This window comes from Chryseobacterium fluminis, from assembly GCF_026314945.1.
Lineage (GTDB): Bacteria > Bacteroidota > Bacteroidia > Flavobacteriales > Weeksellaceae > Chryseobacterium > Chryseobacterium fluminis.
Genome location: NZ_CP111121.1, coordinates 2,076,179 through 2,191,521, shown reverse-complemented (window position 1 = coordinate 2,191,521; position 115,343 = coordinate 2,076,179). Strand labels below are relative to the sequence as shown.

Sequence of the window (115,343 nt, the reverse complement as noted above, 5' to 3'; positions counted from 1 at the left end):
GGAAGATTATATTTCAAAAATTCCTGAAGAGAGACAGGAGGCTTTCAGAAAAATAATGGATCTGATCAGTAAGAACCTGCCGCCGGGTTTTAAGCAGGGCGTCAGCTATGGAATGCCTGGGTGGAGCGTTCCCCTGGAAACATATCCGGCGGGTTACCACTGTGCGCCAGGATCACCGCTACCGTTTATAACAATCGCATCCCAGAAGAATTTTATTGCCCTGTATCATATGGGACTCTATGCAAAACCTGAACTGCTGGACTGGTTTGTCAAGGAATTTCCCAGACATTCAAAAAGAAAACTGGATATGGGGAAATCCTGTATCCGTTTCAAAAAAATGGATGATATTCCCTTTCAGTTACTGGCCGAACTGGCCGGAAAAATGACGGTCGCAGAATGGATTGATGTATACGAAACTCAGTATAAAACTAACCTGAAAAAATAATTCTGGAAATATCCGTTAATTTTTAACTTAATCTTCGGGAACCTGAGTCAAAAAGTATACATTCTGTTTTGTACTTTTGGGCCATGAAGATGTATTGTAAAAAGAAATTTGTTTCCGGAATAAATAAAACCGTACTATTGTTATGTGCCTGTATTCTCATGCTGAATTCCTGTGCTTTAAAGCAAAACATGAAATTACAAAACGGTGATCTGCTTTTTGTGACTGCAAAGGAAACCGGTCTTTCAGGAGCCATCAACAATGTTACTCAAAAACAGAAAAATGTCTCGTACGACCATATCGGAATTATTGAAAAGAGCGGAAACAGCTTTTTTGTGCTTCATGCTGCGCCAAAAGGAGGCTCTCAAAGACAATTAATGAAAGATTTTCTGAAGGACCAGGCTGAGGACGGACAGAAAGTGGTGGTCTACCGTTTAAGATCTGAATATCGGAAAACCATTCCCGCTGCTATTGAAAAGGCGAATTCGATGTTGGGGAAACCGTATAATTTCAATTATATTCTGGATGAAAATTCCTACTACTGTTCAGATTTCATTGAAAGAGCTTTCAGAAAAGATCATATTTTCAAATTGGAGCCTATGACTTTTACAGATCCTGAAACCGGAACAGTAAATGCATTTTGGGAAGCGTTTTACCAAAAGAAAAATCTTAAGGTTCCGGAAGGGGAGCCAGGTTGCAATCCGAATGGTCTGGCAGCTTCCGACAAGTTGGAAAAAATGGAAGAACTAAAATAAATAAAATCTTTTATCGCGGACGGAAGTTCGCTTTTTTTAATCCCTATAGTAATATTTCAATCAGAACTTTGATAAATGAAAAATAAATATGTTAAAATTAGAAATTATTAGTCTACTAATTTGGTGGACTAATAATTTTTTATATTTTTGTGAAAGAATTAACGCAACGGGGCAACAATTCTATCATTAAATCCAAAAAATGTTTTGTTATGATAACACCAAATTCGAACCTGCAGGTTTTACAAAACAAACCGAGCCTGCCTAAAAAAGAACTGATCCTTGAAGTGGAATTAAATGGGAAAATGAAATTCGAGCATCTGATGAATACCATTTATAATCAGTTCGGAATATGTCACCGGGTGTTATCGGCCAACGTGGAATATGTGAATGGTCTCAGTTTCGGATCTGTTCAGTTATACATTAATGTAAATTCAGATGATTTCGAGAAACTTGAATTTTATCTGTATAAAAATAAACTCTTGAGTACGGCAGTAGAATATACGTGCAGAAAATACTCTTGATCTAAGGTTCATATAGTTTTAATTACGTGAACGGTTGCCTATTCCTCTGGCAGCCGTTTTTTATTTAGCAAAATTGTACTCTAGTAAGAAGCTCTGAAAGGAGAATGTTAATGAGAAGAATAATCCTGTTAAAAAGTAACCACTTTGCAGTATAAAAAAAGACCACCGTGAAGATGGTCTCGTATTTAAAATAAAATTAATTAAATTCTTTCAATATCAGCTCCTATGGCTTTCAGCCTGCCGTCAATATTTTCATATCCTCTGTCGATCTGTTCGATATTGTGGATAATTGATTTTCCTTCAGCAGAAAGTGCTGCAATAAGGAGGGCATTTCCGGCTCTGATATCCGGAGAAACCATGGTCGTTCCCCTTAGCGGAGTTTCCTGATTCAATCCGATAACAGTTGCTCTATGAGGATCGCAAAGGATAATCTGGGCGCCCATATCAATTAGTTTATCCACAAAGAAAAGTCTTGATTCAAACATTTTCTGGTGTACCAGAAGGCTGCCTTTTGCCTGTGTGGCTACTACTAAAATTATGGATAACAGATCTGGAGTGAACCCTGGCCATGGTGCATCAGATATCGTTAAGATCGAACCATCGATGAACTTCTGGATTTTATAATTTTCCTGGGCCGGAATAATAATATCATCATTGCTCTGCTCAAGTTCGATTCCCAGTTTTCTGAAAGTATTGGGAATAACACCCAGCTGATTCCAGTTTACATTTTTAATCGTGATTTCAGATTTTGTCATCGCTGCAAGACCGATCCAGGATCCGATTTCCACCATGTCGGGAAGCATCGTATGCTCAGTCCCGCCAAGATGATCTACGCCTTCTATGGTTAATAAATTGGACCCGATTCCTGAAATATTGGCTCCCATCCGGTTCAGCATTTTACAGAGTTGCTGCAGGTAAGGCTCACATGCTGCATTGTAAATTCTTGTTTTTCCTTTGGCTAAAGCTGCTGCCATAACAATATTGGCGGTTCCAGTTACAGAAGCTTCCTCCAGCAGAATGAATGTTCCTCTAAGCTCTTTGGCCTTTAAGGAATAGAAATATTCCTCTTCGTCGTAGTTGAATTCTGCACCCAGTTCTACAAGTCCCTGGAAGTGAGTGTCCAGCCTTCTTCTCCCGATTTTGTCGCCACCCGGAGTCGGCATATAGGCCTCACCATATCTTGCCAGCATGGGTCCCATCAGCATGATCGAGCCTCTCAGTTTTGCACCGTCCTTTTTAAATTCGCTGGATTTTATATAATCAAAATTTACCTTATCAGCTTTGAAAGTATAGTCTCCGTGACCGTTTTTTACCACTTTTACACCGAAATCGCCCAGGATTTCAATTAATCGATTAACGTCGTGGATATCAGGAATATTTTTAATCCTCACTTCCTCATCAGTTAATAAAACGGCACATAGAATCTGTAGAGCTTCATTTTTTGCTCCTTGTGGAGTGATTTCACCCTGCAATCTTTTTCCTCCCCGTATCTGAAATGTTCCACTCATGTCTACTTTCTGTTTTTATTATGATTATTATTGTTGTTATTATTGTTGTGTCTTCTTTTGTTATTTTGGTTGTTTCGGTTGTTATTCCGGTTATTGTTGTTTTGGTTGTTATTTCGATTGTTGCTGTTGGTCGTGTAATAGATTTTACTTTTCTCCAGCGAATCTATTCCCGTCAGATCCAGTCTGTTTTCCGAAAGTTCTTTCAGGTGGCGGAAGATCACATCATCCGTTACATGCTCTTTATTATATACGTTGTAAGATTTCTTCATATTATTGGCAATAACCTCAATCAGGGCTTCTTTTTCGTCACCCTGGTCCAGTTCGATTGCTTTTTCGATTAACTGAAGAATACTTTTCCCGTAAAATTTAAAGTCACCCTGAAGTTTCGGGTATTCCATTCTTTTTGGTTTTTCAGCCAGTTCTTCTCTCGTAGGAAAAGGATAGGGAGAATCTACATCCAGATCATAATCGGCTAAAATAAAAAGATGGTCCCAAAGTTTATGCTTATAATTTTCTTCATCGCGAAGCTGAGGGTTTCTCTGACCCATAAAATCAATGATGGCCATGGCCATTTCGCTTCTTTCTTCTTTTGTAGAAAGCTCTTTGCAACGTTCAACCAACTGTTGTATAATTCTGCCGTATTCGGGCAAATGAAGCTGAGTTTTTTGGGTATTGTATTCCATAGTCTGCAAATATATGGATTAATGGAAAAACTGTACCGAAAATCTTTAAAGTTTATACATTTTTAATCAAGATTTAAATAATAATTTTAAGAATATGAGTGTTGATTTGGAAAAATATTTCACATGGAATAGAATTTTATTTAATAAAATTGTAATTTAGGTAATGCTTTAATAATTAAAACTTTTAATATGAAAAAGAGACATTTATTACTTTCATTACTGGCAGTCGGATGTATGAGTTCCTGCCGCAATAGTGATGAACTCATTCCGGAAACGCCGGGAAACGCCGAAATTCATGATAAAATAGTGAATGTGACGAAGCATGACGGGCGCCCGTTCAGTACAGGAGTTTCAACCCATGGAAAATTTGTTGCGGGACCGGGAGGAAGTGTTCTGATGCAGGGGTTTTACTGGGATGTTCCCGATGGGGGAAATTGGTGGAATACCGTTAAAGGAAAAGTAACCGACTGGTCCAATGCAGGAATCGGAGCCATCTGGCTTCCTCCAGCTTCTAAAGCGCAGAACGGAGCCTACTCTATGGGCTATGATCCGACCGATTACTATGATTTTGGAAATTTTAACCAAAACGGAAGCGTAGAAACCCGTTTCGGCTCAAGAACAGAGTTGGAGGCTTTAATTACAAAAGCACATGCGGAAAATATGCAGGTCTATGCTGATATTGTTATTAATCATAACAGCGGGGGACAATCGGAAGCCAATCCTTTTACCGGAACCAATACGTGGACCAATTTTTCGGGAGTGGCTTCAGGAAAATTTCCGAGAAGCTATAATGACTTTTATAAAAATGCCTATGGCAATAATGATGAAGGAGCTTTCGGCGGATTTCCGGATCTATGCCATGCGAATCCTTACGTCCAGGACTGGCTTTGGGGAAGAGATGATTCTGTCGGAAAATATTATAAAAATGTCATGAAATTCGATGGATGGAGGTTTGATTACGTGAAGGGATTCGGGCCCTGGGTCGTGAATACCTGGAATTCAAATGTCGGTGGATTTTCTGTGGGAGAACTGTGGGATTCCAATGTGAATACTTTAGAATGGTGGGCTAATAATGCCAACAGCTCCGTATTCGATTTTGCAGCGTATTATAAGATGGACGAGGCGTTTGATAACGGAAATCTGAATGCCCTGAATGATGATATGATGTGGAAAAGAAATCCGTACAGGGCGGTCACTTTTGTGGCGAATCACGATACAGACATCATCAGTAACAAAATGCCGGCGTATGCCTATATTCTGACCCACGAGGGATATCCGACGGTCTTTTACAGGGATTATGAAGAATGGCTGAATAAAGAAAGGCTGAACAATCTGATCTGGATTCACAACAATAAAGCTACCGGTACAACCTCCATTCTGTATACCGACAATGACGAGTATATTGCCAGGAGAAACGGCTATAACGGAAATCCCGGATTGGTGGTGTACATCAATACTTCCTCCAGCTGGCAGGAAAGATGGATCCAGACCAACTGGGCGGGCCAGCAGATTAAGGACTTTACGGGAAGTTCAGGATGGTATCCGACCACCCAGAGCGACAAATGGGTGAAAATTCAGTGCGCGCCCAATTCTTATTCCGTATGGTCTTTAAATCAGTAATAAAATAATTGTTAGAATCTGTGTATCCGTAAGCTTATCAGGATAAAAAGACTGTTTCTTCGTGAAGCAGTCTTGTTTTTATGGATATTAGAGATATAACGATATTAGAATGGCTGTATTTTAAACCTCAATGAATTTTTTTCTCTGGTGAGGGGTCGGCAGATAACATTTCTGATTGGCAAGCTTCATCCTGTTTCTCGAAACCATATCATACACCTGATCACTCAGGAATCTGGGAATGATTTTTCCAATGCCTGAAAGCTTATAAATACCGCCCAGCAAACCGGCAATTTTCAGAACTGCCTGAGACTTTTCTACATAATACTGTTCGGGTTTCCACAAGTATAAGGTGTTAAAAACCTTCGTGTCCAAACTTCGTTCAGATAAAAATTTCTGACCGAAATCCGATTGCAGTGATGCAAACAGGAACTCATCTTTTTTATCCCTTTCCAAAATCCACTGTACCCAGAAATTGCAGACCCCGCAATCTCCGTCAAAAAATACAATATGTTTTTCCTGCCAGTTTTCTATCATGATGTATTATTTTAAAATGACATTTTTCTCTCGGTTTCAGCTTTTTCTCTCTTGAAATAATCAATTAACAGTTTCCTTTGTTCATCAGTAAGTTTCGCATCCTGATGTCCTACGAAATAAGATTCCAGAGGCATTTCTTTTTTCCCCACCATTTCTATACACTCCTCCAGTTTGTGAAGCTGTCTTTTAGGTTCGTAGGTAGCGAAGGTGGAAAAATTAAGATGCTTTCTTCCTTCATTAATATGGTTTTTCAGAAACCACGATGCCGGAGCGAAATTAGAATACCAGGGATATGCAGTTTCATTGGAATGACAGTCATAACAAGAGGTACGGATCATTTCTGCAGTCTCAGGAGGTGTCTTTTTTATGGTTAAAAAGTCCATGCCCGGAGTAGGGGCAGGATTGGTTTTATCAATAGGAAAAAACTGAAGTATAATAAACGCAACGAGAATCACTACAAGTACTTTTTTCATATCCAAATTCATATTTAGACATAAAGTTAATTAAATTTTCTGTAATCAGAAAGTGTGAAATGTATACATTATATTCATATTATATTAAATGATTGTAAATTTATTTAGTTTTAAGTAGGAAATATATAATTAAATGTAAAATTTTATTATCTTAATTGCATTATTTCACCCGCTGTGCGCACAAGTTCATGTAATCAACAAAAAGGCAATATTATCGTTTTTAACTATCATGAAAATATCTATGATAGATTGTATTTATTTTATAACAATGGTAGATTTGTCCACTGGTTAATTAAAAAATATCAACTTAATAGAAATAATACAAAAATTAAACAATATGGAAAATAACTCTGATGACATCAGCAAATGTCCGTTTCACAACGGAACGATGAAAAAAGAAAACGTAGCCGGCGGGGGAACCCAGAATAAAGACTGGTGGCCGGAACAATTGAGAGTAGATATTCTGCGTCAGCATTCCAGACTTTCCAATCCTATGGATGAAGATTTCGATTATGCCGAAGCTTTTAAAAGCCTGGACCTCGAAGCTGTAAAACAGGATCTGCATGCATTGATGACCGATTCTCAGGATTGGTGGCCGGCCGATTTCGGGCATTACGGTCCGCTGTTTGTCCGTATGGCCTGGCATAGTGCCGGGACTTATCGTTTAGGTGACGGCAGGGGCGGGGCAGAAGCCGGGCAGCAGCGTTTTGCTCCTTTGAACAGCTGGCCGGACAACGTAAGTTTAGATAAAGCCCGACGACTGCTGTGGCCAATCAAACAAAAATACGGTAGGCGTATTTCCTGGGCGGATCTGCTCGATCCTTACCGGAAATGTTGCACTAGAGTCTATGGGACTCAGAACTTTCGGATTTGCAGCAGGTCGTGAAGATGCCTGGGAACCGGATCAGGATGTGTATTGGGGAGCCGAGAAGACCTGGCTGGGAGGAGATCTTCGCTATGCCCACGGTTCGGAAGGCGTGGTAGAGAACAGGGGCGTTCTTCCTACCGACGATGATGCAGACGGAGATATTCACTCTAGAAATTTAGAGAAGCCCCTGGCAGCAGTACAGATGGGATTAATTTATGTAAATCCTGAAGGCCCGGACGGAAATCCCGATCCTATCGCCGCCGCAAGAGATATCCGGGATACTTTCGGAAGAATGGGAATGAATGATGAAGAAACCGTGGCTTTAATTGCCGGCGGACATACTTTTGGGAAAGCTCACGGCGCAGGGCCGGCAGATCATGTAGGAAAGGAGCCTGAAGCGGCAGGAATTGAAGCCCAGGGATTCGGATGGAACAGCTCCTATAAATCCGGAAAAGGCCCCGATACCATTTCCAGCGGCCTGGAGGTGACCTGGACAGAAACACCGACAGAATGGAGCAATCATTTCTTTAAAAATCTTTTCGAACATGAGTGGGAACTGACGAAAAGTCCTGCCGGAGCTCATCAGTGGGTGGCAAAGAATGGGGAAGAGATTATCCCGGATGCATTTAATCCCGCCAAAAAGTACAGACCGACCATGCTGACCACAGATCTGTCCCTCATGTTAGATCCTGCCTATGAAAAAATTTCAAGAAGATTCTACGAAAATCCTGAAGAATTTGCCGATGCATTTTCGAGAGCGTGGTTTAAGCTGACGCACAGGGATATGGGCCCGAAAGCCCGTTACCTGGGCCCGGAAGTTCCGCAGGAGGAGCTGATCTGGCAGGATCCGATTCCTGAAGTGAATCATGAACTGATTGACAGTGATGATGTCGAATCTTTAAAAGATAAAATCTCAAATTCAGGATTAGGCATTTCTGAATTGGTATCAACGGCCTGGGCATCGGCTTCCACATTCAGGGGAAGTGATAAGCGCGGCGGGGCAAACGGGGCGAGAATTCGTCTGGCACCTCAAAGATACTGGGCCGTGAATAATCCTGATCAGCTTCAGAAGGTGGTATCCGTTCTGGAAAATATCCAGAATGATTTCAATGATTCTCAGTCCGGGAATAAAAAAGTTTCATTAGCGGATTTAATTGTGCTTGCGGGAAGTGTCGGTATTGAAAAAGCGGCCGGAAACGCCGGTCACGACGTGAGAGTGGGCTTTGCACCGGGAAGAATGGATGCTTCACAGGAGCAGACCGATGTAGAATCAATGGGATACCTGGAACCTCAGGCAGACGGATTCAGAAATTATACGAAGAAAAAATTCTCCGTTTCTACAGAATCTTTATTGATCGATAAAGCCCAGTTACTCAATCTTACGGCTCCGGAACTTACGGTACTGGTCGGAGGAATGAGAGCTTTAAATACAAATTTTGACGGTTCCTCTCACGGTATTTTAACAGAGCGTCCCGGGACCCTTACCCCTGACTTCTTTGTCAATCTCCTGGATATGAGTACCCAATGGAAAGCTGCTTCAGAAGACCGTGAATTGTTTGAAGGGACAGACCGCACGACCGGTGAGAAAAAGTGGACCGCAACGCGGGCAGATCTTGTCTTCGGATCAAATGCTGAACTGAGGGCTGTTGCAGAAGTGTATGCCAGTTCAGACGCACAGGAAAAATTTGTCAATGACTTTATTGCCGCCTGGGTGAAAGTGATGAACGCCGACCGGTTTGATTTAAAGTAATTAAAACAAGAATATTCAAATAAAGCAGTTTCGAAAGGAGCTGCTTTTTTGCGTAAAAAAGACAATGCTTCCTGCTTATGGTTTCCCGTATTTTTTGACGGTATTCCTGACCTAGTTTTGCTGAAGAAAACATTAACTATCTAAACTTAGCTATGAAAAAATCATTTTTACTTATTGTATTATCAATCACCTTGTGTTCATGTGAAAACAGCGGAGGAAATGATAATGCCTCAGGATCTTGCAGCTACAACGTCCATCCATTGTATGTAGGCGAAAAAGGAGGCTGCTATTATCTGTCTTCAGGAGGAAACAAAGAATATGTAGATAAAAGCTACTGCAGGAATTGTAATTAATAAGCACGCCGTTTCGTCAGTTGCAAAACGGCCTGCTTTTGTATGATTACGGATCTCAACATCAAATTATAAACTGTCCTTACTGATTTTCCTTTGAGGACGTAAAGAAAGCTTGAGAGGTCTGTCATTCAATAAAGATCATTTTTATCAACAATGACCGTGTGGTGTTCTCAAGTCAGTTCAGATGATTGTATTGAGTTAAAGGCTGAGATAAAATAATATATGAACGGTAAAAATATACATTCTAAATAAAAGAACTTAGTGTGGTATTCAACAGTACTCAGAAAATTATCTTTTGTTTCCAACCTTTATATAAAGCGATGCATCATTTATTGTATTGCGACATGTTTTGTCGTTATATCGAAATATATTTACAGAAATAAAAGATGCACTTCATGAAGCGAACAGATTGATAATAAAAACGTTAACATATTAAAATAAATTTCATCTATCAGTTCTTTAACCCATTGAAAAGTAGTAGCTTTGCACGCTTAAAAAAATAACTGTTAAACTCAATAAACAAGGGAATGAAAAAACTCTACAGGAGTGCATTTTTCTTATGCACTATTTTAAATTTTTCTGCCCAGGAAGTAATCTGGCAGAAAGATATCAAATCCAACACCCAGGATTTCCTGAGCCAGGTCACCACGACCATCGACGGGCAATACCTAATTTCGGGAAGCAGCATTCAAAGTACGAAGATACCGTCTGGAGGCGGTAAACAGAATAAGGGCTATGAATTTCACCTGGTTAAACTCAACCAGCAGGGCGAAGAAGTCTGGGAAAAATATTTCTCCGGACAGAATCACGATTTTTTATCAGCAACAGTTGCTACGCAGGAAGGTGGTTTTCTTTTGGCAGGAACTTCATTTTCAGGAAAAGGATTGGATAAAAAAGAAGACTCGAAAGGAGGATCCGATATATGGTTGGTCAGAATTAGTCCTTTTGCTGAAGAAATGTGGCAAAAAACGATCGGTACCGCTTCTGATGAAGAGGCGAGAGCGGTGATCCAGACGACTGACTTGGGATTTTTCGTCGCAGGAAACGTTCAAAACTCAGCTAAAGGATATGGATCGAAAGATGTTCTGGTGGTAAGACTCGATAAAAACGGGAAAGAACTGTCCCAGCTGATTCTGGGCGGAAAAGGCCTGGATGAAGTGGAGAAAATGATTCCGACAAAAGACGGCGGAGCTCTGTTAGGCGTTTACTCCAGAAGCACAACCGGTGGCTCCAAGAAAACCGAAAATTTCGGGGAAGGCGACTATTGGATCATAAAGCTTTCCAAAGACGGAAAAGTGGAATGGGAAAAGAACTTCGGCGGAAAAGAAGATGACCATTTAAGAACCCTGGCACTGACTTCGAGCGGCTATATCGTTGGAGGAGAATCGAGATCGGAGAGATCGGGAAATAAATCAGTCGGGATCACCGAAGGAACGGATTTATGGCTGATTTCTTTAAATAACAGGGGAGAAGAAGTCTGGCAGAAGTCCTACAACTTTAAAAACAGGGATGTACTGATGGGAATGAGCGTTATCGAGAAAAAAGAGAAAGGAGAAAAGAATAAAGACCTGACGACGGGAATCTTGTTAGGTGGTTATACCCAGGCGGAAGGCAGGATAGAAGCTGATGATGAAAAATTCTGGATGCTGTATCTGGATGAAAACGGAAATGAGCAGTGGAGAAAGCATGTGAAGGGGCAGTCTTCTAAAAAAGAGGAACGGTTATCTGATATTAAGCTCAACAGGGATGGCTCTATTATCCTGGCAGGCACCAGTGCTGAGGAACTGGGAAAAGAGAACTGGAAAATTGTAAAGCTGGGAGATCAACAGATTGATCAGCTGATCGAAAAGCAGGATATAAAAATCTACCCGAACCCGGTGTCGGATTATGCGTATGTGGAAATCGGCTTTGACTTTAAGGATGCGGAGATTGTGGTGTATGATATGGGCGGAAGACAACTGCAAAGCTTAAAAACTAAAAATAAGGTAACTAAGATCAATACACAGCCGTTGATTCAGGGCGCTTACCTGGTGGTCATAAAAACGGATACGGATAAAACGGCGAATGCTAAATTAATTAAGAAATAACTGAGAAAAATGAAGAATATATTTTTACTGATGGTTACCTGGCTAAGCTGTCAGATCTGTTACAGCCAGACCCAGAGTCAGCACGGCGTCACCCTGCCTACGCCCACGGCGTCATCGCTGGCGACTTACACCAATATCCCGGTTTCAATACAAACGGGGGTTCCGAATATCTCGTATCCGCTGATTTCGGTTCCTACCAACAATAAGTTTGTGGAAGTCAGCCTGGGACTGAATTATCATTCTGGCAATGTCGATGATGAGAGCTGGGTAAGCAACGTCGGGAAAGGATGGTCGCTATTGGGAACGGGAGCGATTTCCAAAGAAGTAATCAGTGATTTTGATGAGTCCTTTGATGACATCAATTCTGTAAACTACCGGAAAAATGAGTATGATGACCAGTACAATTTCAGCACCCCGGAAGAGTCAGGAAAATTCAGGATTATCAGGGACACCATTAATAATACCTACACCGTTACCAAACTTACCCCGTATACGTCTGTGATCAAATATACGGCAGCAGCAAATCCTGCCACACTAATCATTGATTCGTTTACCATTACCAGCAGTAAAGGGATTGTTTATAAATTTCAGACGTATGATATCAACAGGATGCAGGTGTGGACGCGGGACGATCGCCATCATGGAAGCTTTTATGCAGATAAGCAGTACAGAAGTACGTATTACTTAACGTCCATTTCAGATGAAAACAATCAGGAGCTGGTTAAATATACTTACTTCAGAGACCTTATCTACCCTCCTGGAACCAACCAGTACACCGATACGGAAGCCAATAAGCTTACCCGTATCGAAATAAAAGACCGGGGTATTATTGATATTAATACGACTAAAGATAATACCGGTAACAAAATCAATGATCCTTTTAAAATTAATGATATTACCTTAAAAACATACGATAACCGTTTTATCAACAGATATACGTTGCAATATACTTATCTCAATCCTGGGCTTCGAATTTTAAATTCATTTACCCGGACTGACGCAGATGGAAATTCGCTGGAGAAATATCAATTTGTTTATAATCTTATATCTTCAGGGACGGATGGAGGTGAATCCATATCTTCACAGGTGTTAAAAAGGATCATCCTTCCCACGGGCGGAGTCATAGAATATAATTTTGATTATACCCCTTACAGTTTTAAAACTGAGATTGTTAAAAATCCTCCCACAAGCGAACCGATCGGGAATGACATTACGTTTGACCAGATCAACGGAACGGCCAAAAAATATTTTTTTACGGTCCTTCCCAACAGTCAGAACACCAATAGTGACCTTATTATAACAGCTGAAAATTTAGCCAATTTACCGGATCATACCTGGGCATTACAGTTTCATAAGAAAACAGGCAATAATTACAGCATCCATAATGCGGTAGGCCCTGCTCTGGATCCGGATCCTGGTTACGAAGTATCACAGACCAGATCATTTGAACCCGGAGAGTATTATGTCACTTTATTTTCCAATGACTTTAATTTCTCGCTGACCGAACCGGTTAGTTTTTCTGCAGAACTCATCACCGGTCCGGCTACCGATACCATCACTTTAAAATCCTTCAAAGGTTTGGCCAGGGTAAAAGAAATTAAATATTTTGATACAGGCCTGTCTGATATGTTGTCCGCTGTCCCTTCAAAGGTAGAGCATTATGATTATAATAGATTTGATGATCCTGCAAAAAGCAGTGGTATTCTTGTAGAAAGCGGTTCTATCAATGGAGAAATGGCTAATCCTAGCCTTATTTATAAAAATGTGAAAGTTTCCAGAGGAGGAAATACAGGGTACACGAAATATTATTTTAAAGCGCCGGATGACTATCCGAGACAGGAGACCTGGCCTAACTTTAACCTTGCCCGTGAAGGAATTCTGGATAAAAAAGAAGCGTACAATGCTTCTAACCAAAAAGTATCAGAGGAGATATACGATTATACATTTGAAGAATATGATGGTCCGAAATACCTGAGCGCCCCAAGTACAGAATCTTATTATATCAAAACCACGTGGATCAGAAACCAAAGCAGCGTCTCCCGAAATTTCTTCGGTTCCGGAGTGGCAGAAGCGAAGCAGGAGGTTTTCAGAAGTCCGGCACATTATTTTGTCACGCTTGAAAGAGCTACTGCCTTCGACGGAAGCATCCAGGAAACCAGCTACCTGTATCCGTTGGAAAAAAATAACCAGAAGCTGCTTACCGCGAATATGACCAGCATCCCCCTGGAAACGAAAACCATGATTAAAAAGAATAATGCCGATGCAGGAATCGTCATGGCGAGATCGGAAACGAAATATGATAATCCGGCCAACAAACTGCCTTCTTCAGCTGTTTCCTATGATTCGCAGAATATTCTGGCTTCAGAAGTCATTTTCAATCAATATGATTCCAAAGGAAATCTGGAAGAGTATACCACCAGAGACGGGATCCCGGTTTCTGTAGTCTGGGGTTATAACAAAACCCAGCCGATTGCCAAAATAGAGGGCGCAACCTACAGCCAGGTTTCACCTTATATCTCCGATATGGTGACCAGATCCGACGCCGATACCGACGGTACTTCCGAGCAGGCATTGCAGAATGCGCTGGATCTTTTCAGGAATAAGGCGGAACTGGCAGGTTTTCAGATCACCACCTATGTCTACGATCCGCTGGTCGGGATGAAGAGCATGACCCCGCCTTCCGGAATCCGCGAGATCTACCAATACGATAAAGCCGGAAGGTTAGACAAGATCACCGATGAAAACGGAAATGTTTTAAAGAAATATAAATATAACTACAAACAGTAATTCACAAGTCGTGAGTGACAAGCCATGGAGAAATCTGATCCTTTACGGATTGCGTACCCCTGACTTCCACCCTCTAACTTCTAATTTCTATTTTCTATTATGAAAGCAAAAATAATACAATACCTGACCCTGTTTGTAGCAGCCTTATTCCATGCGCAGACCAATTCAGAAAACTATATTCAGAGCACCACCTGCTTAGATTCAACCTGTATCAGGAAGGTGGAAACCATCCAGTATTTCGATTTTTTGGGAAGACCGAAACAGGTGATCGGGATCAAAGCCACTCCTTCAGGAAAAGACCTGGTCACTCCCATTGTTTATGACGAGCTCGGAAGGCAGACCCGCGATTATCTCCCGGTTCCGCAAAGCGCTACCACCAACGGCCAGATCTATCCGCAGTCTTCGGGACTGAATCCTTATCCCGTGGCCGATGCAGGGAATTTTTACGCCAATGAAAAGATCTTCACCGAGAAAGTGCTGGAAAATTCTCCTCTGGAAAGACTGCTTCAGCAGAAATCGGTGGGAGCAGCGTGGTCGGATAAGCCGGTGGTCTTCGGATACGACATCAATGCGGCTGCAGACCATGTTAAGAAATATGAGGTCTCCACTACCTGGGATACGGCGCAGAAGCTGTACATTAACCAGTTCCAGACTTCTTCTGAATACAGGGCCGGCATACTGATCAAAAATACCGTGACGGATGAAGACGGTAATACCAGCATCGAATTCAAAGACGGTACGGGCCAGACGGTGCTGGTACGTAAAGTGGTAAGTGGTTCCCAGAATGCGGATACGTATTATGTGTACAATGATTATAAGCAGTTGGCCTATGTCATTCCTCCTCTGGCTTCAGGATTGGCGGCTATATCAGCTTCCACTTTGGCAGATCTTTGCTACCAGTACCGGTATGACAGCAAAAACAGGCTTGCCGAGAAAAAACTTCCCGGAAAAGGCTGGGAATATATGGTGTATGATAAACAGGACCGGCTGGTCCTTACCCAGGATGCCAATTTAAGATCTCCTGCCAATAATTTTCTGAAGAGAGGATGGGTCTTTACCAAGTATGACGCTTTCGGAAGGGTAGTATATACCGGTTTTTTTGCCAATACGGCCGACCGGGCGACGATGCAGAATTCGCTGAACAATATGGCTGCCAACGCCGGAAATAATGAAAGCAGGGATAATACCAACCCGATCATCCAGAACGGGGAAAATATTTTCTACACTCAAAATGCTTTTCCTACGGGAAGCATGACGATTCTGACGGTCAATTATTATGATACTTATCCGGCGCTCCCGTCCGGAGTGGTGATCCCGACCGAGATTATGGGACAGAAAGTGCTGAAACAGTTCGGACACAGCACCAGCGGTAAGAATACCAAAGACCTGCCGCTGGCCTCTTATGTAAAAAATATAGAAGACGACAGCTGGACCAAAAGTTTCGTGTACTTTGATGTCAAAGGCAGATCAATCGGCGGGCTAGCCCTGAATCATCTCGGAGGGTATACCAAAACGGAAAGTGAGCTTGATTTTGCAGGCATCACCAGGAAAAGCAAAACATACCATAAAAGACTGGCCGCCGATACCGAAAAAATCATTACCCAGACTTTTGAGTACGACAGTCAGAACCGGCTGATGAAGCACTGGCACCAGGTCAACAGCCAGCCCCAGGAGCTTCTGACGGAGAATAGATATAATGAACTCTCCCAGCTTACCAATAAGAAAGTAGGCAACAATCTGCAGAGCATCGACTATGCCTACAACATCCGCGGCTGGATGACGAAGATCAATGATCCGGCAGCCCTGAACGGAAAGCTGTTCGGTTATGAAATGAAATACCAGAATGCAGCGGCCGGAAAATATAATGGTAATATTTCCCAGGTCGACTGGAGAACGGCGCAGGATGAGGTCCTGAAAAGATATTCGTACCAGTATGATCCGCTGAACCGCCTGAAAAAGGCTACCTATTCTGAACCGAATGCTTCGATTCCGGGCAATGATTTCTTCAATGAAAGCATCGACTATGATATGAACGGAAATATTACCTCCCTGCAGAGAAACAGCAAAGGGGTAAACGGAATTAAAGAACAGATCGATGATCTTACCTACCAGTACAACGGAAACCGACTGAATACGGTAACCGATGCTTCCACCAACTACAGGGGCTATCCCGATGTATCCGGAACCCCTGTTGTGTATGACGACAATGGCAATATGAAGGAGCATAAGGATAAGGGAATTTTAGAGATCCGTTACAATTTCCTTGATCTTCCAACCGCCATGAAATTTGACCAGCTGTACTTTACAAGAGGCGTATGGCAGAACGTGAATACGGCCTTTACCTACCGGGCCGATGGCACCAAACTGAAAAAGGTATATAAATACAGTGAAGACTCGGTATACAAACAGAAAGTCACGGAGTACCTGGATGGTTTCCAGTACGAGATCGTGTCGACCAACGCAGATCCCCTGATCAAATTTGTACCTACCGCAGAAGGGTATTATAATTTTGAGAATAATAAGTATATTTACAGCTATGTAGACCATCTGGGAAATGTGCGCGTAAGCTACTTTAACAATGGAAACAGCGCAGAAGTTCTTGAAGAAAACAACTATTATCCTTTTGGATTAAAGCATGAAGGGTACAATGCCCTAGCCGGAAATCCTGCCTATAAATATCAGTATAACGGTAAGGAGCTTCAACAGGAAACCGGCTGGAACGATTACGGAGCGAGATTTTATATGCCGGATGTTGGAAGGTGGGGAGTTGTTGATCCGTTGGCGGAAATGTATAGAAGATATTCGCCATATAATTATACTGTAAATAACCCAATCAATTTTACAGATCCTGATGGCAGATGGGTTAGAGGAGCGGGATTTTGGAATAACCTAACTAAGTCAGATGCTAGAATCCATGCGGAACAATGGGCCGATCAATTAGGTTCTGGTAATTACAATGTATCTGTTAACAAAGGTAATAATGGAACTTGGAATGTAACATCACATACCCTCAATTTAAGTATTAAAGACACTTTTAATTCAAAAGGATTAGTTAATACACTTTATACAGGTAGTGCTGAAGGAGGAGGTTTAGGTACTGCATCATCACCTGGTAATCCTTGGGGGGCTTCATTTAGCTCTATTCCTGACTCGAGAGGAAAAACTGACATTCAGACAATGGTTGCAGAACATCCTATGGTACAGGAAGCAGCATTGATGGCAGCAACTAGCGGAATTGGAAATGCAATAAGGGGTGCTTTAAGAAGTACTGCATTAACAGCAACCGAAGCAGTAGAAACGGTAGAAACAGCCTCTTTGTCATCACTTAATCCTACTCATGCAATAACAAAGTCAAAAACTCAAATGCAAACTCTTCTTAATGATGTAGCAGCGAATGGAGTTAAGGATCCTATAAAATATGTTGAATTTAATGGGCAAAAATATATAGTTGACGGTCACCATAGGTTTTTTTCAGCACAAAGAGCAGGTATTCAGAATGTGCCAGTTCAGCAGGTTAAGCTCCCATACGCAGGGTATCAAACAACTCAGCATTTAATGATGGAAGGTAGCAGTCCGGGATATTGGAGATATATGAAAGTAAAATAGATTATTATGGCATTATGGCAATATAATTTTCAATTAATTGAAAAAAGAAGTTTATATGATTTATCTAATACTCAAGAATTATTTATAGAGGATGGTTTTTTAGATGAAGAACCATATTGGATATACAGTCACAAACACAAGAATTTATTTTCTGAAATGGATCATGTATTAAAGAAAAATAAATCTTGGAGTAATAGTATTGATTTATATGGTGAGCAGGATTCTAATTGTTTAGAGGTTTATTTTGATAACTCGGATTATATTACCTCTGCATCGTTTAGAATTGATTTTAGAATTCCTTATGAAAATATTTTAGAAAATATTATAATATTTTGCGCTTCAAAAGAATTAGTAATTATTGATGAAAATTTAAATAATGTACAACTCAATTACGAATACATTGATAACATCATCAAGTCATCTAAGCAACGGAAAATATATTTTAGTTTAATGTAACTTCGTAGCAGATAATAAGAGGCCGTCTCACAACTCGTGAAAACGGCCTTTTTTATGAAATTTTCCTGTATCCCTATACGGGAAGGGTCTTCGTTTAAACGATTCTCAACCCACATTGTTTAGTTATGATACACCTTCTTTTCTTTAAAATAAGGGTTACCAGATTAAATGAGATCGCTGCTATAGATTTCGTGATACTACAGTTATTAATTTTTTTTTCGACATAAACAACTCTTCTTAATTTTTAAGGATAATAAGTATATTTACAGCTATGTTGACCATCTGGGAAATGTGCGCGTAAGCTACTTTAACAATGGAAACGGCGCAGAAGTTCTTGAAGAAAACAACTATTATCCTTTTGGATTAAAGCATGAAGGGTACAATACCCTGGCCGGAAATCCTGCGTACAAATATCAGTATAACGGTAAAGAGCTCCAACAGGAAACCGGCTGGAATGACTACGGAGCGAGAATGTATATGCCGGAGCTGGGAAGATGGAGCGTGATGGATGCGTTATCAGAAAAATATAACAGCTATAGTCCGTTTAATTATGCCATCAACAATCCTGTCATGATCATTGACCCCGATGGAAATGATGCCACAACTTACACGGGTCAGAACGCCATTAATGCTTTCATGAACTACAAAGAAAATATGGATGCAGGACGGTCTGCAAATTTCAATCGGTGTCGGCTACTTTTTCTCTTTTGAATGGAGACGGAAAAAATCCGTTTTCGCATATTGATTTTATCCAGTTTGCTCCTACTGATTGGGTATTTAATTTTCTTACTAATTCAGTTTATTGGAATAATAACGCCACGTCTCAGGCAACATCTGATCCTTTTGAAAAGTATCTGGGTAAAACAGGAAATTATATTTCAGCATATGGTATTGTAAGCTTGTTTGCCAATGGAAGGTATAGTGTAAATTTTGAACTTCAGGACATGTTGTCAAGCTTACCAGATCTAAATCAAGCTATAAATGCATCTCTATTTAAAGGAGATTTATATGCAGGAGCGACTATAAGCTCCCCAAGTGACGCTAGAGGTAAAACGCAGATGCAAATGATGGTATCTGAGAATCCTCTCATTCAGGAAGCGGCCTTGGGTATGCTTACGTCAGGTACAGGAAATGTCATATCCCGAAGTGTAAGGACATACAGTGTTTATCAAGGTCTAGAGGAGGGAATAGTAAGATATGTGGGAATAACCTCTAGGAGCCCGGCAACTCGTTTTGCAGAGCATATAGCGAATGGTGGCGAACGGTCTTTGCTTAGATTTGAAACGATAGAAGGAGCGTCCGGATTAACAAGAAGGCAAGCTAGAATTATGGAGCAAAATCTTATTAATCAATATGAACTACAAAAAAATGGAGGACAACTTTTAAATAAGATTAACTCAATTGCACCAAAAAATTGGTGGAAATTTGGAATAGAGAAATAAATGAAAAAATGGCAAAAAGAGTAATTACAAAAATAGGAGATATTTTCGCTGTTCCTATTTCTACAACTGAAAAAAGATATATGCAACTTATTGCATTTGATCTGACTCAGCTTAATAGTGATGTGGTTAGAGCATTCAAGAAAAAATATTCAATTAATGAAAATCCTACTTTAGAAGAGGTGATTGATGATGAAATATTGTTTTACGCTCACTGTGTTACAAAGTTCGGTGCAAAGTTAGAACTATGGGAAAAAATAGGAAATATTGAAGAAGTTGGAAATATAAAAGAAATAATATTCAGAGGAACTTCTCAATTCGGAAGAAAGGAAGGTGAAGAACGTATACTTGTTTCAAATAAATGGTATGTTTGGCGAATCAACGATGATGAAGTTACCAGAGTTAATAAGTTAGAAGGAGAAAATAGAAAATCAGAAATCGGGTTAATTGTAAACCCTTATGATATTGTTGAGAGAATGAAAACCGGAAACTATAGTTTCTTTTATCCTGGTTTTGAATAACGGCAAAAAAATATAAAAGACAAATTAAATGAAATTAAAATCAACAGGAAGTCAGGAAGTTGATTATTTTATACTTGATCTTAGAAATGGTCTGTATGAGTATATGGAGGAATTGGAAACAGCTTATTATCATGACGACATAGATCAGTGATAATTCTATAAAGGTTTTTGCAACAAGATCTAGAGAAGAAGCTATGGATATTGTAGAATCTACAGTTCTTAGTCTGAATGAGCTAAATGAAAGTTGCGATGAAACCTTAATTGAGACCATCGAAAGAGACAAAATAGCTGAAATTATTATTTTAACAGGTCATCTAATGAACTATAATTCGTTAGATGGAGATATTGTTGGAGAATGGAGAGAGTGGTAATGGCTTAATATAATCTTATTTCTCAATAAATAGAAAAGAAGGTGTATCATAATTAAACAATGTGGGTTGAGAATCGTTTAAACGAAGACCCTTCTTGTATAGGATACAGGAAAATTTCTTAAAAAAGGCCGTTTTCACGAGTTGTGAGACGGCCTCTTTGGTTTAAATCGGATGTATCCGGAACACCTGTTGTGTATGACGACAACGGCAATATGAAGGAGCATAAGGATAAGGGAATTTTAGAGATCCGTTACAATTTTCTTGATCTTCCAACCGCCATGAAGTTTGACCAGCTGTACTTTACCAGAGGCGTATGGCAGAATGTGAATACAGCCTTTACCTACCGGGCCGATGGTACCAAGCTGAAGAAAGTATATAAATACAGTGAAGACTCAGTATACAAACAGAAAATCACGGAGTACCTGGATGGTTTCCAGTACGAGATCGTGTCGACCAACGCAGATCCCCTGATCAAATTTGTCCCTACCGCAGAAGGATATTATAATTTTGAGAATAATAAGTATATTTACAGCTATGTAGACCATCTGGGAAATGTACGCGTAAGCTACTTTAACAATGGGAACGGCGCAGAAGTTCTTGAATAAAACAACTATTATCCTTTTGGATTAAAGCATGAAGGGTACAATACCCTAGCCGGAAATCCTGCGTATAAATATCAGTATAACGGTAAAGAACTCCAACAGGAAACCGGCTGGAACGATTACGGAGCGAGAATGTATATGCCGGAACTGGGAAGATGGGGTGTGATGGATCCTTTGGCGGAAGCTCTAAGAAGACATACGCCGTATAATTATGGGGTTAATAATCCCGTGTCTTTTATAGATCCTGATGGAAGATTATCCCAATCTTTTATGGATGGATTATCCGGATTAGGAAGTGGTACTAACACTAATACCGGAAGCGGTTTCAGTGATGGAATGGGAAGCGGGATGGACTATAACGGAAAACGGTTCATAGGAGGAGCTTCAACTCCTAATACAGCATTGGGACCTAGACCAAGTTGGTGGGAACGTGCCGCCAGCTGGCTGACCGATAGATTTAGAGGAAGAGGAGCAGGCATTACAACCACTTTACCGGGGGCCACAGTTTCAAGAGTAGGGACAGTAGAAGTAGGAGCAGTTGCATTGGAAGGATATGACCTCGGTATTATAACGAGGTCGGTTGCCGGAGCTTTAAGAGGAGTTGGCACCGTGGCCGGAACTGTATTAGGAAGTCTAACCCAAGCCGGTATTTGGTCTTTACCATTAATGCTGAATGGAGACAGTTCAAGTGCCCGTGGTTATGATATTCCTCTTACAGGAACAACGGATATACCAGCAGATAAACCAGGAAATTTATATTTATATAGAAATATGAGAAGTGTAAATGGTATACCTATGGTTGGAGAAGGTGCAAATAAACTAGGTTTAAGACCTGCGGATGTTAATTTTCTTTCTAATTCTACGATGATAACTCCTCTTTTTGGAAATGGTTTGTCTGTTACTGTTGGTTATGGAGATATTACACCATCAAACGTGCCTTTTGGGGATAATAAAACGACTCTTTTTAGGGTGCCGGCAAGTTCTTTAGTATCATATGGTTTACTAGGGCAGCCGGTCTATAACTCTAATAATCCTAATTATGGACAAATTCGTCCTGCAATTTCTATGAATATAGGAACATTTAAAACATTAGTTCAAAGTACTGCGCCACTTTGGCAAGCTGTAAAATAATTATGTATGGAAGAAAGAAATATTATTATTAAAAAAATTAAAGATAAGTTAAAAACGGATCTAGTTCCAACAAATATTTGTTCACTAACCCTTGATGAATATAGAAATTTTGTGATATCATTATTTGAGTATATAAATTCATACAAAGATAAATACGTTTTAACATATCATGATTTTAGAGAGTATGCAGATACTATTTATAGAGAAAATGAATTCGAAGATGATTGTTCAGAAAGGTTGGCATTTATAATTGATGAATTAGGAGTTTTTTACACTCAGTCTCCTCACTTTTGGGATTCTAGCTTTGAGAATTTCAAAGATAAAATGATAAGGCATATATCGAAGGGTAGTGGTTTATAAAATGCTTAATATGAAAGAGATAGAGACGTAATTAAAGACAAATTATAAAAAAGTTAGAAATTGAATCCTGAGAACATTTCCAAGATGACATTAGATGAATATAGAAATTTATTATTTCAATGTTTGAATATATAAATACATAGTTGAAAAGAGCTTTAATTTGTTATATAAGTGAAAAATTTAATTTTAACACGCTTCATCATTGTTAGTTTATTGTTGTATTGTTTAGCTATTAAAGCTCAATACAAAAGCTTTAATGATTATTTTTTTAATAATTATATTACTTACTATTCTTTAGGTAATTTTATGGAAAATAATAACATTATTGTTGTGGATGAGTCTGAAAAAATTAGTAAATATGATTTAAATTATCATCATGAAGAAAATGGATTAGTTAAAAATATCCAAATTGTCCATAGAATTCCTAAAGAAAAAAAATATTTGTTTTTATCAGACTACATTGTAAATGAAAATCTTGCAATAGTTTCGTTTTCTCTGTCTGATCATAAAAAGTATATTATTTTTACTTTAAAACGAAAAGATAGCAAAACTAACTGGTGGGAAACAATTAGTATTTACAATGGTAGTATGAATTAATAATTTATGATAAAAATTATACCCTTATCTTGCAGATTTATAAACCTCGAGTCACTAAAAATAACCCTAGTAAAATTGCTGGGGTTTAATTTTAAAATCCAGATGGAAACGATGCCAAAACTTACACGGTCAGGATGCCATTAATTCTTTCATGAACTACAAAGAAAATATGGATGCAGGACGGTTCGCAAATTTCAAATCGGTTTCGGCTACTTTTTCTCTTTTAGATGGAGACGGAAAAAATCCGTTTTCGCATGTTGATTTTACAAAGTTTGGAGCAGATGAGATCGAAGGTTATGGTGGAGGAAGTTCAACAAGCAGTACAGAGCAAAACTGCTGCCCTGACGGGGAAGACCCTTCTTTATGGAGAAAATCTTGGAATTTTATTGCAGATAATGTAATTTCAAAACCAGTTGAGGGAGTGCAGGTTGTAGGATATCTTTTTTACGGAACTGGGCTTGCGCTGGTTGACATTGTTAAAACTGGAGAAGCGGGAGACAAACACATAAAAATGGATATGACCTTATGGGGATTCCAAAATGGCTCTTTGGGAAAGACATTAAATTACAAAGATGGCACTACTATAATGAGCGAGAAGGAGAAATTCAAAAAAATAGCTATTCCTGGGATAGAAACGATGACAATGGGTATTGGGTTTAGATTCAAACCTTTCCAAAGTGCAATAGCAAACTGGGGAGTCAATACAGCTGTCAAAACAGGAGTCAAAAAAGGTATTTATCAATTAGGACCAAAATAACAATTATATGATAGATTTTATATTCGGAGGATTCGGAGCTCTTATCAGATGGGTTTTTATTTATAGATGCAACTCTAAAAAAATGGGGGAAGCATATAATGCCAATCCGGCAATCGAAGGCGGCAAAAACAGCATGGCAGGGTTTTTTATAGTTCCAATAGCGATTATAATCGGGCTATTGATTAGATACCTTGACAGCAAATAAACCCCGGTGGCAAAGTCTCTCGACTTTGAGCGGATAATAAAGAAGGAAGATGTATCACAACTAAACGATGTGGGTTGAGAATCGTTTAAACGAAGACCATTCTCGTATATGGATACAGGAAAATTTCATAAAAAAGGCCGTTTTCACGAGTTGTGAGACGGCCTCTTATTTTAAAATCCAGATGGAAATAACGCCAAAACTTATGGGTCAGGATGCTATAAACGCTTTCAAGAATTACAAAGAAAATATGGATGCAGGACGGTTCGCAAATTTCAAATCGGTTTCGGCTACTTTTTCTCTTTTGAATGGAGATGGGAAAAATCCGTTTTCGCATGTTGATTTTACGAAATTTGGATCTCCTCCGGATGATTTTATATTTAACCAGTATGGAAATTTTGTTAGAATTGATAAAACAATGGATCTGATAGATTAGTTATTGAGAATTCTATGAATGGTCTAGGCAAAACTTCCTATTTTCAGATCCTGTTAAAGACCCAAGAGATATCAGAAATTGTATCATTGATCGAGTTATATTGGTTAGTAAAAATGAAATTATAAATATGTTAAAACAGCAAGGGGCGTTTGATTCTAAGAATAAAAGTAATTGGTCAAATTTTTATACAGAAAGCAAAGGTGGAGGTAAATTTGATTACTCATATTCTGTTTTACCCTTAGAATTTTTTTCCAAGGGAGTTAGTTCTAATCCTTTGAGTAAGCCCTCTTCAGTATTATTTATTCCTGGAAGTGATAACACAGCTCAAAATCATATGAATTTTGGAAATTTTTTATGGGCAACTTCTGGTTATACATTAGGATTTAGTTATTCAACACTACAAATAGCTGCTCATGCAAATAGTTTAATAAATTCAAAAAGTAATGGTTATAAGCCTCAATGGGATTCTGCTGATGATCAGAAATCAATTATTAAAGGTGCCAACTATTCTGAAAGAAATAATTTGAGGGCACTAATAAGAAAATAATTTTAACACTAAAATTAAATAATTATGGCAATTAATTTTTTTAAAATCCTATTTTTTCTAAGTTTCATAAGTTTATATTCTTGTCAGAATTCTAGAAATACAGATATTGACTCTGTAATATCAAAATATGATAATCATAATTTTTCTTTATTTAAGGGATCATTTATTGCAATTAGACAAGAATATCCTACTGAAATTATATATATAATAGGTGATTTAGAGGGCAATAAACCTTTATATTTTGTGCATTATAATGCGGTCCAGAATAGTATAACAAAAATTAATAACTCCTTATTACAAAAATATAATATGGATGATTATTTTGACAAGGAAAAAATTAATAAGCTAATTATTAATTTTAGAAAATATAATTTTAAACTACTGTCTGTAGACGAGAATGATAATGTATTTATTAATCCTTTTGAGATAAATTCCCCAGCAATATTACTGAAAGTTCCAAAAGCATCTGGAGTAGAAAGAATTAGAATGGGATATTTTTATAAAAAATATAAAGCAAATTGGTATATAATTGAATGATATTAATTCGTTAATTTTTTAATCCATGAATGATAAAAATTAGCCCTAGTAAATTGCTAGGGTTAAATTTTAAGTTTTAATGGATTATCCCAATCTTTTATGGATGGATTATCCGGATTAGGAAACGGTACCTACACCAATACCGGAAGCGGTTTTAGTGATGGAATGGGCAGCGGGATGGACTATAACGGAAAACGGTTCATTGGAGGAACTTCTACTCCTAATACAGCATTGGGACCTAGACCCAGTTGGTGGGAACGTACTGCCAGCTGGCTGACTGATAGATTTAGAGGAAGAGGTGCAGGCATTACAACCACTTTACCGGGGGCCACAGTTTCAAGAGTAAGGACCGTAGAAGTGGGACCTGTGGAACCTTATGATCCAATGGTGGGAGTAAGAAATGATAAAGGCGGATTGCAAGACGTTAATATACTTGCTGTTCCGTATATGATTTTGGAAGCCGGTCTAACATAGGCCTTAATGCAGTTAGGGGTTGAAGGACATAAAGCACATAATTCAGCTCAGGTAGCAACACTCCTGTATGCGATGAAAGTTCCGCAAAACATAAACGGAGAACTGGGGGTTCTTAATAAGAGCTCTACAGTGATGAGAGAATTATTGACTGCTGCTAAGTCGGCAGATAAAGGTGGACTTACAGCTGTTGGAAGAGCATTACAAAAGCATGGTAGTAGAGTAGGAAGTGCTTTTCCAAAAGTAACAGGTAATGCAGAAGCTATGAATATGCAAGGAGAGACAGTACTCACTGAAATATTAACACACCCTAAAACTATTTTTACAGCAAGACATCATGCTGGGTTTGGAAATATAGTAGAATACAAAATACCACAAGGGCAAGGAGCTCGATTTAGTGTAGATAATAATAATTTATAGGATTTATAGAACCATAAAAAATGAAAAATTTTGAAATATTAGTAACAGATGTACCAGATAGAGAAAACTTAGTAGCAGAGATTTGGTATAATGAAATTTTGATTGCAGAAATTAATCAAGAGACAGAAAAGTTACAAATAGAATTCTTTCTTAATGAAAAATTAAACTTAGAGCTTGATGCTTTTTGCTACGCATTAGAAACTGCTAAAAATAAAATAATAATTGCTAATGAAAAATATGAATATTAGATCTGATATCTTCATGGGATAAAAAAAATTATGATCCTATGATTTAATTTTAAATAATTTGTGTATTGACTTTTTCAATATCCTTATTTTATTTGAAATAATTTCAAGAAAAACGGTGCAGAAGTTCTTGAAGAAAATAACTATTATCCTTTTGGATTAAAGCATGAAGGGTACAATGCCCTGGCCGGAAATCCTGCGTACAAATATCAGTATAACGGTAAGGAACTCCGACGGGAAACCGGCTGGAACGACTACGGAGCGAGAATGTATATGCCGGAACTGGGAAGATGGGGTGTGATGGATCCTTTGGCGGAAAAGATGACTAGATTTAGTCCTTATAACTATACATTTGATAATCCTATTATGTTCATTGATACAGATGGACGTTGGCCTTATCCAATAAATATACGGGCATTTGCACCCTTCAAAACGTTTGGAGGTGGTTTTGATGGAGATGGAGCTAATAGAGGATATACAACCTCTCTCAGCGCTACTTCAAGATTAAGCCAAAGTTATATTATGGATCCTTCTACTCATAAATATACTAATTTAGTAACTAGATCAGATCCATCACATCATCCGAAATTAGGAACGAAAACAGCTTCTGATGACAAAGGAAATATTTCTGATTTTAAATATAAAGTTAATAAAGACGGTAGTAATACAGTATTTTGGACTTCATCAATGGCAGGACATAATCCATTGGTATTTGCCTCTCCAGATATAGATGTTAAAACTAAATTTTCATTGACTGAAAATACTAAAACGGGTACCTTGGATATTATGGCAGTTCAATCGGGAGACAGATTTCCAGCCGTAGAAACATTTATTCAAGATACTAAGGGAAATGCTTTGTTTATCGGAGTAAGTCCATATGATGGTAACCCTTTTACAAGTTTGCCTGGTAATATTGATAAACCGATGATGACTTCTAATTTTACTGCTACTATTGATGAAAATGGAGTATTTACAGGCGTTAAAATGGGTGATACTCTATTTAGTGTACAAGAATGGAATAAAATGATGCAAAGTACACCGTTAAATGCAGATGATCAGAATAAATCAGGCGGACGATTTGGAGGAAGAGGAGCAAGTGGACGTTGGTAATAACAATTAAAGTTTTTTATGAAAAATATGCGAACAGTATTTTTAACACCTTTATTGATATTAGGATTAATTTCTTGTTTAGGGCGCAGACCAGAGCCTGAAATATATCTAATACAAAATAACTATAGAGGAAAGGTTAATGTAATTTTTAGTCAGTTGAAAGGACAAGAAATTATTTACGAAGGAGATAAAAGGGTATATAAAATCCCTGAAAATGGAATACTCTTAACGAAAGCAAAACCTGAATATGGCTTTGTAAAACATGAATATTATTTTGTAGATTCCTTAGGAAATAGGACTCCAATTAATATATTATTTGATAACCACCAGAACCAGAAAGAAATAGGAATATATAGAGATGGTACTGTTGGTGCATATGGAAATAGCAATGATAAGCAAAGCTTAAAATTTCAGGAATTTTATGTAGCTGATCAGGAATCTTTAGATAAATATTTTTCAATTCAATATAATAATGATTTTTTTAAAGCAGTTAAACAGGTTACAGGGATAGATTTTTAAATCTTTCATTGCTAGTGTGTGCATTTCGCTTTATTTTTTTTAAATAAAAACTCTTAATTTGCAATGCGTTATTGTATTATAATGTTGCAAGATTTTTGTTGAGTTGATACCTTTTTGAGAACTGAATGTATCATTTTTATATACTTTCTAAAGTAGAAATATTTAATAAATTAGGGTGTTCAATACCCTAATTTTTATTTTGAGTTTGGAAAAAAAATACAACAGTTATTTTGAGAAAACAACTATTATCCTTTTGGATTAAAGCATGAAGGGTACAATGCCCTAGCCGGAAATCCTGCGTATAAATATCAGTATAACGGTAAAGAACTCCAACAGGAAACCGGCTGGAACGATTACGGAGCGAGAATGTATATGCCGGAACTGGGAAGATGGGGTGTGATGGATCCTTTGGCGGAATTGTATTATCCAACAAATACATATAATTATGTGCTTAATAATCCATTGAAATTTGTAGATCCAACCGGTATGTGGATTACTATCCAAGATGGAAGTAATACCTATAGATATGTAAACGGGGGATTATATGAACAGAATAAGCAGACAAAAAAATGGGATGTTCAAGTAACCGTGGAGGAAGTAAGTTATGCTGGAAAAATTCTTTCGGCATTAAATTCAATGACTGGAGGTGATAAAAATTCATTTGGTAGTCAATTTTTAGAAAAATTTTCTAATGATCAGATTAATGCATCCTTACAGGATAGTAAAACATTTTCAAGTAAAGAAAGAGTAGGAACAAATTTTACAAGAGGTACTGAAATATATACTTCTTTCAAGCAAAATAATTTCTCCTATACTTCATTATTAGGAGAGAAGCCGAAACAAACTAGGGAAGGATTTTATGTTGATTTGTTTCATGAATTAGGACATACTTGGCTAAATCAGACATACTCTCATACCGAACTTAAAACAATTTGGCTTGATGGTGAAACAAATGGTTTAAGTGGTAATATATATAGCTCTGAAATAGCTGCGTCGTACATTGAAAATATGTTAAGAAATGAACAAGGCTTACCTTTGAGAACAAGTTATAGTGCTGATGTTCAAGAACAAACTACATTGGTAGATGTTGGGACAATTCGGCCTTCGCCTGTACAACTACTTAATGTTGGAAATTCTTTTAATTTTAAAAATAGAGTATTTACAATGCCAAATAGTATTCAGACAATCTATAATAAAATAATAAATAGTAAGAAATGAAACCAGTTAAAAAAATATTTTTTTTGTTGCTAATTAGTGTAACCTTATTTAGTTGTAACTCTATTACCAAACAATATAAGGATTTAACTCTGTATAATAATTTTCAAAGACAAAAGAAGCTTATTAAACCTTTACTTAGTACCGAAAAGAAACCTCTAATCTTAGTAATTTCATGGCGCAAACACTTATTGGAAAATGAAAATCTCCATTATATAGCATTACTATATAATCCTTTAACAGATGAGAAAAAATATTTGTGTACCTCTTCTGAAAAACCTTTTAAAATACAACACCTTAGAAAGTCAGATGACATAGACTACAATTCATTAACATATATATTGGATAATTATCAGAAAGGTAATGAAAAATATCTACTGTCACTACATGACTTATTAGATAGTTCGGAGGCAAATTATTTATATTTTGTTTATGACTTTCAAAAAAATAAAAGAATAAAAATTGCATCAATATTATTAGATGATGAAGGAAAGGTAATTCAATAAAAAAGATCTATGAGAAAAGTACTAGTTATAATCAAATTTTTCCTATAATAAGATCAATCAGAATAATATTTGTTGGGAGTAGCTAAAAAGCTACTCTTGTTCTTTAAAATAAGAGTTGCAAAATTAAATGAGATTGCTGCTATAGATTTCGTGATACTACAGTTATTAAATTTTTTTCTACATAAAAAGCTCCTCTTAATTTTGAGAATAATAAGTATATTTACAGCTATGTAGACCATTTGGGAAATGTCCGCGTAAGCTACTTTAACAATGGAAACGGCGCAGAAGTTCTTGAAGAAAACAACTATTATCCTTTTGGATTAAAGCATGAAGGGTACAATGCCCCAGCCGGAAATCCTGCGTATAAGTATCAGTATAACGGTAAGGAACTCCAACAGGAAACCGGCTGGAACGATTACGGAGCGAGAATGTATATGCCTGAGCTGGGAAGATGGGGCGTGATGGATCCTTTGGCGGAAGCTCTAAGAAGACATACGCCGTATAATTATGGGGTTAATAATCCCGTATCTTTTATAGATCCTGATGGAAGATTATCCCAATCCTTCATGGATGGATTATCCGGATTAGGAAGCGGTACCTACACCAATACCGGAAGCGGTTTCAGTGATGGAATGGGCAGCGGGATAGACTATAACGGAAAACGGTTCATTGGAGGAGCTTCAACTCCTAATACAGCATTGGGACCTAGACCAAGTTGGTGGGAACGTACTGCCAGTTGGCTGACCGATAGATTTAGAGGAAGAGGTGCAGGAATTACTACCACTTTACCGGGGGCCACAGTTTCAAGAGTAGGGACCGTAGAAGTGGGACCTGTGGAACCTGCAACACCTTATGATCCAATGCAGGATCCAAAGTATGATGCAGCGTATGTACGAAGATTCGATGGTCCTATTCAATATGTAGGGGGAGCAAATGATGTAACTGGTTTTTTTGAGGTAGCTGGAATAGCTCTCGCTGCTTCAGATAGCAAGGCAATGAATTATGCAGCTTTGCCATTTTTGTTAATGACAAAACATGGAGATGATGCATTAAAAATTCTAGCTGCTGAAAAAGGATTTATAATAAGTACTGGGAAAACTAAAAAGGACAATTAAAAGCAGATTACTTATTTGAAAATTCAAATGATGCAAAAAATTTCGGAGCTTCAGTTCTAGGAACTGATAAGAAAAGAATATATAATAAAACAGGTAAATGGATTGGTTGGGAAAATAAAAGTGGAGATCAAGTTTATTGGGGACACGGAGATTGGGGAAATGGAAAAGGTTCCTCAACATTTCCACATCTCAATTATAGTATAAGAGGACAGCAAGGACATTTCTTTTTAAATAATAAAATTCAAAGTAAGGGATTTGAGAATGAATTTAAGCAATATTTTAATTTAGGAAAATAATGAAAGATTTTACAGAAGAGCTACAAAAGATTTTTTCGAATACCGGAGATTCTGAGTTAAAAAGATATTCGTATCGCAATAATAAAATTAGTCTTGAAGCTGAGCTTTTTGATGGGGATATTTTGAATATTGAATTTGAAACAGAGATTTTATACTGTAGAAATATCGAGCAAAGAACCCCTTTTACTATAGGATATTTTGAATGTGTAAAACTTTCTGACATTGTAAAGGTGGAGAATAATCACTATACTTTTTCCGGAGGATTTGTAGAAATAATGAAAGCTCAAAGAAATAAACTGAATTTAGTATTTGGATTAAGCATTAAAGAGAATACTCATCTTATAACTTTTTCAAATAGTACCGTTAACCTGGCCTTTGTAGTGAACGAGAAAAATGATTTTAAATGTGAAATTACGTAATTTCTAATTTTCTGGTCATAATTGTTTGTAATTTAACAGCTTGTAAAACAAAAAAAATATATTCATCAAACTCCAGATATTACAGATTTTATTCCATAATTCACTTTAAATTAAACCCTAGTAAAATTGCTAGGGTTTAATTTAAAGTTTGCATTGAGGATTATCCCAATCTTTTATGGATGGATTATCCGGATTAGGAAGTGGTACCAACACTAATACCGGAAGCGGTTTCAGTGATGGAATGGGAAGTGGGATGGACTATAACGAAAAACGTTTTGTTGGAGGAGCTTCAACTCCTAATACAGCATTGGGACCTAGACCAAGTTGGTGGGAACGTGCCGCCAGCTGGCTGACCGATAGATTTAGAGGAAGAGGTGCAGGGATTACAACTTTCTTACCGGGAGCTAAGGTATCTCGAACTGGAACATTAACTGTAGGACAGGTTGAAGCTATTGATTATGATCCCGACGGTGTAAGACTGTTTGGATTAATAAGAAATGCTCATTATAATCGAATGGCTGAATACAGAGAGAGAAGAGATAATCCTTTTTCTAATGCAGGGGAATCCAGTCTTGACAGATCTTTTAGATTAATGAATAGTTCTCACATAGAAATCATGCAGGATTTCGGTGGTGGTGGGTATAATATGTTTGGTGGATATGGAAGGGCAGCGAAAATTGCGACAGCAACAGATGAAGTAGCTAGTATTTTTCCATCAATCACAGATGATATGTATGCAGCCGGACAATATTATATGTATTCTACTAATTCGCTTTCTGGAGGTACTTATACAAAATCAATATCAACACTTATATCATCAGATTCGTCAAGTAGTTTATCACTATTACTTAGAACAATGAATAATGAAGCGAAAAGTGTTGGTGCTCATACATTAATAATAGAAGGGACTTCAATTATTAATCTTAAATTATTTAATCCTGGATTAGCTCAGAGGTTGGGGTTTTTATATACACAAACAGGTGAGTCATCAATCCGTTTAATTCAAACTGTAAAATAATATAAAAAATGGAAAATATAAGTTCGTCTGTTATCAAGTCAAAATTTAAAAGAAGTAAACTTAATTTAAATAAAACAAAATTGTGGGAAGAGCTAAGCCTCTCAGTACAACAAATTATATCGGCTGAAATCAATTTAATAGACAATGAACAAGAAATTATCTGTTATTATAATAATGAATATTGGTGGATATTAACTAATAGAGGTATTACTATTTATGATAATAAAAATATTTCACATATTAAGTTGTCTGAAATTTTAAATATAGAATTGCCGGGTGATATTAAGAAGAATTCTACAAACGATTTTTTGAAGATTTTTACTCAAAATATAGTAGAGACGTTAAAGTTAGAAAAATCCTCATGGTTTGTAATTGTGGAAATTCTAAAGTTCATAACTAAAAAGAATATTAATGTAAAGTAATTTCTATATTGAAGAATTTACCCCCCTGTAATCTTCCCCATAAAGTGTGTAAGTTAACTTATAGTTTTAGACAAAGACTTCACTAAATAAATTAGGGTATTGACGACAATATCCTAATTTATTTCATATAATTTAAAATATTGCAAAAGTTCTTGAAGAAACCACTAGTATCCTTTTGGATTAAAGCATGAAGGGTACAATACCCCAGCCGGAAACCCTGCGTATAAATATCAGTATAACGGTAAAGAACTCCAGCAGGAAACTGGCTGGAATGACTACGGAGCGAGAATGTATATGCCGGATGTTGGACGGTGGGGAGTTGTAGACCCGTTGGCAGAACAGTATCGCAGACACTCAACTTACAATTATGCCGTAAATAATCCTATAAGATTTATCGACCCAGACGGGAGAGGTATTGAAGAAACAACATCAGGGACCACTTACACGGGAGCTGATGCTCAAGTTGCATTTTTACAACTAAGAAATTCAGTGTCAAATTCCTCTAACAACTTACCTGATTGGCGTGAGGATGGGAAAGGTAATTTAATAAAAGAAAAAGGAGATAATGCTAGTACATTATTAAGTTATGTTAATAATAATTGAACTCATCTCGACTTTTTCATCATCTTTTTACAGGCAATAACAATAAAAGCTAAATAATTAAATCCTATCCAGCTGGTAATGGTGGTATCAAACCTGTTGAGCACCGATCTGAAACTATCCAGCCAGGCATTTGTTCTTTCTATGGCGTATCGCTCTTTGTATAGTTGATGATCAAAATAATGGTCATTATCTGTATTAGAGTTTCTTTTATTATGAGCAATATTGGCTATTATCCCCAATTCTGACGCTCTTAAACGTAGATTCTCCGCATCAAATCCGGCATCAAAATTCACAAAAAGACCATCCAATGAGATACCCGACTCCTGTAAAAAATTGGTCATTTCTGTAAAATGTTTTTCAATATTAAACAAATCGTTATGATTTCCACACACAGGGATCGACATGGCCAGTGGCAAGCCATTTCGATCCGACAAATAAAGGGCATTAGTTGTTTTACGCTTTTTCCTACCCTGATATCCAACGGCTTCACCTCCCCTTAACGCCGGAGTGTGGCTGCCGTCTACATCTGCGCTGGACAAATCGATCATTGATTTATTGTTTTGTAAAATACCACTCCAGCAGGCTCTCCATATTCCGGCTTTACACCATTGACGGTAGTAGCCGAAAACTGTCTTATAATGTAGAACTTCTTTACTGAACAATTGTAAAACAGGTAAAAGATACCATTGAATGCCTGTTTTAAGTTTATATAAAATACAGTTAATAATCTCACAAATAGGTGCTTTTGATTTGAAACCTCTTTTTCCAATTGGAATATAAGGTGCAATTTCTAATTCTATTGTATCTTTGCTTAGTACTTGGTACAAGGGATAGGATTTTTTTTTGTTTAGCGGCACTAATTTCCTAATCCCTTTTTTTATAGCAAACAACTAATCTATTTTTTTTTAATAAGTCAAGATCACTTCATTATAAGGATGCAAAGCTTAGCGAATCCGCTGCGAAAACTTTATATTCTACACTTGAGGATGGAAAAGTTAATTTAGATCAATTAAATCCAGAAACCTTAAATAAAAATTTATTTGGATATAATTATCCGGGGGGAAAAACCCAAGAAAATATAATGGTGAATCCGATTATTCAGTACCACCAACTGAAATAGAAGTTCCAGCTTTTATTCACGATAAGGATTATGATAAATTACACGCTGTAGGAGCGGGTGCATTATTTAACAATACAGCTACAATTACAGCAGATGATCGTTTTGTTAATAGTATGGGTAAATTAGAAGACAAGTATCGAAAAGAAGGAAATACTAAACTTATGATTCAGGCAAAAATATTAGGAAGGGGATTAAATAGTGCTTCTCAGCCTAAAAGACAAACTATAAAGAGTATTTTGAAACAAGCTATAACATTTCCATCACTAAGATAATATATGAAAAGAAATAAAATTTTATTCGGTACAATGCTATTTAGCTTAATATATGTATTGTTAGGGACTTTGGTTGTTTTGGTTAGTTTTCCAGAATACTCTTTGTTCGACTTCGATTATAATAGCCCCCTATGGACACCACTCGTAATAATTACTTATCCTGTTAATATTTTATTATTTGGATTAGTTATGGTTGATGTCTCATTTTTATCAATATTCATATTGCAAACAATAGTTTTTCTAATTTTATGGTTTATCTTATATAAGCTGGTTTTATATTACTTAAAGATAAAAGATAGAAAAAAGAATTAATAACAACAAAGAAGGTGTATCACAACTAACCGATGTTGGGTTGAGAATGGTTTAAACGAAACCCTGCTCGTATAGAGATATAGAAAAATTTCATAAAAAAGGCCGTTTTCACGAGTTGTGAGACGGCCTATTAATTCTAAAGTTTCATGGAAGATTATCCTGTAATCTTCCCCAAAAACAGTATCATTTAAAAATATAGTTTTTAAATTTGGAATACTATGAAAAACAGTAAATTTTCAGAAGTTCAGATTATTAAGATTTTAGCTGAACAAAATCAAGGAAAAACAGTGAATGAGATTTGCCGTGAACACGGGATCAGCCAGCCGACATTTTACAAATGGAAGAGTAAATATGGTGGTTTGGATGTGCAGCAACTCTCTAAAATGAAGGAATTGGAAAAGGAACTCTCACAATATAAAAAGATCGTGGCTGAACTTACGCTGGAAAACGTGGTAATGAAAGATGTGATTGCAAAAAAGCTTTAACACCTTCCGAGAAGCGGGAACTGGTCGTTTATTCCGGATCGGAACACGGAATAAGCATTCGGAATGCGTGTAGACTTTTTATCATAAACAGTTCGGTATTTTATTATAAAAGAAAGAAAAATAATGAGGATGATAAGATTCGGGAGGAGTTGATTTTGCTCGCAGAACAGCATCAGACCTGGGGATTTTGGACAATGCACCACCGTTTGAGAAATTTGGGTTTCGGGTGGAATCACAAACGGGTTTACAGGATTTACAAATCGATTAAACTGAATCTAAGAAGTAAACGAAAGAAACGGCTTCCGGCAAGGGTGAAAGAGCCTTTGCTTCGTCCTGTTTATCCTAACGTAACGTGGAGTATGGATTTTATGCACGATACTCTGGAGAATGGTAAAAGCGTTAGAAGCCTTAATATCATTGATGATTTTAACAGAGAAATTTTGAATATTACCATCGACACGAGTTTACCATCAGCAAGAGTTGTTTCTGAGCTGGAACAACTAATCGACTGGCGTGGGAAACCTGAAAAGATAAGAGTTGACAATGGTCCAGAGTTTATTGCTGAAAAACTAAAAGACTGGTGCAATAAAAATGAAGTCGCGCTTCATTATATTCAGCCTGGAAAACCAACGCAAAACTCTTTGGTAGAAAGATTCAACAGAACTTTTCGGACAGAATTCTTAGATGTTTATTTATTTGAGAACATCAGTCAGATGAGACATTATTCGGAAATTTGGATGTGGATGTATAATAATGAGCGGCCTCACAAATCATTGCAATACCTCACGCCAAGGGGTTTTTTATTGAAATATGGAAAACTAACCCAAACTAAGGCCAACGAGTTTCCCACATTCCAACAAAATTTTAACAACGACAACAATAAATTATTAACTAAAAACTCTACTTTTAAGTGTACTTAAGATGGGTGAGATTACACTTTGAGCGAATTACAGTTTGATTACAGCCCGTATTTATATGTTTATGGGAATCCGATACGATTTAACGATCCAACAGGAATGATCGGAGAAGAAGATCCGCCGAAGAAAGGTTCTAGTCCTGATAACCCCATTGAAATTGGAGAAATTCAATTAACTAAGCATGTATCAGATTCTCGACTTGCGTTTATGGGTATTCACAGCTTATATGCTTATCATACCTCACAAAATAGTTTAGCTGCTGCAATTAGAAATAGTAATGCTGCTCTTGCTACGGAAAAGTTTGAAAAAAATCTTGCTTTTGCAATGGGAACTTTCCTAATGGGTGGAAGTAATCTTGCTGCTTCTGCAGGATGGGCTACTTTTGATACTGTGGTTGATTATCAAGATGAAGAGACTCAAGATGCAGTTGGAACTATTCAGTTAATGGCTATGCTGATTCAAGTGAGTCATGGAAATACTAATGGAATACAAAAATTTGTTAATGTAGATGCTTCTAGAATTAATATTGCAAAAGGAATTACTCGTTTTACGCCTCTACGTTTAAGTGGGGAACCAGTGAGTGCTGGATGGAAACATGTATTAGAAGGACATTTTAACAGACCATTAGGCAACAATAGATCAGTTTTTAGTACAACAGAAGAGCAATTAAAAAATATATTACAGAGTAAAACTGTAATTAATTCTCCATTAACACCATTGACTTGGGGGCAATTTCAAAGAACTGTAGATACAGGTCAAATAATAGGTAATGCATCTTTAAAGCAAGGAGGAGCAGCTACCTCTTAGATTAATGTAATTACAGACTATAAGGGAAATTTAATAACAACATATCCAATAGCACCATAATGAGTCATATTATATTAAGAAAATGGGAACAATTAAAACAGAGTATAATCCAGGATAGAGATAATTTGGATGCTTACTCTTTATTGAAATTATTACTAGATTGGACACAAGAAATAAAAGAGTTAAAGGATGTTCAAATACAAAATTTATATAAAGATTACTTCAGTTATTATGAAAAGCTAAATATAGAAGAGATCTTTTATGCAGATAATGTTGTTTGGTATTCATTAGATGAAATTATTCAATATGATATTATACAATCCAAAGTTGATTCTCCTCAATGGGCAATTATACATACGAGAGACATTATATTTAATCTTTTGGTGTTTAAATCTGATAAAGATTGTCCTTGTTGCCATGATGATAATCTTCGTGCATTTGTAGAAATTGACTCTGAAAAATTAGTCTTTGAATGTGATATATGTTTATGCGTAGTTGATGAAAATAATAATAAACAGAATATAGGAGAAAAGTTGATTGTTCCGGCACCTGCTTCTTTTATAAGGTTAAAAAACATTAAACCCAGTCCAATTTAATCAATCATACAACTTTGTATATGAAAACAGAACAATAGAAATAAATCTTTGGGATAATGTTTAGGTATAGAATAAAAGGGTTGATTTTTTTATATTTGTGGTAATGAATAAAAAACTATGAAAATATTGTCCGCTTAAATAAAAATCAATTTCCATTTTTGTGTACAATTATTGTTGACAATTTGGATGACAAGAATTTAAAACTAGATTATAATATTTTGAAAAATCAATTATTAGATTGGGAAATTAATTATAATATTTTTTCAGCAAATGATTTATGGTTCAACACAAACAGTATTTGATTACCTCAGATGATACGAGTGTCTCGCTCGTTCCTTTGTAAACAAAAAACCTCGCAATTTACGAGGTTTTTTGTTTACAAAATGCTTTGCAATTTAGTGTGTTTGAGAAAAGAATTAAGGAGAGCGCAGATATGTTGAGAGCTACATTATTTCCTAAAAGTGGAGGAGCGCCAGACTTTATAGATTTAACACAAGGACAAATTAAGGCTATTCAATTGGTGAAGAAAGTTCCTGCAATAAAATTAAATCATGCATTACAAGGAGCCGGAATTTTCTCAACAGATGCAAATTTTGCAAGAGAATTTATAAAGAAATATTAAAAATATGTATAGTTATATCTGTTATCTAAAAAAAAGCGAAGGAAATGCCCATATAACCCAAATGTTAAGTAATATTTTTAAATGTGACGAAGAATATATAGGTGATCTATTAAACCCTGAAAATTTTGAAATAAGATTTGAAAATAGAATATTGGATAATGTTTCAGAGTTTTATGTTGAATTAAATGTTTATCTTAATGATGATAATAATATTACAACTGTTTTTGGATGTAATTTTTTGTTTGGAATTGAGGTATCTAAATACTTAAACGAAGAAGTTTTAGTAAGTAGCCGAAACGATGATCCTTATGAGTGGATCTTAATTGGCGATAGCTCGTTTTTTATTGCTGAAGAAAAGGATAATGATGTCCCAGGTATTACTTTATTACGATCCAATAATTCTGAAATATCTTATAACAAGGCTATGCTTATCAGTAGTTGATTACTAAAATTAATACCTGCTTTGGGGAAGATAATTATCCTATCTTACTAGTATGTAACTTGATCCTACGAATTTATAAATTAACCCTAGTAAAATTGCTAGGGTTTAATTTTAAAATCCAGATAGAAATGACGCCAAAACTTATACGGGTTAGGATGCCATTAATGCTTTCATGAACTACAAAGAAAATATGGATGCAGGACGGTCTGCAAATTTCAATCGGTTTCGGCTACTTTTTCTCTTTTGAATGGAGACGGAAAAAATCCGTTTTCGCATATTGATTTTACAAAGTTTGGGGCAGAGAACATTAATGAAGAAGCTAATTTATTTCAAAATTGGCTTGCTAATTTAGATGAAGAGCCTACAAATTTCTTTGGTAAAGGTGATCTTCCAAACTTTCATAACAAATTTGATGAAATGTATTCGCGATTTAAAAATACCAAAGGAGACGGTATTTTTAGAGCTTTTGGGCATGGCGATTTTGGTGGAATATGGATGGCGACAATACATTTATCAGAAAGGCAGAAAATTTTGATAAGTCGATGAAGGTTAAAATAAAAACTGGAAAAATGTTGATACCATAAAAAATGCTGTTTTGATATTGTATGTTTGTAGATCAGGTACTGCCACTAAGGATGACGAGTCTTTAGAAATGAAAATATCTGCTGCACACCCAAATTTAACAGTGGTAGCCTTTCATGGTTATGTATCATATGACGAATCGGTTAAAGGAATACAAAATGTAAATAAAAGACTAAATTCAGGAGATGGTATGGGAGTTATTGTTTTTTATAGAAATGGAAAATTTCTGACAGGTGAAGCTTATAAGACATTTAGACAAAGATTTAAAAATTTTCAATAAATTATAAAATGAAGAAAAGTATATTAATTGCAACGATAGTATTATTAGGTTGTGGTAAGGTAAGTAAAAAGGATGCTATCACAGAAGATAGTCATAATATCGCAAAGCAACCTTTTGCTACAACCTCTGAGATGTCTAATCTTCCGTTCATCAATAAAGATATAGAAGAAAGCTTAAAAAATGCAATAATAAAAGGAGATACTATTTCTTATCAAAAATGTTATAAGCAATTTGTAATAAATGGCTATGATAAGGAATTTTTATACTATGCAATTCTTATGGCTGAAAAAAACAACTACAAAAAAGCATATACAGATATTTCTAAAATTTTATCTATCGGAGTAGATGATCCAAAATATAATTTTTCAAGTAAGTTTGGTACATTTACAATGTTAAAAGCATATGAGATGGGTGACGAGATAGGAAAGGATAATGTGACAAATAGATATATAAAATTTAATAAGCAAATTCCAAAATCTTCTTCAATTTATTGTAATGATTAACTAATAATTAGTAGTCCTTAAGACAAAGCATGAAATAGAAGAAAATCATCTTACAGATTTTATTCAATAATTCACTATAAATTAACCCTAGTAAAATTGCTAGGGTATAGCAGTAGAATAGTTCAGCATCCTGATGGAAGATGGGGATTAGTTATAAATCATGATTATACTAAAATTATACAAATAACAACAAGTTCAGCAGTAAAATGGAAATAGAATTTTTATTAAGCGAAAAAACCTTATTAATAACTAGTTATATCAAGCTTATTGGCAAAAAGGATTTCGACAAAGTAATTATTAAAAAGAATGATATTAAATCTATCAATATGCAATTTGGAGAAATATCCAATCAGAATTTAGTAATAAGAGTATCTTTCAAAACTTTCAAAAATGATTATATTTTTAATACTTCTGATATTCTAGTCAAGAATAGAGAAATTATTTTGATGGGAATTCTCAATAATCCTTTAGGATTATACAATCAAGGATATATAGATAATTTTAAGTTGCTTTCAGATAAAAGAGAAAAAATAAGATGGTATGAATTGACAAATAAAGAAAAATACTACTATTTAAGAGGATGTTGTTTATTAAGTGGAGTTAGAGAAAATATAGATAATACCTCTTCTATTATAGTCATTGATTTATCGAAAGTTGCAACTGATTTGGATGTATATTATGAAATTGGAAAAGCATTTTTTAATTCATACGGTTATTTTGGTACTGAATTTCATTCTTTTAGAGATTGTTTAGTTAGTATTGGTGAATCCATGAAAAAAAGAGAAAAAATACCATCTTTAAAAATAAAAGGATATAGGAATTTCAAAAAATATTTTTCAAAAAATATTTTATTTAGTGATTTTTACGAGCAATTTACTAGTGTTGGTTTTGAAATAATAAATTAATAATACATTTTAATCTAGCAATTATAATATGAAAAATTTGTAGTTTGGCACATTATACATAGCCGATCTCGCAAAATTAATTCATGATTCACTAAAAATTAACCCTAGTAAAAATTGCTAGGGTTAATTTTAAGTTTTAATGGATTGTCCGGATTAGGAAGCGGTACCTACACCAATACCGGAAGCGGTTTCAGTGATGGAATGGGAAGCGGGATGGACTATAACGGAAAACGGTTCATAGGAGGAACTTCAACTCCTAATACAACATTGGGACCTAGACTGTACGTCTTCAAACCAACTTAGACATTTTAGTTTAAATCCTTAAGGAGGATTTTCGATTTATAAACTTACTAATTTTTGTTGGTTATATATTTGTCTTCTTTTTCGGATGGATTCCGCTTTTGTTTGCTTTCTTTTTTCCAAAATCTGTTCTGATCTTCCGAAGTACACATCTGCTGGAGTGAGGTTATTTATCGACTCGTGATAGCGCTTGTTATTGTAGTTTTCTACAAACTTCTCCAGTGCCTGGATGAGTTCCTCGGGATGATAAAAATGATTTAGTTTCACTACATTTTTCATCGTTCTGTGATAACGTTCAATCTTGCCCTGGGTCTGCGGATGCATTGGTTTTCCGTGAACCTGTTTCATCCTTAAATCGTCTTTCAGATAGCTTTTCAACTCATTGGAGACGTAGCAGGAACCGTTGTCCGAGAGCAGTTTCGGTTTGGCTTTGGTCTTTAATTTTGCTTTTTTAATGGCTGTGTCCACCGTTCGTTTCACATCTTCGGCTTTCATTGAGTCGCATAGCTCCCAGTGAATGATGTAGCGGCTGTAATCGTCCAAGATCGTGCTCAGATAGTACCATCCCCAGCCTATGATCTTGAAATAAGTAAAATCTGTCTGCCACATTTGATGCACAAATTCCGTTTTGTCTTTGAACTCATTTGCTGCCGAAAGAAGAAAATGATTCGGTGCCGGGATTAAGTCTCTTTGCTTCAAAATCCGGTAAACACTAGATTCTGAAATAAAAACACTTTGCTCATCGGTAATTTTGTAGGCCAGTTCCCTTGCAGATAATTCGGTGTGTTCCAAAGCGATCTCTACTACCAGATCTTTCTGTCTTTCAGGAATGCTGTTCCATTGCCTATGGTTTGTTCTTTTCGTAGTTTCCAAGCCATCATAGCCGTTTTCCAAGTAGCTTTGATACCATTTGTAAAAGCTGCTTCTAGCAATTCCAAAACTTTCCAAGGTTCGTTTCACGCCGAGTTCACTTGTGGTTACCGTTTGAATGATCTCGTATTTCTCAGCTGCCGATAATCTCATATATTTCCTGTATTTATCGATTAATCCAGCCTGTCTAAACTTTTTTTTACAATGTCATAGCGAACGACCAGATCAGCTACGATCTCTTTCAAACGTGCATTTTCCTTCTTCAGATCTGATACTTCATCACTCGTAGCCTCGCGAGCGACATCTCCATTTAAGCGCTTCTTTCCTGCTTCCATAAACTCCTTGTTCCAGGCATAAAACTGCGACTGTGCAATATTATGGTTCCTGCAAAGTTCGGCTACGGAAGTCTCCGCTCGAAGACCTTCCATCACGATTAAAATCTTTTGCTCTGCAGTGAATATTCTGCGGGTGTTCTGCCGAATATCTTTTACGAATTTCTCGGTCGGTTTCTTTTTCGGTGTTGCCATAATTAAAATTACTCTTTTTATGAAAACACTCCTTAAATTTTTAATGTCTAATGTCCACTTTTTGCTGACGATTTACAAGCCTTGAGTTTTAATTTTAAACTCGTCTCCAGTCTTATTTTCTACAACATCATTAATTTTGCTAGAATTATATTCTTCTTCTCTATTGATTTCTATAATTTCGTTCTCATTTTGAATGATAAAATTTAAACTAATATCTTCATATGGTTTGTTTGCCTCATCAAAATGTTTTTGATGCATTTCTTGATAAAATACATTTCCAACTTTATGCTTTCCCAAACGTCCAGCTCTTCCAATAAGATTTTTAAATTTAATTAGGTTTTTATCTCCTAAAATTTTTGTTGCTGTCGTAATGTATATGTTTTTTGTTGTTGTATTAACTCCTTCGATTACAGAAGATGTAGCAAGCAATGTTTTTAGTTCTGAAGAATTAAAGAGATCAATTACTTTTTTTTGTATGAATTTTGGCATAGGTCCATAATGTATTCCTATACCGTTTTTAATTGCCTTTATAGGAGCCCATTCTGGATGAAAATCAGATTCCACACGATCAATCCAACCTTCAGAGATTTTGCTATCTTCATTTAAAGAAAAATCTATTTTGTCCAAAAAAAAAGTTTCTACATCTGATGGAGAATTAAAATATATCAGATTACTTTCAGTGCTATTTTTGATATCTTCTAGTAAAATCTTGCTAAAAGATTTAAGTGGAATGAAATTCTTAGCTACAGGAGCATAATCAGAAGTTAAAGTTTTAAAATTCAAATTATCTAATCCATTAATTTCATTAACTAGCGGTAATAATAAAACAACTTTATCAGCCACATTCAGCGTATCGATAAAAGTTCTGTTTAATAATACTTCTCTACTACTGTTAATTTTATCACTTAACTTATAAGCTTCATCTATCACAAATAAGTTTATCCTTAAATTAAAATATTGAAAAATTTGATAGTATTTCTCTTGAGTTCCAATAAAAATACTTTTATCACCAATAATACTCTGTTCTTTTATTGTATCATAAATGGTATATCCTAAAGGTTTAAATAAAGAATTAAAATCTTCTATCAACTCATCTGCCAAAGAATTTGTAGGTACTAAAAAGACTATCACACTAGGCTGTTCATTAAAAATAAATTCTTTCACCAACATCGTTTTACCAAAGCTTGTTGGTGCAGAAATTAACACTCTTTCATTTTCAATAATTTGATTGTAAATTTTTACCTGCTCTGGAGTAAAAGAAATATTACTATCATTATGATTCAATAAATTACTAATTTGTATGAATTCCAATTGCTTAGAAAAAAAAGAATCATTTTTTTTCTCATTATAGTATGGAGACAATTCATAAAGGAAAAGATCTTCAACATTTACGTCGCTTTCAGAATCATCTAAAAGTTTGATTATAGATTCTCTATTTTTTTGATTTATCATAATTAGTTTTTAAGATCAATAATTAAATCCAAAGCTGCCCTTTGAGCTTTATATATCAATTCGCTTTTAGATTCAACAGGTAAATGATATAAATGAATATTATAATGTGGTGGGAAATTGGATATTTTGATATTATCAACTAGATCATAGGTAACTTGATAAGTGTCAGATTGATTTCTAGTATGCAAGACAAATCCAGATAAAATGAGTGGCAATTGTTTGATTTCGTCCGAAGTTTTTTCGCAGATGTCTCCAGTAATATCTTTAAGTATAATTTCTGTATCTGAACTTGTTACGTTTTTTATAAAATCTGATAATTTGCTATTAAAGCTGCTATCTTCAATTATAGAATGAATACCTTTATTTAAAGTTTTATAAAATTTTGCTTCGCCTAGTACTAAGGTTGTATCAGAAAACATACATACGTCTGCGCCCGTTGATACTTTAGTTAAATTTTCGTTCACAGCAATAACACCAGTAATTAAATCATTATCAACATAATCAATATTCAATCTTGCCAAAAGTGCTTCTGCAAAAAAAGAGTAATATGTCTCATTTTGATTTGATGAAATAGAAGTATAAATTTCCGCATCATTGACACTTGCCTCTCTGTTTATAAAGGAGTTTTCTATAAATCTTTGTAATTGAATTATTCTTTGTTTTGGAGAAATTGCATTGTTTTTTTGAAAAAGATAATTCAGTTTACTTTCATCATACAATATTTGTAAAATATATTGATCTACTTCACTGAAGGTTAAAGAGTGGCTATATACCGAAAAATTGTACTTTTTACAAGTACTGCATTTTTTGTTTAAAATGGTTAGTGACATTGGTTTTAGTTTTTAAAGATAAGTCTATAGGCTTGTCATTTTAGCTAGTAGGCGATATAATGACAGTTCATAGCAACATAAGTCAAACAACTTGAAGTTGTTCTGAGTTATTCCAATTAAGAAACATTTTATTAAGAATTAATTTAATCGATAGGAATTCTTTTTTCTTTCATTTAGGTTTTATCAATGGTTTATAATAGTTTTTAAGGATTTATAAATTTAAAATTCTTTTTAATATATACAATGAATTTAGTTCACTAAAGGGTGCATTTAGCAAAAATAACAAAGAAAATAACGCTAAAATTACGTAATTCCATAATTTGGATATAATTAACATCATTTCAAAATTAGGATCACGAATTAATATTAGCCACAAAAAAGGCTCAACCTAAGTCGAGCCTTTCCTATGAAAAAGTAATTATCCCGAATTACTTAATTTTTTATTTGCTGATTAGCTTCTCCAGCCTCTCCATCATTTCATCTTTCTCTTTCAGCATTCTTTCGTACAAAGCAATTTTCTCATCATATAATTCAACAACTTTATCTATTGGATTAAATGTACAATGATAATTCATTGCAGAAGCAACTGAGTTATCTTTAAAGTCGTGGAATGTATTTGATATTATGTTGATAGCTTGCTCCTCATTAAAATTCTGAAAAGCCTCTAAAGGAATTTTAAGCGCTTTTGAAATTGCTTTCAAAAGATCATCTTCAATTACATCTTTTTGTTCCAACAGAGAAATTTTTTTTTGATTCCATTCCTCGCCTAAGTCAAAAGCTAAAGCCTCCTGCTTGATTCCAAGCATTTCTCTAAAGCGTTTCACATTTCTTCCCTGATGTATTTTCTGTTCCATAGCGGTTATCAAAATTTAAAAGGCTTAAAGATAAAGCCATTTCTGTTAATTCGTCTGAATTGTAAAGTTAAAAAATTATCCTGTAAAATATCCCTTCCAACGGATATTTTATTCACTGAAAGAATAGATTACTCAGTGGTAACAACAGAATTTAGTTCTCACATTTCAAAACCTATTCTTATGAAAAAGACAAAAATATCTTTGGAGACGAGTTTCTGGGCAATCGATGAAATTGAAAATCCATTTCAACTCATCAATGCTTTTTTAAACTATTGTACTATAGATAGTTATAAAAATACGCTTAGCGAAATTATGCTATATGTCTACAAAGCGGAGGTCTGCAAAAAAGACCGTCCCGGAGATGTCTTTGATTTTCATACTGCCGTAAAATCATTTATAAGAGCAGGATATCTGCTGACATTCAAAGCTAAAAAATGGAGAGTAAAAAAGACTCCCGAAGAATGGCAGATCATAAGTCAGGCATCTTTGAACAAGGAAGAATATGAAGATCCGTTTTTGGTTTTTCAAAAAGCATTTGAATGCAAAACACTGGAAGAGTACGAGTTTTTCCTTAATGAAATTGTTCACGTATCACTTTCACCTTACAAAGAGGAATTTGATTATGACCTTATCACTCCCCACATTTACCTTGTTAAAATGTTGGACGCAGCACAGATAATGAGTGAAAGAGGTCTCAAAAAGATCAAAAATAAACCAACAAACGATCCTGAATAATATATCCCTTTCCAGAATAGAATATCCCTCACTCCTTCGTCAACTTTACTAAAGCAAAATTATTGAAATGAAAAAGAACACACCCTTTAGTAAAGAGAAACAGCTTGTACAAACAAGAGAGCAAGCTGAGATCGCATTAAGTATTCTGGTTCAGAATTCTCAAGGAGAAGATCTTGAATTAGGCATATTCTGCCTGCGTGACCAACTGAATAATCCCAGACTTACAGAACTGCTCGATAGCTATCCTGATTTGATTCAAGAATACGAATTGGAGAAATTGTTATCAGGAAAGATTGAGATCAAAGATGCAAGCAGGCGGGATATCAAAACGGCAGGACTGCTGTCCTGCTTGTTATTACTCATTCACTTTTACTTTGACAAGGATAAGGGTAATTTGAGCAAATGCAAGGTTGATGATGTGAATCAATTTGATAGCATAAATTATATAATGAATGCAATCACTTCCGAGGAATGTATTAATGAGCTATTCCTACTAATATTATCAATAGTCGGAATTGATTACTTTAAGAAATATCAAGAAAATATGAAAGACCCTGATTTTGTTTTGAAACAGACTTTGGGATTTGACAGCGATCCCGAAATGGGTGTACGTATCGATATGATGGTATGGTTTGCCTTGGTTCGCTTATTTATTGAGGCTATCTTTATATACTACGATAGTGATTATGAAACTAAAAACGATCAGCTATGAAAACGCCAAATAAATCTCCATTTTCAGTTCTCGCCAACGAGTTCTTGGAAAGTACATTGAATCAGCTTGTACACGACTATTCAATTGTTCAGATATTCCACAAGCAGGAAAAAAACTCAACGAAATCACACCTACTGATCTCCGTTTCTAAAAATGCAGATGCTTTAAAATTGCAGTCAAAAAGATGGGTTGCCGAAGTCAGAGAACAATATCAGGTCTATATTTATTTCATTGATTATTCCAGAATTGAATACCAATTCTCGAAAGGTCATCCATTCATCGAATACTATTGTCAGCAATCATCAATGATTTATCAGAAAGAAGACTCTCGTTCTTCAGTTTTGATCAATAGAAACTGGAAAAAATATCACAAAAAGTTTAATCATTACGAAGATAATTTTCACCACGACCACGAGATACATCAGTTACAGGTCGAAAGGCTGATCGCTGAGAATTCCTACAATAGTGTCTTTACTTCTTATGAAAAACTGATCGAATATGATCTTGAATATTTGGAAGAATTATTTACCGGAAACAGAACATTCGACATTGATCTGAACAAAAGGATAAATAAACTGCTGATCTACATTCCGGAACTCAAACAATATTTTGTCAAAAAGAATCAGCACCAATATTTTATTAGTGAAATTTTTGAAGAAACAAAGAAATCGATTGAAGAGGATGAGTTAATCTACAATTCAGAAATGTTTGATTCATTGCGCATTATTTCGGATTCATTGTATAAATTCATCTCAGTTCGATTCTACAATTTGAAGCATCTTATAAAAAAGCAATACGAGAAGATATGTAATGCTGATGAAGACTTATCCCCAATCGAGGAATCGCCAAAAGATGAAATTCTCGACCGAGCTATTGACAGAATATTGACTTTCGCAGAATTAGAACAGATCTATTTTTTTCATCAAACTACCTATGGGGAAGTAAAAACTTACTATTTACTGCTAATTGGTCTGAACGTAAACAATGAAAAAATTAAAGCCATCACCCATTCTTTGATGAGCCTTTTTGGAACTCAGTATAAGTTTTTATTGGTAGGTCACGATCGTTACTGGATTCAAAAGAATCTCCGTGAGTTCCAGAGTTTCTTTGTTTTCATTATGCAAGGTAAAAATCTCGTCTATTCCTCAGATAAGTATCATCCGGAACCACATTGGGAAACGCCCCATCATCCACAGCACAATGACCTGTATTTTTATTACAAAAGCACATTGGGAAGTTCATTGCAGTTTTATAAACTGATTGATGGAGAAAAAGAAAATTATCAAGGGGTAGATAATATCTTTGCTTTATTTCTCTTGTCCTTTTGTAGAACATACATCTATGCAAAAACCTACTATCTGCCAAATTATATGACCACCGAAGCACTTTGGCAACTATGTATCTACGCAGATATGGACATACATAAGTACCACTATCTATTTGATCAATTCTCTAATAACATATTTTCTTTTACTGATTATAATATGAGCGTACATCACAGTATAGCAAAAGTTAACACTGAGAAAGCAGATCAGATGAAAATGATTGTAGACAAGTTGATGGATGAGCTCAAGGAAACTGTGCTCGGCGGTAAATTAATACTGAGTTTTGAGATAGACTCTTTATATGAAAAAACTATTAATTGAAATGCACGTTCTTTACAATTCAGGACTCTATTCCTCACTTTTCCTCAGTTTCAGATGATCTATGAATAAAATCAAATTTACACTTATGAAAATAGATATCATTACAAAAGAAGATTTACAAATATTCAAGACAGAATTACTGGAAGAAATTAAGAACCTGCTTCAAGTCAAAAATTCAGAAAAGAAATTGTGGCTAAGATCAACGGAGGTCAAAGAACTTCTAAAAATTTCCACTGGAACATTACAGAACCTTCGTGTTAATGGAACTTTGTCTTACACCCGCATTGGAGGAACTTTATATTACAATTACAAAGATATCGAGCAGTTATTAAATAATAAGCCTTCATAATTACTTCATCTTTCTCAAGCTTTTCACTGCGAGATATTTCAATTGGATATCAGCAAATTACTATCAAGCAAATGAATTACATCAAACATTTAACAGCCTTCTTTGGGAAAGTAACACTAGAAAACTCATTAAATTCCACGCATATCAGCCTGTATATGGCTTTATTTCAATTCTGGAACTTCAATCGCTTTAAGAATCCGATTCATATCTCTAGGGATGAGGTTATGCGAATTAGTAAAATACACTCAAGAGCTACTTATCATAAATGTATAAAAGAACTACATTCTTTAGGTTATTTCGACTACCAGCCTTCTTACAATCCATTCGAAGGAAGTCAAGTTAATATGTTTGATTTTTCAGGTGAATTGAAGCCTGCTCCGAAGAGAAAAAGGAAATAAAGGGAGACTAATAAAGACTATTGATGCCAATACATATCAATTATCTAATGTAGGAATTTCTCTAAATTATATTTAGGGAAATTCTGCATTTATGTCTCAGGCAAAAGAAATAAAAAAAATACCAATAGAGGAAGTAATTGCATATTTCCGGTCAGAAGGTATGGAATTAACAAAAGAGGAAGCTGAACAGGTAATGGAATTTCTATATAATCTTACCTTAATGATCATCAAAAAGTACTTCGTTTCTGATCAGAAATGATACTGGTTAATCCAATATATTCTGCTGAAATCTGACATTCTACTATTCTATCAAACTTGAATATTACTCAACAGAATCAAATTTTAAAATTATGAAAACAGCAGATCTATATATACGCGTATCGACAGATGAGCAAGCGGATTGTAAATCGTCAGCAAAAAGTGGACATTAGACATTAAAAATTTAAGGAGTGTTTTCATAAAAAGAGTAATTTTAATTATGGCAACACCGAAAAAGAAACCGACCGAGAAATTCGTAAAAGATATTCGGCAGAACACCCGCAGAATATTCACTGCAGAGCAAAAGATTTTAATCGTGATGGAAGGTCTTCGAGCGGAGACTTCCGTAGCCGAACTTTGCAGGAACCATAATATTGCACAGTCGCAGTTTTATGCCTGGAACAAGGAGTTTATGGAAGCAGGAAAGAAGCGCTTAAATGGAGATGTCGCTCGCGAGGCTACGAGTGATGAAGTATCAGATCTGAAGAAGGAAAATGCACGTTTGAAAGAGATCGTAGCTGATCTGGTCGTTCGCTATGACATTGTAAAAAAAAGTTTAGACAGGCTGGATTAATCGATAAATACAGGAAATATATGAGATTATCGGCAGCTGAGAAATACGAGATCATTCAAACGGTAACCACAAGTGAACTCGGCGTGAAACGAACCTTGGAAAGTTTTGGAATTGCTAGAAGCAGCTTTTACAAATGGTATCAAAGCTACTTGGAAAACGGCTATGATGGCTTGGAAACTACGAAAAGAACAAACCATAGGCAATGGAACAGCATTCCTGAAAGACAGAAAGATCTGGTAGTAGAGATCGCTTTGGAACACACCGAATTATCTGCAAGGGAACTGGCCTACAAAATTACCGATGAGCAAAGTGTTTTTATTTCAGAATCTAGTGTTTACCGGATTTTGAAGCAAAGAGACTTAATCCCGGCACCGAATCATTTTCTTCTTTCGGCAGCAAATGAGTTCAAAGACAAAACGGAATTTGTGCATCAAATGTGGCAGACAGATTTTACTTATTTCAAGATCATAGGCTGGGGATGGTACTATCTGAGCACGATCTTGGACGATTACAGCCGCTACATCATTCACTGGGAGCTATGCGACTCAATGAAAGCCGAAGATGTGAAACGAACGGTGGACACAGCCATTAAAAAAGCAAAATTAAAGACCAAAGCCAAACCGAAACTGCTCTCGGACAACGGTTCCTGCTACGTCTCCAATGAGTTGAAAAGCTATCTGAAAGACGATTTAAGGATGAAACAGGTTCACGGAAAACCAATGCATCCGCAGACCCAGGGCAAGATTGAACGTTATCACAGAACGATGAAAAATGTAGTGAAACTAAATCATTTTTATCATCCCGAGGAACTCATCCAGGCACTGGAGAAGTTTGTAGAAAACTACAATAACAAGCGCTATCACGAGTCGATAAATAACCTCACTCCAGCAGATGTGTACTTCGGAAGATCAGAACAGATTTTGGAAAAAAGAAAGCAAACAAAAGCGGAATCCATCCGAAAAAGAAGACAAATATATAACCAACAAAAATTAGTAAGTTTATAAATCGAAAATCCTCCTTAAGGATTTAAACTAAAATGTCTAAGTTGGTTTGAAGACGTACACGCGTATCGACAGATGAGCAAGCGGATAAAGGATATTCCCAAAGAGACCAGGAAGAACGTTTAAGACGTTTCTGTTCACAGAATAATTTTACTGTTGGTAAAGTTATTTATGAAGACCATTCTGCAAAATCTTTTAACCGTCCTGAATGGAAGAAGCTTTTGAATGAACTTAAGAAGAGAAGTTCTAAAACCAATGTGATTTTGTTTACGAAATGGGATCGTTTTAGTAGAAACGCAGGCGATGCCTATCAGATGATAAGCACGCTCTCAAAATTGGGTGTAGAATTACAAGCCGTTGAACAACCGCTTGATCTTTCCATCCCGGAAAACAAAATGATGTTGGCGATATATCTGGCTGCGCCTGAGGTTGAAAATGACAGAAGAGCACTCAATGTTTTTTATGGGATGAGAAGAGCTGTTAAAGAAGGTCGTGTTATGGGCAAAGCTCCATTTGGATATGCAAATAAGGTTACAGAGAATGGAAAAAAGTACATTGCGATCAAAGAACCGGAAGCAACAAAAATGAAGTGGGCATTTACTGAGTTGTCAAAAGGAATTTATGCAAGCAATTCTATAAGAACTAAAATAAATGAGTCTTTGAGAAAAAGTGTGAGCAGGACATCTTTTCATATAGCAATTCGTAATCCAATTTACTGCGGTAAAGTGTTTGTTCCAAAGCATAAAGATGAGGAAGCCTGTTTTGTAAAAGGTCAACATGAAGCTTTGATCAGTGAGGAACTGTTTGACAAGGTACAAGAAATATTAGATGGTAAGAAGCGACCTCAAAGACCAAACACAAAAATCACTGTTCAGGAAAACTTTCCTCTTCGAGGGTTTCTAACGTGCCCTAACTGTGGTAAGACAATTACTGCTAGTGCTTCGAGAGGTCGAAATAATAGATACTATTATTATCATTGTAATTCTATTTGCGGATTCAGAGAAAGAGCAGAAATCGTCAATAAAGTTTTTGAAGATGGATTAATGACATTAGAAATGAATGCACCAGTTAAAAAATATCTTAAAAAGCTTTTAACTGAAAATTATCAGAACTTCATCAGCGATCCATTAAAAGAGAAAAAGAAAATATCTGACGAAATTGATACTTTAAATAACAAACTTTCTTTTGCTCGAAACAAGTTTCTTAGTGAGATAATTGATGATGATGAATATCTCGAGATTAAAAGAGAATGCAAAGACCGGATTTTAAAGTTGGAAGAAGAACTAAATAAAAGTTCAGTTCCTCAAATTAGCAATATAGATAAACTGCTCGAACAAGCCTTAGAGACACTTCAAAATATCGGAAAACACTATCAAGAAGGGGAAATTGAGATAAAGCGTGCAATAATTGGTTCGATATTTCCTGAAAAATTGGAATTTGACGGAAAACATTATCGAACCGCCCGGATGAACTCAATAGTACACCATATCTTTCAGATTAATAATGAGTTAGATGGTGTAAAAAAAAGAGAAACGATCAAAATGATCATTTCTCCTTGAATGTAGACCCACAGGGATTCGAACCCCGACTGACGGTACCAAAAACCGGAGTGCTACCGTTACACTATAGGTCTTTATTTTTTGGTGCGGCAAATTTATATAATTTATTTTAAAAACAGAAAAATATTTCACAAAAAATCATTGATGGCGGCTTTATTTGTTGATATTCAAAGAATTATTTTTAGAACAAATTCACTTTAAACCCTGTAGCGGGAGCAAAATAAAATAAAAACCTTATCTTTGCAAAAAATTGGGCTCCAAAAGTTGGAGAAACCCATTAATAACCTGTCCTGAGCCTAGGCAAAGGATTATTAAACATTTTTATGTCGAATATTGTCGCCATCGTTGGACGTCCCAACGTAGGAAAATCCACACTTTTTAATCGTTTACTGGAAAGAAGAGAAGCTATCGTAGATTCTACTGCCGGTGTTACCAGAGACCGTCACTACGGAAAATCTGACTGGAATGGGGTAGACTTCACGGTGATCGATACCGGAGGGTACGAAGTTAATAATGATGACGTTTTCCAGGAAGAAATTTCAAAACAGGTTCAGCTGGCCATCGATGAGGCTACTTCTATTATTTTTATGTTAAATGTAGAAGAAGGGCTTACCGATACCGATTATGAGATCCACGAGATGTTAAGGAGATCAAAAAAACCGGTCTATATTGTCATTAATAAAGTGGATTCTGCTAAAGAAGAACTGGCTGCTACAGAATTTTACCAGTTGGGAATTGAAAAATATTACACACTGTCCTCAGCTACCGGTTCCGGAACAGGTGAGATTTTGGATGATATTGTAAAAGATTTCCCGACGACAGAGTATAAAGATCCGTTTGAAGGACTTCCTAAAATTACCATTGCCGGTCGCCCGAATGTAGGAAAATCTACCTTAACCAATGCTTTGCTGGATGCGGACAGAAATATCGTTACAGATGTTGCCGGAACAACCAGAGACAGCATTCAGACGCTTTATAATAAATTCGGTCATGAGTTTGTGCTGGTAGACACGGCGGGAATGAGAAGAAAATCTAAAGTCAATGAAGATTTGGAATTCTATTCTGTAATGCGGTCTATCCGTTCGATCGAGTATTCTGATGTCGTGATTATTATGGTAGATGCTACTCTTGGCTGGGAATCCCAGGACATGAACATTTTCGGTCTGGCACAGAAAAACAGAAAAGGCATCGTGATCGTGGTAAACAAATGGGACCTTATTGAAGATAAACAAACCAATACCATCAGGGATTTTGAAAAATCCATCCGGGATAAGATCGGTCAGTTCAGTGATATTCCTATTCTTTTTGTTTCAGCATTGACCAAGCAGAGAATTCTGAAAGCCGTGGATATGGCCATGACGGTATACGAAGACCGTAAGAAGAAAATTAAAACTTCAAAATTAAATGAAGTGATGCTTCCGATTTTTGAGCAGACCCCACCACCGGCCAATAAAGGTAAATTCATCAAAATCAAATACTGTGTACAGCTTCCGACGCCGTCTCCGCAGTTTGTATTTTTCTGTAACTTACCGCAATATGTAAAAGAACCGTACAAAAGATTTACTGAAAACCAACTGAGAAAAGAATTCGGATTTACCGGAGTTCCGATCGAAGTGTACTTCAGACAGAAATAACTGACCATCCCTTTTAGATTTTTCTAAGAGGGATTTTATTCTTTATTAATGGAAAAAAAAGCGTAGCAAAAGAATGAATACGATCGTTTTATCAGAACAGTTTTCACTGATTAATACCTGGATCAACGAACTGAGAAATGTTGAAATCCAGCATGACCGGATGAGGTTTCGTAGAAATATGGAAAGAATCGGGGAAATTGCGGCTTTTGAAATCAGTAAAGGACTGGAGCAGAAAGAAATTGAAATCCAGACGCCTTTAGATAAGATTACAGCAAAGGAAATTGCCGTTCAGCCGGTAATTACAACCATTCTCAGAGCCGGAGTGCCTTTGTTTCAGGGAATTTTAAATTATTTGGACAGGGCAGACTGTGGTTTTGTGGCCGCCTACCGAAAACATGATGCCAATGATTACTTTTCGATCAAGCAGGATTATCTGACATGTCCGAATATCGACGGAAGACCGTTGATCGTCGCAGATCCGATGTTGGCAACAGGGGCTTCCCTCATTGAAGCCATCAAAGATTTATTAACCAACGGAAAGCCTACGCAACTTCACATCGTTGCTGCCATAGCCTCAAAACAAGGGGTTGAAACCATAGAAAAGGCCTATCCGGATGCAAAAATCTGGGTAGGAGTCATTGATGAGCAGTTGACCTCAAAAGGGTATATCACCCCGGGATTAGGCGATGCAGGAGATTTAAGCTACGGAGAAAAGCTTCAGAGATAATTAATTCATACAAAGATCAAAATCTTTCCGGGATTCAACCATATTAACGGCCTTGCTTTAACCCGTCCGATGTCGGCGTCATAAGTAGGGCTATTTTTGCATTCAAGGGTCAGTCCACTCAATATAATGCTTAACAAGGTTATTCATCAACCGCCATCACCAGAACACTTACCGTATTGCTGCCCGATTTCAAAATTTCCCACGCGATGGAAGCCAGCGTGTTTCCTGTGGTAAAAACATCATCAATCAGCAAAATATGATGTCCGGAAATAGGCCTTGTCATAGAAAACAGGTTGCCTGTTTCAAGACGGTGTTGCTTATCTTTTAAAGCCTGCGCCTGCGCGTAATGATTTCTTTTAAGTAACTCATGGTCAAAAGGAATGTCATAAAACCGGGATAAGGTCTCAGTAAACAGATGCAATTGATTATATCCCCGCTTATTTAATTTTTTCGGGTGTAGCGGAACACTTACCAGCAGATCCGGTTTTTTATCCTCAAAGTCCAGTCGTTCCGTAGTCCAGTCGGCCAGAATTCTTCCAATTTTTTCCCTCCTTTTATATTTCAGTTCATGGATGATTTTCTGACTCAGATTTTCTTTCGAAAACTGCATCAGTGCGAAAGCATTTTCAACGGGAAACCGTAATTTACATTTCTCTTTTATAAAATTTTCACCCGGGTAATGGTCGTGTGTAAAATGGATATGCTGAAGACAGAGATTGCAGACCATGAATTGGCTGTCGATAATTCGGTTACACCCGAGGCAGCGGTTCGGAAATAAAATATCTAGGATCATTTGTGTGCTGTATGATACGAAGATAGAAAATTTGGAGTTAAGATAAAACATGTCATCAGAAGATAATATACGTCTCAACAGTTTAAAAAGTTCTCTGTTTTGAATGGGTTTTGATTTTTAAGTTTTAATTTTGAGTATATATATTTGAAGAAAATGAGTCTTGTTTTTGAAAAAGAAATACAGGTTACAGAACAGCATATAGACGCAAATAATCATGTGAACAATGTTCAGTATGTTCACTGGGTAGAAGAAATTGCAGGTGAGCACTGGGATTTTGTGAAGCACAAAACCGATTTTCCTGATGATATCTGGATGCTTCTGGATCATCATATCCAGTATAAAAAACAGGTGTATCTGGGTGATGTAATCAAAATAAAAACCTATCCGCAATCTCCGGAAGGAATCCGGCAGCCAAGAAAAGTGGAGTTTTACTGCAATGGGCAGTTGGTTGTGGATTCTCTGACGCTGTGGGTGTTTATAGATAAAGAAACGAAAAGAGTGAAGAGATTGGGAAGTGACTGGCTCGATAAGCTGGATCTGTAATATGTGGATAACGCAATTTCCGGTCTTCCGGAGCTTTCCTGCACATCAGTATGAATTGCCTTAGCGCAACGTTAAATTATATTAAATTATTCTGAAAGAATGGGTAATCTGATTTTACCGTTACCTGACAAAACTGAAACTCAAACCAATTCCTTATCTTTGCCATATGATACGTATTACAAAAATTTTTACATTCGAAACGGCACATGTGCTGTATAATTATGATGGAAAATGTAAAAATATGCATGGACATTCTTATAAGCTGTTCGTAACAGTGAAAGGAAAACCTGTCAATGATTTGGAAAATCCCAAGAATGGGATGGTGGTCGATTTTGGAGATATCAAAAGTATCGTAAAATCTGAGATTGTGGATGTATGGGATCATGCAGTTTTAATTAACGGACTGTCTCCCCATAAACAGCTGGGCGAAAGCCTGGAAGATCAGGGGCATAAAGTGATTTACTGTACTTTTCAGCCTACCTGTGAGAATATGCTGTACGCCATTGCAGCTAAGATAAAGTCAAAACTTCCCGAAGGAATTTCTTTGGCTTATCTTAAACTTCACGAAACGGAAAACTCTTACGGAGAGTGGTTGGCAGAAGATAATCAGTAATATACATAATAAAAACTCACAACGGTGTTAAAGACGACCCTCAATTTAGAACCTGGCAAAAAAGTATACTTTGCTTCCGATCAGCATTTTGGCGCCCCCGACCCCAAACAGAGTAAAGTGCGTGAGGAAAAGTTTATCCGTTGGATGGATGATATCAAGCATGATGCTCAGGTTTTGTTTTTAATGGGTGATCTGTTTGATTTCTGGCATGAATGGAAGCATGTGATTCCCAAAGGATATGTCCGGGTTTTAGGGAAAATTGCCGAACTCAAAGACCGCGGAATCCATATTTATTTTTTCGTTGGAAATCATGATCTGTGGATGAAAGATTATCTTGAAGAGGAGATCGGATGTACGGTTTTTTATAAAAAACAATATTTTGAAATGGGCGGGAAACAGTTTTTACTGGCTCACGGTGATGGTCTGGGACCCGGAGACAAAGGATATAAGAGAATGAAAAAAGTCTTTACCAATCCTGTTGCTCAATGGTTTTTCAAATGGCTTCATCCTGATATTGCCATGAAAATCGCCCTCTATATGTCACAGAAAAACAAAATGATTTCCGGTGATGAGGATAAAGAATTTTTAGGAGAAGATAAAGAATTTCTGATCATTTATTCCAGGGAAAAGCTGAAGACACAGAAGATCGATTATTTCATCTATGGACACAGGCATCTTCCGATGGTTTTAGATCTGGATAACAAGGCTAAATATATTAATCTGGGAGACTGGATTTCGTATTTTACCTATGGTGTTTTTGAAAAAGATTTTGAATTAAAAACGTTTGACGAAACCACAAAAAAAAGTTACCCCTTAAAAGAGGTAACTTTCGAATGAGTTTGACCTCATTCTGTTTTTAATCCATATTCCGCAATTATAACAGCAAGAATTCGACCAAAATTTTTAATCCCATATTAAAAAAGTATTAAAAGACTGTTGTTGAATAATATCATGCTCATTTTGAGACAATAAAAACAGCATGAAAATAATTTTAGAGACCATTGAAAAGTATATTTAACATACGTACGGAACAGGAATTTATAGAAGCCTGCCTGGAAACATTTCGTTTTCAATACGAAAATATTGAGGTGTACAGGAAATTTGTAGATTTTTTAAAAATTAATCCTGCTGATATCCACGAAGTAAGCAAAATTCCTTTTTTGCCCATTGAGATGTTTAAAAATCATCAGGTTTTGGATAAAAATGTGACGACAGACCTGTTTTTTCAAAGTTCCGGAACCACACAGATGAATTTGTCGAAACATTTTATAGCCGACGAAAAAATCTATCAGGAGAGTATTTATAAAAGTTTTGACTGTTTTATCGGTAAGCCCGAAGATTTTATTTTTCTGGGCCTGCTCCCGAGCTATCTGGAAAAACAGAATTCTTCCTTAATCTATATGGTAGATTATTTAATGAAAAAATCTTCCAGGCCCGAGAACGGATATTTTCTTTACAATCACTCGGATTTATTAGAGTTATTAAACACTTTGGGCGATAAAAAGATTATCCTCTTCGGGGTTTCTTTTGCCCTGCTCGATTTTTTAGACTTTTGTGATGCTGAAAGAAAGGATGATGTTCTGAAATTTTCGGATCATTTGATAGTCATTGAAACCGGCGGAATGAAGGGGCGAAAAGAAGAAATGACCAAAGATGAACTGTTGAAAACTTTGCAGGAAGGTTTTAAGACCGATAAAATTTATTCGGAATATTCGATGACAGAACTTCTCTCTCAGGCATATTCTTTAGGAAACAACGAATATCAATGCCCGGGGTGGATGAAAATTCTGATCAGAAATGCAGAAGATCCGTTTAATTATGAAACAGAAGGCAGGACGGGTGCTATCAATATCATAGACCTTGCAAACATTCATTCGTGTTCATTTATTGCCACTCAGGATTTGGGAAAGATAGTTGGGGATAAATTTCAGGTTTTAGGAAGAATAGACCACTCGGATATCAGAGGCTGCAGTCTGCTGGTTTCTTAACATCGTTACATTCAAAATTTAAGGTTATGAAGTTGAAAATTGAAGAATTAGTTCATGCATTCATCCACTATCATTGTGATTTCGAAAAAGAAATCATTCTGTCCAATCACTTTCAGGCTGATTGGGAGGCCGATATTCTGATCATTGATTCGGAAGGTTTCAGTCATGAAATTGAAATCAAGCTTTCAAAAAGCGATTTTAAAAATGATTTCAAAAAATCTTATATCAATACGAAAACGGGTGAAAAGTTTCTGAAACATGACAAGATCTCCTGTGGAGATTATATCTGCAATGCTTTCAGTTTCTTGCTGCCCATGGGAATGGTAGATCACTCTTTAATTCCCGAACATTGCGGAATTATCGAATTTTATCATAATGTCGATTCCTGGGAAACCGAATTTTATTCTGTCCGAAAACCCGGAAGAGTGCATGAAGACTCTTACTGGAAGCTGAATGATAAAGATCTTTTTCTCAGAAAAATGGCATTGAATTTATTACAGAGAAAAATGGAAATAAAAGGAAGGCATGAAGAACTGATCTTTAAAAATCCTTTTGAAATAAAGAAGAAAAAATAAAATACCCCTAAAAAGACCTGTGCTTTTCAGGGGTATTGCATGATGTAGTTTATGTTTTTTTATTCTCCGGCTGGTACTGCAGTATGGGTTTGCAATAACAGTCTGTAAGTTAATCCTCCGAATACGGCGCCTAAAATCGGTGCTGCCCAAAACAGCCAAAGTTGTGACATGGCATGTTCACCTGCAAAAACTGCCTGAGAAAGGGATCTGGCAGGATTTACGGAAGTATTGGTAATCGGGATTGAAATTAAATGAATTAATGTTAAGGCCAGTCCGATGGCAATTCCTGCAAATTTTCCCTCTGCGAATCTATCTGTGGCTCCCATAATAATGATCAGGAAAAAAGCAGTCAGTAAAAATTCAGCCAAAAATGCAGCTTGCATCGAATAACTTTTTCCAAAATACACGGCATCACCGTAAAAATTGGAGGCAAAAGCACCCGGGGCTGAAAAATCCGGTGTACCGGAACCGCTCAGAATCATATATAGTGCTCCTGCAGATGCGACAGCACCTAAACATTGAGCAGCAATGTAAGGAATAAGGTCTTTAGCGGTAAATCTTCCTCCGGCAAGTAATCCGAATGAAACAGCAGGGTTGAAATGCCCTCCTGAAATGTGCCCTACGGCATAAGCCATCGTTAAAACGGTAAGACCGAATGCCAAAGCAACACCTACAAGAAGGATCCCCAGCTGTCCTCCGGATGAAGGGGCAATTTGTGAGGCGAAGATGGCGCTGCCGCAACCTCCGAAGACAAGCCAGAATGTACCGAAGAACTCGGCAAAAAGTTTTTTCATCATAATTGTTTTGTTTAAAAATTAGCTCAAATTTAATATTTAATTTCAAATAAAAACAATATATTTAATGTATATTTCAATTTTATAGGCTTATATTTATTAATTTCGTAATATTATTTTTAACTCATTTATTTAAATAGTAGAATTATATTCTTCATGGCAGCTGAATTGCATAAAATAAATCTTTATTTTTATTTAAATAATTTAAAGTGTTTTAATGAAAAAGTTTTTGTTTCTAATTGCAGCATCTTTTATTCATGGCTCTTATTATTCTCAGGCAACAAAAAAAACAATACCCTGTTATGATCTTTCAGCAGTTTTAAAGGTAGAGCCTACTTCTTTATATAAGCCGCATCTGGATGCTTCCAGAAGCTTCGGAATAAAAATTTTACACAATTCAAAAACAGTTTCGAAATATGTCAGCAACGGAAAGTTCCATAAAATAAAAAAATCCGGGAAAGGATACCGTGTACAGAAGCTTGACTACAGCAGGCCCTGGATGGTATCAAAAGCCAAAGCGACCCTCGAAAAAATAGGAGCCCGGTTTAGCAAGGAAACGAAAGGCCATACCTTTACGGTTTCGTCGGTTACCCGTACACTGGAAGATCAGTGCAGATTAAGAAAAGTTAATACCAATGCATCCCTGGGGATAAGCTCCCATAATTACGGAAATTCTTTCGACATTTCCTATATCCGGTTTAATGATGTTGTGAAGTACAATCCCAAGATGGAAGCGGCTTTAGAAAAGGTTTTAAAATATTATGCGAATTCCGGAATGATTTATTACATTAAGGAAAAGCAGCAAAGCTGTTATCACATTACGGTAAGGAATTATTAAAAAGATTTCAATTATCAGTGAATACTTGTGTAATCAGTTTACTTTATCTAATTTTATACCACAAAACAGACCGTGAAAATATGACAAATTTAAATCAAAAACAGTATGACCAGGCAATCGAAGAATGGACAAATTGCCGCGGAAATTATTCTGTTATTCAAAAATTAATTTCAACCACGCAGATTTTTCAGATTTCAGCATCCCAGATCGATCAGATCAAAAAAGTAAACAATTACAAAGAATTCTGTGCTAAAATTGGCGTTTACAGTGATGAGATCGTTTTAATTTTAGTAGCACTTGACGAAAATGGGAAAGAAATTCTTTCAGGAGATTATCCCTATAGCCCGTTAGCTCATTTAAAAGGGGAGCTTGCGCTTGTTGAAAAAAGACAATATACGGTTATTAACAATGCTGTTCTTTCCTCGGATCTGAGAAAAGTAGACAGCGATTCGGATATGTATTTTCCGGTTTCCAATAAGCCGGTAATGGAACAGGATAAAGCGCTTGATGCTATTGAACGCTGGAGAGATGAAGGCCAGACCTGGTTCTACAGAGAATGTTCCGAATTCGGGGGTAGCGGTATTTTTCAGCAGTTTTATGTACCTTCCCGTAATTTAGATCCTTATGAGGCCGGAAAAGTACTGAATCATTTTGTTTGTTCATTCGGCTTGAAATTTTCTGACGTGTATCAGAAAATGCTTGTTACCGTTATTTTTATTGCTTTTTATGATGACCAATTGGAGAATGGTAACGGAAGCATACCGATTTCTTCCAATACCTATGACTGGTCACAGCCTTGTCCCCCGATTTGCAGAGTATAAATTTTTAACTGAACTTAATTGTGGATACCTATAAAGTAATACTTTATCTTAATAACAGTTTACTTGTCATTTGTGCTTTAATAGGAATTTTGAAGTACAAATTTTTTAAAAATACAGAAAAATGGTATGTTTATTATATCATTTTTCTTTTTTTGATAGAAACTGTTGTTAAAGTCTCTCTTTATGTTTTTAAGCATGACGATGTCAATTTTTTGTTTCCCTATTATGTTTCAGGGGAGTTGTTGCTCCTGGCAGGACTGTTTATAAAAAAATCAAATCTGTCGTCTTATTTGTATATTCCGGTAGTACTCTTAGTGGGATATTTTTTTATAGACAGTAAAATTGAAACCAATGATCTCAAGAAAGTGATCTCCAATATTGTAGTGATCTGCTTTGCCGGATATGCGCTTCTGACAGAGATTAAAAATAATACGATCAGCAACAGATTTATCCTTGCAGACAGCCTTATATTTTTATATTATGCAGTTTCTGTATTCGTATTTTTCCTTCTGCGTCAGATGGAGAATTTTTCGAAGGGAGAGATGTTTCTCATCTGGAATATCAATAATATTCTTTGCTGCTTCCTTTATATATCAATCATTTATACCTTTTTAAAATTAAAGAAATAACCCTCAATATCAGCTTTTTCATTACTTTAATTGTCGTTCTGGTGATTATTGTATCTTTTATTTTGCTGGCATACAGAAGTTTTATCCAGCGGATTATCAAGGAAAAAAATACCCAGCACGAAGCCGAAGTGCAGCACCAGAAAAGTCTTGTTTTAGAAAATATTAAAGCCCAGGAAGAAGAAAGGAAAAGAATTGCAGTAATGATTCATGATGATATCGGGAACCGTTTGAATATCCTTTCCCTATGGCTCAACAATCTGGATACCAAAGGGGATGAGCTGATTAAAAAAAATATTTCGGGGCAGATGTCCTCGCTTATTGACTCTGCAAGAAGTATTTCCCATTCACTATATCCTGTAAATCTTGAATCAGTGGGTTTGGTCTTGTATATTGAAGAACTCATCGCCAATCTGGCGACCAGAGTCAATATTACCCTTACGGTAAGTCCGAAATTTCAGAAAAAAGACATTTTTATTGAAGTTCAGCTATACCGGATCATACAGGAATTTACCACCAATGTTCTGAAGCATTCAAAAGCAACAAGAATCCGGATCTACATCAGAGATGACCGGACCAGCCTGGGGGTGGTGATTTCCGATAACGGCGAAAGTTTTGATTATGAAGCTGTAAAAAAGGGAATGGGTATAAAAAATATTGAATCCAGAATCAAATCTATGAATGCTGTTCACAAATGGAAAAATATCCCGGAAAAAGGAAGCCGTTTAATCATTAAAATCCCGTACAACAATGAAATCCCAAATTAAAGTAGCCTTAATTGATGATGAAGAGCTGATCCTCGAAGGCGTAAAAATGTTATTGTCCTCCGAACAGAATATTTCGGTGGGGCTTACGGCTAACAACGGCCCGGATTTTCTGAAAAACCTGGAGCATATTTCCAAAGATAATTTTCCGGATATTGCTCTGGTGGATGTTCAGATGCAGCCAATGAACGGTTTTGAACTCGTGGAAATTTTAAAGGATAAATACCCTGAGCTCAAAATAATCATTCTTTCTTCCCATTATAAAACCACCATTTTAGGATATATGGTGAAATTGGGAGTGTCCGCATTTCTTCCTAAAAATTCCAACCGGAAAACGTTTATCGACGCCATTACCATGGTGTATAAAAACGGGGTGTTTTTCACTGCCGAAGATCATCAGATGCTGTTTTCCTACATGAACAGTTCATCTAAAAAGAAAACCCTGTTTGAAATGGATGATGAGCTCTCAGACCGTGAAAAAGACGTTGTAAAGCTTATCTGCCAGGAGTGTACCAATAATGAGATTGCTGAAAAACTCTTCATCAGCCCAAGAACGGTGGAAAGCCACCGGCAGAGGATTGTTGAAAAAATAGGCGCAAAAAATACAGTGGGCATTGTGATCTATGCCATCATCAATAATATTCATCCCGTAGAAAGAATCTGATTCCGTAGAAATACGGAATATTTTATTTAGTAGTTTTTACTCTAGTATCCTGAGCGTTTTCCTTGTTTCTTTGAAAAGTCTTTAAATGACACGGTTTTTAACATCTAAACAATGAATATTGTAAACTGTTAAAAATAAATACATAGGATCGGCATGGAAAAAGAAATGATATCAATCGGAATATTTTTCGATGGGACAGGAAATAACGGAATAAATGCAACTTCTTCCCGGATGCCTGAAAAAAATAATCAAAGCTACCAGAGTGATATAACGAATATCTACAAACTTTTCAGATTGTTCAGTGGCAGCGGAAAAATATATATAGAAGGAATAGGTACGGTTTCCGGGCAGGAAGACAGTGATTTTGCCATGGTAACCTGTAAAAATCCTTATGGATATACCGGCTACTCTTCCGACGATAAACTTACTGAAGCGCTCCTTTTCATAAATGAGAAAACACGCGATCAGACGAAAGAATATCATTTTTATATCTATGGATTCAGCAGGGGAAGTATGCTGGCGAGAAATCTGTGCAACGAACTCATTCTGACGGAAAATATAAAAATTAAATTTCTGGGTATTTTTGACACGGTAGAATCTGATCCTTTTAACGAGTATAATGTCAGTGTCCTGCCTGATATTGAGCATGTTTTTCATATCTGTGCCACAAACGAATGCCGGTATTTTTTTCCCCTGACCGGTATTTTTGATGAATCAAAACAAAGAGAAGATACGATTTTGAAGACAGGAGCTTCCGTATGGAAAGAAATTTTTGTTCCCGGAGCGCATGCTGATATCGGAGGAGGATATCTGGAAAGTTCACAGTCGGTATATATTTCAGCAAATTATACCAACAATAAAGAGCTTGTCGATTATGTAGAAACCATACGGACTTCAGATGAAGATTCGGAAGGAAACAGAATCTGGGAATTCCTTCTTGAAGGATACTCGATAGATGAAGGAACATTCTTTTCCCAGGCTTATATAAAAAGAGATAAAGTTTATAATGACCTTGCAAAGGTGTACGGAAAACTGATGCTCACTGAAACCAATGCAGTGCAGACCGTATTCAGTACAGAATTCGACGAATCCAACTTTGAAATCAATGGCTCCCGGCATGCGTTTTTGTTTGATTTTTCAAATAAACTGGAAAGATATATCAAAGATCTTTCACCCGACCTGAAACCTGTTTATAACTACCGTGACTTTGCAGAGTACACGCATATTTCTGCGAATTTCGGTTTATATCCCCACGTTTTATATAAACAGGCAGAAGTTCACCTTCATACTGAAGCCATCAACAACGGTCTGAATGTACCGGGTAATGCAAATCTGGACAGGACAGGAGCGCCATACCCAGAATTACAACAGCTGGAGGATGGCACTATTGTGGATTATGCTTACGGAAGCAATATTCCGAATAACGATACCTGGAGTCGTTCTATATTGATTAAAGAGAATATATATAATAAATATTAGTACTTTTTCAGTTTTAAATTTAGGTGCAGAGCTGTCCATGTATTTTGGGCAGCTCTCTTTTTTATGAATTCCTTAGCTGTTACAGAAGATCACTATTGGTAGGTGCAGGAGCATTTGCAACGGTAAAAAACTATTGACTTAAAATACATATTGATCTGCTGAAAAAGGAATGGTATAAAAATCCTCTTCTGCAGTTAAGATTATCTGAGCACTGCTAAATGAACAATTTATCATGCTTTTATATCACATTCGGCAATTCATTTCTTTTTCCGTATTTTTGCACCCGAAAAATATTCAGTATTAATTCTTAATTATTCACACATGCTTTCTGTTCAAGGTTTAGGACTACATCATTCGGGGAACTATTTGTTCCAAAACGTAAATTTCACGATTAAAAAGGATGATAAAATTGGTTTGGTTGGTAAAAATGGAGCGGGAAAATCCACTTTACTGAAAATGCTTTCCGGAGAAATTACTTTCTATGAAGGAAATGTAGTTCCTGAGGGAAACATCACCATAGGTTTTCTGAAGCAGGATCTTGATTTCGTAAAAGGAAGAACCGTTTGGGATGAAACCATGCAGGCTTTTGAGCAGATCAATGCCTGGAAAGAAGAACTGGAAGAAATAAATCATCAGATGACGGTAAGAACCGATTATGAAAGTGATTCTTACACGGATCTGATCAACAGAATGACAGATCTGAACGACCTTTTGATGCACCATGATGCGTATAACCTGGAAGGGGATATCGAAAAAGTGTTGTTCGGTTTAGGTTTTAAAGCAGATGATTTCCAAAAAATAACGGACGAATTTTCCGGAGGTTGGAGAATGAGAATCGAACTCGCAAAACTGCTTCTCCAGAAAAATGACCTGATGCTTCTCGATGAGCCTACCAATCACCTGGATATGGAATCCATCATATGGCTCGAAAACTTCCTGAAAGATTACCCGGGAGCCATCCTGTTGGTAAGTCACGACAAACAGTTTATGACGGCAGTCTGTAACCGTACTTTTGATGTGAATAACAGAAAAGTGGACGATTATAAAGCCAATTATTCAAAATATCTGGTGATGAGGGAAGATCGCCGTGAAAAACTGATTCAGGCTAAGAAAAATCAGGATGCGGAGATCAAACAGATGGAAGATAACATCAATAAATTCCGTGCGAGTGCTACCAAAGCTTCTTTTGCCCAGTCACTGATTAAAAAATTAGATAAAATTGAGCGTATTGAAGTGGATAATGAAGACGTTTCAAAATTCAATATCCGTTTTGTACAGTCTCAGGTTCCCGGAAAAGTTATTTTCGAAGCTGAAAACCTCGGTAAAGCATACGGCGAAAAGCAGATCTTCGATGATGTGGATTTTATTGTCCAGAGAGGAGACAGGATTGCCCTCTTAGGACAGAACGGGCAGGGAAAAACCACGCTGGCCAAAATTCTTGCCGGAGATATCAAGGACTATTCCGGAAACTGGAACTTAGGACACAACGTGAATATCGGTTATTTTGCACAGAATCAGGAAGAAGTTCTTACTCCGAATAAAACCGTACAGGAGGAAGCTGAAGATGCAGCAACGGAAGAAACCAGACCCAGAGTACGGGACCTGTTAGGATCTTTCCTTTTTCAGGGAGAAGCCGTCAATAAAAAGACGAAAGTGCTTTCAGGAGGCGAAAGAAACCGTCTGGCTCTGTGTAAACTTCTTTTGCGTCCTTTCAACACACTGATTATGGATGAGCCTACCAATCACCTGGATATTCAGTCTAAGGAGATTATCAAGCTGGCATTGCAGAAATTTGAAGGCACACTGATCGTCATTTCGCACGACAGGGAATTCTTACAGGGACTGTGTGATAAAATTTATGAATTCCGGGATGGTAAAATGAAAGAATTCTTAGGGGATATCAATGAATATCTGGAGTTCAGACAGAAAGAAAGCATCAGGGAAATCTCAGCAGAAAAAGCAAAACTTCACAGTGATGAACCTAAGGCCGAACCCAAAAAAGCTGAGGTAAAGCCAACAGTTAGTAACCAGCCATCAGCCATTGTAAGCAAGGAACAGAAAAATCTTCAGAACAAATTAAAAAAAGTGGAAGAAAAAATCTCTGAGCTTGAACTGAAAGTTGAAGAAATGGAAGCCTCTTTTGCGAAGGAAAACCCTTCCGATGAGACCCTTGAAAAATATAATAAAATCAAAGAAGACCTGGATCTTGCCTTACAGGAGTGGGAGCATCTGGGATCTCAGCTGAATTAATGCATAATCGCTTCATCTCAGGCTCACATTCTGATAATGGACCTTTTATTCTGGTCCTGATCTGTCACCATATGATCCTGAGTTGGCGGGCATCGTTTAAAATAAATATCGGGACAAGCAGAAACCAGATCAGGCTTCTGCTTACCCTGAAAAGTTTAATTCAGTATTTTAAGAAAAGTTTAATTTAAAACTTAAATTATTTTTATAATTTTGACGGATGATTTTTAAAGAAAGCAGAAATCTCAAAAGTTTTATCTCCAGGCTGTTGTTTGGAATATACTTTATTGCGATGTTTTCTCAGAATTTCCATCAGCACAGTTCTGAAGAAGTCTTTAAGAATTTCAGTTTTAAAAAAACAGAACATAAGATTTCAGATAATGTGACGAAAGAAAAAGCCGGCGACTGTCTTGCCTGTCATTTTCTTGCGACCGGACATACTTTGGTGCCTGAAGAATTTAGTTTCCATCTCGAAGCATATACGCATGAGGTAAAACAGATTATTGCGGTACAGGAGAAAATCTGGTCCCATACCAAATTCACCTTTCAACTGCGCGGTCCTCCCGCTCTTTCATAGTTTTTTAGATTCTTTTTGGCTTAATTTGATGTAAGGCTGTACGTTTGAATTTTTAAGGTTAAAATTCGGTGTATAATCTGTATATGAGAGTATTAGTAAGATAATGCTATTGTGATTATATCCATAATACTACAGCTGATCGAGCCATAAATTTCATAAATTTTTTACGAAATGTACCTTTTCTGAGGTACGCAATCTATCTATTTAACAATGAAATTGATATATAGTTTATTGCTGATCTTTTGCGGATTGGCAATTACCAATGCACAGCAGACTTTCGCCGTACACGGAACTGTCCAGGATTTTCATGACAAAACGATGCTGGAAAATGCCGTGGTGAAAATAGGGGAATACACTACCAAAACAGGGAAAAACGGTAAGTTTTCATTTAACAATATTCCCGCAGGGAAATATATTCTTATTGCCAGACATCCTGACTGCAACGATTATACTGAAAATATAGGAGTTACACAGGATATACACCTGGCCATTACCCTTGAGCATCATGCGGAGAATATTGAAGTGGTAACCTTACACGGAAATCACAAAAAAAGCAGCTCTGTTATTATAAAAACCCTTGATAATGCTGAAATTGAAAGAAATTCTACCGAAAATCTGGGGAATTTATTGTCGACAATATCAGGAGTTACGGTGCTCAAAACCGGGAATAATATCACAAAACCGGTCATTCACGGGTTGTACGGAAGCCGTATCGCTATTGTGAACAACGGTGTGAAGATGGCAGAACAGGAGTGGGGAGTAGAGCATGCGCCCAATGTAGATGTTAACGAATTTGAACATATAGATGTGATTAAAGGAGCATCTGCATTGAAATATGGCAGTGATGCGGTGGGCGGCGCAGTCGTGCTTGAGCCGGCTGTTTTGCCTAAAAAGGATACGGTGATGGGAAATATAAAACTGTCAGGTATTTCCAATGGCAGAGGAGGCGAAATTTCGGCAAATATTGCTAAAACGTGGCAAAATCAGTGGTTTGTAAAAACAGGGGGAAGTTATAAAAAGCTGGGGATCTGTACATTCCCCATCACACGCTGCAGAATACCGGAGCGGAGATCAATTCTTTTAATTTTTCTTTTGGAAATCACAGTTTTATGAAGGGTTTTGATGTATCATACAGCGGAATCAATCAGGAATTCGGGATCTACAAAGGCGCACACCTGGGAAGTCCGCTGGATTTTTATAAAGCCATTAAATTTGGGCAGCCTTATTATCTGGATGATTTCAGTTATGATATTACCAATCCTAAGCAGGAGGTCGAGCATCATATAGCAAAAGTATCCGCTTATAAACGTTTTGAAAATTTCGGGAAAATCAGTTTTCAGTACAGCTTCCAGCTGAACCGTCGTAAAGAATATGATATCAGGAGAGGAGAGCTGAACGAGCTTCCTTCTATGGATCTGAGGCTGATCACCCATTCAGCCAGTCTTACGCACCTTTTGGAAAGAGGAAACTGGAGTCTGGAAAGTGGCCTTTCAGGAGGTTTTCAGGATAATTATCCCAACCCGGACACGAAAGCAAGACGCCTGATTCCTGACTATTACAGATATGATGCAGGTGCTTTCTCTGTATTCAAGTATAACTTTAATGCAAAATGGAATGCAGAAGTGGGAGCCAGATACGATTTCAGCAGATATGATGCCTATAAATATTATGATGCGAAAGACTGGAACGAAAAATATGCAGATCTGTATCCTCAGTTTTTTGTAAAAGAAGCGGACAGCAGAATCTTAACACGTCCCATTCTGGACTATCATAATTTTTCTGCCAATATGGGAGTACAGTACAGACCCACCAGTACCTTTGAATTTAAATTAAACCTTTCAAGGGCGGACAGAACACCGAACCCGGCGGAACTTTTTTCCGATGGTCTTCACCATTCTGCTGCCATTATTGAAGAGGGAGACCTGTCTATTCAGAAAGAAACGGTATATAATGCCAATCTCCTACTGATGGGCAAATTCAATGTACTGAAAGGTTTACACGTTGAGGTGAATCCTTATTACATGATTTCGGATAGTTTTATCAACCAGGTACCTACCGGGATAGAGACCTCCAACAGAGGCGTTTTCCCTGTATGGAGCTATCAGCAGATCAAAGCACGTATTTTTGGAATCGATGCAGATGCAGAACTGAATATTCTTAATCATTTAAAATGGAATACTAGCTTCAGCGCATTGAAAGGCGATGATCTTACCCATAATGAACCCCTGATTTTAATGATGCCTGCCAATCTCCGTAATGCCGTAGAGTTTAAACTGAATACTCCCCGAAACTTTTATATCAGGGTCGAAAATCAGCATGTCTTTAAACAAAACCGGTTCCCTATCAGAAATCAGAATATTGATTTTATTGAAGATGGAACTACATTTAATGAAGAACTGGATCTGAGCACACCTCCTGCAGCATATACCCTGTTTAATGCCTCCGTGGGTGCCGATCTGCTCAAAAATCTGAATGTCAATTTCAGAATCAACAACATTTTTAATACAGAGTACCGTGAATATCTTAACAGGCTGAGATATTTTATGCCGGAATCCGGAAGAAACTTTATCGTTACTCTTAAATACAACTTCTAATTATTAATACTTAAAATTAAATTTAAAATGAAAAAATTATTCAATATAACCCTATTACTTTTAGCTGCAGTTTTTATCTTGTCATGTAGAAACGGAGATGATGACATTCCTGAAGATATTCATGAGCATGATGAAATTGGCAGAGTGGTATTAACTTTGACCAATAAAGCCAATGCCACTGATGTACAGACGGTAAATGTTATAGGCGGCGTGGCAGACAGTCACCTGCATCTTCATCAGGGAGATACTTATATTGCCGCACTTGATTTCCAGATCAAACATAATGACCATTATGATTCTTCGGACGAAATTATAGAAGAAAAAGATCATCATTTTATTACTTTTTCACCGGCTGATGCCGATATTAAAGTCATAAGAGCGGCAGACGATATTGTAAGAACAGACGGGCAGAGACTGGGTATGAAAACAGAATGGACGATCACTTCTGTTACCTCAACAGGCAAAATGAATATAAAACTGATTCATGAGCCAACATCGGTGAACCAAAACTATCCTTCTGCATCTAACCAGTTGGGACAGACAGTAGGAGGAGAAAGCGACGTGGACATTACAGTGGAGACCCACTAATTAAAATAAATTTCATGTTTAATAAGCAGGCTGTCCTCAAGTGGGGCAGCCTGTTTTGTTTGAAATCAGGATTTAGTTTCATCCAGCGCCGGATACACCGTTGATAAAAAAAGCACCTCTAACCCCTTAAATGATCTTTGAAATTCTTCAGAACAGAGAATAAATTTTAATTTTCAGCAGATACAAATACGTCTTGATGCGGATAATATTTGTAAAGCGTCTCTTTTAACACTATTTGGCTTTATAAGTTGATTTAAATGATAGATTATCATAAAATTTTCATATTTTTGCAACCTAAAATTTTAATCAATAATGAAGGTTACCGCACAAAACCATGATGATGTAAGTGCATTGCTTACAGTGACATTGGAAAAATCTGACTACAAAGAAAGAGTAGAAAAGCAATTGATTAATTATGCTAAAAATGCGCAAGTTCCTGGTTTCAGAAAAGGAAAAGTGCCTTTAAGTATGGTTAGAAAACAATATGAAGCAGGTATTGCATTCGAAGAAATCAACAAACAGGTTTCTGATGCTTTAAATAACTATATTAATGAAAACAAATTAAGATTAGTTGGACAGCCTGTTCCTCAGCCCGTAAACGAATTCGATTACAATGCTGACCAATTGGAAGTTGCTTTTGAAGTTGGGTATGAGCCTGAATTCACGATAGATTTAGCTAAATATGAAGCGCCTCACTACAAAGTGGAAGCTTCAGAAAAAGAAATCAACAAGAGTATTGAAAACATGCAGAAGCGTTTCGCTGAGCAGGTTCCTCAGGATAAAATCACTAAAGATTCTTACATCGCTTTAGAAATCACTCAGGTTGTAGAAGAAAATGCTGAAGGAGAGCACCACCACCATCCAAAGAATGCTACCATTACCGCTGAAAACAAAGAAGCTTTCAAATTGGTAAAGTCGCTGAAAATGGACGGATCTGTAAAAGTTTCCAAAGAAACTCTTGCCGGTGACGAAGAACTGGCTAAAGAATTAGGATTCAGCAAAGAAGAAGTAGAGCATTTACACCACAACGAAGTTGAAGTAAAAGTAAAAGATTTCTATTCTTTAAACTTAGCAGAACTGAACCAGGAGCTTTTTGATAAAGTATACGGTGAAGGAAACATCAAGTCTGAAGAGGAGCTTAAAGAAAAAGTAAAGTCTGAACTGGATGAATATTTCCAGCAGAATGCTGATGTTCACTTTGTGAATAAAGTATTGGAGCAGGTTTCTGAGAAAGAAGAAGTGAAACTTCCGGAGGCTTTCCTTGTGAAGTGGTTACAGTTCTCTAACCAGAATATCCAGTCTGAAGAGCAGGCTAAAGAAATCCTTGAATCTGAGAAAAACCAGTTGAAATATCAGATCATCGAAGGAAAACTGATGAGTGATAACGAAATTCAGTTGGACTATGCTGATGTTTTGGCACAGGCAGAGCAATTGGTCAGAAATCAGCTGGCGATCTATGGAATTCACCACTTAGGTGATGAGGAAATCCAGAAATATGCTGTTGAGATGTTGAAAGACCAGGAGCAGGTAAGACAGATCTCTTCTGAAGTAGCGATGACTAAGTTAAAAGATGTTATCTTGGAAAAAGCAACTAAGAAAGAAACTGAAATCTCTCATGATGAGTTTTTAGAAGAACTTAAAAAATAATTTATTTATCATAAATATTGGAAACCGTCAAAATTTTGACGGTTTTTTTTATTAGTAATTATTATTATCACCAATATTCCTATATTTACGTTCTAAACTTAGTATATGAAAAAGATCATCATTCCGTTTTTCTGTGCCGTGCTTTTTTCAACATCGGTTGCAGCACAAAAAACTGCCGCTACAGCTGCCTCAGCACCCGCGAAAACTGAAGCCGTACAATCTAAACTGACCTCTAAAGAAGTTATCGATAATTACCTTAAAGCTTTAGGAGGAAAAGATAAACTGGAAGCTATCAAAACGACTGTTGTTGACAATACTCTTACTGTACAGGGAATGGAGGTAACAATGACCACAAAAAAGATGGGCAATAAGTTCAGATCAGAACAATCTGTCATGGGACAGAAAATGGTTCAGCTTTTCGATGGTGAGAAAGGATATTTTGACCAGATGGGAACTAAAAATCCTATTCCCGCAGATAAAGTTGCTGATCTTAAGAAAAGCAGAACAATCGATGCGTTAGGTTTCGATCCGGCAAGTTTTACTTCTGTAACGGTGGAAAAAATAGAGGGTAAAGAATATAATGTATTGAACTCGGATAAAGGAAAGCATTATTTTGATGCCTCTACAGGATTACTGTACAAATCTACCTCTGCAGAAGGAAGTGCAGTGATGAAAGGTTACATGACTGTAGACGGCGTAAAATTCCCTTCAGAAATTCAGGCCGAAGGAAACGGACAGAAAGTGGAAATCAAAACAACGAAAGTAACGATCAACTCAGGCGTTACAGATGCAGATTTTAAATAATCTGTTCCACATATAAAATAGATGCAGAGACCGGATTTTATTCGGTCTCTTTTTATCATAAGCCTACGGATACGTACCCGGCAGAAGTATTGGCTGGGTTTATATCAATGTGACCCGATGACAGATATAAGACCGGGCTTCCCGCAGGGAAGCCCGGTCTTATGTGCATAGAATTAAAATTATTAAGCTTACATTATAATGGTCTTAAATGCAATATTAAGATCCGTACTCTTTTTTCCATTCATCGGCGGCTCCGCTGAGAACACCGTAAAATTCCTCTCCGTACTTTCTGATTAAAGGCGTTTTCAGAAATTTATAAATAGGAACCTGCAATTCCTTTCCTAAAGCGCAGGCGTCATTACACACATCCCACTCATGATAGTTTAAGGCCGTGAAGGTAGAATACTCCGTAACACGGATAGGATAGAGATGGCAGGAAATAGGTTTCTGCCAATCCACTGCACCATCTTCATAAGCCTTTTCGATTCCACACTTGGTAATCCCTCTTTCATCAAACGTTACGTAAGCACACTCGCGGTCTTCCACCATCGGAGTTACATACATGCCATCCATAGGATCGGTAGTCCATGCTCCTATTTCCTCTACAGCTTTAATGCCTTCCAGAGTCAGGTATGGTTTAATTTTATCAAAAATATTCTCTAAAATTTCCAGTTCATTCTTATCAAGCGGAGCGCCAACGTCCCCTTCTACGCAACATGCACCCTTACATTTGGTAAGGTTACAAACGAATTCTTCGGAAAATATATCCTCAGAAATTAATTTATCGTCAATCTGAATCATAATCTTTTAAAATAAATTGAAATAAGTGCCCGCTTTAAAAGTAACCAAGCTGATAATAATAAGCCATAAACTTACTTCCTGCATCCAGAATTTAGGCAAAAACCTTAACATTCTGCTTAAAATGATGCTGGAAGGAAATGCCAAAAGTAACAAATATTCATAACTTTTGTTCATATACAGGACAATACTGATCAGTTGGGCTACAGAGAATACCAGTAAAAAGGTGTACTTGTATCTGCTGATCGGGCTTTTTCTGTTATAATTTTTAAAATGGTCGTATACTGCATAAATGAGCATCAATACAATCGGCAATAGGGGAAGAACGTCGGTGTAATCAGTTACCGCCTTCATTTTTCCGAAAGGAAAATAATCCATATTCCATGACGTAAAATCCAGGAAGAACATGATAGAAAAATAGCTGAATACGATCAGCATGATTCCCAGTAGAAATCTGAAAATATTTAAACTGATCCTTTGTGAAGTGGCAATCACGTGGATGATTACAAAAACAGCCATCGGCCAGGTCGTAGGTAAGAAAATGAAATTCAGCGCCACAATGGACCCTACCAATACATAAGATTTCTTTCTGAGATCTTCGTTAGTACTGGTCAGCAGTAATAAGAGAAAGGAATTCGTAAGCAGGGACACGGCAATTCCGATATCCATTTTTCCGGGATACAGACCGAAAATAAAAAAAGTATACAGGAATAAAGGCAGATGGGTCTGATAATTTAATGCGATACTGTGAAAACAGAAATATCCCAAAGCGATCCCCAGAAAAGTAATTCCGGCAATAATTCCTTCATAGGTATTGAAATTCAGGAAGTTAAATATTATTACTACTAAAAGAAGAAAACCAATATAAACAGGAATTGAAAAAATATTGCTTTCTTTTGAAAGTAATTTAAACATTTTTTATAAATTTGTACAAAGTTAATTTAAAAAAGGAAAATAATGACGTCTTTCTTTCTATTCTTAAGTAAAGTTTTCAAATGGACTTTCGGTTTTTACGATACCTTTGGAAATGTATTAAACTGGATTTTATTTATCGTTTGCTGCGTACTGTTTACGTACTGGTGCTATGTTTTAGTTGTAAAGCTGGGCGGCGATAAAGATAAAGACTATTATTCTCCGACGGAAGGGAAGCACCCTTACTACGATCCCAATATCTACAAAAAAGAAGGTTAATTAATTGGTTATATAGTAAAAAACCGGTCAAATATTTTATTTGATCGGTTTTTTTATTCAACGATTAAAATTTTTTCCTTTATTCATGAATCGGAAGTACCAGAACAGGCACGCTTGAATCTTTCGTAATTCCCTTGGTGAGACTTCCCACAAAAACATCATAAATACCACTTCTGCCGTGAGAACCCATCACAATGAAGTCTGCATTCTTCTCCCGGGCATACTCCAGAATAATATCTTTGGCGATACCCTGTTTCAGAAGATGCTCACAATCCACATCCTGGGCAATAATTCTCTGTTCTATTTTATTTAACTGAACGAGTTCTTCCCGGATTTCATTTTCTTCCACTTCCGGAAAATACTGAAATCCCATATCACCGATTGCGAAACCGATGTCCGAAGGGGCCACATGGATCAAAAATAATTTACCCTGTATCTGTCTGGCAAATTTTACAGCTCCGTCTACCAGCTGCTCTGTTTTATCCCCAAAATCTACGGGCAGTACAATATTTATCATAACCTTTAATTTTGTTTACTAAAGATAGGAAAATTATGCCAGAAAACAGGGATTTGTTGCTTACAATATTCGGATGTCCAGAACTTTTTCATTTTCCAGGTAGGCTTCCAGGATATCATTCTCCTCTACCTTTCCGACACCTTTGGGTGTTCCCGTAAAAATTAGATCTCCCACCCTTAAAGTGAAATACTGGGAAACAAACGCAATAATATCATCTATGGTGAACATCATATCTTTTGTATTTCCTTCCTGAACTTTTTCCCTGTTTTTCAACAGTGAAAATGCTAAAGAATCAAGCTGATAATCCTCTTTTTTAAAGAAATTTCCTACCACTGCAGAGCCGTCAAAACCTTTAGCAAGTTCCCAGGGAAGTCCCTTTGATTTAAGCTCACTCTGCAGGTCTCTTGCCGTAAAATCGATGCCTAAACCTATTTCGTCATAATGTTTGTGGGCGGTTTCCTTCCGGATGTATTTTCCACCCTTTGAAATTTTCACCACAACCTCCAGCTCATAGTGTACATCATTTGAAAATTCCGGAATATAAAAATCATTACCTTTCAGAACGGCGGTATCGGGCTTCATAAAGATCACCGGTTTCTCCGGGATTTCATTGCCTAATTCTTTTGCGTGTTCGCTGTAATTTCTTCCGATGCAGATAATCTTCATAATTTTTTTATTTATGTCATTGCAGAAACGTTTGCCGGAGCGGTTCCGCGATTGTCTTACTGATTTTGTTCTTTATTATTTAAGCTTCAGCTTTTATTTTTTTGCAGCTTTTTCCCGCTTTCCACTATATCTTTTGTTCCGCTTCGCTGCACAAAAGGATGCCGTTGCAATCGGGGCTGGGGAAGTCGTCTTTTTTTTCAGTCTTACGGCAAACCGGAATTTCATCTTTTGTCCCGGAATGAATTTGAGTAAAGCAAACTCATTTACTGAGGTTTTTCAGATGAACAGCCTTGAGTAAGTAGACCCGTTCTAGTGGGTAAACTCATTCCCACAATAATAACAGACAAACTTATGGCTTGTCAGAATGGAGACACCAAAAAAGCTCGTTGCGCTGTCATCCCTGTAAATATGGTTCGATCCGCATTTCGGACAGACAAAATCAAATTCGGAGTTTTCAATCGTATGCTCCACTTCCAGGGAAAATTCTTCATTTTGTTTATAATCGTCCAGTGTCTGATTCGCTTTTTCAAGATCCTCCTGAAATACCTGCAGCTGAATTCCGCCCACGGCCTGAGCCAGCAACCAGTCCGACTGAATAAGCTGTTCGTTGGCAATAAAGCTGTTGATGCCGTTTTCAGCCAGGATCTGCTTATCCCTGTTAGCCTGGAGGGCTGTTTCGTAGAATCTGAATTTAACTAAATCGTTCATTATTTTAAAATTTGCCCGAAAGCTGAATTTTGGTGAAAACTTTCTTCGTGTATAAAGGGAAGTCGGCATTCTGAAGCCATCCGTAATATCCGAGATCTTTCTGGAATACGGCTTTTACACCCTGTCCTTTATATTTTCCGAAGTTGAAGACCTCTTCGTTTTTATTATTATATCCGATAAAACCTGCTAAATCAGCGTTCTTATTATGAAATGTAAATTCGCTTAAGGCTGCTATTTCCTTCGGAATATCATCATATTTTCCCACCTGAGCATCTAAAACTTCAAAAGTGGCCATTACATCGGCTTCTGCAGAATGTGCATTTTCCAAAGTCTTTCCACAGTAAAACTGATACGCTGCTCCCAGATTTCTTGGTTCTTTTTTATGGAAAATAGTCTGTGCATCTATCAGTTTGAATTTATTTAAATCAAAATCCATTCCCACTCTCAGTAATTCTTCAGCCAGAAGAGGAACATCAAACCTGTTCGAATTAAAACCGCCAAGATCTGCGCCGGTAATCATTTCCATTACTTTTGAAGCAATTTCTTTAAATGTGGGAGCATCTTTTATATCTTCGTCATAAATACCGTGGATGGCGCTGCATTCTGCAGGAATAGGCATTTCAGGATTTACCCTCCACGTTTTGCTTTCCCTTGAAGCATCAGGATTGACCTTCAAAATACAGATTTCCACAATCCTGTCTTTTCCGATATTCGTTCCTGTGGTTTCCAGATCAAAGACACAAAGCGGTTTGTATAATTTTAAATTCATTTTTTATAAGTTATGCGTTGAAAGTTATAAAGGATGAGTTAATAAATGTTGCATGTATTTCAAATGAACACCGATACTCCAATTTTATAACTTATATAAGTTGTTTTTGAAAAATAACCGATACTAAAATATAATAAATAATCACCATCGGAATGCCGGCAGTCTTAAAAATAAGTAAAATAACAGCGGAGCCTGCCAGAAGTACTGCTTTAGGATAATTATCCTCCAGTTTCATAGACCTGAATTTCATGGCAATCATTTTTATGGGACTGATCAGAAGCCATGAACAAACGGCCGTTAATAAAATTAACAGTAAGGCGTTCTCGAATAAAAATGAAAACGTTCCGATTTCTTCATAAGCATAATACAATCCAAAAATTAAAATGGTGTTGGAAGGCGTATTTAATCCCTTAAAATAGTATTTCTGATCTTCATCAAGGTTGAAAATAGCAAGCCTCAGACATGAAAATAAAGTAACTACCAACCCTAAATATTTAATCTCAAAAGGTAATTCTACCTCCATCAACATTTTCCCGAAAGGCTCCAAGGCGGCAAACATTGTTAATCCCGGAAGCAGTCCGAAACTTACCATGTCCGCAAGAGAATCAAGCTGTACCCCCAGATTGGAGTTGGATTTTAAAGCTCGGGCTACAAAACCATCGAAAAAATCCAGGATCAACGAAAGAATAATACAGATCGCAGTCGTCTCATAATCACCAAGAATAAGATGAATAGCTCCGACACCTCCGGAAAAGAGGTTTCCCAGTGTGATGGCATTGGCAAGATTATTTTTAATAAAGTTCATAGTCGCAAAATTAAAACATTATATCTAGGTAGCAATGTAATAATCTCACAATATAGCCATGTTACGTTTGAGAAAAATTATTAACAAATAGATAAACTGTCGGATGATTACATGATCCATTAATCCGATTTTGATGTAAATTTGCACATGAAATTTTTTAAAGAATTTAGAAAACAGGAAGTTCTGGTTTTATTGTACAGAATTTTCCTAGCATACTTTTTTTATCAGATCGCAAGATTTTTATTCTGGTATTTTAACCGGGATTTAATAAAAGTGGATTCGGTGGCAGATTATTTCAGCCTGTCGTACCACGGAACCGCATTCGATACTACAGCCATTTTGTATGTGAATGCCCTGTTTATACTCTTAAGCATCATTCCTGTGGTCATCAATACAAAAAAAGTATATCAGAAAATTCTGTTCTGGATCTATTTTATTACGAATGGAATTGCTTATGCCATGAACTTCGGGGATTTTATATATTTCAGGTTTTCACAGACAAGACTTACTTCGGCAGCATTTCAGGTGGCTCAGCATGAAACCAACATCTTTAAGGTGTTTACCGCTTCTTTTATGCAGAATCCCTTTGTGCTGTTATGGTTTGTTATCCTGATGAGTCTGTGGGTATTCCTATATAAAAGAGTGAAAATTACAGAAAGCAGGCCGGTAAAGCTGGTGCCCTATTTTATCTGGTCTGTCCTTACCTTATGTATTGTTGCTGTTCTGGCGGTGGGAGGCATCCGGGGAGATTTCAGGCACAGCACAAGACCGATTAATCTGGTAGATGCCAACCGTTTTGCAAAAATTCCTTCCCAGGGAAATATGGTGCTCAACAGTACTTTTTCTTTTTTCAGGACTTTAGGGACCAACAATTTTAAGGAGGTACATTTTGTAGATGAAAAATTCATCGATGAAAATATTCAGCCTTATAAGCAGTATGACAGAAAGGTACAAAACAAACCTAATATCGTTATTTTTATTGTGGAATCATTCAGCAGAGAATATTCCGGAGCATTCAATAAGGATAAAAATATTAAAGATTACGTTTCGTACACGCCGTTTATGGATAGCCTGGCCACAGAGAGTCTGATCTTTCCCAATACTTTTGCCAACGGGAGGCAGTCTATTCATGGGATGAGCTCTGTTTTGGCAGGAATTCCGAGCCTCACCGATGCTTTTACAAGCTCGCCCTATTCCAATCAGAAAATTCAGTCGATCGTTTCCGTGTGTAATGAACTGGGCTATGATACGTCTTTTTATCATGGCGCACCGAATGGCTCCATGGGCTTTTTCGGATTTGGAAATATTCTTGGGTTTAAACACTATTTCGGAAAAACGGAATATAACAATGATAAGGACTTCGATGGCATGTGGGCAATATGGGATGAACCGTTCTTACAGTATTTTGCTGAAAATGTAGGAAAGCCCCAGCCTTTTATGGCTACTGTTTTTACCGCATCCTCTCATCATCCTTTTAAAATACCTGAAAAGTACAACGGAAAATTTAAAAAAGGACCCAGCCAGATGCATGAGCCGATTCAGTATACAGACTATTCCATCAAAAAATATTTTGAAACAGCTAAAAAGCAGCCGTGGTTTAATAATACCATTTTTGTTTTCACGGGAGATCATACCAATGAAATTTACTATCCCGAATATGAAAAGGCGATGAACCGTTTTGCTGTCCCCATGATATTATATTCACCAAACCCCGAATACAATTTGAAAGGGGTAAATCAGGAGTTTGCCCAGCAGATCGACATATATCCTACGTTAGCAGATCTGGTTGGTTACCATAAAAAGATCAGGAGCTGGGGAAGAAGTCTGGTAAGTGATAAAAAATATCCTGCGATTATTGCCAACTCAGATGGCGGAGTAGAACAGTTTATCATAGGGGATTATATTTATCGCTTTGATGGAAAGGAAGTGGTGGGTATTTTTGACAAAAAGGATTTAGGACTTGAAAAAAACCTGATGGAATCACTGAAAAATACTCAGGAAATACAGAAAGGAAAGCTGATTTGCAAGGCCTGGTATCAGGATTATATGAACAGGGTTATCAACAGGAAGATGTATTAGTAACAGAATGAATATATCCGGTTGGTAATTCCAAAGGAATGTTTTTTCTTGTATATTGAGCGTTCTATGCCCGGAATAATAAAAATTTTTGTTTGTTTGAAATTAATTTATACTTTTAACAGTAAATAGACAACAAAAATATTTTATCTGAATTAAAACTATAAAAAATATGAGAAAATTAGTATTAACATTCGGTCTTTCCTTATTCGGAGTATTATCATTTGCTCAGATCGAAGGAAAGTGGAAGACCATAGATGATGAAACCAAGCAGGCAAAATCTATCGTGGAGATCTATAAAAAGTCTGATGGGAAGTATTATGGGAAGATATCTCAGCTTCTGATCAAACCTGGAAATCCGAACTGTACTGTCTGTAAAGATGATCGAAAAGGAAAACCGCTTGTGGGTCTTGAGATCATCAGAGGACTGAAAAAAGAGGATGACGAGTTCACCGGCGGAACGATTACAGACCCTAAAACCGGTAAAACATACAAATGTACCATCACCAAAAGCGGAGATCAGCTGAGTGTGAGAGGGTATGTAGGCGTATCGCTACTGGGAAGAACACAAACCTGGCAGAAAGTTAATTAATCCGGTTTAATAAAGTTAATAAAACGGCATTTCAATAAATGAGATGTCGTTTTTATTATGTAAATAATAAAAAAACACTATTTTTGTACTCTAAATTTTTCAAATAAATATGGCAGAATATACTTTTCGTGAGGTAATTGCACAGGCAATGAGCGAGGAAATGCGTAAAGACGAATCCATCTTTTTAATGGGGGAGGAAGTCGCAGAATACAATGGTGCATATAAGGCTTCAAAAGGAATGCTGGATGAATTTGGTCCTATGAGAGTAATCGATACACCTATCGCTGAGCTGGGCTTTACAGGGATTGCTGTAGGAGCTGCGATGAATGGTAACAGACCAATTGTAGAGTATATGACGTTCAATTTCTCATTGGTAGGTATTGATCAGATTATCAACAATGCGGCAAAGATCCGCCAGATGAGCGGCGGGCAATGGAACTGTCCTATCGTTTTCAGAGGTCCTACCGCTTCGGCAGGGCAGTTGGGAGCTACCCACTCTCAGGCTTTTGAAAACTGGTTTGCCAATGTTCCGGGTCTCAAAGTAGTAGTGCCTTCCAATCCTTACGATGCAAAAGGATTGCTGAAAACAGCTATTCAGGATAATGATCCTGTAATCTTCATGGAATCTGAGCAGATGTATGGAGACAAAATGGAAATTCCTGAAGAAGAGTACTATTTGCCAATTGGGAAAGCAGACATCAAAAAAGAAGGAAAAGATGTAACTTTAGTTTCTTTCGGGAAAATTATGAAGTTAGCCATGCAGGCTGCTGAAGATATGGAAAAAGAAGGAATCTCTGTTGAAGTGATCGACCTGAGAACCGTTCGTCCATTAGATTTTGATACTGTTCTTGCCTCTGTAAAGAAAACAAACAGACTGGTTATTTTAGAAGAAGCCTGGCCATTCGGATCAGTATCTTCTGAGATCACTTATATGGTACAGCAAAAAGCATTTGATTATTTAGATGCTCCAATCAAAAGAATTACCACTCCTGATGCACCTGCGCCTTATTCAGCGGCACTGTTTGCCGAGTGGTTCCCGAAACTTGAAAAAGTAAAAGAGGAAATCAAAAAAGCCATGTACGTTAAGTAATTTTAATGATTATAGAAAAAAACTTCCGAAAGGAAGTTTTTTCATTTATTATATTCATGAAGAAAAGTTCTTGAGGTCATAAATTTAGTATAAATTTGCGCGTTTAAATTAAAATTGCTGATATGGCAGATGTTACAGAAGGTGGTCATCATTTTGACCTTAAAAAGCTTTCATTTGTAGGAGTTATTGTATCCCTTGGGATCGTTTTCGGGGATATTGGTACATCACCGCTTTACGTAATGAAAGCGATTGTAAATGCCAGAAAAGACGGTGCGGGTATGCCGTTTGATGAGTATATTGAGGGAGCCCTGTCCTGTATTATCTGGACACTGACCCTTCAGACGACCATTAAATACGTCATCATCGCCTTAAGAGCAGATAATAAAGGAGAAGGAGGAATTCTCGCTTTGTATTCATTAGTCAAAAGGCTCAAGAAAAAATGGCTCTATGTCGTCGCCATTATCGGGGCATCCACCCTGGTGGCGGACAGTGTTATCACCCCTTCGTTAACGGTAATGTCAGCGATTGAAGGTCTGAAGATTTATAATCCTGAAACGCCCGTTGTATTTATTACATTGATCATTCTGTTTATTGTATTTGTCGTACAGCAGTTTGGTACGGCATCAATCGGTAAATTTTTCGGACCCGTTATGGTAACCTGGTTTCTGGTATTGGGGATTTTCGGATCTGTGCATATTTTCGACCATGTTGAAATTTTCAGAGCGTTTAATCCAATCTACGCCTATAATCTCATCACGCATTCTTCCAGTGCCATTGTGATCATGGGAGCTGTTTTCCTTTGTACAACGGGAGCCGAAGCTTTATACTCCGATTTGGGACACTGTGGAGCAAAAAATATCAGAATCAGCTGGATTTTTGTAAAATCGATGTTGATTCTTAATTATTTGGGACAGGGAGCATGGTTATTGGATAATCATGAGCTTGTTCATAAAGGCGTGAATCCCTTCTTCGGAATAATGCCGGAGTGGGCCGTGTTGCCAGGAGTAATTTTAGCAACTGCAGCGGCTATTATTGCCAGCCAGGCCGTGATTACAGGGTCATTTACCATGTTCTCGGAAGCCATGTCCACCTCTTTCTGGCCCAACCAGCATATCGAATACCCTTCCGGGGTTAAAGGACAGATGTACATTCCAAGAATCAACTGGGGATTAATGGCTTTCTGTTTTATTGTGGTTATTTTCTTTAAGAAATCAGAAAAAATGGAGGCGGCATATGGACTTACCATTACCATTACGATGTTAATGACTACTGTACTGTTACTGTACTGGCTGAGCAGGACAAGAGTCAGTAAAATCTTCCTTGTAGGTTTTGCGATCGTTTATATTGCTCTTGAATCAGGTTTCTTCTATGCCAATGTAATTAAATTTATGGACGGCGGCTGGCTGACTATGGTCTTAGGCGGATTTATTGCCGTATGCATGTATGCCTGGTATAACGGAAGATTGATTAAGTCTACGTTTACGCAATATGTCAAAATAGAAAAGTACGTATCCATCATTAAGGATATGAAGCTGGACGAAACAATCCCTAAGTACTGTACCAATCTTGCGTATCTGAGCAGAGCAAAAAGAAACGATGAAGTAGAATCTAAGATTATCTATTCGATCATCAAAAAACAGCCGAAAAGGGCAGATCATTATTTTATTTTGAGTATTGTCAATCAGGAAGATCCTTATACTTTTAAATATACCGTAGATGAAATTCTGCCGGGGACGGTTTACAAAATCAATTTCCTGTTAGGGTTTAAAGTAGACCGCAGAATCAATGACTATTTTAATATGGTACTGAAAGATCTGATGGCGGACGGAACGATTCCTTCAAGAAGCAGTCATCCTTCATTAAGAGCACACAATATTCCGCCGGATCTGAAATATGTAATTATAGATAACACCTATATCAATGATATCCTTTTAACGGTGAAACAGAAGATCACCCTTAACATCTATAACTTTGTGAAGTATATAGGAAGTGATGATTTTAAGTCCTGGGGAGTTACGTCACACAATGTAGTGGTAGAGTCTGCGCCGATTACCGAACTTACGGTTTATGACAATAAAATAGAACAGGCCGGTTTTTTAAGGCATAATAGTTAAGATCCTTTTAACAGAGTCGTTTAGTATGTATTTAAATAAAATTCAATAAATTTGTAGATAATTTTTTAGATGGATACTTTACAAAAAGAAAAAAATATAGCTCTGATTAAGGACGTTTTAAGAAACTATTTGCTGGAAAAAGGCTTTAGGAATACGCCTGAACGGTATACAATATTAGAAGAGATTTATAATATGGATCATCACTTTAATGTTGATGATCTGTATCTTCTCATGATGCAGAAGAAATATCATGTTTCTAAAGCGACAATCTATAATACCATAGAGATTTTCCTTGATGCAGGATTAATCCGTAAACATCAGTTCGGGAAAAAACACTCACTTCATCTTCCTACGAAAAATCTTATTTTGATAAACAACACGATCACCTGGTGATTTACAAAAAAGATTCTGATAAAGAGATTGAAGAGATTATCGAATTTTGCGACCCAAGAATTCAAGGGATTAAAGAAGCGATCGAAGATGCTTTCGGCGTAAAGATCGATTCCCATTCGCTGTATTTCTATGGCACCAAGAATGACTGATCGATGAGACTCTTTCTTGCTCTATTAATTTTTATTTCAACATTTACTTTTGCCCAGGACAAACAGACTCCTGTGCAAAGGGATCCGTATTTACAAAATCCGGTAAAAAATTCTCAGCAGACAAAAAAAACACTGAAGCCTGAAGATATGGTTCATATCATCAATGCTGACGAAATTATTAAGGACCCCAATAAATATGACGGTAATCGGTACCTGGTGGGAAACGTGAAAATCGAACATCAGGATCAGTCCTTACAGCAGATGAAGTGGTTTTATATGATGAAGAAAATTTTGTCAAAGCTATAGGAAATACCAGGCTTCAGAATACCGATGGCTCAGTGATTACAGCAGGAGAGATGGAATATGACGGAAATACCCAAAAAGGGGTTGCCCGAAAAAATGTCGTCCTCACCGATCCTAAACAGACCATCCGCACGGAGATCATGTATTACGATCGTCTGGCCAACCAGGCTTATTTTAATACGGGCGGTACCATTACAGACGGTCAGAGTAAGATGTATACCAAATCAGCTACCTATTTTCTGGACACCAAGCTGATCGATTTTGTCGGCAACGTAAAAATCGATAATCCTGACTATATCGTTGAAGGCCGTAATATCAAACAGAATCAGAATACCAAAGTTGCTGAGTTCTTCGGACCGACGACTATTACCAGACGTGATAATCCCAAAAATTACGTGTACACCGAAAGAGGAACTTACAGAATGAATACCAAAGAGGCTTTCCTTAACAAGAACTCAAGAATTCATTATAATGATAAGATTCTTACAGGTGATGACCTGTATTATAACCAGTTGACAGGATTCGGCACCGGAACAGGGCATGTAAGGCTGGACGATCCCAAAGAAAGAAGATGGATCTTAGGAGGATACGGAGAAATTTACGAAAAGAAAGATTCTGCCATGATGACCAAAAATCCTTATGCGGTAAAAGCCTTTGAAAAGGATTCTGTTTATTTTGCTTCCGAAAAAATTATTTCTTACCAAAAACCGGATTCTGCTGATGCTACCAAAAAGAAAAGTTTTCTCAGAGCTTTTAAGAAAGCCAGGGTCTATAAATCAAATGCACAAGGCAGGGCAGACTCTATTGCCTTCAATGAAACAGACGGGGTCATGCATATGTTTAACAAACCGATTCTGTGGAGTGGTGAAAAACAGGTTACCGGAGATAAAATAGAAGCTTATTTCAATACCATTACAGAAAATATAGATTCTCTGAAAGTAATCGGAAATGCATTTGCTATCAGTAAAGTAGATTCACTCACTTTGAAAGATGAGTTCAATCAGGTAAAAGGACGGTATATGACCGTACATTATCAGGATAATAATATCAGGGAAACAACAGTAATCGGAAATGCCCAGGCCATCAGTTATGCCGATGATGTGAATCAGGAAACAAAGCAGCCGGAAAGAATTGGTATTTCGCTTACATCCTGCGGCATTATCGATGCTCTTTTTGAAGAAAAAGCACTGCAGATCGTTTCATGCAATATTGGAGCGACTTCAGATACGTATCCGATGAGTAAAATAGAACCCTCTAAACGTAAGTTTTCGGATTTTAACTGGAACACTAAAGACCGTATACGCAAATGGCAGGATATTCTGGTAGATACACCAGATTACGATGAAATAAAGTATGAATCTGATAATAAACTGTATGATCAGGTTCAGGAAGCTGCCGAAAAAGAAAGAGAAAAAGAAGAAGCCAAAAAGCCGAAGAGAGTTAGAAGATAATCTACAGTATAAAAAATAATATTGCCCCCTGAATCCTATTTTCAGAAACTTAGCGGATGGATACAGAAAAATCTGCGCGATAGTCCGGAATAATCTTCAAAATCTTTTGAGGAGCAGAATAAATACACGAAGCATCATTTTCAAATAAAGGAAATGATGCTTTTTCGTTTAAACCTATCTATGTTTTGACTGATCTTATTTCTATTTTGCGTCATTTACTCAAAAATGATTAAAATGTAATCCGTATAAGAATAGGGTTTTTGTTAAATTAAATTTTATATCACACTATTTTGACTTCATTATGTGTAAATTTTTTATTAAAATTCTATTAAATTGTTATTGTGGGATTAATTTATTTTATATATTTATACCGGATTAAGATTTGAATCTAATTAATATTTTGTGATTTGGTGTGTCGCTCTCCTTATGGAGAGCGATTTTTTTATTCTATCGGTTTAATTTCGCGATGTGGTTAATGTTTTTTAGTTTTGCTAAAATTTTTCAGGAAAATGGAAGTGCAAAACGATTTTTTTAAATATCAGGCTCAGACAACAAAATTCGCTGCCGGCTTCGAGGTCGAAAAAGCAGAAGGAAGCTATATTTACGGAACAGACGGTAAAAGATACCTGGACTTTGTCGCCGGGGTTTCCGCCAATACCCTGGGCCATTCTCATCCGAAAATCGTTCAGGCGATAAAAGAGCAGACCGAAAAATATCTGCATGTGATGGTGTATGGAGAATATGCACAGGAAAAACCGGTGGCTCTTTGTAAACTCCTGGCAGAGGCAACTCCGGATCCGTTAGAGATCACCTACCTGGTTAACAGTGGCGCAGAAGCCATTGACGGCAGTTTAAAATTGGCTAAAAGATATACCGGAAGAGAAGAAATTATCTCTTTTAAAAATTCATATCATGGTAATACACATGGAGCACTGAGTGTTTCAGGAAACGAAACCCATAAAAGAGAATTCCGGCCCTTATTACCTATGGTAAGCTTTATTGAATTTAACAACGAAAATGATTTAGATAAAATTACAGAAAAGACCGCATGTGTCCTTCTGGAAACCATTCAGGGAGCAGCAGGCTTTTTAGTGCCGGAGGATGGCTACCTGATCAGACTGAAAAAGAGATGTGAAGCAGTAGGGGCTCTTTTGATTCTTGATGAAATCCAGCCCGGATTCGGAAGGACGGGGAAATTGTTTTCCTTCGAGCATTTCGGAATTGTTCCGGATATTCTGGTGATGGGAAAAGGAATGGGCGGGGGCGTTCCGGTAGGAGCTTTTATGAGTTCAGGAAAGATCATGGAAACATTGGCGCATTCTCCCAAGCTCGGGCATATTACTACTTTTGGCGGAAATCCTTTAATTGCCGCTTCGAGCTATGCCACTTTAAAAGAAGTTCTGGAGAGCGGATTAATGAATGAAGTAGATGAAAAAGAGAAATTATACAGAGAATTGCTTGTTCATCCGAAAATCAGAAATATTAACGGAAAGGGATTAATGCTGGCAGTAAATCTGGGAACACCGGATTTTACCCTTGAGGTCGCTAAAAGATGTATGGATAGAGGCCTTATTGTTTTCTGGCAACTGTACCGGAATGAATACCTCAGGATTTCTCCGCCGTTAACCATTTCAAAAGAAGAAATAAGAGAGGGGTGCCAAATTATTCTGGAGGTTTTAAATGAAATGTAAAGGTCCTGCCTTTTAGTAAAAAGGGATTTTATATCTATTAAATCTTACATAAATTAGGATGATAAGTTGTGAAGAATGAATTGGTTTTCCGCGGATAAATTCATCTGTCAGTCAATTCATGACTTAGTGGTTTATTAACAAAATTTAAAGTGAGAAAGCGGTTCATTGCGAAGAATTTTTTAGGCCTAAAGCAGACTTATATCGTTAAAAGACAAGTTAAACAGGTATTTAAAAATCGCTGACAAATATCATGAAGAATATGTAAAAAAGTAAACACATTTTTGTGTAATAAAAAAATTAATTTATATATTGCGGGACGATAAAACAAAGATTATATGGCTAAACATAAAGTCCATTACGAATTTCCAATGCATTGTCTGTCAGAGATTTTATATGAATATCTGGCAACTGCAGAAGGATTGTCTGAATGGTTTGCGGATGAGGTGACAGAAAAAGGTGATGACTTCTTTTTCAGCTGGGGAGGAGGACCTGCTGAGAAGGCCACGTTAATTAGATATAAGCCTGAAGGTTTCGTGCGTTTCAGATGGGAAGAAGATGAAGGAACAAAACACTTCTTTGAAATGACGATCACTATCGATGATATTACAGAGGATTTAGCATTAAATATTACAGATTTCTGTGAGGAAGGTGATGAAGAAGAAAATGCAATGTATTGGGAAAATCTTATTGAAAACCTTAGAATAAAGCTAGGTGCAGCTTAAAATAAACTGTACTAAATGGTAAAACTGATGAACGATTTATCGTTCATTATTTTTTTATAAATAAATCGGATCAAAAATTGGAAAATCAATATTTTACGTCAGGGGAATTACATGTTCAGAACAGGGCATTTCTTTTAGGAGATGCGGTAAAGGTCTCTTTCTTTATCAGGGAGGCAAAACTCATTATGGATGAAGAATGCTATTTTTTCTTAATGGCATCGATGAGAAAGATGAGAATGAATATTCCCTTGTCCTATACCCTGGAATTCTTTCAGTCCCTGTTTCAGAAAGAGATCATTGAAGGAAAAGGAATCGGAAACGGGATTATTAATTTTCAGGTGTACAGAAATTCGGATGGAATAACGCTGTCGAAATCCTCAGTCTCCTATTCCTATGAAGTCTCTGAGTTAGAGGATGTGCTTGCAACTCACCCAAGGCCTCTGGAGCTGGATTTAATCAAAGAAATTAATGTCAATAACAACCTCCTGAGCAATATCAGAGTTCACTGCCCGGAAAATATTTACGGCTCGATTTATGCCCAGGAAAATGATCTGGATGATGTGATTCTTCTTAACCCTAATAAAAGGATTGCAAGGGCCACTTCCGGAAATCTTTTATTTTTGGAAGGTGATATTATAAAAGTTCCTAAACAGGCCGAAGGTGCTTATATTTCTCCCTTTATGGAAAATTTTGTTACTTTTCTACATAAAAATAAACTGGCAGACATTCAGGAGCACGAGATTATTGCATTTGAATCACAGAAAGCGGAGGAAATTCTGCTTATTTCTGATGAAAAGGGCATATTCTCAGTAGGAAAAATAAGGAATAAGACTTTCGGAAACAGCCGTTTTCTGAATATGGTAACACAATGGAAAGAAAGTTTTTAGAAAATTGACAAACCCGGTAAACAACAAAGTTCCAAAAGTCCTTTACCGGGTTTTGTTCTGAACAGATCAGAATTAGTTTTATTTAATATTCGTTAAAAAAATCTACGAATTTTTGTGCAATTTCTTTTTGGCCCTGTTCACTCGACAGATAGGTCCGGTCTTTTTTATTATTCAGATACCCGAGCTCTATTAAAACGGCAGGGGATTTCGATTCTCTCAAGATGTGCAGGTTGCGCTCTGCAATACTGCAGTTTCCTAATTTTTGAGAAATTTTATCAGCGATTTTTTTCGAATCCCCGGAGTCTTGAATAAAAAGCTCATATCCCTGTTTTTGGGTGTCTTTTTCAGGCGTTCCGTTCAGATGAAGAGAAATGACCATGACAGGATTAAGTTCGTTAATTTTATCCGTCCTTTCTTCAAGAGTTTTATATTCGTCAGCAGCTCTTGTCAGGAAAACTTCATATTTTTCCTGGCTCTCGTTGATCTCATGGATTTGTTTTGCAATGTTTAAAACAATCTCCTTTTCAGTCATTCCATCAAAGGTGACACCCGCATCATTGCCTCCATGACCGGCATCTATTACAATATACTTTTTCTTTACAGGCACAAATGATAACAAAGCCGTTGAAAAAAGAGATATTGCAAATAATTTGACTGCTTCCATTTTCAGAGGTTTATAGTTCAGCAAATAACGGAAATTATATTGTGAAAATAGGTTAACATACTCTTAAAGTTTGTTAATTTATATTTCCCTCCGAAATGAATAATATTGGGATCAGTTTAAAGAAATATCCTCCGGAGCATTGGCCCACAGAAGGAACTCACCGCCCAGATTCTGCATGATGGATTTCCATAGAGTCTGATCATTAGGCAGGGTGTAATCAAGGTTATAAACATCCACGACGGTCCAGAGCTTTTTCTGAATTTCATGGTCGAGCTGCATGGCAGACCAACCTGTATAACCTGAAAAAATTTTAACATCATTAATATCCAGTTCCTGGCTCAGAACGGCACTTATGATGTTTTCGATATCTTCCGTAAGATAAAAGTCGTTAGAAATGTCGGTATACGCTTCTGTCACCTTTTTGCCCTTTACAATAAAGAACACCTTATCATTTTCTACCGGTCCGCCGTCATACACTTCGATCTTAAAGTCAAAAAAATTTTTGAACTTACTACTCACCTGGCTGTTTTTCTTATTTAATATTAATCCAAAAGCACCATGTTCATTATGCTCAATCATCAATACAACTGACCTGGAAAAAATATCTCCGGAAATGTCAGGCGTGGAAATTAATATTTTACCTTTGTATGAGTAATTCATACTCAAATTTAATAAAAAATATTTATGGAAAACCTGCACGACCAAAGAAAAGTGTATGAGAAGTCCCAACTTATTGAAAGTGAGATAAAACAAAATCCTATCGAACAATTTAGGGATTGGTTTCTGGAAGCCAGTGCAAACCCCGGTATTTCTGAAGCGAACGCGATGGCCGTTTCTACGATGGAAAGTGATGGCTGCCCACGCACCAGAATGGTTTTATTAAAGGCTTATACCCATGAAGGCTTTATTTTTTATACGAATTATGACAGCAGGAAAGGGAAAGCAATAGAAAAGAATCATAAAGCCTGCCTTCATTTTTTCTGGCCTAATCTGGAGCGGCAGATCATCATTAAAGCTGATCTGGAAAAAATCGCTGAAAACTTAAGCGACGGATATTTCCATTCAAGACCTAAAGGCAGTCAGCTTGGAGCTGTTGTTTCGCCGCAAAGCCAAATCATTCCGGATAGAGAATATCTCGAAAAAAAATTAACAGCGCTGGAAAAACAGTTTGAACATAGTGAAGTGCCCAGACCTGGCAATTGGGGTGGATATCTTGCAAAGCCTTACGAAATAGAATTCTGGCAGGGAAGACCCAACCGGCTTCATGACAGGATCATCTACACGCTGGATGATCTGGACTGGGAGATCTCGCGTCTGGCACCTTAAATAGAAATCATAAAAAAAAGGCTGTTTCAACAGAAGCAGCCTTGAATTTTTGTAATCTGAATGATTATTTTTTCTTCTTACCAGAAGCAGCAGGTGCATTAGCAGTAGCAACAGCTGTAGATAAATCAGCTCCGGCTTTAAATTTAGCCACCGTTTTTGCTTCGATATTGATTGGCTTTTTAGTAGCAGGGTTAATACCTTGTCTTGCAGCTCTCTCAGCTACAGAAAAAGTACCGAATCCTACTAAAGAAACCTTCCCGTCTTTTTTCTTTAAAGTAGTCGTTACATTAGAAATGAAAGATTCTAAAGCAGCCTTAGCAGCCACTTTTGTGATACCGGCATCTTTTGCGATAGCGTCGATTAGTTCAGACTTGTTCATAATTTTTAATATTAAAGTTAGTTCGTAATTGTAGCAAATATAATACTATTTTCTAATTGTGCAATTTTTTTATTAAAAATTGTAAAACTTTTGTAGTATTTGTGAAATTTGATTAAAATATGATAATTTGATATTTCACGGAAAATCTACGTTACAGCTTACTAAAATCATGCCAAATGCTTATGTGTATTGACTTTAGCAAAATTCATATTTTATTTTCTATATTTATTAAATCCTGAATTTTGTATAAAGTCTTAATGATTTTACCGATATGGTTATTGATTTTGTAATTAAAATTTAAATATACTATTTTTTATAAAAATAAATACCTGTGTATCTGATAGTTTTAAAATCCATGTAAAAGTTCATTTTGTAAATTTTTATTAATAAATTTGCATCATGTTAATAGAAGTTTTTAAGTCTAAGATTCATAGAGTAAGAGTGACGGCTTCGGATCTTAATTATATCGGGAGTATTACAATAGATGAAGACCTTATTGAAGCTGCAGGATTGGTAGTAGGAGAAAGGGTATATATCGTTAATGTAAATAATGGAGAGCGTTTTGACACTTATGTCATTAAGGGGAAAAGAAAATCCGGCGAGGTCTGTCTTAACGGTCCTGCCGCCAGAAAAGTGCAGCGGGATGATATCATCATTATCATTGCTTATGCTCAGATGACTCCTGAGGAAGCGCAGACTTTCCAACCTAAGATTGTTTTCCCGGATGAAAAAACGAATCTGCTGACATAACCGATGAAGAAAAAAGCAAAGAATCCTGTAAAATCCATTATAACAATAGTAATATCGCTTGCTTTTGCAGGCTTTTTTTTATGGTTTGCCCTTAAAGGACTGGATTTTAAGGTTATTCAGAAATCATTGGCGAAGGCGAATTACTGGTGGGTATTATTGGCGGCCTGTTTTGGGATCTCGGCATACTGGTTCAGAGCGATCCGGTGGAACCTGATGCTGGAACCCATGGGGCACCATATTTCAGATTCCAATTCATTGTGGTCTATTTCCTTTGGGTACCTAATGAATCTTACCATTCCAAGAAGTGGGGAAGTGGCCCGGGCAACCGCGTTGTATGGCGTGGAAAAAGTGCCTGTTGATAAATCTATTGGAACAATAATCTTGGAAAGAATTGTCGATCTGGCTTGTATGGTTGCATTTTTAGGTTTAACATTGATCTTTAAATTCAATACTATTTTATCTTTCTGGAAATACATCGAGAAAGAATTTTTAAAAAAGATTGCGAATTCGGTATTTTACTTATATGTTTTTGGTATTTCTATCATTATTTTAGTGGCCGTTTTTATTATTTTCAGATCTAGAATAAGAAATAATGTTTTTTATAAAAAAGTCATCAGTATTCTGTCAGGAATTGGTGAAGGTTTAAAAACAATTTTCAACCTGAAACAAAAAAAGAAATTTATTCTTTACACCGTAGGAATCTGGGTTTCTTATTATTTTGCAGCCTATCTGGTATGTTTTGCGCTTCCGGAAACTTCGGATTTTGTTTTTGCAGACGGATTTCTGATCCTGGTCGTAGGAACATTCGGGATGATTATTCCGGCGAGCGGAGGAATCGGGGCTTTCAACCTGGCGATGAAATATGGGTTTATGGCGCTGTTTATTTCTATGGGAAAGAGTGGTGAAGTCGGCGGAGAAGTCGGATTAACCTATTCATTTATCTCATTGCCACTGCAGATAACAATTATGCTGGTAATGGGGTTAATTTCTATTCCTATGCTTGCAAAAGAAAGAAATAAAGTCTTTCCCAGTCAGAAAATTTAAGCACTACATTTATTTAATATATAGAGTCCGGTTTTTACCGGATTTTTTTATGCGTCCGCTATGATTAATTATTTTTTAATAATTAGCAATTTACTTTATTTTTAGCCCATAATATTTTGGAATTTCCTAAATCTGACCTATCTTAGAGGAAACAACAGAAATATTATTATGGCAATTAACTTACAGAAAGGACAGAGAATTGAACTTGGATTTACAAAAATGACCATCGGTTTGGGTTGGGATCCTAATGACGGAGTAGGATATGATTTTGACCTTGATGCCTCCGCCATTATGATTGATGCAGACCGAAAACTGGTAAGTGAGGAATATTTTGTTTTTTACAATAATTTGCAGTCACCGGATGGTGCCCTTCAGCACACCGGTGATGATCCCAGCGGTAAAAGCAGTGATGGAGATGATGATGAATCGATCATTGTAGATCTTGAAAAAGTAGATTCAAAAGTAGAAGAGATTCTCTTTGTGGTTACCATAGAAGATTTTGAAAGAAGAAAACAGAATTTCGGGCAGGTAAGAAATTCATACATCAGAATTATTGATAATGTTACCCAGCAGGAGATTGCCAAATATGAACTTGATGAAGATTTTTCCATTGAAACAGGCGTAGAATTCGGAAGACTCTACAAACGTAGCGGAAGCTGGAAATTCGAAGCTTCAGGAATTGGGTACAGAGCTGACCTTGGCTTTTTTCTTGAGAAATATTATAAAGGACAAATTATAAAATAGCAGATGGCAATCAATTTACAAAAAGGGCAGACGATCAATCTGCGGAAGAATGATCAAGGCGATAATGCGTATGATCTCTCACAGGTTACCATAGGTTTGGGATGGGATGTGCGGAAATCCGGAGGATTCTTCGGTAAGCTTTTTGGCAGCGCCCCGGAATATGACCTTGACGCCATCGCATTCCTTCTGGATAAAAATGGTAAAGTAGCCAATATGGGAACCACTTTACAAAGGCAGAACGGAAAAAATATTGTTCTTTATCAAAGTGATGTTATTTACTTTAACTCCATGAAACATCCCAGCGGAAATATATGGCTGACGGGAGATAACAGAACCGGTGAAGGAGATGGCGATGATGAACAGATTATTGTACAGCTTGACCGACTTCCTCAGCGGTTTGAAAAAATTGTTTTTGTGGTTTCCATTTATCAGGGAAATTCCAACAGGCAGCATTTCGGGATGATTGAGAATGCCTTTATCAGAGCGGTAGATGCCAAGGGAAAAGAGATTACAAAATTCAGCCTTTCCGGTGATGCCGGAATGAACGGGATGTGCTCTATGGTTTTTGCGGAAGCCTACCGACACGAAGGTGACTGGAAATTCCGTGCTTTAGGGGAACCTCACCGGACAGATAACTTTATTGATGTTCTTGTTCCTTATACCTATAAATAAAAAGTATGCTCACAGCATACTTTCTTATTGTTGTAATTCCATAAAGTAAGAATGATCATTTTCACCGATGATGACAAATCCCAGACTGGAATATAAATACTGAGCTTTATTGGTTTTCAGTACATTCAGGGTAATGGTTTTCTGGCTGTTTTTAGCTTCTTTGATAATTTCTCTCAGAATACATCTTCCGATTCCTTTTCCCTGTGCAGTCGGATCTATCTGTAATTGAATAATATACAACGTATCAGGTTTTCTGCTGATTTTAAGCAAGCCGATCGGTTCGTTATTCATGATGATGATGCTTGCTTTATCAAACTCATAAAGAACTCTCTGCATATGAACTTCTCTCGTTGCCGGAAGATTCGAACTGATATAATGTTCACTCATCGTCTTTTCCCTTAATTCAATTAAGAAATCGATATCGGTTTCCGTCGCTTTACGATATTGAAGCTTAAAACTCATAGATACTATTTAAACTAAAAATTAGGATTCCTTACAGTTAAAAATCACTCTGACACTTCTTGGTGCAAACGTTCAGGGCAAAACTTAACATGCTCTAAACATTAAAAATACATTTTTTATTTTTCATTATTTACAAAAGTTCAAAGAAAGTTCTTTTTCCGATTTTGATTTTTGTGTGTTGTATTAACTGAACTTCCTCGTCTGGCTTCGTTATTTTATGACTGTTAATTTGAACCCCTCCATTTTCGATCAGCCGCCGGATAAAAGATTTGCTTTCAGTGGTTTTTAGCTGCTGACAAAGTTCTATCAATGGAAGGATATGATTCTTATGATGGAGTGAATGGATGAGGATGGCTTCAAAAATTTTTTCTTCGAAATTTTTATTCTGAAACTGATTTGTGAAGAACTTTTCTGCTCTTTCGGCCATTTCCGGCGTATGATATTGAGAAACAATATTTTTAGCGATGAGTTTTTTGACCATCATGGGATTTTCTCCGCCTATTATTTTTAATTTCAGATTCTGCTTTTCGTCAGATGAAAAATCTGTTGTCAGATTAATAAATTCATTTATTAAAGAATCCGGGATTGACATTGTTTTTCCAAACATTTCTTCAGGTTCGTCAGTCAGGCCTATGGTATTATGTAAGGATTTGCTCATTTTCTCTTTACCGTCAAGGCCTTTCAGTAAGGGCATACACATGACCGTCTGCGGAGGCTGGTGATGACTCTCCTGCAGCTGTCTTCCCATGGTACAGTTGAAAAGCTGATCGGTACCGCCCATCTCAATATCGCAGGAAATCCGGACAGAATCCAACCCCTGTAAAATAGGGTAAACCAATTCATGCATAGCGATGGGAGTGTTTTCGGAGAATCTTTTGCTAAAATCATTTCGATGCATCAGTTGGGCAACCGTTACTTTTGACATCAGCTCAATGACCTCTGAAAAGCTCAGCGCATCCAGCCAGTTGGAATTAAAGACAACTTCTGTTTTCTCGACCTCAATAATTTTGGAAAGCTGACTGATATAGGTCTGCGCATTATGCTGGACCTGTTCAGTGGTTAAAGGCTTTCGTGCTTTGTTTTTTCCGGTGGGATCACCTATTCTCGCGGTAAAGCTTCCCACGACAATAATAATCCGATGTCCCAGATCCTGAAACTGTTTAAGTTTCTTCAGTACAACAGCGTGACCGAGATGTAAATCAGGAGCGGTGGGATCAAACCCCAGTTTGATGATTAATTTTCTGTTTTCTTTTTCAGCCTGTTGGATTTTTTGTTCCAGGCCATTTTCAGGCAGAATGATTTCTGCATTTTCTTTTAACTGATTGATCATTTTGATATGTTTTAAAATAAAAAACCCGGACAGAAAAGTCCGGGTTCTATATAAAATTTGATTAATTTTTACTGTATTACAGCTATAGAAGGTCTTCCCGAACAATAGGCCGGGGTATCATATTCGCTGAAAAACGGAAGACGTAATATGTTATTTAGGTGCTTCATCGGTGCAAATATAAATGTTTTTTTTAAATAATTTAACTAGAGAAAGATCTGCGATAGGCAATGATCATCCGTTTTAGGTGGTTTCCTTTTTTATCCCTATTCTAATCATGCTGCAGCTTTATAATATTTCCTTTATAAAACTTTGTCAGATCATACAGATCGGTAAAATAACTGCGAAGATCTTCTGGATTTCCATTGCGCGCACCATCTGAATTAAACTGGTGTTCTGCAAGAGAAAATAATTCCCGGTGATCTTCTCTCAGATATCGGGACAGAATATTTTCATCATCCTGAATGAACATTCCGGTATAAAATATTCCATAAATTAAAAAATCCTTGAACGTTTCACAACCGAAAGTATAGCTAAGCTGGCATTGTGCTTTTTTTTCATAATCTGACATTACTTTTTGAAAGTAACCGATGTGATCCTGATGGGCAATTTCATAAAAAACATCAATTCCGTTAATGAAAAGCTGGGTTTTAACTTCCTCACCGTCAGAACGATACTCGTGTTCAAACCAGTCCAATAGTGATATCAATTCATCCTGGGTGAGGCTCTCAACAGATTCCGGTATTTTGTTTTTTATAATCTCGAGGCTTGTTTTTTTATCATCCTTTAAAAAACCGAGAACCTGAGTTTCTTCACGACAAATTTTGTTATACAAATTAATCTTTGCAGCAACAGGATTTGTTTTTATGAAAAAAAGTTCTTTTGCCATACTGTTATATAATGCCTTGTTTTTGATGTTTTTCCAGACTAAGGTAGCGAAAAATTTTACATAAATTAAGTATAATGTTTAATTTAATTAAAAAAGTAAAGGCGCCTTCTATTCTGATACCATGACGTTTATGATAATTGGTAATTCATGAAAGAAAATCCTTTAATTTCTTGAAGGACGTGTTATAAATCTGAATGCATTCTTTTAGTGGGACTGGGGATCAAAATATGCTTTAAAAGTTAGAGGATCTTCAGTTTTATCTTCAGCCTCTTCAAGATATTCATGGTATTCTTCCGGATGTTTCTCCATGTACACCATAACAATAGCCAGGTTGATAAAAAGGTTTTTATCTTCAGACCCCAAGTGTAGTGCGGTCATTAAGTATTCCAGAGCTTTGTCGTTTTCTCCCATATCGGAATAGACTGCTCCGATATTGACTAAAGCTGAAGTATTTTCAGGCTCGACCAGTAATATTTCATCTAATTCCTTGATGAGGAGATCGTTCAGCTCTTCCCAGTGATCTTCATTTTCCCATCTTTTGGCCTGAAGCTTTTTGACGTTTTCTAATCGTGTATGTATACTATTCATTGTTCTAAATTCCTGTATTGGTTCTTATTTTCTTATATTTTCTAAAACCGCAAGTTCTGATCTCAGGTTTGACAACTGTTTTGTGAAATGCATGGCTGGCAGTAGCATATTTACCATTGCCTTCTGTTTTTTCTCATTTCCCGGATTAATTTCTCGTTTCTTTTGTCAGCACGGTCGTTATGTAAAGACAGAACTGCCCAGATTGCAGCAGGAAGCCAGCCAATTAAAGTAATTTGCAGAATCAGGCAAATGATTCCGGTAAAAATTTTTCCACGAATCATAAATGAAAGAAAAGGGAGTAAGATCGCTAGCAGCATAATGGGTAACAGATTTAATGTATAGTAGCGTGCAATTTACAAATAAAACCATCGATCATGGGGCCCTGTGTACGTTTTTAATACATTATATTTAGAGATGAATCACCATAAAAATTAGAAGTACAGATTTTATGGCGGCACAACAGTCAGTAACATACCTGATTAATAATTTGTTTAGGAGAATTGATTTATAATGTCTATCGTTATTAATGATATTTTAAGATTTAATCAATAAATGTTTATATTATCTTTGTAAAGTAAACAGCTTAACACTTTTATTTAAGATCTTGAACAGGTAGAGATCAATACATTTATTGATCTTATATTGAATGATGGATGGGTCTATCGTAATGAATTAAAATTTATCCATATCCCGGGGATTCCAGGCATGACGGAATCAGCATGAGATTCTACCATCCGGGGATCAAATACATATGAATATTTAAAATATAACAAACAATATTATACACTTATATGAAAAAGATTAGTATTATCAGTGCATTGGTACTATCCGTCTGCACTACCGCACAGACAAAAATGACAACATCTGCCGGAACTCCGGTAAACGGCGACAAAGAGTCCATGACCCTGGGCGAAAATGGCCCGGTGCTGTTGGAAGATGTTCACCTCATCGAAAAACTCCAGCATTTCAGCAGGGAAAGGATTCCTGAAAGGGTAATGCATCCCAGAGGAACGGGAGCACAGGGATATTTTATTACCACAAAAGATATCAGCTCACTCACGAAAGCAAAAATATTTAATCAGGTAAATAAGAAAACCCCTGTTTTAGTTAGGTTTTCCAGTGTGATCCATTCCAAAGGATCTCCCGAAACGGCTCGAGACCCGAGAGGCTTTGCAGTGAAGTTCTATACGGAAGAAGGAAATTGGGACCTCGTGGGAAATCACATTCCTACGTTCTTTATCAGGGATGCCATAAAGTTTCCTGACTTTACCCATGCCAATAAGCCCTCTCCGGTAACGGATTTACAGGATGAGAACAGGATATTCGATTATTTCTCACAAACGCCGGAGGCTCTGCAGACTTTAACCTGGCTGCAGTCTGATAACGGGACCCCGAAATCTTTCAGAGAAATGGATGGATTTGGCGTTAATACATTTAAATTTATAAATGATAAGGGAAATATTTCCTGGGTTAAATTTCACTTCAAATCATTGCAGGGCATTAAAAACTTAACTGCAGAAGAAGTGGTTCAGGTTCAGGGTAAAGATTTCAGTCATATGACAAGAGATTTATACGAAAATATTGCTGCAAAAAACTATCCTAAATGGGATTTATATATCCAGGTTATCGACAATAAAGATATCGGTAAGTATAATTTTAATATTTTCGATGATACAAAACAATGGTTTGATGTGGAGGAAATAAAAGTAGGAACATTAGTACTGGATCAGATTCCGCCCAACTTCTTTCAATATACAGAAAGTGCTGCCTACGCACCTTCAAGGGTAGTGCCGGGCATCGGCTTTTCTCCTGATAAAATGCTGCAGGGCCGACTTTTTTCTTATGCCGATGCACAGATGTACAGACTGGGCAAAAATCATCAGCTGCTACCTGCCAACAGGCCTTTGGTTAAAGTAAATAACTATCATATTGACGGTGCAATGAACTTTGAAGAAAGAACCGGAGATATCAACTATTACCCAAGCACCCAAAGTGATTTATATACAGAATTCAGCCCGGAAGATAAGAGAGTATTACAGGGATATTTAATGCGTAAGGAAATTCAGAATCCCGATAACTTTTCACAGGCAGGCATTCTGTACAGAGGATACAGCCCGTCAGAAAAAAATAACTTGGTTAAAAATTGGGTCAGCGCCCTTTCGAAGGTAAAAGACAGTAAAGTAAAAGCTAAAATGGTCAGTTATTTATATCAGGCAGATCCTGACTATGGAACACGCGTTGGAAGCGGCCTGGGATTACAGAAAAATGATTATACCAAATAACAGATGATGAAAAGAATAAAAAATACCTTTCTTTATACAGGAACCGTATTTCTCATGCTGTTATTCAGCCAATGCATTACGGCCCAGGAAAAGCAAAATACCCAAAAGGAGCTTGAGAAGGCATTTTTTCATGGGGCCAGAACGTCTGACATTGAGTTGCTGGATGAATTTCTGAAATCCGGTGCCGATATCAATTTTCAGGGTGAAAATGGCTATACCGCTATGATGATTGCCGCCTACAACGGTCAGAAAACCGCAGTAGACTTTCTGTTAAGTAAAAAAGCAGATTTATGCATTAAGGATAACAGAGGAAATACCGCGCTGATGGGAGCCGTAGTTGCAGGTGAGGAGGAGATTGCCGAGCTTTTGATAAAAGAAGAAAAATGTGACAGCTTAACGAGAAAAAGAACCATAGAGTTTGCTTCCCGGTTTGGAAGAACAAAAATATTAAACCTCCTGCAACAGAAGTAAGAGTCTGATTAGGATATGAGAAAATCCGGAGCCCGATTTCGGGCTCCGGATTTTATTTAACAGAACGGTTAAAAATTCCTTATTGTTGATACCATCCGGTATTTATCCGAATGCTCTCTTCAGTAAACTTTCCACTTTCGGCTCACTTCCCCTGAAATTCTTATAAAGCTCCATGGGATCTTTTGTTCCGCCTGAAGACAGCAGAATTTTATATCGGGCAGCAATTTCAGGATTGAAAATACCATTTTCCTTAAAATACTGGAAAGCATCGGCATCCAGAACTTCGGCCCATTTATAAGAATAATATCCTGCCGAATATCCGCCCTGGAAAATGTGGGAAAAACTCGGACTCATCGCTGTTTCAGGATTGGAAGGATATAGTTGGGTAGCCTTTGTATAATGATCTTCAAATTCTTTCACGCTTTTATCTTCCAGTTCTTCTGCTTTCGTATGATAATTCATATCCAGCAATCCGAAACCGATTTGTCTCAGGGTCTGGTATCCTTCCATAAAGTTTTTAGACTGCGCGATTTTCTCGATTTTTTCATCAGGAAGAATTTCTCCTGTTTTATAATGTTTAGCAAAAGTTTTGAGAAACTCCGGTTCATAGCAGAAATTTTCCAGGAACTGGGAAGGCAATTCCACAAAATCCCATTTCACAGAGGTTCCCGAAAGGGTAGGGTACTGTGTGTTGGCCAGCATGCCGTGAAGGGCATGACCAAACTCGTGAAATAAAGTGGTTACTTCCTGAAACGTCAGTAAACTTGGTGTGTCTTTCGTCGGTTTGCTGAAATTGCACACGATGGAAATATGAGGACGGGAATTTTCACCCTCCTTAATATATTGATTTCTGTAGCTCGTCATCCAGGCTCCGGCTCTTTTACCTTTTCTCGGGAAATAATCTACATATAAAAGGGATTTGAACGTTTTTTCAGAGGTACCGCTTCCCGTTTCAGAAACCTCGTATACTTTCACCTCTTCATGGTACGTGGAAATATCATTTCGTTCCTGAAAATGCAATCCTAATAAGGTATCAGCAAGTCCGAAAACAGCATCCTGAACCTGGTTTAAAGGGAAATAAGGTTTCAGTTCCTCATCATTTAAGTCGTATTTTGCTTTACGGAGTTTCTCTGCATAGAAAGCGTGATCATAGCCCTGCATTTCAGTGATCCCATCGGTTTTTGCCAAAGATCTCAACGCTTCAATTTCGTTGTCTGCGTAAGGCTTTGCCTTTGTTAAAAGCTCATTCAGGAAATCAATGACTTTGGTCGGTGACTTGGCCATTCTTTCTTCCAGAACATAGTCTGCATAGTCTTTATAGCCCAATAACTCCGCTTTTTGCTGTTTCAGACGAAGAAGCTCCTTAATTAAATTCTGATTGTCAAATTCTCCGCCATCGAAAGATTTTTTACCATTGGCCAGGGCCACTTCTTTTCTCAATTCGCGGTTTTCCCCATAGGTCATTAAAGGAAGGTAGCTCGGATATTGTAAGGTAACTACCCAGCCATCAAGATTTCTTTCTTTGGCATCCTCAGCGTATTGTTCCAGAACAGCCTCCGGAATTCCTGCCAGATCCTCTTTATTGGTGATATGCTTAAAATAATTATTGGTTGAGGCCAGTACATTCTGCCCGAACTGAAGTGATTTTAAAGATAAATCCATGCTGATTTTCTTTAATTTTTCTTTGTCTTCTTCATTCAGTAACGCTCCGCTTCGTACAAAACCTTTGTAAGTTTCATTTAAAAGCATCTGCTGTTCTTCATTCAGGGTATATTTTTCTTTTTCGTCGTATACTTTTTTTATTTTCTTAAAAAGCGCTTCGTTCTGAGAAATTTTTGAAGAATATTCTGTTAGGATCGGAGAAACTTCCTGAGCAATCTGCTGAAGCTCATCACTGGTTTCTGCCGAATTTAAATTGAAAAAAATATTGGAAACCACGTCTAACTGTTCACCCGAATACGCCAGTGCTTCGATCACATTTTCGAAAGTAGGTTCTTCAGGATTGTTGACAATGGCATCAATTTCTTCTTCCGACTTTTGGATTAATTCCCTGAATGCAGGAAGGTAATCTTCATTCTTCAGAAGGTTAAAAGGTGCGGAGTGATATGGTGTATTAAATTTTTCAGTTAAAATATTCATATTCTGATTTTTAATTAATGTAAATGTAACGATTCTTCTGAATCAACAGCAAAAGTGCTCAAAAATAATGCCTGAATAAAAAGGTATGACAAAATGGTCTGACTTTAATAATCTTGTCATATGCGAAGAATAATGTGACTTTAAAAAATTAATTTTGAGGACCGCGGAGTCGTTGGATTATGCAATGTTTACCTTTAAAAAAATATAACTATGAAAGCAATTTTAAAAATTTTTGGACTAATTATCCTTTTGATTGCTATATATGCCGGTATTGCAATGCTGGCTTATGGCAAAGAATACCATTATGAAAAGTCTGTGGTGGTAAACGCTCCCAGGGAAAAAGTATGGCAGAACGTACATTCGATGGCAGCCTTTAACCGGTGGAATCCGTGGATGAAATTAGACAGGACCATGAAAATCACATATACCGGAAAATCAGGACAGGTGGGAGACCGGTATTGCTGGGACAGTAAAAATGATGAGGCCGGAAAAGGTTGTCAGGAAATAAAAGAACTGGTTTTAAACGAGAAGCAAAAGACAGAAATGACCTTTCTGAAGCCATTTGAAGGAGAGGCCACTTCCGAAATCATTTTATCATCAGAAGGAAATTCTACGAAAGTGACGTGGACTATGGATACCGAACAGGATGCTATGATGAAAGTGATGAGACCGATGATGGATTACCAGATGGGAAAATCTTATAAGGAAGGTCTTCATAACCTAAAAGTACTTGTGGAAAACAGATAAATCATTAGTCTGATCATACTATTGTTTAATAGTACCGGCAGATTTCCAGGAATAAGTTTTAAACCACAGATCGGGCCTGCAGAAATTGGGTAAGTAGATGATCCATAGGAAAGCCTGTGAGTGCAGCCCTTTAAAAAGAAGTGCAATTATTTAAAAAAATATTATCTTTATATAAAGAATAGATTCATGGAGAAGATAGTATTTGAGAAAAATAATATAAGAAATTATGTAAAAACCGTCATTGCTGAAAAAATTCAGAAACTGAAAAATTTCATTGAATTTACCCTGGAGGCCAGCCGTGATATTAAAAAAACTCCGAAGTATGACAGTATGAGAGAGGAAATGCAGGAGGAAATATATCAGATGCAGCGTCAGTTGGGAGCCCTTAATGATCTTAGAAGAAATATGGCCAAAGTACTGAACAACTCTACAGAAAGGGTTCAGCTGGGTTCTCTGGTGGTTACGAATAAAGCCAGATTTTATATTTCGGTATCATTGGGAGAATTTTTTTTTGAAGGCGACCGGTTCTATGCCATTTCGCCCGAAAGTCCTATGGCTAAAAAAATGATGGGAATGAAACCAGGCGATGAATTTGTTCTGAATAATATTTATCAGAAGATCGTAGAAGTTTTATAAATTTTTTATACCCATAAAACTCCGGAATATATCCGGAGTTTTAATTTTATTCAGTACCTTGCAATGCAAAATACTCACTTATGAAATTTGAAATGTTAAGAACGAACATGCTCAATCAATGGATTATTATCCACCTCCGTTATCTGGTGGGCTTCGCCTTTATCCCGTCGGGACTGATAAAACTGATGGGAGAAAGATTTACCGCAATTCCGGCAGATAATCCGGTAGGCTATTTTTTCGAAGCTTTATACCAGTCGGGCTTTTACTGGAATTTTCTGGGTCTGGTGCAGGTCATTGCCGGAATACTGCTGATTACGCAACGCTATGCTACTCCAGGCGCACTGATGTTTTTTGCCATCCTTACAAATATCTGGATCATTACCCTTAGTTTATCATTCAGCGGGACCTGGATTATTACTTCTTTAATGATGATAGCGGTATTGATACTGCTCGTCTGGGACCATCATAAACTGTTGCCTCTTATCAATCGTTCATCAGGATATGAATTTCCGGAGCCTTCCAGGATATGGATGAATGCAGGAGTGATATACAGTATTTGTTTTACGGGCATCTGTCTGTTAGGCAATATCAGTAAAAACAGCTATGCCAATTGGGGATCCGTGGCATTGATTTTACTGGTTCTTGTTACTTTTGGATTAAGTAATTACAGAGCATACCAGAGCAGGAAATTGATATCGAATGCCTAACCGATACCTCATAAATGAATTACATGCTGTACCTTTGTACCATGAACAAAGCAAACGTTTTAAAAGAAATCATAGAGCAAAGAAGAAGCATCTTTCCAAAAGATTATACTGAAGTTAAAATTTCTCAGGAAATTATTGATGAGATTTTAAATTCAGCAACCTTTGCTCCTAATCATAAACGGACCAAGCCCTGGCGTTTTAAAATATTTAAGGGTGAAGAAAAATCAAAACTGGCTTCAGAAATGCAGGCGATCTATAAATCTGCACAGCCTGAACATCTGTTTTTAGAGAAAAAATACAATGATATAGGCTTCAAAATCAATAAAGCGGACGCTGTAGTTTCTATAATTGTGAATTTCAGCGGGATGGTTCCCGAATGGGAAGAAATTGCAGCTGTTTCGATGGCGGTGCAGAATATGTATCTTACCTGTACGGCAAACGGAGTAGGCTCATACTGGAGTTCACCAAAAATCGTCGACCATCTGAAAGAATCTTTAACGATCGAAGAAAATCAAAAGTGTCTTGGCTTATTTTATATGGGAAAACTGGATCAATAGCCCTGATCGAGCGGTCTGTCTGAGCTCTTTTTCTTTGCAGAAGAAAAAAGCGAGTAGCGAGAGCAGGTTCCCGGCTTCATCAAATAAATGAATTCAGAAAACTTTTATTTTGGCCTTTTTACTTTAAACTTTTTTACTATCTTTGCACTCTTAAATATTTAACTGGGACGAGTTCCCGTAAAATTCAAACATTATGTCAGTAAAAATCAGATTACAAAGACACGGTAAAAAAGGGAAACCTTTCTTCCACATCGTAGTTGCAGATTCCAGATCAAGAAGAGATGGTAAATTCATCGAAAAATTAGGAACATACAACCCAATTACTAACCCTGCAACAATCGACTTAAACGTTGATTCTGCTGTAAAGTGGTTAAACAATGGTGCTCAACCAACTGATACGGCTAGAGCGATCCTTTCTTACAAAGGAGCACTTTACAAAAAACACTTACAAGGTGGTGTTGCTAAAGGTGCTTTTGACGAAGCTGAAGCTGAAAAAAGATTCAATGCTTGGGTAGAGGCTAAAGATGCTAAAGTACAAGGTAAAGTTGAAGGCTTAACTAAAGCTCAGGCTGACGCTAAGAAAGCTGCATTTGATGCTGAAGCTAAAGTAAACGAATCTAGAATCGCTGCTGCTGCACAGGCTGAAGCGGATGCTAAAGCTGCTGAAGAAGCTGCTAATGCGCCTGCTGAAGAAGTTGCTGAAGCTACAGAAGGAGAAGCTCCTGCTGCTGAATCTACAGAAGAAAACACGGAAGCTTAAAAAAAACCGGTATGCGTAAAGAAGATTGCTATTTATTAGGAAAAATTACACGCAGACACGGACTTGCGGGGAATGTGATCCTTAAACTGGATACAGATCAACCCGAGCTTTACAATAAACTGGAATCAATATTCGTTGAAATCAACGGATTATTGGTTCCTTTTTTTATTGAAAAATCATCCTGGAGCAAGCTGGATGCTCTTAATATTGCTTTTAAGAATTCTTCTGAGGCCCTGGTAGACCAGTCTTTAGGTAAAAATGTGTATTTGCCGCTGGCTTCTTTGCCTAAGCTTTCCGGAAAACAATTCTACTACCACGAAATTATCGGGTACAATATTCTTGATGAAAATGATAACGACTGTGGTGTCATCAGATCTGTCAATGATCAGACCGCACAGGTATATTTCATCACCAATCTCGACGGCAAGGAAGTCGTTATTCCTATGATCAAAGACTGGATCCTGGAAGTCGACAGAGAAGAAAGAACCATCAAAATGCAGCTTCCGGAAGGTCTTATTGATGTATTTCTGGTTCCTTCGAAGAAAGACGAATAAATTTCTTTTGACAAGGAAGAAAATTCCTGACTGTTTATTTTATTCTTATACTCCGGATAATAAATAATCTTCACAATTTTATCTGCCTGTTACCGGGCATACGGATATCATCCGCCCGGCTATATGCATTTTCCTAACCCTATTCTGTCCTTTTAATATCGCGGTTTGTTCAAAAGTCATGATAACAGAATGTCCTCATCTCATATATTCTGTTTTAAATTTTCAATCTGTTCGTACATCTTATTGAAAAACAATTTTCTGTCACGATTTCCTGAAGTATTCAGTGACTTTGAGTTTTTGATCTGATGTTCAAAATAGTTCAGCGTTTCACTGCAGGTTTTCTCATCATTAATAAGGATATATCCAAACATATTCGTAGGCAACGCAAATAATGATTGTTCCGGATGATGGAAAAAGATGTCATTGGACAGATGCATCAGTTCATTTTCGTATAAATGAAATTTTGTGTTTCGTTCTGTTTTTTGCTCGATATATTCTATCAGTTCCTTTAACTCATCCAAAATGGTCTGCGCTTCCTTTTTCAGTAATAGCCTGGTGTCATAATAAAAGGCAATCTGCTGCAAAATGCTTGAAACCGTCACGTCATTCCATAATTCCACAACATTCTGCTGCTCATATTTTTTTCTTAACTCTTTGGTATCCGTTTCAAAATTTGGAGGGGAAAACTGTAAGAAAGGAATAAAAACCTGCTTTGCATTCAGCAGGTTCATCCACACATAGATTTTAAAACGGGAAAGCAAGGTATCTGAAAGCGTGTAAAAAAACGGAATATCCTTCGCGGAATAGTAGATGGTCATCTCCTCGGAAAGCGGCAGATTTTCAAAAATGCTGAGGTTATTCCTGAAAAAAGACTGTAAATCTTTCGTTTCGGTGACTGCGGAAGTTCTGTTTACCACGATCTGATGATCTGAAGTAATAAACTGATTAAGTGAAATCTGATAGTATTTTGCCAGTTCCAAAGCTTCTTCAAAACTGAATTTTGCTTTTAAAGAAGTCCTTCTGTGTGCCGCATCATAACTGATATTGAGAATACTGGAGATTTCGTCGTTCAGAGATCTGTTCCCGATTCTTTTTCTGATTTCCTTAAGCAGACGCTCCTGATGCATGTTTTTGTGATTTTCACAAATGTACTTATTTATTTTAATTTTTTTTTACATTTATTTTTGTGTTTTCTGCAGGTAATTTTGACACATCAATTTAAATAATACTTATGAAAGTACTGGTATTTTATTTTTTTCTTGCTTCTGTTCCTCTGTTCAAAGGACAGATCGGGAATGATAAAGGATGGAAAGTAGTAGAGATCATCGTAAGTACCAGAATCGAGGTAACTTCTATAGATGATAAAGCATTTTTTTCTTTCGGACCAAAAATTCCGATTGATGAGAATAATTATGTGAGTCTTCGGGGACACTTCAACTGGTGGGATTTGCCCGATCGGAAATTCATTGTTATTCCTGAGTTGGATTATTTCCATAAAGTACTATCGTTTAAAAAGAATAAGGCTATTATAAAAAGTTTATATGCTGGAGCGGGAATTACTCCAAATGCTGTTTCTCCGAAACTCGGAATCAATTTTTATCATTTCTTTACACTGGAATCAGGATATAATATCGAATACAATACCTACAGATATTTTCCGACGAAGGGTTTCAGATTTTCTTTCGGAATAAACCTGGTCTATTAATTTTAAAAAATATACACTATGAAAACGATTCCCTATATTTTAATCGCCATGCGATTGATAATGGCCCCGATCATCCTTTTATCAGCCTGTCTTAGAGGTGAAGAATCCAGATTCTTAATTTTAGGACTGATGTATTTCGGACTATTCACAGATATCTTCGATGGAATCATAGCCCGGAAAGTGGGCGTTTCTTCCGAAAAATTAAGAAGGTTAGACAGTCAGACCGACCTGATTTTCTGGCTTTCATTAGGTTTTGCTTCCTATTTCTTAAATCCTGACCTGATTAAAGAAAAATGGGAAGGAATTCTTCTCATCTTTATAATGGAAGCATTATGCTATGTCGTAAGCCTCTGTAAGTTTGGAAAAGAAACCTGTACCCATGCTTTTATATCTAAAATGTGGGGATTGAGTTTACTCATTGCCTTTACGTATCTAATAGGATTTCAGCAGGCAGGCTGGGCTTTTTCTCTTACTGTAATTTTAGGGCTTGTTTCTCATATCGATGTGATTCTTATTATTTTATTACTTCCAAAGTGGCAGTATGATGTTCCGAGCGCTTATCATGCCTGGAAAATCCGGGGCGGTAAAAAGCATAAAAAATCGATTTTCTTCAATTAAGATTCGACTGAAGCATGGTTTTTTATTGAATTCTATTCAATTGATTTTTAATTAAGACAGTGCCTTTATTAAAGTGCGCTGTTTTTTTGTAACTTTGCACCCATTAATTTTTATACAAAAAAATTTAATCAACAAATGAAAAAGCAGACAATTAAGGAAATCCTGCAGGATTACAAGAAGGTATTACATCATGACATTACGGTTTACGGTTGGGTAAGAACGTTCCGTGCAAATCGCTTTATTGCGCTGAATGATGGTTCTACAATTAATAATTTGCAGATCGTTGTTGATTTTGAGAATTTCGACGAAGAGATTATCAGTAAGATCAGTACGGCAGCTTCTCTGAAAGTTGTCGGTGAAGTGGTGGAAAGCCAGGGGGCAGGTCAGGCTGTTGAAATTATTGCTAAAAAAATTATTATTTTAGGAGATAATTTTACCGAAGACAGAGACAAAACCATCCTTCAGCCTAAGAAGCATTCTTTGGAAACGCTGAGAGATCAGGCTCACCTGAGATTCAGAACCAATTTATTCGGAGCTGTTTTCAGAGTACGCCACGCCGTAAGCTTTGCAGTACATTCTTTTTTCAACCAGAACCAGTTTTTTTATATCAATACACCGGTGATTACGGGTGCTGATGCAGAAGGTGCGGGTGAAATGTTCGGAGTTACCAACTTTGATCTCAACAACATTCCGAGAGGAGAAGATGGTGAGATCGATTATGCTCAGGATTTTTTCGGTAAAAAGACCAATTTAACGGTTTCAGGGCAGCTTGAAGGAGAAACCGCAGCGATGGGATTGGGAAGAATTTATACTTTCGGACCAACCTTCCGTGCCGAGAACTCAAACACGACCAGACACCTTGCCGAATTCTGGATGATTGAGCCGGAAGTGGCGTTCAATAATCTGGAAGATAATATTGATCTTGCAGAAGACTTCCTGAAATATGTGATTCAGTATGTTTTAGATCACTGCAAAGATGATCTGGAGTTTCTGGACAAGCGTTTTGAAGAAGAACAAAAAGGAAAAGCAGAAAAAGACAGAGCTAAAGAGGGACTGATCGAAAAACTTCAGAATGTTATTGCGAAACGCTTCAAAAGAGTTAGCTATACTGAAGCGATTGAGATCCTGATGAACTCGAAGGAAAATAAAAAAGGAAAATTCCAGTATCCGGTTGAAAGCTGGGGAACCGACCTTCAGTCTGAGCACGAAAGATATCTCGTTGAAAAGCACTTTGAAAGCCCGGTCGTGTTATTTGATTATCCTAAAGAAATTAAAGCATTCTATATGAAGCTTAATGACGATAACAAGACTGTTGCAGCTATGGATGTTCTTTTCCCGGGAATCGGAGAGATTATCGGAGGTTCGGAAAGAGAGGCAAGGTTGGACGTTCTGCAGCAAAAAATGGCAGATATGCATGTTGATGAGCATGAACTCTGGTGGTATCTTGATACCAGAAAATTCGGATCGGTGCCTCATGCAGGATTTGGATTAGGCCTGGAAAGACTGGTGCTTTTCGTAACGGGGATGACCAACATCAGAGATGTTATTCCTTTCCCCAGAACGCCTAAAAATGCAGAGTTTTAGATCTTACTTAATAATATCATCCTTCTAATTATTATTGGAAGGATTTTTTATTTGTTTTTAAACAGAAAGATATAGATGCTATACAGGAAAACCAGTTTTTAAAATCAATACAAAAGAATTACAGGCAGGCAACAGAACTTCGGAAGTATTAAATGACAGGATGGGTAATTTTTTTTATCAGGAAAAACTGAGTAATGTCGGAATACAGATGAATAACCAGATATACTTATCATTCGCAGGATTAAAAACAGAAGCAATAATGCATAAAAAAAAAGCCTTAAAAGTATCATCTTCAAGGCTTTTTTTATTTTCCAATAGTTTATTATGGTATTGTTAATACAAAAATCGTGCTAAATCTGTTTTTTATCGAAAAATTTTATTAAATTCGTGCAATATGTTATGTTAGAACACCAATAGTAAATATGCTTAAACAACACTTACAACTCAAATTAGGACAGAAGTTGGCACCTCAGCAAATTCAGCTAATGAAGTTGATCCAGCTTCACACGTTGGAATTTGAAGAGGAACTCGAAAGAGAGTTAGAAGAAAATCCTGCCTTGGAGATCGCAAAAGATGAATCGAAGGAAGATGAATATTCTTCTTTGGAAGAATCGTATGAAAATGAAGGAACAGAAAGCATTGAAACTGATTTTGATGTGAATGATTATCTCTACGACGATGAACCCACCTATAAAACTGCATCCAGCAACTATTCTCCGGATGACGAAGAATTTGACAATGAAAGTCTGTTAACAGAAGGGCAGTCTCTGTATGATTATCTTAACGAGCAGATTCACTTATCAAGCATTAATGAGGAGGATCTTAAGATTGCAGAATATATTATCGGAAACCTTGATACGGACGGATATCTGAGAAGGGAGATAAAATCTCTTGTGGATGATCTTGCCTTTTCACAGGGTTTGTACACCACAAAAGAGAAAGTGGAAGATATCCTTGAAAACTATGTGCAGAAACTGGATCCGCCCGGAGTAGGCGCAAGAGGATTACAGGAATGTCTCCTTTTGCAGATCGAAAAGAAAGTAAGCTCCGATAAAGCGGTTTCTTTAGCGGCCAATATCCTGCGATACCAGTTTGATGCCTTAACCAATAAACACTACAATAAGATCATTCAGAAATATGATATTGAAGAAGATGATCTTAAAGACGCATTGGACGAAATTTCAAAATTGTCTCCCAAAGTCGGAGGTAATTTTGATACCCAGACCATCACCATCAATCAGGAAATTATTCCGGATTTTGTAATCCAGGTAAAAGATGGGGTGGTGATCC

The 115,343-nt window shown here is 36.9% G+C and carries 121 protein-coding genes, 1 tRNA gene and 10 pseudogenes (2 of these 132 running past the window's edge); 103 read left to right on the top strand and 29 right to left on the bottom strand.

The features are described 5' to 3' along the window. The 3 genes from ODZ84_RS09980 to ODZ84_RS09970 form a co-directional block, all read left to right on the top strand. On the top strand, positions 1 to 445 hold the 3' portion of the coding sequence (locus ODZ84_RS09980; RefSeq protein WP_266176869.1) for a DUF1801 domain-containing protein. Its footprint begins 23 nt before the window's first position; only the last 445 of its 468 coding nucleotides appear in the window; the start codon falls outside the window, past its left edge; the stop codon is at positions 443 to 445. Between the two features lie 188 nt (positions 446 to 633). Then, positions 634 to 1,197: a YiiX/YebB-like N1pC/P60 family cysteine hydrolase gene (locus ODZ84_RS09975; RefSeq protein WP_266176868.1), complete on the top strand. Its 564-nt coding sequence runs from the start codon at positions 634 to 636 to the stop codon at positions 1,195 to 1,197. Between the two features lie 209 nt (positions 1,198 to 1,406). Further along, positions 1,407 to 1,718, top strand: coding sequence for a cysteine methyltransferase (locus ODZ84_RS09970; RefSeq protein WP_266176867.1), 312 nt, complete (start codon positions 1,407 to 1,409; stop codon positions 1,716 to 1,718). Positions 1,719 to 1,918: 200 nt separating this feature from the next. Here the strand turns inward: ODZ84_RS09970 and murA are convergent, their stop codons facing one another. Together murA and ODZ84_RS09960 are read right to left on the bottom strand one after the other, a co-directional pair. Continuing rightward, complete coding sequence (gene murA / locus ODZ84_RS09965) at positions 1,919 to 3,226, bottom strand: UDP-N-acetylglucosamine 1-carboxyvinyltransferase (RefSeq protein ID WP_266176866.1); 1,308 nt, start codon at positions 3,224 to 3,226, stop codon at positions 1,919 to 1,921. A gap of 2 nt (positions 3,227 to 3,228) precedes the next feature. Further along, positions 3,229 to 3,909, bottom strand: coding sequence for a DUF4290 domain-containing protein (locus ODZ84_RS09960; RefSeq protein WP_266176865.1), 681 nt, complete (start codon positions 3,907 to 3,909; stop codon positions 3,229 to 3,231). A gap of 189 nt (positions 3,910 to 4,098) precedes the next feature. Between ODZ84_RS09960 and ODZ84_RS09955 the strand changes: the two genes are divergently transcribed. Then, positions 4,099 to 5,529, top strand: a complete 1,431-nt coding sequence (locus tag ODZ84_RS09955; protein ID WP_266176864.1) for an alpha-amylase — start codon at positions 4,099 to 4,101, stop codon at positions 5,527 to 5,529. Positions 5,530 to 5,649: 120 nt separating this feature from the next. On the opposite strand, the gene ODZ84_RS09950 is transcribed toward ODZ84_RS09955, so the two are convergent. Then, positions 5,650 to 6,063 (bottom strand): thiol-disulfide oxidoreductase DCC family protein, encoded by a 414-nt coding sequence (locus ODZ84_RS09950; protein ID WP_266176863.1) that lies wholly within the window; start codon positions 6,061 to 6,063, stop codon positions 5,650 to 5,652. A gap of 11 nt (positions 6,064 to 6,074) precedes the next feature. After that, on the bottom strand, positions 6,075 to 6,536 hold the full coding sequence (locus tag ODZ84_RS09945) for a heme-binding domain-containing protein (RefSeq protein WP_266176862.1): 462 nt from the start codon (positions 6,534 to 6,536) through the stop codon (positions 6,075 to 6,077). A gap of 337 nt (positions 6,537 to 6,873) precedes the next feature. Between ODZ84_RS09945 and katG the strand changes: the two are divergent. The 32 genes and pseudogenes from katG to ODZ84_RS23105 form a co-directional block, all read left to right on the top strand. Next, a pseudogene (gene katG / locus ODZ84_RS09940) lies at positions 6,874 to 9,154 on the top strand (catalase/peroxidase HPI). A 152-nt stretch (positions 9,155 to 9,306) separates the two neighbouring features. Then, positions 9,307 to 9,507 (top strand): hypothetical protein, encoded by a 201-nt coding sequence (locus tag ODZ84_RS09935; RefSeq protein ID WP_266176861.1) that lies wholly within the window; start codon positions 9,307 to 9,309, stop codon positions 9,505 to 9,507. A 527-nt stretch (positions 9,508 to 10,034) separates the two neighbouring features. After that, positions 10,035 to 11,594, top strand: coding sequence for a T9SS type A sorting domain-containing protein (locus ODZ84_RS09930; protein ID WP_266176860.1), 1,560 nt, complete (start codon positions 10,035 to 10,037; stop codon positions 11,592 to 11,594). A 9-nt stretch (positions 11,595 to 11,603) separates the two neighbouring features. Then, positions 11,604 to 14,381, top strand: coding sequence for a hypothetical protein (locus tag ODZ84_RS09925; RefSeq protein WP_266176858.1), 2,778 nt, complete (start codon positions 11,604 to 11,606; stop codon positions 14,379 to 14,381). Between the two features lie 99 nt (positions 14,382 to 14,480). Then, positions 14,481 to 17,987, top strand: a complete 3,507-nt coding sequence (locus ODZ84_RS09920; protein ID WP_266176857.1) for a DUF6443 domain-containing protein — start codon at positions 14,481 to 14,483, stop codon at positions 17,985 to 17,987. 6 nt (positions 17,988 to 17,993) lie between these two features. Next, positions 17,994 to 18,443, top strand: a complete 450-nt coding sequence (locus ODZ84_RS09915; RefSeq protein ID WP_266176856.1) for a hypothetical protein — start codon at positions 17,994 to 17,996, stop codon at positions 18,441 to 18,443. A gap of 291 nt (positions 18,444 to 18,734) precedes the next feature. Then, positions 18,735 to 19,154 carry an RHS repeat domain-containing protein gene (locus ODZ84_RS09910; RefSeq protein WP_323136910.1) on the top strand — a complete coding sequence of 140 codons (420 nt, stop codon included), beginning with the start codon at positions 18,735 to 18,737 and terminating at the stop codon, positions 19,152 to 19,154. Beyond that, the gene (locus ODZ84_RS09905) at positions 19,130 to 19,885 is read left to right on the top strand and encodes a hypothetical protein (RefSeq protein ID WP_266176855.1); all 756 of its coding nucleotides are present in this window, start codon (positions 19,130 to 19,132) and stop codon (positions 19,883 to 19,885) included. Before ODZ84_RS09910 ends, ODZ84_RS09905 begins: the two co-directional genes overlap by 25 nt. Positions 19,886 to 19,893: 8 nt before the next feature. Next, on the top strand, positions 19,894 to 20,403 hold the full coding sequence (locus ODZ84_RS09900) for a hypothetical protein (protein ID WP_266176854.1): 510 nt from the start codon (positions 19,894 to 19,896) through the stop codon (positions 20,401 to 20,403). A 28-nt stretch (positions 20,404 to 20,431) separates the two neighbouring features. Continuing rightward, complete coding sequence (locus ODZ84_RS09895) at positions 20,432 to 20,554, top strand: hypothetical protein (RefSeq protein WP_266176853.1); 123 nt, start codon at positions 20,432 to 20,434, stop codon at positions 20,552 to 20,554. A 43-nt stretch (positions 20,555 to 20,597) separates the two neighbouring features. Further along, complete coding sequence (locus ODZ84_RS09890) at positions 20,598 to 20,774, top strand: hypothetical protein (protein WP_266176852.1); 177 nt, start codon at positions 20,598 to 20,600, stop codon at positions 20,772 to 20,774. Positions 20,775 to 20,917: 143 nt separating this feature from the next. Continuing rightward, positions 20,918 to 21,379, top strand: coding sequence for a hypothetical protein (locus ODZ84_RS23120; protein ID WP_323136909.1), 462 nt, complete (start codon positions 20,918 to 20,920; stop codon positions 21,377 to 21,379). Between the two features lie 18 nt (positions 21,380 to 21,397). Continuing rightward, positions 21,398 to 22,507: pseudogene (locus ODZ84_RS23115) on the top strand (RHS repeat-associated core domain-containing protein); the annotation flags it as partial. Positions 22,508 to 22,513: 6 nt separating this feature from the next. Then, positions 22,514 to 22,867, top strand: coding sequence for a hypothetical protein (locus ODZ84_RS09880; protein WP_266176851.1), 354 nt, complete (start codon positions 22,514 to 22,516; stop codon positions 22,865 to 22,867). Between the two features lie 171 nt (positions 22,868 to 23,038). Next, positions 23,039 to 23,464, top strand: a complete 426-nt coding sequence (locus tag ODZ84_RS09875; protein ID WP_266176850.1) for a hypothetical protein — start codon at positions 23,039 to 23,041, stop codon at positions 23,462 to 23,464. A gap of 151 nt (positions 23,465 to 23,615) precedes the next feature. Next, the gene (locus ODZ84_RS09870) at positions 23,616 to 24,221 is read left to right on the top strand and encodes a hypothetical protein (protein WP_266176848.1); all 606 of its coding nucleotides are present in this window, start codon (positions 23,616 to 23,618) and stop codon (positions 24,219 to 24,221) included. A 7-nt stretch (positions 24,222 to 24,228) separates the two neighbouring features. After that, on the top strand, positions 24,229 to 24,426 hold the full coding sequence (locus ODZ84_RS09865) for a hypothetical protein (protein ID WP_266176847.1): 198 nt from the start codon (positions 24,229 to 24,231) through the stop codon (positions 24,424 to 24,426). Positions 24,427 to 24,607: 181 nt separating this feature from the next. Then, the gene (locus ODZ84_RS09860) at positions 24,608 to 24,859 is read left to right on the top strand and encodes a hypothetical protein (protein ID WP_266176846.1); all 252 of its coding nucleotides are present in this window, start codon (positions 24,608 to 24,610) and stop codon (positions 24,857 to 24,859) included. Positions 24,860 to 24,986: 127 nt separating this feature from the next. Then, positions 24,987 to 25,406 carry a polymorphic toxin type 44 domain-containing protein gene (locus ODZ84_RS09855; RefSeq protein WP_266176845.1) on the top strand — a complete coding sequence of 140 codons (420 nt, stop codon included), beginning with the start codon at positions 24,987 to 24,989 and terminating at the stop codon, positions 25,404 to 25,406. Between the two features lie 24 nt (positions 25,407 to 25,430). Then, positions 25,431 to 25,943 (top strand): hypothetical protein, encoded by a 513-nt coding sequence (locus ODZ84_RS09850; protein ID WP_266176844.1) that lies wholly within the window; start codon positions 25,431 to 25,433, stop codon positions 25,941 to 25,943. Positions 25,944 to 26,042: 99 nt separating this feature from the next. Then, the gene (locus tag ODZ84_RS09845; RefSeq protein ID WP_266176843.1) at positions 26,043 to 26,417 is read left to right on the top strand and encodes a hypothetical protein; all 375 of its coding nucleotides are present in this window, start codon (positions 26,043 to 26,045) and stop codon (positions 26,415 to 26,417) included. 6 nt (positions 26,418 to 26,423) lie between these two features. Beyond that, entirely contained in the window at positions 26,424 to 26,834 is a 411-nt protein-coding gene (locus ODZ84_RS09840; RefSeq protein ID WP_266176842.1) for a hypothetical protein, read from the top strand. 20 nt (positions 26,835 to 26,854) lie between these two features. Next, on the top strand, positions 26,855 to 27,082 hold the full coding sequence (locus ODZ84_RS09835) for a hypothetical protein (protein WP_266176841.1): 228 nt from the start codon (positions 26,855 to 26,857) through the stop codon (positions 27,080 to 27,082). A 114-nt stretch (positions 27,083 to 27,196) separates the two neighbouring features. Further along, positions 27,197 to 27,466 (top strand): annotated as a pseudogene (locus tag ODZ84_RS23625) (RHS repeat domain-containing protein); the annotation flags it as partial. A gap of 750 nt (positions 27,467 to 28,216) precedes the next feature. Continuing rightward, a complete protein-coding gene (locus tag ODZ84_RS09825) occupies positions 28,217 to 28,708 on the top strand; it encodes a DUF6843 domain-containing protein (protein ID WP_266176840.1) in 492 nt (163 codons plus the stop codon). A gap of 234 nt (positions 28,709 to 28,942) precedes the next feature. Beyond that, a pseudogene (locus ODZ84_RS23760) lies at positions 28,943 to 29,197 on the top strand (RHS repeat-associated core domain-containing protein); the annotation flags it as partial. Between the two features lie 725 nt (positions 29,198 to 29,922). Next, positions 29,923 to 30,429 (top strand): hypothetical protein, encoded by a 507-nt coding sequence (locus tag ODZ84_RS09815; RefSeq protein WP_266176838.1) that lies wholly within the window; start codon positions 29,923 to 29,925, stop codon positions 30,427 to 30,429. 209 nt (positions 30,430 to 30,638) lie between these two features. Continuing rightward, a pseudogene (locus ODZ84_RS23430) lies at positions 30,639 to 30,980 on the top strand (RHS repeat domain-containing protein); the annotation flags it as partial. 859 nt (positions 30,981 to 31,839) lie between these two features. Further along, on the top strand, positions 31,840 to 32,259 hold the full coding sequence (locus ODZ84_RS09805) for a hypothetical protein (RefSeq protein WP_266176837.1): 420 nt from the start codon (positions 31,840 to 31,842) through the stop codon (positions 32,257 to 32,259). A 175-nt stretch (positions 32,260 to 32,434) separates the two neighbouring features. After that, a complete protein-coding gene (locus tag ODZ84_RS09800) occupies positions 32,435 to 33,277 on the top strand; it encodes a hypothetical protein (RefSeq protein ID WP_266176835.1) in 843 nt (280 codons plus the stop codon). 8 nt (positions 33,278 to 33,285) lie between these two features. Then, on the top strand, positions 33,286 to 33,699 hold the full coding sequence (locus tag ODZ84_RS09795) for a hypothetical protein (protein ID WP_266176834.1): 414 nt from the start codon (positions 33,286 to 33,288) through the stop codon (positions 33,697 to 33,699). A gap of 231 nt (positions 33,700 to 33,930) precedes the next feature. Then, positions 33,931 to 34,302, top strand: a pseudogene (locus tag ODZ84_RS23105) (RHS repeat-associated core domain-containing protein); the annotation flags it as partial. 2 nt (positions 34,303 to 34,304) lie between these two features. On the opposite strand, the gene ODZ84_RS09785 reads toward ODZ84_RS23105, so the two are convergent. Next, a complete protein-coding gene (locus ODZ84_RS09785; protein WP_266173844.1) occupies positions 34,305 to 35,159 on the bottom strand; it encodes an IS5 family transposase in 855 nt (284 codons plus the stop codon). Between the two features lie 376 nt (positions 35,160 to 35,535). Between ODZ84_RS09785 and ODZ84_RS09780 the strand changes: the two genes are divergently transcribed. The 11 genes and pseudogenes from ODZ84_RS09780 to ODZ84_RS09730 all read left to right on the top strand — a co-directional run bounded on the left by ODZ84_RS09780 (position 35,536) and on the right by ODZ84_RS09730 (position 42,448). Continuing rightward, positions 35,536 to 35,694, top strand: coding sequence for a hypothetical protein (locus tag ODZ84_RS09780; RefSeq protein ID WP_266176833.1), 159 nt, complete (start codon positions 35,536 to 35,538; stop codon positions 35,692 to 35,694). Positions 35,695 to 36,224: 530 nt separating this feature from the next. After that, positions 36,225 to 37,300, top strand: a pseudogene (locus tag ODZ84_RS09775) (IS3 family transposase); the annotation flags it as partial. 207 nt (positions 37,301 to 37,507) lie between these two features. After that, entirely contained in the window at positions 37,508 to 38,215 is a 708-nt protein-coding gene (locus ODZ84_RS09770) for a hypothetical protein (protein ID WP_266176831.1), read from the top strand. A 59-nt stretch (positions 38,216 to 38,274) separates the two neighbouring features. Beyond that, positions 38,275 to 38,811 (top strand): hypothetical protein, encoded by a 537-nt coding sequence (locus ODZ84_RS09765; protein WP_266176830.1) that lies wholly within the window; start codon positions 38,275 to 38,277, stop codon positions 38,809 to 38,811. A 388-nt stretch (positions 38,812 to 39,199) separates the two neighbouring features. Beyond that, the gene (locus ODZ84_RS09760; protein ID WP_266176828.1) at positions 39,200 to 39,433 is read left to right on the top strand and encodes a hypothetical protein; all 234 of its coding nucleotides are present in this window, start codon (positions 39,200 to 39,202) and stop codon (positions 39,431 to 39,433) included. 4 nt (positions 39,434 to 39,437) lie between these two features. After that, on the top strand, positions 39,438 to 39,875 hold the full coding sequence (locus ODZ84_RS09755) for a hypothetical protein (RefSeq protein WP_266176827.1): 438 nt from the start codon (positions 39,438 to 39,440) through the stop codon (positions 39,873 to 39,875). A gap of 243 nt (positions 39,876 to 40,118) precedes the next feature. Then, positions 40,119 to 40,421, top strand: a complete 303-nt coding sequence (locus ODZ84_RS09750) for a hypothetical protein (protein WP_266176825.1) — start codon at positions 40,119 to 40,121, stop codon at positions 40,419 to 40,421. 49 nt (positions 40,422 to 40,470) lie between these two features. Continuing rightward, the gene (locus ODZ84_RS09745; RefSeq protein ID WP_266176824.1) at positions 40,471 to 40,737 is read left to right on the top strand and encodes a hypothetical protein; all 267 of its coding nucleotides are present in this window, start codon (positions 40,471 to 40,473) and stop codon (positions 40,735 to 40,737) included. A gap of 8 nt (positions 40,738 to 40,745) precedes the next feature. Continuing rightward, positions 40,746 to 41,240 (top strand): hypothetical protein, encoded by a 495-nt coding sequence (locus ODZ84_RS09740; protein WP_266176822.1) that lies wholly within the window; start codon positions 40,746 to 40,748, stop codon positions 41,238 to 41,240. A gap of 206 nt (positions 41,241 to 41,446) precedes the next feature. Continuing rightward, the gene (locus ODZ84_RS09735) at positions 41,447 to 42,145 is read left to right on the top strand and encodes a hypothetical protein (protein ID WP_266176821.1); all 699 of its coding nucleotides are present in this window, start codon (positions 41,447 to 41,449) and stop codon (positions 42,143 to 42,145) included. A 114-nt stretch (positions 42,146 to 42,259) separates the two neighbouring features. Further along, complete coding sequence (locus ODZ84_RS09730) at positions 42,260 to 42,448, top strand: hypothetical protein (RefSeq protein WP_266176820.1); 189 nt, start codon at positions 42,260 to 42,262, stop codon at positions 42,446 to 42,448. Positions 42,449 to 42,484: 36 nt separating this feature from the next. Here ODZ84_RS09730 and ODZ84_RS09725 read toward each other — a convergent pair. The 4 genes from ODZ84_RS09725 to ODZ84_RS09710 form a co-directional block, all read right to left on the bottom strand. Further along, positions 42,485 to 43,842, bottom strand: a protein-coding gene (locus ODZ84_RS09725; protein ID WP_408612347.1) for an IS3 family transposase whose coding sequence is annotated in 2 segments (ribosomal slippage) — positions 42,485 to 43,504 and positions 43,507 to 43,842 — 1,356 coding nt in all. Because the reading frame shifts where the segments join, the coding sequence is not laid out codon by codon here. A 72-nt stretch (positions 43,843 to 43,914) separates the two neighbouring features. Next, on the bottom strand, positions 43,915 to 45,294 hold the full coding sequence (locus ODZ84_RS09720) for a DEAD/DEAH box helicase (protein WP_266176819.1): 1,380 nt from the start codon (positions 45,292 to 45,294) through the stop codon (positions 43,915 to 43,917). A 2-nt stretch (positions 45,295 to 45,296) separates the two neighbouring features. Further along, entirely contained in the window at positions 45,297 to 46,124 is an 828-nt protein-coding gene (locus ODZ84_RS09715) for a hypothetical protein (protein WP_266176818.1), read from the bottom strand. A 440-nt stretch (positions 46,125 to 46,564) separates the two neighbouring features. Then, a complete protein-coding gene (locus ODZ84_RS09710; protein ID WP_266176817.1) occupies positions 46,565 to 46,978 on the bottom strand; it encodes a helix-turn-helix domain-containing protein in 414 nt (137 codons plus the stop codon). A gap of 180 nt (positions 46,979 to 47,158) precedes the next feature. Between ODZ84_RS09710 and ODZ84_RS09705 the strand changes: the two genes are divergently transcribed. The 8 genes and pseudogenes from ODZ84_RS09705 (at position 47,159) to ODZ84_RS09670 (ending at position 54,210) form a co-directional block, all read left to right on the top strand. Beyond that, positions 47,159 to 47,713: a hypothetical protein gene (locus tag ODZ84_RS09705; protein ID WP_266176815.1), complete on the top strand. Its 555-nt coding sequence runs from the start codon at positions 47,159 to 47,161 to the stop codon at positions 47,711 to 47,713. A gap of 67 nt (positions 47,714 to 47,780) precedes the next feature. After that, positions 47,781 to 48,425, top strand: coding sequence for a hypothetical protein (locus tag ODZ84_RS09700; protein ID WP_266176814.1), 645 nt, complete (start codon positions 47,781 to 47,783; stop codon positions 48,423 to 48,425). Then, complete coding sequence (locus tag ODZ84_RS09695; protein ID WP_266176813.1) at positions 48,422 to 50,071, top strand: hypothetical protein; 1,650 nt, start codon at positions 48,422 to 48,424, stop codon at positions 50,069 to 50,071. The genes ODZ84_RS09700 and ODZ84_RS09695 overlap by 4 nt, the downstream gene beginning before the upstream one ends. Positions 50,072 to 50,156: 85 nt before the next feature. Then, positions 50,157 to 50,420: a helix-turn-helix domain-containing protein gene (locus tag ODZ84_RS09690; RefSeq protein WP_129534934.1), complete on the top strand. Its 264-nt coding sequence runs from the start codon at positions 50,157 to 50,159 to the stop codon at positions 50,418 to 50,420. Positions 50,421 to 50,909: 489 nt separating this feature from the next. After that, the gene (locus ODZ84_RS09685; RefSeq protein ID WP_266176811.1) at positions 50,910 to 51,077 is read left to right on the top strand and encodes a hypothetical protein; all 168 of its coding nucleotides are present in this window, start codon (positions 50,910 to 50,912) and stop codon (positions 51,075 to 51,077) included. A 219-nt stretch (positions 51,078 to 51,296) separates the two neighbouring features. Further along, a protein-coding gene (locus ODZ84_RS09680; protein ID WP_408612347.1) for an IS3 family transposase occupies positions 51,297 to 52,654 on the top strand; the annotation gives its coding sequence in 2 pieces (ribosomal slippage) (positions 51,297 to 51,632 and positions 51,635 to 52,654; 1,356 coding nt in all). Between the two features lie 119 nt (positions 52,655 to 52,773). Beyond that, a pseudogene (locus ODZ84_RS09675) lies at positions 52,774 to 53,085 on the top strand (recombinase family protein); the annotation flags it as partial. A 33-nt stretch (positions 53,086 to 53,118) separates the two neighbouring features. Beyond that, positions 53,119 to 54,210 (top strand): recombinase family protein, encoded by a 1,092-nt coding sequence (locus tag ODZ84_RS09670; protein WP_323136934.1) that lies wholly within the window; start codon positions 53,119 to 53,121, stop codon positions 54,208 to 54,210. Positions 54,211 to 54,213: 3 nt separating this feature from the next. On the opposite strand, the gene ODZ84_RS09665 is transcribed toward ODZ84_RS09670, so the two are convergent. Then, a tRNA-Gln gene (locus tag ODZ84_RS09665) sits at positions 54,214 to 54,284 on the bottom strand. Positions 54,285 to 54,533: 249 nt separating this feature from the next. Between ODZ84_RS09665 and der the strand changes: the two genes are divergently transcribed. Together der and upp are read left to right on the top strand one after the other, a co-directional pair. Then, the gene (gene der, locus ODZ84_RS09660) at positions 54,534 to 55,844 is read left to right on the top strand and encodes a ribosome biogenesis GTPase Der (RefSeq protein WP_266176810.1); all 1,311 of its coding nucleotides are present in this window, start codon (positions 54,534 to 54,536) and stop codon (positions 55,842 to 55,844) included. Positions 55,845 to 55,917: 73 nt separating this feature from the next. After that, on the top strand, positions 55,918 to 56,571 hold the full coding sequence (gene upp, locus ODZ84_RS09655; protein ID WP_266176809.1) for a uracil phosphoribosyltransferase: 654 nt from the start codon (positions 55,918 to 55,920) through the stop codon (positions 56,569 to 56,571). Positions 56,572 to 56,710: 139 nt separating this feature from the next. On the opposite strand, the gene ODZ84_RS09650 is transcribed toward upp, so the two are convergent. Further along, complete coding sequence (locus ODZ84_RS09650) at positions 56,711 to 57,364, bottom strand: ComF family protein (protein WP_266176808.1); 654 nt, start codon at positions 57,362 to 57,364, stop codon at positions 56,711 to 56,713. A gap of 153 nt (positions 57,365 to 57,517) precedes the next feature. Between ODZ84_RS09650 and ODZ84_RS09645 the strand changes: the two genes are divergently transcribed. The 5 genes from ODZ84_RS09645 to ODZ84_RS09625 all read left to right on the top strand — a co-directional run bounded on the left by ODZ84_RS09645 (position 57,518) and on the right by ODZ84_RS09625 (position 61,083). Next, positions 57,518 to 57,907 carry an acyl-CoA thioesterase gene (locus tag ODZ84_RS09645; RefSeq protein WP_266176807.1) on the top strand — a complete coding sequence of 130 codons (390 nt, stop codon included), beginning with the start codon at positions 57,518 to 57,520 and terminating at the stop codon, positions 57,905 to 57,907. A 166-nt stretch (positions 57,908 to 58,073) separates the two neighbouring features. Next, positions 58,074 to 58,520 (top strand): 6-pyruvoyl trahydropterin synthase family protein, encoded by a 447-nt coding sequence (locus ODZ84_RS09640; RefSeq protein WP_266176806.1) that lies wholly within the window; start codon positions 58,074 to 58,076, stop codon positions 58,518 to 58,520. A 24-nt stretch (positions 58,521 to 58,544) separates the two neighbouring features. Further along, entirely contained in the window at positions 58,545 to 59,357 is an 813-nt protein-coding gene (locus tag ODZ84_RS09635; protein WP_266176805.1) for a UDP-2,3-diacylglucosamine diphosphatase, read from the top strand. Positions 59,358 to 59,521: 164 nt separating this feature from the next. After that, positions 59,522 to 60,508, top strand: coding sequence for a LuxE/PaaK family acyltransferase (locus ODZ84_RS09630; RefSeq protein ID WP_266176804.1), 987 nt, complete (start codon positions 59,522 to 59,524; stop codon positions 60,506 to 60,508). A gap of 26 nt (positions 60,509 to 60,534) precedes the next feature. Beyond that, on the top strand, positions 60,535 to 61,083 hold the full coding sequence (locus ODZ84_RS09625) for a hypothetical protein (RefSeq protein ID WP_266176803.1): 549 nt from the start codon (positions 60,535 to 60,537) through the stop codon (positions 61,081 to 61,083). Between the two features lie 59 nt (positions 61,084 to 61,142). Here the strand turns inward: ODZ84_RS09625 and aqpZ are convergent, their stop codons facing one another. Further along, positions 61,143 to 61,877 (bottom strand): aquaporin Z, encoded by a 735-nt coding sequence (aqpZ, locus tag ODZ84_RS09620; protein WP_266177345.1) that lies wholly within the window; start codon positions 61,875 to 61,877, stop codon positions 61,143 to 61,145. Positions 61,878 to 62,094: 217 nt separating this feature from the next. Here aqpZ and ODZ84_RS09615 point away from each other — a divergent pair, with 217 nt between their 5' ends. From ODZ84_RS09615 to ODZ84_RS09560, 13 genes are all read left to right on the top strand, one after another. Further along, on the top strand, positions 62,095 to 62,715 hold the full coding sequence (locus ODZ84_RS09615) for a DUF5715 family protein (RefSeq protein ID WP_266176802.1): 621 nt from the start codon (positions 62,095 to 62,097) through the stop codon (positions 62,713 to 62,715). A gap of 80 nt (positions 62,716 to 62,795) precedes the next feature. Beyond that, the gene (locus tag ODZ84_RS09610; RefSeq protein ID WP_266176800.1) at positions 62,796 to 63,536 is read left to right on the top strand and encodes a hypothetical protein; all 741 of its coding nucleotides are present in this window, start codon (positions 62,796 to 62,798) and stop codon (positions 63,534 to 63,536) included. Positions 63,537 to 63,625: 89 nt separating this feature from the next. Beyond that, complete coding sequence (locus ODZ84_RS09605) at positions 63,626 to 64,165, top strand: hypothetical protein (protein ID WP_266176799.1); 540 nt, start codon at positions 63,626 to 63,628, stop codon at positions 64,163 to 64,165. Positions 64,166 to 64,206: 41 nt separating this feature from the next. After that, positions 64,207 to 64,929: a sensor histidine kinase gene (locus ODZ84_RS09600; RefSeq protein ID WP_266176798.1), complete on the top strand. Its 723-nt coding sequence runs from the start codon at positions 64,207 to 64,209 to the stop codon at positions 64,927 to 64,929. Then, positions 64,913 to 65,590, top strand: a complete 678-nt coding sequence (locus tag ODZ84_RS09595) for a response regulator transcription factor (RefSeq protein WP_266176797.1) — start codon at positions 64,913 to 64,915, stop codon at positions 65,588 to 65,590. Before ODZ84_RS09600 ends, ODZ84_RS09595 begins: the two co-directional genes overlap by 17 nt. A 153-nt stretch (positions 65,591 to 65,743) precedes the next feature. After that, positions 65,744 to 67,069 carry a T6SS phospholipase effector Tle1-like catalytic domain-containing protein gene (locus ODZ84_RS09590; RefSeq protein WP_266176796.1) on the top strand — a complete coding sequence of 442 codons (1,326 nt, stop codon included), beginning with the start codon at positions 65,744 to 65,746 and terminating at the stop codon, positions 67,067 to 67,069. 321 nt (positions 67,070 to 67,390) lie between these two features. Beyond that, on the top strand, positions 67,391 to 69,319 hold the full coding sequence (locus ODZ84_RS09585; RefSeq protein WP_266176795.1) for an ABC-F family ATP-binding cassette domain-containing protein: 1,929 nt from the start codon (positions 67,391 to 67,393) through the stop codon (positions 69,317 to 69,319). A 217-nt stretch (positions 69,320 to 69,536) separates the two neighbouring features. After that, positions 69,537 to 69,893, top strand: coding sequence for a hypothetical protein (locus ODZ84_RS09580; RefSeq protein ID WP_266176794.1), 357 nt, complete (start codon positions 69,537 to 69,539; stop codon positions 69,891 to 69,893). A 210-nt stretch (positions 69,894 to 70,103) separates the two neighbouring features. Continuing rightward, on the top strand, positions 70,104 to 71,006 hold the full coding sequence (locus tag ODZ84_RS23100; protein WP_323136906.1) for a TonB-dependent receptor plug domain-containing protein: 903 nt from the start codon (positions 70,104 to 70,106) through the stop codon (positions 71,004 to 71,006). Continuing rightward, entirely contained in the window at positions 71,003 to 72,487 is a 1,485-nt protein-coding gene (locus ODZ84_RS23095; RefSeq protein WP_323136905.1) for a TonB-dependent receptor domain-containing protein, read from the top strand. The genes ODZ84_RS23100 and ODZ84_RS23095 overlap by 4 nt, the downstream gene beginning before the upstream one ends. A gap of 27 nt (positions 72,488 to 72,514) precedes the next feature. Continuing rightward, the gene (locus ODZ84_RS09570; protein ID WP_266176792.1) at positions 72,515 to 73,075 is read left to right on the top strand and encodes a hypothetical protein; all 561 of its coding nucleotides are present in this window, start codon (positions 72,515 to 72,517) and stop codon (positions 73,073 to 73,075) included. A gap of 312 nt (positions 73,076 to 73,387) precedes the next feature. Further along, complete coding sequence (locus tag ODZ84_RS09565; RefSeq protein ID WP_266176791.1) at positions 73,388 to 74,722, top strand: trigger factor; 1,335 nt, start codon at positions 73,388 to 73,390, stop codon at positions 74,720 to 74,722. Positions 74,723 to 74,827: 105 nt separating this feature from the next. Continuing rightward, positions 74,828 to 75,526 (top strand): hypothetical protein, encoded by a 699-nt coding sequence (locus ODZ84_RS09560; protein ID WP_266176789.1) that lies wholly within the window; start codon positions 74,828 to 74,830, stop codon positions 75,524 to 75,526. 216 nt (positions 75,527 to 75,742) lie between these two features. On the opposite strand, the gene ODZ84_RS09555 is transcribed toward ODZ84_RS09560, so the two are convergent. Both ODZ84_RS09555 and ODZ84_RS09550 read right to left on the bottom strand, forming a co-directional pair. After that, positions 75,743 to 76,327, bottom strand: coding sequence for a DUF3109 family protein (locus ODZ84_RS09555; RefSeq protein ID WP_266176787.1), 585 nt, complete (start codon positions 76,325 to 76,327; stop codon positions 75,743 to 75,745). Positions 76,328 to 76,333: 6 nt separating this feature from the next. Beyond that, positions 76,334 to 77,239, bottom strand: coding sequence for a DUF6427 family protein (locus ODZ84_RS09550; protein WP_266176786.1), 906 nt, complete (start codon positions 77,237 to 77,239; stop codon positions 76,334 to 76,336). Positions 77,240 to 77,281: 42 nt separating this feature from the next. Here ODZ84_RS09550 and ODZ84_RS09545 point away from each other — a divergent pair, with 42 nt between their 5' ends. Next, positions 77,282 to 77,515: a DUF6341 family protein gene (locus ODZ84_RS09545; protein ID WP_266176785.1), complete on the top strand. Its 234-nt coding sequence runs from the start codon at positions 77,282 to 77,284 to the stop codon at positions 77,513 to 77,515. Between the two features lie 79 nt (positions 77,516 to 77,594). Here ODZ84_RS09545 and ODZ84_RS09540 read toward each other — a convergent pair whose 3' ends face one another. Both ODZ84_RS09540 and ODZ84_RS09535 read right to left on the bottom strand, forming a co-directional pair. Then, positions 77,595 to 78,032, bottom strand: coding sequence for a universal stress protein (locus ODZ84_RS09540; RefSeq protein ID WP_266176783.1), 438 nt, complete (start codon positions 78,030 to 78,032; stop codon positions 77,595 to 77,597). Between the two features lie 60 nt (positions 78,033 to 78,092). After that, positions 78,093 to 78,698, bottom strand: a complete 606-nt coding sequence (locus tag ODZ84_RS09535; protein WP_266176782.1) for a fumarylacetoacetate hydrolase family protein — start codon at positions 78,696 to 78,698, stop codon at positions 78,093 to 78,095. Positions 78,699 to 78,711: 13 nt separating this feature from the next. On the opposite strand from ODZ84_RS09535, the gene ODZ84_RS09530 reads away from it, so the two are divergent. Then, a complete protein-coding gene (locus tag ODZ84_RS09530; RefSeq protein ID WP_266176781.1) occupies positions 78,712 to 78,996 on the top strand; it encodes a hypothetical protein in 285 nt (94 codons plus the stop codon). Positions 78,997 to 79,007: 11 nt separating this feature from the next. Here the strand turns inward: ODZ84_RS09530 and ODZ84_RS09525 are convergent, their stop codons facing one another. From ODZ84_RS09525 to ODZ84_RS09515, 3 genes are all read right to left on the bottom strand, one after another. Then, a complete protein-coding gene (locus tag ODZ84_RS09525; protein ID WP_266176780.1) occupies positions 79,008 to 79,406 on the bottom strand; it encodes a putative signal transducing protein in 399 nt (132 codons plus the stop codon). A 4-nt stretch (positions 79,407 to 79,410) separates the two neighbouring features. Continuing rightward, positions 79,411 to 80,175, bottom strand: coding sequence for a 3'-5' exonuclease (locus tag ODZ84_RS09520; protein ID WP_266176779.1), 765 nt, complete (start codon positions 80,173 to 80,175; stop codon positions 79,411 to 79,413). 91 nt (positions 80,176 to 80,266) lie between these two features. After that, positions 80,267 to 80,980 (bottom strand): CDP-alcohol phosphatidyltransferase family protein, encoded by a 714-nt coding sequence (locus tag ODZ84_RS09515; RefSeq protein ID WP_266176778.1) that lies wholly within the window; start codon positions 80,978 to 80,980, stop codon positions 80,267 to 80,269. A 147-nt stretch (positions 80,981 to 81,127) separates the two neighbouring features. On the opposite strand from ODZ84_RS09515, the gene ODZ84_RS09510 reads away from it, so the two are divergent. From ODZ84_RS09510 to ODZ84_RS09470, 9 genes and pseudogenes are all read left to right on the top strand, one after another. Continuing rightward, the gene (locus ODZ84_RS09510; protein WP_266176777.1) at positions 81,128 to 83,059 is read left to right on the top strand and encodes an LTA synthase family protein; all 1,932 of its coding nucleotides are present in this window, start codon (positions 81,128 to 81,130) and stop codon (positions 83,057 to 83,059) included. Positions 83,060 to 83,228: 169 nt separating this feature from the next. After that, a complete protein-coding gene (locus ODZ84_RS09505) occupies positions 83,229 to 83,648 on the top strand; it encodes a DUF2147 domain-containing protein (protein WP_266176776.1) in 420 nt (139 codons plus the stop codon). Between the two features lie 109 nt (positions 83,649 to 83,757). Then, positions 83,758 to 84,738 carry a pyruvate dehydrogenase complex E1 component subunit beta gene (locus tag ODZ84_RS09500; RefSeq protein WP_266176774.1) on the top strand — a complete coding sequence of 327 codons (981 nt, stop codon included), beginning with the start codon at positions 83,758 to 83,760 and terminating at the stop codon, positions 84,736 to 84,738. A 122-nt stretch (positions 84,739 to 84,860) separates the two neighbouring features. Further along, positions 84,861 to 86,852, top strand: a complete 1,992-nt coding sequence (locus ODZ84_RS09495) for a KUP/HAK/KT family potassium transporter (protein ID WP_266176773.1) — start codon at positions 84,861 to 84,863, stop codon at positions 86,850 to 86,852. Positions 86,853 to 86,921: 69 nt separating this feature from the next. After that, positions 86,922 to 87,394: pseudogene (locus ODZ84_RS09490) on the top strand (Fur family transcriptional regulator). A gap of 3 nt (positions 87,395 to 87,397) precedes the next feature. Further along, a pseudogene (locus tag ODZ84_RS09485) lies at positions 87,398 to 89,148 on the top strand (OstA-like protein). A gap of 509 nt (positions 89,149 to 89,657) precedes the next feature. Further along, entirely contained in the window at positions 89,658 to 90,839 is a 1,182-nt protein-coding gene (locus ODZ84_RS09480) for an aspartate aminotransferase family protein (protein WP_323136900.1), read from the top strand. 335 nt (positions 90,840 to 91,174) lie between these two features. Continuing rightward, positions 91,175 to 91,561: an START-like domain-containing protein gene (locus ODZ84_RS09475; protein ID WP_169229378.1), complete on the top strand. Its 387-nt coding sequence runs from the start codon at positions 91,175 to 91,177 to the stop codon at positions 91,559 to 91,561. A 77-nt stretch (positions 91,562 to 91,638) separates the two neighbouring features. Beyond that, on the top strand, positions 91,639 to 92,448 hold the full coding sequence (locus tag ODZ84_RS09470; RefSeq protein ID WP_266176772.1) for an aminotransferase class IV: 810 nt from the start codon (positions 91,639 to 91,641) through the stop codon (positions 92,446 to 92,448). An 82-nt stretch (positions 92,449 to 92,530) separates the two neighbouring features. Here the strand turns inward: ODZ84_RS09470 and ODZ84_RS09465 are convergent, their stop codons facing one another. Together ODZ84_RS09465 and ODZ84_RS09460 are read right to left on the bottom strand one after the other, a co-directional pair. Next, on the bottom strand, positions 92,531 to 93,112 hold the full coding sequence (locus tag ODZ84_RS09465) for an N-acetylmuramoyl-L-alanine amidase family protein (protein WP_266176770.1): 582 nt from the start codon (positions 93,110 to 93,112) through the stop codon (positions 92,531 to 92,533). Positions 93,113 to 93,223: 111 nt separating this feature from the next. Then, on the bottom strand, positions 93,224 to 93,772 hold the full coding sequence (locus ODZ84_RS09460; RefSeq protein ID WP_266176768.1) for a YqgE/AlgH family protein: 549 nt from the start codon (positions 93,770 to 93,772) through the stop codon (positions 93,224 to 93,226). Between the two features lie 24 nt (positions 93,773 to 93,796). On the opposite strand from ODZ84_RS09460, the gene pdxH reads away from it, so the two are divergent. Beyond that, positions 93,797 to 94,438 (top strand): pyridoxamine 5'-phosphate oxidase, encoded by a 642-nt coding sequence (gene pdxH, locus ODZ84_RS09455; RefSeq protein ID WP_266176767.1) that lies wholly within the window; start codon positions 93,797 to 93,799, stop codon positions 94,436 to 94,438. Positions 94,439 to 94,502: 64 nt separating this feature from the next. Here the strand turns inward: pdxH and ODZ84_RS09450 are convergent, their stop codons facing one another. Continuing rightward, entirely contained in the window at positions 94,503 to 94,817 is a 315-nt protein-coding gene (locus ODZ84_RS09450; protein ID WP_266176766.1) for an HU family DNA-binding protein, read from the bottom strand. 399 nt (positions 94,818 to 95,216) lie between these two features. On the opposite strand from ODZ84_RS09450, the gene panD reads away from it, so the two are divergent. The 4 genes from panD to ODZ84_RS09430 all read left to right on the top strand — a co-directional run bounded on the left by panD (position 95,217) and on the right by ODZ84_RS09430 (position 98,027). Further along, entirely contained in the window at positions 95,217 to 95,567 is a 351-nt protein-coding gene (gene panD / locus ODZ84_RS09445; protein ID WP_055984500.1) for an aspartate 1-decarboxylase, read from the top strand. 3 nt (positions 95,568 to 95,570) lie between these two features. After that, positions 95,571 to 96,611 (top strand): lysylphosphatidylglycerol synthase transmembrane domain-containing protein, encoded by a 1,041-nt coding sequence (locus tag ODZ84_RS09440; RefSeq protein WP_266176763.1) that lies wholly within the window; start codon positions 95,571 to 95,573, stop codon positions 96,609 to 96,611. A 168-nt stretch (positions 96,612 to 96,779) separates the two neighbouring features. Beyond that, positions 96,780 to 97,355 (top strand): TerD family protein, encoded by a 576-nt coding sequence (locus ODZ84_RS09435; protein WP_266176762.1) that lies wholly within the window; start codon positions 96,780 to 96,782, stop codon positions 97,353 to 97,355. A 3-nt stretch (positions 97,356 to 97,358) separates the two neighbouring features. Next, positions 97,359 to 98,027 (top strand): TerD family protein, encoded by a 669-nt coding sequence (locus tag ODZ84_RS09430; protein WP_266176760.1) that lies wholly within the window; start codon positions 97,359 to 97,361, stop codon positions 98,025 to 98,027. 24 nt (positions 98,028 to 98,051) lie between these two features. Here the strand turns inward: ODZ84_RS09430 and ODZ84_RS09425 are convergent, their stop codons facing one another. From ODZ84_RS09425 to ODZ84_RS09405, 5 genes are all read right to left on the bottom strand, one after another. Continuing rightward, entirely contained in the window at positions 98,052 to 98,489 is a 438-nt protein-coding gene (locus tag ODZ84_RS09425) for a GNAT family N-acetyltransferase (RefSeq protein WP_266176759.1), read from the bottom strand. A gap of 130 nt (positions 98,490 to 98,619) precedes the next feature. After that, entirely contained in the window at positions 98,620 to 99,819 is a 1,200-nt protein-coding gene (gene tyrS / locus ODZ84_RS09420; protein ID WP_266176758.1) for a tyrosine--tRNA ligase, read from the bottom strand. Positions 99,820 to 100,087: 268 nt separating this feature from the next. Next, the gene (locus tag ODZ84_RS09415) at positions 100,088 to 100,705 is read right to left on the bottom strand and encodes a hypothetical protein (protein ID WP_266176757.1); all 618 of its coding nucleotides are present in this window, start codon (positions 100,703 to 100,705) and stop codon (positions 100,088 to 100,090) included. Between the two features lie 204 nt (positions 100,706 to 100,909). Continuing rightward, complete coding sequence (locus ODZ84_RS09410; RefSeq protein WP_266176756.1) at positions 100,910 to 101,293, bottom strand: hypothetical protein; 384 nt, start codon at positions 101,291 to 101,293, stop codon at positions 100,910 to 100,912. A gap of 110 nt (positions 101,294 to 101,403) precedes the next feature. Next, positions 101,404 to 101,610 carry a YqaE/Pmp3 family membrane protein gene (locus ODZ84_RS09405; protein ID WP_266176755.1) on the bottom strand — a complete coding sequence of 69 codons (207 nt, stop codon included), beginning with the start codon at positions 101,608 to 101,610 and terminating at the stop codon, positions 101,404 to 101,406. Between the two features lie 474 nt (positions 101,611 to 102,084). On the opposite strand from ODZ84_RS09405, the gene ODZ84_RS09400 reads away from it, so the two are divergent. Then, the gene (locus ODZ84_RS09400; protein WP_266176754.1) at positions 102,085 to 103,575 is read left to right on the top strand and encodes a catalase; all 1,491 of its coding nucleotides are present in this window, start codon (positions 102,085 to 102,087) and stop codon (positions 103,573 to 103,575) included. A 3-nt stretch (positions 103,576 to 103,578) separates the two neighbouring features. After that, on the top strand, positions 103,579 to 104,046 hold the full coding sequence (locus tag ODZ84_RS09395) for an ankyrin repeat domain-containing protein (protein ID WP_266176753.1): 468 nt from the start codon (positions 103,579 to 103,581) through the stop codon (positions 104,044 to 104,046). 102 nt (positions 104,047 to 104,148) lie between these two features. Here ODZ84_RS09395 and ODZ84_RS09390 read toward each other — a convergent pair whose 3' ends face one another. Continuing rightward, complete coding sequence (locus ODZ84_RS09390; protein WP_266176751.1) at positions 104,149 to 106,185, bottom strand: M3 family metallopeptidase; 2,037 nt, start codon at positions 106,183 to 106,185, stop codon at positions 104,149 to 104,151. 210 nt (positions 106,186 to 106,395) lie between these two features. Between ODZ84_RS09390 and ODZ84_RS09385 the strand changes: the two genes are divergently transcribed. The 6 genes from ODZ84_RS09385 to rimM all read left to right on the top strand — a co-directional run bounded on the left by ODZ84_RS09385 (position 106,396) and on the right by rimM (position 110,146). Continuing rightward, complete coding sequence (locus ODZ84_RS09385; RefSeq protein ID WP_266176750.1) at positions 106,396 to 106,932, top strand: SRPBCC family protein; 537 nt, start codon at positions 106,396 to 106,398, stop codon at positions 106,930 to 106,932. Between the two features lie 186 nt (positions 106,933 to 107,118). Next, positions 107,119 to 107,568 (top strand): GreA/GreB family elongation factor, encoded by a 450-nt coding sequence (locus ODZ84_RS09380; protein ID WP_266176748.1) that lies wholly within the window; start codon positions 107,119 to 107,121, stop codon positions 107,566 to 107,568. Positions 107,569 to 107,648: 80 nt separating this feature from the next. Further along, a complete protein-coding gene (locus tag ODZ84_RS09375) occupies positions 107,649 to 108,275 on the top strand; it encodes a DoxX family membrane protein (RefSeq protein ID WP_266176746.1) in 627 nt (208 codons plus the stop codon). Positions 108,276 to 108,316: 41 nt separating this feature from the next. After that, positions 108,317 to 108,832, top strand: a complete 516-nt coding sequence (locus ODZ84_RS09370) for a nitroreductase family protein (RefSeq protein WP_266176745.1) — start codon at positions 108,317 to 108,319, stop codon at positions 108,830 to 108,832. A 193-nt stretch (positions 108,833 to 109,025) separates the two neighbouring features. Further along, positions 109,026 to 109,592, top strand: coding sequence for a 30S ribosomal protein S16 (locus ODZ84_RS09365; protein ID WP_266176744.1), 567 nt, complete (start codon positions 109,026 to 109,028; stop codon positions 109,590 to 109,592). Between the two features lie 11 nt (positions 109,593 to 109,603). Next, positions 109,604 to 110,146: a ribosome maturation factor RimM gene (gene rimM, locus ODZ84_RS09360; RefSeq protein ID WP_266176743.1), complete on the top strand. Its 543-nt coding sequence runs from the start codon at positions 109,604 to 109,606 to the stop codon at positions 110,144 to 110,146. Positions 110,147 to 110,346: 200 nt separating this feature from the next. Here the strand turns inward: rimM and ODZ84_RS09355 are convergent, their stop codons facing one another. Beyond that, positions 110,347 to 111,273, bottom strand: a complete 927-nt coding sequence (locus tag ODZ84_RS09355; RefSeq protein ID WP_266176742.1) for an XRE family transcriptional regulator — start codon at positions 111,271 to 111,273, stop codon at positions 110,347 to 110,349. A 104-nt stretch (positions 111,274 to 111,377) separates the two neighbouring features. Between ODZ84_RS09355 and ODZ84_RS09350 the strand changes: the two genes are divergently transcribed. From ODZ84_RS09350 to rpoN, 4 genes are all read left to right on the top strand, one after another. Continuing rightward, on the top strand, positions 111,378 to 111,851 hold the full coding sequence (locus ODZ84_RS09350) for a hypothetical protein (protein WP_266176741.1): 474 nt from the start codon (positions 111,378 to 111,380) through the stop codon (positions 111,849 to 111,851). Positions 111,852 to 111,869: 18 nt separating this feature from the next. Further along, positions 111,870 to 112,469 (top strand): CDP-alcohol phosphatidyltransferase family protein, encoded by a 600-nt coding sequence (locus ODZ84_RS09345; protein ID WP_266176740.1) that lies wholly within the window; start codon positions 111,870 to 111,872, stop codon positions 112,467 to 112,469. Between the two features lie 135 nt (positions 112,470 to 112,604). Then, on the top strand, positions 112,605 to 114,053 hold the full coding sequence (gene asnS / locus ODZ84_RS09340) for an asparagine--tRNA ligase (RefSeq protein ID WP_266176739.1): 1,449 nt from the start codon (positions 112,605 to 112,607) through the stop codon (positions 114,051 to 114,053). A 422-nt stretch (positions 114,054 to 114,475) separates the two neighbouring features. Continuing rightward, positions 114,476 to 115,343: the 5' portion of an RNA polymerase factor sigma-54 gene (gene rpoN / locus ODZ84_RS09335; RefSeq protein WP_266176738.1), read on the top strand. It continues 596 nt past the right edge of the window; 868 of the gene's 1,464 nt are visible here — the first part of the coding sequence; its start codon is at positions 114,476 to 114,478; its stop codon lies off the right edge, out of view.

Excerpts from the sequence above, each read along its gene's own strand:
- ODZ84_RS09975 (WP_266176868.1), top strand. The coding sequence starts at position 634 with ATGAAATTACAAAACGGTGATCTGCTTTTTGTGACTGCAAAGGAAACC.
- ODZ84_RS09970 (WP_266176867.1), top strand. The coding sequence starts at position 1,407 with ATGATAACACCAAATTCGAACCTGCAGGTTTTACAAAACAAACCGAGC.
- murA (WP_266176866.1), bottom strand. The coding sequence starts at position 3,226 with ATGAGTGGAACATTTCAGATACGGGGAGGAAAAAGATTGCAGGGTGAA.
- ODZ84_RS09960 (WP_266176865.1), bottom strand. The coding sequence starts at position 3,909 with ATGGAATACAATACCCAAAAAACTCAGCTTCATTTGCCCGAATACGGC.
- ODZ84_RS09955 (WP_266176864.1), top strand. The coding sequence starts at position 4,099 with ATGAAAAAGAGACATTTATTACTTTCATTACTGGCAGTCGGATGTATG.
- ODZ84_RS09950 (WP_266176863.1), bottom strand. The coding sequence starts at position 6,063 with ATGATAGAAAACTGGCAGGAAAAACATATTGTATTTTTTGACGGAGAT.
- ODZ84_RS09945 (WP_266176862.1), bottom strand. The coding sequence starts at position 6,536 with ATGAAAAAAGTACTTGTAGTGATTCTCGTTGCGTTTATTATACTTCAG.
- ODZ84_RS09935 (WP_266176861.1), top strand. The coding sequence starts at position 9,307 with ATGAAAAAATCATTTTTACTTATTGTATTATCAATCACCTTGTGTTCA.
- ODZ84_RS09930 (WP_266176860.1), top strand. The coding sequence starts at position 10,035 with ATGAAAAAACTCTACAGGAGTGCATTTTTCTTATGCACTATTTTAAAT.
- ODZ84_RS09925 (WP_266176858.1), top strand. The coding sequence starts at position 11,604 with ATGAAGAATATATTTTTACTGATGGTTACCTGGCTAAGCTGTCAGATC.
- ODZ84_RS09920 (WP_266176857.1), top strand. The coding sequence starts at position 14,481 with ATGAAAGCAAAAATAATACAATACCTGACCCTGTTTGTAGCAGCCTTA.
- ODZ84_RS09915 (WP_266176856.1), top strand. The coding sequence starts at position 17,994 with ATGGCATTATGGCAATATAATTTTCAATTAATTGAAAAAAGAAGTTTA.
- ODZ84_RS09900 (WP_266176854.1), top strand. The coding sequence starts at position 19,894 with ATGGCAAAAAGAGTAATTACAAAAATAGGAGATATTTTCGCTGTTCCT.
- ODZ84_RS09895 (WP_266176853.1), top strand. The coding sequence starts at position 20,432 with ATGAAATTAAAATCAACAGGAAGTCAGGAAGTTGATTATTTTATACTT.
- ODZ84_RS09890 (WP_266176852.1), top strand. The coding sequence starts at position 20,598 with ATGGATATTGTAGAATCTACAGTTCTTAGTCTGAATGAGCTAAATGAA.
- ODZ84_RS09880 (WP_266176851.1), top strand. The coding sequence starts at position 22,514 with ATGGAAGAAAGAAATATTATTATTAAAAAAATTAAAGATAAGTTAAAA.
- ODZ84_RS09870 (WP_266176848.1), top strand. The coding sequence starts at position 23,616 with ATGAACTACAAAGAAAATATGGATGCAGGACGGTTCGCAAATTTCAAA.
- ODZ84_RS09865 (WP_266176847.1), top strand. The coding sequence starts at position 24,229 with ATGATAGATTTTATATTCGGAGGATTCGGAGCTCTTATCAGATGGGTT.
- ODZ84_RS09860 (WP_266176846.1), top strand. The coding sequence starts at position 24,608 with ATGGAAATAACGCCAAAACTTATGGGTCAGGATGCTATAAACGCTTTC.
- ODZ84_RS09855 (WP_266176845.1), top strand. The coding sequence starts at position 24,987 with ATGTTAAAACAGCAAGGGGCGTTTGATTCTAAGAATAAAAGTAATTGG.
- ODZ84_RS09850 (WP_266176844.1), top strand. The coding sequence starts at position 25,431 with ATGGCAATTAATTTTTTTAAAATCCTATTTTTTCTAAGTTTCATAAGT.
- ODZ84_RS09845 (WP_266176843.1), top strand. The coding sequence starts at position 26,043 with ATGGATGGATTATCCGGATTAGGAAACGGTACCTACACCAATACCGGA.
- ODZ84_RS09840 (WP_266176842.1), top strand. The coding sequence starts at position 26,424 with ATGCAGTTAGGGGTTGAAGGACATAAAGCACATAATTCAGCTCAGGTA.
- ODZ84_RS09835 (WP_266176841.1), top strand. The coding sequence starts at position 26,855 with ATGAAAAATTTTGAAATATTAGTAACAGATGTACCAGATAGAGAAAAC.
- ODZ84_RS09825 (WP_266176840.1), top strand. The coding sequence starts at position 28,217 with ATGCGAACAGTATTTTTAACACCTTTATTGATATTAGGATTAATTTCT.
- ODZ84_RS09815 (WP_266176838.1), top strand. The coding sequence starts at position 29,923 with ATGAAACCAGTTAAAAAAATATTTTTTTTGTTGCTAATTAGTGTAACC.
- ODZ84_RS09805 (WP_266176837.1), top strand. The coding sequence starts at position 31,840 with ATGAAAGATTTTACAGAAGAGCTACAAAAGATTTTTTCGAATACCGGA.
- ODZ84_RS09800 (WP_266176835.1), top strand. The coding sequence starts at position 32,435 with ATGGATGGATTATCCGGATTAGGAAGTGGTACCAACACTAATACCGGA.
- ODZ84_RS09795 (WP_266176834.1), top strand. The coding sequence starts at position 33,286 with ATGGAAAATATAAGTTCGTCTGTTATCAAGTCAAAATTTAAAAGAAGT.
- ODZ84_RS09780 (WP_266176833.1), top strand. The coding sequence starts at position 35,536 with ATGGGTAAATTAGAAGACAAGTATCGAAAAGAAGGAAATACTAAACTT.
- ODZ84_RS09770 (WP_266176831.1), top strand. The coding sequence starts at position 37,508 with ATGATCGGAGAAGAAGATCCGCCGAAGAAAGGTTCTAGTCCTGATAAC.
- ODZ84_RS09765 (WP_266176830.1), top strand. The coding sequence starts at position 38,275 with ATGAGTCATATTATATTAAGAAAATGGGAACAATTAAAACAGAGTATA.
- ODZ84_RS09755 (WP_266176827.1), top strand. The coding sequence starts at position 39,438 with ATGTATAGTTATATCTGTTATCTAAAAAAAAGCGAAGGAAATGCCCAT.
- ODZ84_RS09740 (WP_266176822.1), top strand. The coding sequence starts at position 40,746 with ATGAAGAAAAGTATATTAATTGCAACGATAGTATTATTAGGTTGTGGT.
- ODZ84_RS09735 (WP_266176821.1), top strand. The coding sequence starts at position 41,447 with ATGGAAATAGAATTTTTATTAAGCGAAAAAACCTTATTAATAACTAGT.
- ODZ84_RS09720 (WP_266176819.1), bottom strand. The coding sequence starts at position 45,294 with ATGATAAATCAAAAAAATAGAGAATCTATAATCAAACTTTTAGATGAT.
- ODZ84_RS09715 (WP_266176818.1), bottom strand. The coding sequence starts at position 46,124 with ATGTCACTAACCATTTTAAACAAAAAATGCAGTACTTGTAAAAAGTAC.
- ODZ84_RS09710 (WP_266176817.1), bottom strand. The coding sequence starts at position 46,978 with ATGGAACAGAAAATACATCAGGGAAGAAATGTGAAACGCTTTAGAGAA.
- ODZ84_RS09705 (WP_266176815.1), top strand. The coding sequence starts at position 47,159 with ATGAAAAAGACAAAAATATCTTTGGAGACGAGTTTCTGGGCAATCGAT.
- ODZ84_RS09700 (WP_266176814.1), top strand. The coding sequence starts at position 47,781 with ATGAAAAAGAACACACCCTTTAGTAAAGAGAAACAGCTTGTACAAACA.
- ODZ84_RS09695 (WP_266176813.1), top strand. The coding sequence starts at position 48,422 with ATGAAAACGCCAAATAAATCTCCATTTTCAGTTCTCGCCAACGAGTTC.
- ODZ84_RS09690 (WP_129534934.1), top strand. The coding sequence starts at position 50,157 with ATGAAAATAGATATCATTACAAAAGAAGATTTACAAATATTCAAGACA.
- ODZ84_RS09685 (WP_266176811.1), top strand. The coding sequence starts at position 50,910 with ATGTCTCAGGCAAAAGAAATAAAAAAAATACCAATAGAGGAAGTAATT.
- ODZ84_RS09670 (WP_323136934.1), top strand. The coding sequence starts at position 53,119 with ATGAGAAGAGCTGTTAAAGAAGGTCGTGTTATGGGCAAAGCTCCATTT.
- der (WP_266176810.1), top strand. The coding sequence starts at position 54,534 with ATGTCGAATATTGTCGCCATCGTTGGACGTCCCAACGTAGGAAAATCC.
- upp (WP_266176809.1), top strand. The coding sequence starts at position 55,918 with ATGAATACGATCGTTTTATCAGAACAGTTTTCACTGATTAATACCTGG.
- ODZ84_RS09650 (WP_266176808.1), bottom strand. The coding sequence starts at position 57,364 with ATGATCCTAGATATTTTATTTCCGAACCGCTGCCTCGGGTGTAACCGA.
- ODZ84_RS09645 (WP_266176807.1), top strand. The coding sequence starts at position 57,518 with ATGAGTCTTGTTTTTGAAAAAGAAATACAGGTTACAGAACAGCATATA.
- ODZ84_RS09640 (WP_266176806.1), top strand. The coding sequence starts at position 58,074 with ATGATACGTATTACAAAAATTTTTACATTCGAAACGGCACATGTGCTG.
- ODZ84_RS09625 (WP_266176803.1), top strand. The coding sequence starts at position 60,535 with ATGAAGTTGAAAATTGAAGAATTAGTTCATGCATTCATCCACTATCAT.
- aqpZ (WP_266177345.1), bottom strand. The coding sequence starts at position 61,877 with ATGAAAAAACTTTTTGCCGAGTTCTTCGGTACATTCTGGCTTGTCTTC.
- ODZ84_RS09615 (WP_266176802.1), top strand. The coding sequence starts at position 62,095 with ATGAAAAAGTTTTTGTTTCTAATTGCAGCATCTTTTATTCATGGCTCT.
- ODZ84_RS09610 (WP_266176800.1), top strand. The coding sequence starts at position 62,796 with ATGACAAATTTAAATCAAAAACAGTATGACCAGGCAATCGAAGAATGG.
- ODZ84_RS09595 (WP_266176797.1), top strand. The coding sequence starts at position 64,913 with ATGAAATCCCAAATTAAAGTAGCCTTAATTGATGATGAAGAGCTGATC.
- ODZ84_RS09590 (WP_266176796.1), top strand. The coding sequence starts at position 65,744 with ATGGAAAAAGAAATGATATCAATCGGAATATTTTTCGATGGGACAGGA.
- ODZ84_RS09585 (WP_266176795.1), top strand. The coding sequence starts at position 67,391 with ATGCTTTCTGTTCAAGGTTTAGGACTACATCATTCGGGGAACTATTTG.
- ODZ84_RS09580 (WP_266176794.1), top strand. The coding sequence starts at position 69,537 with ATGATTTTTAAAGAAAGCAGAAATCTCAAAAGTTTTATCTCCAGGCTG.
- ODZ84_RS23100 (WP_323136906.1), top strand. The coding sequence starts at position 70,104 with ATGAAATTGATATATAGTTTATTGCTGATCTTTTGCGGATTGGCAATT.
- ODZ84_RS23095 (WP_323136905.1), top strand. The coding sequence starts at position 71,003 with ATGAAGGGTTTTGATGTATCATACAGCGGAATCAATCAGGAATTCGGG.
- ODZ84_RS09570 (WP_266176792.1), top strand. The coding sequence starts at position 72,515 with ATGAAAAAATTATTCAATATAACCCTATTACTTTTAGCTGCAGTTTTT.
- ODZ84_RS09565 (WP_266176791.1), top strand. The coding sequence starts at position 73,388 with ATGAAGGTTACCGCACAAAACCATGATGATGTAAGTGCATTGCTTACA.
- ODZ84_RS09560 (WP_266176789.1), top strand. The coding sequence starts at position 74,828 with ATGAAAAAGATCATCATTCCGTTTTTCTGTGCCGTGCTTTTTTCAACA.
- ODZ84_RS09555 (WP_266176787.1), bottom strand. The coding sequence starts at position 76,327 with ATGATTCAGATTGACGATAAATTAATTTCTGAGGATATATTTTCCGAA.
- ODZ84_RS09550 (WP_266176786.1), bottom strand. The coding sequence starts at position 77,239 with ATGTTTAAATTACTTTCAAAAGAAAGCAATATTTTTTCAATTCCTGTT.
- ODZ84_RS09545 (WP_266176785.1), top strand. The coding sequence starts at position 77,282 with ATGACGTCTTTCTTTCTATTCTTAAGTAAAGTTTTCAAATGGACTTTC.
- ODZ84_RS09540 (WP_266176783.1), bottom strand. The coding sequence starts at position 78,032 with ATGATAAATATTGTACTGCCCGTAGATTTTGGGGATAAAACAGAGCAG.
- ODZ84_RS09535 (WP_266176782.1), bottom strand. The coding sequence starts at position 78,698 with ATGAAGATTATCTGCATCGGAAGAAATTACAGCGAACACGCAAAAGAA.
- ODZ84_RS09530 (WP_266176781.1), top strand. The coding sequence starts at position 78,712 with ATGTCATTGCAGAAACGTTTGCCGGAGCGGTTCCGCGATTGTCTTACT.
- ODZ84_RS09525 (WP_266176780.1), bottom strand. The coding sequence starts at position 79,406 with ATGAACGATTTAGTTAAATTCAGATTCTACGAAACAGCCCTCCAGGCT.
- ODZ84_RS09520 (WP_266176779.1), bottom strand. The coding sequence starts at position 80,175 with ATGAATTTAAAATTATACAAACCGCTTTGTGTCTTTGATCTGGAAACC.
- ODZ84_RS09515 (WP_266176778.1), bottom strand. The coding sequence starts at position 80,980 with ATGAACTTTATTAAAAATAATCTTGCCAATGCCATCACACTGGGAAAC.
- ODZ84_RS09510 (WP_266176777.1), top strand. The coding sequence starts at position 81,128 with ATGAAATTTTTTAAAGAATTTAGAAAACAGGAAGTTCTGGTTTTATTG.
- ODZ84_RS09505 (WP_266176776.1), top strand. The coding sequence starts at position 83,229 with ATGAGAAAATTAGTATTAACATTCGGTCTTTCCTTATTCGGAGTATTA.
- ODZ84_RS09500 (WP_266176774.1), top strand. The coding sequence starts at position 83,758 with ATGGCAGAATATACTTTTCGTGAGGTAATTGCACAGGCAATGAGCGAG.
- ODZ84_RS09495 (WP_266176773.1), top strand. The coding sequence starts at position 84,861 with ATGGCAGATGTTACAGAAGGTGGTCATCATTTTGACCTTAAAAAGCTT.
- ODZ84_RS09480 (WP_323136900.1), top strand. The coding sequence starts at position 89,658 with ATGGAAGTGCAAAACGATTTTTTTAAATATCAGGCTCAGACAACAAAA.
- ODZ84_RS09475 (WP_169229378.1), top strand. The coding sequence starts at position 91,175 with ATGGCTAAACATAAAGTCCATTACGAATTTCCAATGCATTGTCTGTCA.
- ODZ84_RS09465 (WP_266176770.1), bottom strand. The coding sequence starts at position 93,112 with ATGGAAGCAGTCAAATTATTTGCAATATCTCTTTTTTCAACGGCTTTG.
- ODZ84_RS09460 (WP_266176768.1), bottom strand. The coding sequence starts at position 93,772 with ATGAATTACTCATACAAAGGTAAAATATTAATTTCCACGCCTGACATT.
- pdxH (WP_266176767.1), top strand. The coding sequence starts at position 93,797 with ATGGAAAACCTGCACGACCAAAGAAAAGTGTATGAGAAGTCCCAACTT.
- ODZ84_RS09450 (WP_266176766.1), bottom strand. The coding sequence starts at position 94,817 with ATGAACAAGTCTGAACTAATCGACGCTATCGCAAAAGATGCCGGTATC.
- panD (WP_055984500.1), top strand. The coding sequence starts at position 95,217 with ATGTTAATAGAAGTTTTTAAGTCTAAGATTCATAGAGTAAGAGTGACG.
- ODZ84_RS09440 (WP_266176763.1), top strand. The coding sequence starts at position 95,571 with ATGAAGAAAAAAGCAAAGAATCCTGTAAAATCCATTATAACAATAGTA.
- ODZ84_RS09435 (WP_266176762.1), top strand. The coding sequence starts at position 96,780 with ATGGCAATTAACTTACAGAAAGGACAGAGAATTGAACTTGGATTTACA.
- ODZ84_RS09430 (WP_266176760.1), top strand. The coding sequence starts at position 97,359 with ATGGCAATCAATTTACAAAAAGGGCAGACGATCAATCTGCGGAAGAAT.
- ODZ84_RS09425 (WP_266176759.1), bottom strand. The coding sequence starts at position 98,489 with ATGAGTTTTAAGCTTCAATATCGTAAAGCGACGGAAACCGATATCGAT.
- tyrS (WP_266176758.1), bottom strand. The coding sequence starts at position 99,819 with ATGATCAATCAGTTAAAAGAAAATGCAGAAATCATTCTGCCTGAAAAT.
- ODZ84_RS09415 (WP_266176757.1), bottom strand. The coding sequence starts at position 100,705 with ATGGCAAAAGAACTTTTTTTCATAAAAACAAATCCTGTTGCTGCAAAG.
- ODZ84_RS09410 (WP_266176756.1), bottom strand. The coding sequence starts at position 101,293 with ATGAATAGTATACATACACGATTAGAAAACGTCAAAAAGCTTCAGGCC.
- ODZ84_RS09405 (WP_266176755.1), bottom strand. The coding sequence starts at position 101,610 with ATGCTGCTAGCGATCTTACTCCCTTTTCTTTCATTTATGATTCGTGGA.
- ODZ84_RS09400 (WP_266176754.1), top strand. The coding sequence starts at position 102,085 with ATGAAAAAGATTAGTATTATCAGTGCATTGGTACTATCCGTCTGCACT.
- ODZ84_RS09395 (WP_266176753.1), top strand. The coding sequence starts at position 103,579 with ATGATGAAAAGAATAAAAAATACCTTTCTTTATACAGGAACCGTATTT.
- ODZ84_RS09390 (WP_266176751.1), bottom strand. The coding sequence starts at position 106,185 with ATGAATATTTTAACTGAAAAATTTAATACACCATATCACTCCGCACCT.
- ODZ84_RS09385 (WP_266176750.1), top strand. The coding sequence starts at position 106,396 with ATGAAAGCAATTTTAAAAATTTTTGGACTAATTATCCTTTTGATTGCT.
- ODZ84_RS09380 (WP_266176748.1), top strand. The coding sequence starts at position 107,119 with ATGGAGAAGATAGTATTTGAGAAAAATAATATAAGAAATTATGTAAAA.
- ODZ84_RS09375 (WP_266176746.1), top strand. The coding sequence starts at position 107,649 with ATGAAATTTGAAATGTTAAGAACGAACATGCTCAATCAATGGATTATT.
- ODZ84_RS09370 (WP_266176745.1), top strand. The coding sequence starts at position 108,317 with ATGAACAAAGCAAACGTTTTAAAAGAAATCATAGAGCAAAGAAGAAGC.
- ODZ84_RS09365 (WP_266176744.1), top strand. The coding sequence starts at position 109,026 with ATGTCAGTAAAAATCAGATTACAAAGACACGGTAAAAAAGGGAAACCT.
- rimM (WP_266176743.1), top strand. The coding sequence starts at position 109,604 with ATGCGTAAAGAAGATTGCTATTTATTAGGAAAAATTACACGCAGACAC.
- ODZ84_RS09355 (WP_266176742.1), bottom strand. The coding sequence starts at position 111,273 with ATGCATCAGGAGCGTCTGCTTAAGGAAATCAGAAAAAGAATCGGGAAC.
- ODZ84_RS09350 (WP_266176741.1), top strand. The coding sequence starts at position 111,378 with ATGAAAGTACTGGTATTTTATTTTTTTCTTGCTTCTGTTCCTCTGTTC.
- ODZ84_RS09345 (WP_266176740.1), top strand. The coding sequence starts at position 111,870 with ATGAAAACGATTCCCTATATTTTAATCGCCATGCGATTGATAATGGCC.
- asnS (WP_266176739.1), top strand. The coding sequence starts at position 112,605 with ATGAAAAAGCAGACAATTAAGGAAATCCTGCAGGATTACAAGAAGGTA.